The organism is Pseudomonas fortuita (genome assembly GCF_026898135.2).
Lineage (GTDB): Bacteria > Pseudomonadota > Gammaproteobacteria > Pseudomonadales > Pseudomonadaceae > Aquipseudomonas > Aquipseudomonas fortuita.
Genome location: NZ_CP114035.2, coordinates 4,686,868 through 4,798,434, shown reverse-complemented (window position 1 = coordinate 4,798,434; position 111,567 = coordinate 4,686,868). Strand labels below are relative to the sequence as shown.

The following is a 111,567-nucleotide window of genomic DNA, read 5'->3' as shown; positions in this document are numbered from 1 at the left end:
GCCGCCCGCCCGGCGCTTGGCGTAGTCCAGCTGCTGGATCGCCTGGTCAAAGTCCCCCACCAGGGTGAAAAGCCGCTGAATCGCATGCTGGACTTCACCCAGGCGGCGCGCCTGAAGCTGTCCGGTAACGCCTGAGATCGCTGGGTCTTTGTGGGAGCGGGCTTGCCCCGCGAACACCGGCGAAGCCGGTGCCAGGCACCGCGTGCCCCCCTTCGCGGGGCAAGCCCGCTCCCACAATATTCAACCCCCTCAGCGCCCCATCATCTCCCGAACCATACGCTGTTGTTCCAGGATCTCGCGCTGGCGCTGGTCAATTTGCGACGCCAGCGGGAAGTTGCCGCCCGCCCGGCGCTTGGCGTAGTCCAGCTGCTGGATCGCCTGGTCAAAGTCCCCCACCAGGGTGAAGTATTCGGCACGCGCCCGGTGCAAGCCGATGGTATTGCCCGACAAACCCCGCACTTCGGCCATGTCGTACCACACGTCCGGGTCATCCGGCCGGCTCTTGATCAACTCGTTCAACACCTTCTCCGCTTCGGCAGGCTTGTTCTGCTTCACCAGCAGGTCGGCACGCACTTGTTTGAGCGGGTAGTTGCCCGGGTACAGCCCCTGCATCCGTTCGGCCCGCTGCTGCGCGTCGGCCAGGCGGTTGTTGGTGATGTCCAGGTCGATCTGCGCCAGGTTGTAGGTGATGTCGTTGGGCGCCTTGGCCAGTAGCGGCTTGAGCAGTTCACGTGCTTCGTTCAGCTGGCCACCCTTGATTTGCGCCAGGGCCAGGCCGTAACGCGCGGCATCCATCTTGGGGTCTTCGTCCAGCTGGGCGCGGAAGCGCTTGGCGGCAAGCCCCGGGGTGCCTTCATAGGTCAGCGACACCCGTGCGCGGATCAGCTGGTAGCGCATGCTGTCTTCCACGCCACCTTTGGGCGCCTGTTCGGCGCGGTTGCGGGTATCGGCGATACGTGATTCGGTCACCGGGTGAGTCAGCAGAAATTCCGGTGGCTTGGCGCCGTAGCGGTATTGCTGCGCCAGGCGTTCGAACATGGTGGGCATGTTGCGAGGGTCGTAACCGGCCTTTTCCAGGTTCTGGATGCCGATGCGGTCGGCTTCCTGTTCGTTCTGCCGCGAGAAGCGCCGTTGTTCCTGGATCGCCGCGGCCTGGGTGCCGGCAATCATGCCGATACCCGCATCGCCGGCGCCACCGGCAGCCAACACGATACCCGCGAGCAAAGCCGCCATCATCGGCAGTTGCATGCGTTGCTGGGCTTCGACGCCGCGGGCGAAGTGGCGTTGCGACAAGTGCGCCAGTTCGTGCGCCAGCACCGAGGCGTACTCGCCTTCGGTGCGGGCATTGAGAAACAGGCCGCCGTTGACCCCGACGATGCCGCCAGGGGCAGCGAAGGCGTTGAGCTCACGGCTGTCGATCAGGATGAATTCCAGGCGCCGGTCCTGCAACTGGCTGGTTTCGGCCAGGCGGTACACGGTAGTTTCGACATAGTCCTTGAGCTGCGGGTCGTTCAACTGGTTGACCTGGCCGCGCAGCAGGCTCAGCCAAGCACGGCCCAGCTGGTGCTCCTGTTGCGGCGAGACGATCGCGGAACTGGCGTCACCCAGTGATGGCAGGTCGTCAGCATGGCCGGGAAGGGCCATCAGGCAGGCCAGCGTCAGCAGGGTGGGGCGCAGTAGATTCATGCACGAAGCTCGCGTCGATCAAAGATACCTACTGTAGCGGGCTCACACGTTGGCGACCAGTGGCGCTATCCTAGCCGACCCTGTCAAGCAGCAACCTGGCAATGCCTTTGGAGAGCCCCGCGATGAGTGACACCCTGACCTGCGACGCCGAACTGGACGCCAGCGGGCTGAATTGCCCTTTGCCGCTGCTCAAGGCCAAGATGGAACTCAATCGCCTGGCCAGCGGCGCGGTGCTCAAAGTGATCGCCACTGACGCCGGTTCCCAGCGCGACTTCCGCACTTTCGCCAAGCTGGCCGGTCATACCCTGCTGCAGGAAACGGCTGACGCCGGCACCTATACCTACTGGCTGCGCAAGGCCTGAGTCTTTTCCAAGGATCGTCAATGTTCAAAGTGCTTCGCGACTGGATGCAGCGCTACTTCTCCGATGAAGAAGCGGTGGTGCTGGCGGTCCTGCTGTTCCTGGCTTTTACCGCCGTGCTCACCCTGGGCGGCATGCTCGCGCCGGTGCTGGCGGGCATGGTGCTGGCGTTCCTGATGCAGGGGCTGGTCAACGCCCTAGAGCGGCTGCGGGTACCGACCCGGCTGGCGGTGATGCTGGTCTTCGCCTTGTTCATGGGCGCGCTGGCGGTGTTCATGCTGGTGTTGGTGCCGCTGTTGTGGCACCAGCTGATTACCCTGTTCAACGAGCTGCCGGGCATGCTCGGCAAGTGGCAGTCGTTGCTGTTGCTGCTGCCCGAGCGTTACCCGCACCTGGTGTCGGACGAGCAGGTATTGCACGCGATCGAATCGGTGCGCGGGGAAATCGGCAAGTTTGGCCAGTGGGCGCTGACCTTCTCGCTGTCCAGCCTGCCGTTGCTGGTCAACGCCATGATTTACCTGGTGCTGGTGCCGATCCTGGTGTTCTTCTTCCTCAAGGACCGCGAACTGATCGGCCGTTGGGTCAGTGGCTACCTGCCCAGGCAGCGCGCCTTGCTGAACCGGGTAGGCAGTGAGATGAACCGGCAGATTGCCAACTACATTCGCGGCAAGGGCATCGAAATCCTGATCTGCGGCATTGCCACCTACATCGCGTTTATCAGCCTGGGGCTCAACTACGCCGCGCTGTTGGCGCTACTGGTGGGCCTGTCGGTGGTGGTGCCCTATGTGGGGGCAGTGGTGGTGACGGTACCGGTGACGCTGATTGCGCTGTTCCAGTGGGGCTGGGGCGACCAGTTCATATACCTGATGACGGTGTATGCGATCATCCAGGCGCTGGACGGCAACGTGCTGGTGCCGCTGCTGTTCTCGGAGGCCGTTAGCCTGCACCCGGTGGCGATCATTTGCGCGGTGTTGCTGTTTGGCGGGCTGTGGGGGTTCTGGGGGATCTTCTTCGCGATCCCGCTGGCGACGCTGATCAAGGCCGTGCTGGATGCCTGGCCGCGGCAGGAGCCTAGCGTGTCACCGATGCTTTGATGCAACTGGGGCTGCAAAGCAGCCCCCATCAATTTCAAGCCTTGTTCAAGGCCTGGGCAGCCGCCAGCACGGCATCCACATGCCCGGGCACCTTCACCCCACGCCATTCCTGGCGCAGCACACCGTCCTTGTCGATCAGGAAGGTGCTGCGATCAACGCCCATGTATTCCTTGCCATACAGCTTTTTCAGCTTGATCACGTCGAACAGCTGGCACAGGGCCTCGTCTTTGTCGCTGATCAGCTCGAACGGGAAGCCTTGCTTGGCCTTGAAGTTCTCGTGCGACTTGAGGCCATCGCGCGATACCCCGAACACCACGGTGTTGGCTGCGGCAAAGGCATCATGCTGGTCGCGGAACCCCTGGCCTTGGGTGGTGCAGCCCGGCGTGCTGTCCTTCGGGTAGAAGTACAGCACCACTTGCCGGCCCTTGAGCTCGGCCAGGCTGACGGTTTGCCCGCTGGTGGCCTGGGCCTGGAAGTCGGCAACGGGTTGGTCGAGTGCTACGGCCATGGTCGGTTTCCTTACATTGGGTTCTGTGGGCGCCATGGCTCGATCAGCGCATCGAGGTTCAGGGCGTCGGCAAAGTCCAGGAACTGGTCACGCAGCCAGCTGATCTGGGTGCCGGCCGGCAGGATCACGGTGAACTGGGCGTTGAGCATGCTGCTGCCGGTCTGCGGTGCCAGGTAGGTGTCGCAAGTCATGGCTTCCAGCTCGACACGGTGATCGAGGAAGAACTGGCACAGCTCGTTGATGATGTCCGGGCGGTAAGCGGCGCTCACATAAGCCACGTAGGGCAGGGCCTGCGGGCGCACCTCCTGGTCGGCGCTGCGCACCACGTCCAGGGTCAGGCCGTGCTTCTTGCCCAGGCCCGGCAGGGTGGATTCGAGGCGCGCCAGGGCGTCCCAGCTGCCGCCCACCTGCAGCACCAGGGCGCTGGTCTCGCCGTGGCGGCTCAGGCGCGAGGTGACCACCGCGCAGCGGTTTTCGAAGGCAGCGCGGCTGAGGACGTTGGCCAGTTCCATGGGATTCGGGCCCAAGGCACTGATGACAAGGAATTGTTCGCGAACAGTGGTGGGGGTGGACATGCAGCATTCCTAAAGCGATGAGCGGTCGGTGCAGGACGGTCTGAAGCCTCCTGTCGGCAGGGCCCGGGGCTCGCATGCGAGGTCTTGGACGCTGGCGGGGAGCAAGGTCGACGGCCCGGCGGGCCGCGCTGCACCGATCAAAGGGTCAAGGGTAGCGAAATAAGGCGCCGAGGGGAATGCTCCGCCCGCCTGCTTCGCTTGTGCAAGGTCGATGCCCCCAGTACCATTACCGCTCTCTTTTTCCGGCAGGAGCAGTTACATGATTGCGGGCAGTATGGTGGCATTGGTCACACCCATGGATGCACAAGGGCGTGTTGACTGGGGCAGCCTCGACAAACTTGTAGACTTCCACCTGGAAAACGGCACCCATGCGATCGTCGCTGTCGGCACCACCGGTGAGTCGGCCACGCTGGATGTCGAAGAACACATTCTGGTCATCAAGCACGTGGTCGAGCGCGTCAAGCGCAGCGCCAAGCCGATTCCGGTCATCGCCGGCACCGGTGCCAACTCCACCACCGAAGCGGTGCACCTGACGCAAAACGCCAAGAACGCCGGCGCCGATGCCTGCCTGCTGGTTGTGCCGTACTACAACAAGCCGACCCAGGAAGGCCTGTACCAGCACTTCAAGCACATCGCCGAAGCCGTCGACATCCCGCAAATCCTCTACAACGTACCCGGCCGCACCTCCTGCGACATGCAGGCCGAGACCGTGATCCGCCTGTCGACCGTGCCGAACATCATCGGCATCAAGGAAGCCACCGGCGACCTGGTGCGCGCCAAGGCCATCCTCGATGGCGTCAGCAAGGACTTCATCGTCCTGTCCGGCGACGACCCAACTGCCGTCGAGCTGATCCTGATGGGTGGCAAGGGCAACATCTCTGTTACGGCCAACGTCGCCCCGCGCGAAATGGCCGACCTGTGCGAGGCCGCCCTTGAGGGCAATGCCGAGAAGGCCCGCGCAATCAACGAAAAACTCATGCCGCTGCACAAAGACCTGTTCTGCGAAGCCAACCCGATCCCGGTGAAGTGGGCGCTCGTCGAAATGGGCCTGATGCAAAAAGGCATTCGCCTGCCACTGACCTGGCTGAGCGAAGGCTGCCACGAAAAAGTCCGTACTGCCTTGCGCCAGTCCGGCGTACTGGTTTAAGAGGAAGTGCACCGCATGAAGCGACTGGCTGGTCTTTCCGCCCTTGCCCTGATTATCTCCAGCACCAGTGGGTGTGGCTGGCTGTGGGGCGAGGATGGCTATTTCCGCGACCGCGGCAGCGATTACCTGCAGGCGCACCCGACCGCGCCGATGCAGCTGCCGCAGGACGTCAGCAACGTCAAGCGCCTTGACCCGTTGCTGCCCATTCCACGTAACGTCGCCGATGACAATGTCGCTGGCGAGTTCGAGGTGCCGCGCCCGCAACCGCTGACCGGTGGCGCCGCCCAGGTTACCGATTACAGCCTGCAACGCAGCGGCAGCAGCCGTTGGGTGCTGGCCCAGCATTCGCCTGCCGAGGTGTGGCCAGTGGCCCGCCAGTTCTTCGAGGACAACGGCTTCCGTATTGCCGAAGAGCGCCCGCAGACCGGTGAATTCAACACCACCTGGCAGCGTTTCGACGAGCTGTCGGCCTCGCTTGGCCAGCGCCTGGCCAGCACTGCCAGCAGCGGTGACAGCGAAGTGCGGGTACGTGTGCGCATGGAGCCCGGCGTGCAGCGCAACACCTCCGAGGTGTACGTGGTGAGCGTCGAGCGCCCGGCCGGCAGCACTGCCGAGCCTGCATTTCCGTCCACGTCTGCCAACACCGGCGCCGATGCTCTGCTGGTCGACGAAATGCTTGCCAGCATGAACCGCAGCGCCGAGAAGGGCGGTTCGGTGTCGCTGCTGGCCGCGCGCGATTTCGACGCGCCAAGCCGCGTCAGCCTCAGCGAAGACGGCAGCGGCAACCCGGTGCTGTACCTGGGCTCCGACCTGGACCGCGCCTGGTCTGGCGTGGGCCGTGCCCTGGAGCAGGGTGGCGAGTGGCGTGTCGAAGACATCAACCGCAGCCTGGGCCTGTACTACATCAACCTGTCGGAAAAGCCTGACGACAAGCAGAACCAGCCTGGCTTCTTCAGCCGCATGTTCGGCAGCGAGCCGACCAAGGAAGAGCGTGAAGCCCGCGCCGAGCGCTACCAGGTTCGCCTGAGCAAGGTGGGTGAGAGCGTGCAGGTCACGGTCGAGAAAAACATCAACACCGTGGCTCCGGCCGATGTCGCCCGCCGCGTGCTGAGCGCCATTCAGGACCACCTGGGTTAAGTGCGCTTCGCGGTACTCGGAAGCGGTAGCCAAGGGAACGGCACGCTGATCGCCAGTGGTGACACGTTCATCCTGGTCGATTGCGGCTTTTCCCTGCGTGAAACCGAGCGGCGCCTGGCGCTGCTCGGCGTCTCGGCGGCCCAGCTCAGCGCAGTATTGGTCACCCACGAACATGCCGACCACGTGCATGGGGTCGGCTTGCTGTCACGGCGCTACAATGTACCGGTCTACCTCAGCCAAGGGACCTTGCGCGGCATGCGCAAGCCGGTGGAGGTGGCCGGTTTTCTCGCTTGTGGCCAAAGCCTGCGTATCGGCAGCCTGGAAGTGACCGCAGCGCGGGTAGAGCACGACGCCTACGAGCCGTTGCAGTACGTGATCAGCGACGGCCAGCGGCGCTTCGGCATGCTGACCGACCTGGGCTCGTACGACGCGCTGTTGCTGGAACGTTACCAAGGCCTGGATGCACTGCTGATCGAGGCCAACCATTGCCGCGACCTGCTGGCACGCGGTCACTACCCGGTCTTCCTGAAGCAGCGGGTAGGTGGCATGCAAGGGCATTTGAACAATCACCAGGCCGCGCGCCTGGTGCACGAGTTGGGCTGGAGCAACCTGCAACACCTGGTGCTGGCCCACCTCAGCAGCAAGAACAACCTGCCACACTTGGCCCGCCAGTGCTTTGTCGACACCTTAGGGTGCGACCCGGACTGGCTCCAGGTGGCGAATCAGGAACACGGGCTCGACTGGCGCGAAATCGCCTAGCCCAACACCTCAAGCAAGCGGAGCCCAATCATGGAAAAACGCGACGAACTCTACCGCGGCAAGGCCAAATCGGTTTACAAGACCGACGACGCCGACCGCTTGATCCTGCTGTTCCGTAACGACACTTCGGCGTTCGACGGCAAGCGCATCGAACAACTCGACCGCAAAGGCATGGTGAACAACAAGTTCAACGCCTTCATCATGCAGAAACTGGAAGAAGCCGGCGTGCCAACCCAGTTTGACAAGCTGCTGGGTGACAACGAGTGCCTGGTGAAGAAGCTGGACATGATCCCGGTCGAATGCGTAGTGCGCAACTACGCCGCCGGTAGCCTGGTCAAGCGCCTGGGCGTGGAGGAGGGCATCAAGCTCGAGCCGTCCACCTTCGAACTGTTCCTGAAAAACGACGAGAAGGGCGACCCCTTCATCAACGAATCCCACGTTGTCGCGTTCGGCTGGGGCACCGCCGAGCAGCTGGTCGAAATGAAAAAGCTGTCGCTGAAGGTTAACGAAGTGCTGAGCAAGCTGTTCGATGACGCCGGCCTGCTGCTGGTCGACTTCAAGCTGGAGTTCGGCGTATTCCACGGCCAGATCGTGCTGGGCGACGAGTTCAGCCCGGACGGCTGCCGCCTGTGGGACAAAGAAACCCGCAAGAAGATGGACAAGGACCGCTTCCGTCAGGGCCTGGGCGACGTAATCGAAGCCTACGAAGAAGTTGCCAAGCGCCTGGGCGTGCCGCTGTAAGCGGCCCGTTCACGCAAGCGCCTGATACCACGCGATTTTTTTTAAAAAAAGGTTTGCGTTTTAAAAGAACGCTGGTATGATGCGCGGCATTGGAGAGATGCCGGAGTGGTCGAACGGGACGGATTCGAAATCCGTTGTACTGGCAACAGTACCTAGGGTTCAAATCCCTATCTCTCCGCCATACATACGAAACCCCCGTAGATTAAGGTCTGCGGGGGTTTTTCGTTTCAGAATTGTACTACTCAAATCCCCGTTGCCGCACGCCAAATCCTTCGCTATATCCTCGATTTCCAATCGATTGATAACCAGTGCGGCTTCAAGTCCCTCCGGTTAGTTCGCCTACCAATGCCGCGTGGCAATTGGAAAACAGCCCTGCAACCTGCTTCAGCGTGCCGATGATCTCTTTGGATCGTGTGTCGTCGTGTGAGAAGGTTTCAACCACGTTGTCATTTTGGTCAAGCATCAGCAGTGTTTTGGTTGGCTTTTGGTGCTGCTCCATTCTTGCAAGCAGAGCATCATAACGGTCCTCCCGGATGACGGATTTCTCTTTGTCTTTTACCTTGTCCTTCGTAACTGGATAGCGGAAGAACGTACTTGATGAATCTGTTGCCTCGATCTCGCTGATCCATTGCCCTAGCTCGATGGGGAAGCTCCAGTCTGTGTTTGTATGGTTGGACAGGTATTCGGCGTGGTCTTCAAAAAGCGAGCAGAAGTGCCGATAGAGCGGTAGCAGGCCGTGGACGTTATACATAGGCTTCCACTTTCCCCCGTCGAGGATTTGAGGTTCGCCGCTTGCTGGAATTGTCCCATATGGGATGTTGAGTTTCCGGTGAAAAATGATGATCGCTGACTTCAGGTAAAGCTCTATAGCGTGCCGGTATAAAAAGCTTACAGGCAGATGAGCATTGAAGGTTGGTGTGTTCTCTCTTGAGTCTTCAAGAGCATCAGCAGCATCCTTGAACGAGTCTGCGACTGCACCAAACCCTGAGTCAAAATGCCTATCTAGCGGTAGCATCATGTAAAGCATGACTGGCCTCATCTATAGTCTTTTTGGTGTCCACGGAGACCGCCTACAGTCGGACATTTAACACCAATTGTTACTGGCAAGGTATGCAAAACACGATAAGCGAAGCTAGTGCGCCCTGAGGCTGATCGAGCTGCGGCGTTTGAGCACCCTTCGGGTTGTGGTCATGCCGGACAGGACGCTACGAGACGATCTAGAATACATTTGTCAGAGCTTCAAGCAGGACAAATGATCAATGGGGATGGTGTATGAGCGAAAGGTCTATCACACAGTTCTTTTCTGCCTTGAAGGCTCCACTCCGCATGATGAGGCAGTCTTGGGGAGCCGTGCGGGAAGATGGAGCTGTGTTCCTGCGAGTCTGGCAAGATCGGTGCGAGACGCATGACGGCGTTCGGTATGTACAGTTAACGCATCTGGAGAAGTACGGCGGGGATAGCAGCAACTTAGGGTACAACGAACGACGCACCCACGTTGAAATGATTCGTGACGGTGCCTCCTGCTACTTGGTGATGTGTTTGGCGAAGGACACAGAAGCCAGCCCGCGTGACATCAAGTCGTTCAACAAAGACACAATCTTTGTGGGTGGATCGTTGAAGCAATTTGACGGGGAGTGGTGGGTCGAGCTTGCAGGTAAGGTTGCTTCTCATGAGCTCATGTCAGATTCGCTATGACAGCGACAGAAGGCAATGTGATTTTTCCATTCCGCGTCGCGGGCGGTGAGAACACAACAACTATTCCTGCACCGTTTAGAGAAAAGGCAAGAGCCAATGTTATAGCTGCACTGGGCTTGGAACTCAATTTAACAAAGGATTGATGAAATGATAGTGCAGGATGAATTTCAGCAGCTTTTAGAGAAAATCACTAATGCTGACGTGTATAAAAGAGTGACCGCTGACATTTTCCATGAGCAGGGGAAGAAACTGATTCAGCACCATGAGCAGCTTCCAGATTGGGTGGATAAAGAAGATCACGGTCCTTACTACTTCGTAAGGTACACATCGCCCTCGACCTCTGAAGAAGTCACAATTAAAACCAAGACATATAAACTGCAAGACCAGATTGAGCTGAACACGCTGCATAAACTCAAAACCTATCAGTGGCTACTGGCAGAAGCCTATGAAGCGTTTGAGGACTTTATAGAGATAGTATACGCGGACTGCGGCGTTAGAGGCAGCAGTCTTTGGGTGCGTCCTGATGGGTGGAAATACGACCGATCAAAAGACTTAAGCCACTACTACAACCCACGCCGTAAGAACAAAGGCACTCCGTATCTACAACTAAAAGCACTCCGGGAGCGTTCTGCACATTTCCGGGAATACGAGGCGAGAAAAGGCAATAACTATAGGGTTGCATTTGTATTGATAGAAAAGCTACGCCATTTGATTGTACATAATGGCGGCTACTGCAAGGACTTTGATGCTCTAATTAAGTCTATGCAAGCTGAGTTGAGTAATGTAAGTATGAGGGATGTACGCTCTTACGTTGAGTCATACTTTGTCTCTCACCGAGGCGCCAAGCTAGTGGACCTTCTTGAGTTTCCAGTAGACGAAGGGCCGGGGGCAGTTATTGGGGCTTACCACGACACTATGTCGTCTCTATTTAGTACGTTGATTGAATATGCTTTACTGATCAAGGAATGCATTGAACTTGACAATGCCGAATTAAAATCAAGCTGATTAATAAAGTCTTCACAAAAAGCTATGGGGAATCCACCCCCGAGGCAGATGTATCCTGTCATGCCAGCGGAGAAACTCATGGGTGCCGTTAGTAATTTTCTCACCACGATCAAGAATAGCGAACAAGCATTAGAGCTTTTCAAAGATGGCGGCGAAGTTGCAATTGATTCTGTGTTGGAAGATAGTGGAGTTGACGGCGTATTGAAAGATATTCCCATCCTCAATATCGCCGTTAGCTTGTACAAAATGGGAAACAAAGTTTCGGCATACTTTTTCGCAAAGAACATGCTTGCCTTTCTCTGTGAGATTGACAAGGTGCCTAACCAAAAGCGAATTGAGTTCTTAAATGAGAACTGTGCTGATGATGCCGGAATAGAGAATGTAGGTGAAGTGGCGTTGATGATTCTGGACAAGCTGGATCATCCTAAACTTGCTGCAATGCTTGGGCGTGCCTTTGCGCTCCTGACTCTGGGTACGATAAGTAAGTACACTTTTGATATCTATGCCCACGTAATAAAGGCTATGAACCCATATCTACAGCAACAGCTAAAGCAATGCTATCAATTAAAAGGGATGATAGGCGTTGATGCACCAGCAGCTCAACTATTGGCAAACTATGGGTTACTCAAATTTAGGTGCAGACTAAATCGAAGTGGAGATACTTCAGATATGCCGTTCTCTATAGATGCCACTTCTTTCGGAGAAGTGTTTTATAGCAAAATCCTCATGGGCAGTAATACCTACTGATTTCAAGCCCCGCGCCGCGAGAAGTGGGCGCTTGGAACCTGTCTGTGCTTCCTGGCTGGGAAAAGTAATACAGGTAGGATGGTTCATGTGGTTGATAGTGAGGTCGAGACCGAATACACTGCCCCTATCAGGAATGATCACTAGGTCGTGTTATGAAAACCTACAGCTTCAAGCTACACCAGTTTCAGAAGGACGATCTGTCGCAAGACGAACTGGACATGAAATTCAAAGCATGTGTTGAAGATGCTAGAAATGCGTTTGGAACAGCTGACGTGAGTCTTGTCGGTGACATTCTGAGTATCTCGGTGAACGATCAAGACGAGCTGTCCGATATAGATTGCAAAGAGAAATTTAAAAAGATACTCCAGCAAGAGAGTATATTGTTGGGGGCTTGTATTCTCTAGGATGGTTTTTACTACAATTCTAAATCCCGCTGCCGTAAATATCAGCCTCCTAACGGGGGCTTTTGCCTAGCATTCGTGAATATAAGTATGTCCTCTCCAAAACCAGTTTCAAGTGAGAGGTATTCAACATTGTACGACCAGCCTAAGCAGAAGCTGTTGGAATTTAAAAATAATCTGATGTCCCGTCTGTAGGATGTGATTGCTCCGTCAGCCTAATCCGGCTGGAGGTCACGGAGTACAAGGGCTATAAGCGAATCCCGTCACTGCCATCAACCTCTACGTATCGATTTGCGGTCATGTAGAGAAAACAATCAATTGAAGAGTAAGAATTAACAAGGAGATTACTTGCTAAGGCCTGCACGAAATGGGGCTCAAGGGCGGTAAAACCATCATTTGCGAACACAAGAATACCCGTGGAACTGTTGATCTTGAAGTGCCTCTTCGTCTCCTTTATCTGACTGTTAGCCTTTTTGAGAATTCGCTGAGTCGGAGGTCGAAATAGGCGTATGACTTCAGTTGAGAACCACTGCGGATAGGAGCCGGTACCCCCAAAAAGCAAGGGGCGCCAGTCTGGATCCTCATTTGTCAACCGCTCCATCAGTAATGGGTACCTGTTCATGAAAGCTGGTGATTTCTCGAACTCAGTTTTTATTTATTTGGGCTCTGCCACCGAACGGACGGTTGGAAAGAGAAAGTCCGCATTTTCAAAAGGTCTGGGGTGAGGTAGCAGGTCCTCTACGACATTGCCGTCTACGGATCGCACAAAATCTTGCTAGGCTGCCTCAACATCTACTGGATTGTGAGGCCTGATATCCAAAAAACCGGGAATAATAGTCATAATGAGCTAATTTCCTGTGTCAGATGATGTTTGTTCAGCATAGATTTCTGATTGATTTCTTCCATGTCGAATAGCTGGAAAAGTTATGTGGCTGGTTTCTTCGGTGATACATGCCTATTGAGGCGGTACTTCATCTGAGAGATGAAGCTCTTGGATGTGAAGGTGCTCAGGGCATTTTTCGTTGAAGCCCGGGCAGGTTTTTTTCCACCGGTGTACCTATCTGGCGGTATTCTATTATGCGGCTGGGAGCCTCTTGAGCGGCCTATCAGTTACCTCAAATCCTAGGGGTATCATGAGCTTCTGAATAGTAGTGAAACGAGTTTTATCGCCGCCCTTTAGGCTTTATTAAGAGATTCCCAATTGACGCCTGCGTCTTGCACAAATTGATTCACGCCTTGGGTTTTGCCACTTCACCCAGAGCATGCATCAAGGTTTGAGCGTCGTTAGCCTTCATCGCCTCTGCCAGGAAAGCCGCGATGGTTTTGGGGCTACCAAGAAACCGGGAAGCCTCGAAGCGCTTGGTATTGCTCAAGTCCAGCTCAAGAATGGGCATGTCTTCGGGGGTGAATTTGTCGCTCATCTGCGTTTGCCTCGTACAACATCAAGAATTTCCTTGGCGCGCTTGATAGCTCTGTGCTGATCCTTTTTATCGCTACCGCATCAGGTAGTGGGGCGAGCCCGTTCGTACGAAGTATGTCCGATACTCGGCGCACAAACGGGCTTTGGGTTGTGCCTTATTTTTTCATCATCCCCAATTCAGCATCATCCAGCAGCGCCTTGGCCATCGCGCTCAGGTAGTGCGAGGCCCAGATCAGTTTCTGGTCGCCGTCCATCAGGCCGGTGATGATCAGGTCGCGCACGTAGCCCATCAGTTCGGATGCCTGTTCGCGGGCGTCCTGGCAGGGGATGCCGGGTTCGATGCGGAACAGCGGGTGGGTGTTGTTTTCGCCTTGGTAGAAGCAGGTCTTGCCGACGGTGGTGGCTTCTTGTGTGTTGTCGGTGGGCATTGATTTGTTTCCCTGGGTTCTGGGTTGCCTGGGCTGGTCTCTTCGCGGGTGAACCCGCTCCCACAGGTGCTGTGCAGTGCCTGAGGGCGGAGATAACCTGTGGGAGCGGCTTTAGCCGCGAAGAGGCCTGGCCTGCTAGTGCAAGATGTACGGCTCACTGGGTAAGTGCGGCCGCATCTGCAATTGCATCAATGCCGACTCCACCAGGCTCTGTACCTCCTCCATTTCATGGATCACGGCCTGCATCACAATCGAGCTGTGGGCGGTAGGCTTGAGTTGTATGGACTGGCGGGCCACGGACAGGGCGCAGAGTATGTACTCTGAGGACTGGACCAGTGTGTCTTGCAGAGCCTGGGTGGAATCGAGGGAGTAGGGTGGATCGGGGACCATCTTGCGCATGTAAGCTCCTTGGGTAGTGGAGCCGCCTGGCAACGCTGTCAAACGAATGGAGGCAGCTATACATGGGTTGACAGACCGGTACCCAAGGACCCGGCGCACACGAATGTGCCCCATGCACAGCTGCCATTAAGCGCTGCAACGGAAACTTGAGTCGTCGGCCTGTCAAAGCCGGTCGCTGATTTCACAACGACAAGCCGAGACTAGAGCGCGACCGAATCCGTCGCAACAGTTTGAGCGGGTTGCCAGTATGTTTGGGAAACGCCCTACAAGGAAGGGAATAATTCTGAGTTCAAGCTGTAGGACGGGGGCTGATTTGCAGCGCCGAAGGGCAAACGCTACCGAAATCTACTAATAGATAGCGAAAATCGCTAGACTTCGCTATCTATTGCTATAACCGTTCTCTGGAGGCAGCCCATGGACCCGTACCGCAACCCTTTCGCACCCGGCGCCGGCAGCAGACCGCCTGAGCTGGCAGGCCGCGATGTGGTGCTTGAGCACGCGCGCGTTTCGTGTGGGCGGGCTATCAACGGGCGCAGCGCGCGCTCCATGATGCTGCTTGGCTTGAGAGGGACTGGCAAAACGGTGCTCTTGAATGAAGTCGGGAAAATTGCAGAGCAAGCGGGCTTGCTGGTCTCCAAGGTCGAGTCGCCGGAAGAGGAAAGCCTTGCGCGCCTTCTTTACCCGGAAATGCGCAAGGTCATGCGCTCTCTGTCCACCGTGGAAGCCGCCAAGCAAATTGCAAATCAGGGCCTGAAGGGCCTGCGTGGGTTTGCCTCCATCTTCAAGATCGATATCGCCGGTGTGGAAGTGGGTGTAGAGCCAGAGCCCGGCCTTGCGGACAGTGGCAATCTTCAATACGACCTGCCAGACCTGTTCAACGTTATCGGGCGTGCGGCCCAGGCCGCAGGCAAAGGCTGGATTCTGTTGATCGACGAAGTCCAGTACCTGAGTGAGGCCGATCTCAGGGCCCTGATTGTCTCCATGCACAAAATGTCTCAGGAAGGCCTGCCGGTGCTGCTTGTGGGGGCCGGGCTGCCTCAGGTCGCGCGGTTGGCAGGTGAGGCGAAATCCTATGCAGAGCGGCTGTTCCTGTATCCGGAAATCAATGCACTTGATGCCGATGCTGCTGCCCAGGCCGTGCTCAAGCCGATCCTGGACGAGGAGGCAACCATTGCAGAGGCCGCCTTGCAAGAGATTGTCGTGCGTACCAAGGGCTATCCGTTCTTTTTACAAGAGTGGGCGTCCACGGCGTGGAACTGTGCCGAGGGGCCAGAGATATCGCTGGGTGATGTCGTTCAATCCTACTCGGAAACCCTGGCTTTGCTGGATGCAGGTTTCTTCAGGGTGCGTATCGACCAGTTGACACCCAGCGAAGTGCTTTTCGTCAGAGCCATGTCGGAGCTTGGCGATGGGCCTTATGCGGTAGGTGATATCGCCAAGGCCATGGGCCGAACCCAATCGTCACTTGGCCCCATAAGAGCCAAGGTCATCGCCAAAGGCATGGCCTACAGCACCGATCATGGTGTGCTGGATTTCACCGTACCGCTTTTTGCAGAGTTCATGCGTCGCCAGGGTTGAGCCACAAACTGTGCCGCGGCCTTGCTCAGCGCATCGCCGCCAACTTGATACCAAACCCTACCAGACAAGCCCCCGCCAGCCGTTCGAACAGGTTGCTGATGCGCGGGTTTGCACGCATGCGTTCAGCCAACTGGTGCGTCAGCACCACGGCAATCAGCCCATACGCGAAGGTCACCACCGCCACCGTCGCAGCCATGAAACCGAACGTCACCAGCCCTTGGTGCTTCACCGGGTCGACGAACAGCGGGAAAAACGCCATGTAGAACATGATCGCCTTGGGGTTGAGCAGGGTGATCATCATGGTCTGGCGCAAGTACTGGCCGTTGTCCATGCGGCAGCTGTGTGCGGAGCCACCGGGTTTGCTCAGTAGCATGCGCAGGCCCAGGTACGCCAGGTACGCAGCACCGGCCCATTGCACCATATGGAAGGCCGTGGGGTAGGTGGCCAGCAAGGTGGCGACGCCGGCTACCGCCAGCCACAGCAGCACCTGGTCACCCACGATCACTCCAAGTGTCGCGGCCAGGCCAGCCTTGATACCGCCCTTGCCAGTGGCGGTGATCAGGGCGAAATTGCCCGGGCCGGGGATGGCCAGAAGGATGATGAAGGCGATGACGAATGCGCCGTAGTCGGTGACGCCGAGCATGGTGAGTTCCTGTTGGGCAATACGAAGGCAGTGCCCTGAACTATCGTCGGCAAAGGCTCGCTTTACAACCCAGTCGAGCGCTTTGCTGGCCTCTTCGCGGGTGAACCCGCTCCCACAGGGACTGTGCAGTGCCTGAGGGCGGCGAGGCCGGAGTGCAAACGCTGCCGGCTTGTACTCGTAGATCACACCGGCTTCTCGCAACATTTTGTCTTGAACTGTCAATGGCACCTTGCGCTACAATGCGCCCCCTACAAGCCCCTCACGCCCAGGCCAAACGCCGTAATGATTACGTGCGCTGGGCGGTGACCTCTTCCTGACATGGATTCGTTGGATGCTTCGCGCCGTACTGGTATGCCTCTGCGCCCTTCGCTCGACGGTTGAATTGCCGTTCGTGGCCAGTGCTGCTCTCTCACCCCAAAAACTGCACAACTCTGAATGCTGCCGCCAACTGTTGGCTGCGGTACGCGGCTGTGCGCCCCACCGAAAATGGAGTGCTCCACTTGCGTAAGAAATTCGTCGCGTCCCTTCTGGCGGTCGCCATCGCCTCTACCACGGCCTGTGCACAGCTCGGGATCAGCAAAGAGCAAGCGGGCACCGTGATCGGCGGCCTGGCCGGTGTGGCCATCGGCTCGACCATGGGCAGCGGCAACGGCAAGATCGCCGCAGCCCTGATTGCCGGCGGCATCGGTGCCTACGTGGGTAACCGCATCGGCCACATGCTGGACGAGAAGGACCAGCAGGCCCTGGCGCTGCGCACCCAGGAAGTACTGAGCCAGCAGCAGACCACTGCCAGTACCCAGCCAGTGACCTGGAAGTCTGACCACTCGGGCGCCACCGCCCAGATCGTGCCGGGCAAGGAATACACCCAGACCAAAAAGGTTGAGGTCAAGCGTGCGCCGAAGATTCAGGCGGTGCCGTCGATGAAGCTGATCAACGAGCCATACGTGACCATCAGCGACAACCTTAACGTGCGCGCCGCTCCGAACCAGACGGGTGAAAAAGTCGGCAGCCTGAAGAACCATACCGAGTTCACCGCCGTCGGCGCCACTGGCGACTGGATCCTGGTCGGGCGCAAGGGCGTGACCGTGGGTTACGTGCACAAGAACTACGTCGAGCCCAAGGCGCAGGCCTTGGCCAAGCGCGTGACGCCAGCGGTGAACCTGGACGAGCTGGACGTTGCCGCCAACAAGGAAACCCAAGGCTTCGACCTGGATTCGGTGCAGTCGCTGCCGACCGAAACGGTCGCCGCCGAAGCTGCCTGCCGCCCGGTCACTGTCAGCCTGAAGTCGCAAAGCGGCAAGACCGAGCAAGAGCAGAACACCTTCTGCAAACAAGCCAACGGCACCTGGGAACTGATCTGAGGAACTCCATGAAAAAGCACGCGCTCGCGCTGGCTGTGGTCGGCGCTTGTGGTCTGGTACCGCAGGCGTTCGCCCACGAGCTGGCCTTCTCGAAGAAAGAAAACATCAAGGTCGAAGTGCCAGGGGATGCCACCACGTGGTGCAAACCCGAGGTTGAACTGACCATCACCCGCCCGGCGTGGGACAACCAGGAACTGCTGTCGGGGTTGCTGACCAAGCTGCCGTTCGTGTTTGCCAAGGACTGCTCGACTGCCAAGGTAAGCTGGAAGGCGGTTGATGCCAAGGGTAACCTCTACGCCAGCGGCTCGGGCAATGCCGGCAACCTGGGCCTGGTGACCTTGGCTGCCGCGCCTGCTGCACCTGCCGCCGCCGCCCCGGCGCCCGCCCAGGCAGCACCTGTTGCAACTGCCCCGGCACCTGCTGCTTCGGCACAAGCCCCGGCCGCCGCGGCCGCTGCGCCAGCCCCAACCGCTGAGCCGGCCCCCGCGGTCGTTGAAGCAGCGCCGGCGAAAGCAGAAGTTGCCCCAGCCCCTGACGTTGCCGCAGCACCTGCGCCAGCACCGGCTGCCGAAGCCCCGGCAGCAGCCCCCGTCGTTCCGCCCGTGCCTGCACCTGCCGCTGCAGTAGCCGCTGCCCCCACGTCGGACTTCGGTCGCGCCGTGGTGCTGGAGAACCGCAACCTGATGCAGGTAACGGACGGCGCGGGCTGCAAATGGGTGCTCAGCCGCGAGATCATCGGCAATGGTGACACCCTGTCGTTCGGCACCACCCCGGCCATGCCCTGCCCGGCGTCCGGCTTTGGTGAAGGCAGCTTCGAAAAAATCACCTGGAAGGCCGTGGGTACCTACCGTGGCGATAACTGGAACCGCGTTTACGCCCACCCGAGCGGCTTGATCTTCAACAAGAACCTCGAGCCTGCGGTAAAGGACAAAGCCGTTTCCTACCTCACGGCGCAAGCCGACCAGGCCGCATTCCTGGTTGGCGAAATCCCCAGCCGGCAGATGAAGGTGTACCTGACGTTCACCCGTTCCAGCTACGGCGTGCTGCGCCCGTTTAGCAGCGACCCTTACTACGTGGCGGTCACCCCTGACGAGTCGTTCGCCCTGGACGCGGCCAAGTACAAGGAAGCCGCGCTGGAAATCTTCGACCTGATCAAGGCCACCTCGCCGACCACCACCGATGTGGCCAACCTGTTCATCGTCAAGGACCTGTCGGCGATTTCGAACAACATCTGGGGTAACGATGCCCAGAAGATCACCCGCAACCGCATCGGCATCAACCGCCAAGGCCTGTTCTTCGATGTGCGCGATGGTGCGAACTGGGCGGTTCAGCGTGAGCAGCAGCGTGTGCGTGAAGAGCGTCAGCGCCAGCAGGAACTGGCCCGCGTGCACACCCGGGTGCTGGAGCGTTACCAGCAGTTGCAAGACGGCATGAGCGACTTCAAGGGGCGCGAAACCGAGGCCCTCGCGCAGATGGCCGGCATCAAGGTGCGCTTCGCTTCGCCGCTGGCGCAGCAAGACCCTGCGACGTCGGCCCGGGTGGCGCCGATGATGGTGCACGTGACCGGCAAGAAGGGCGACTTCTACACCATCGACTTCCCGAGCACCGGCCGTCTGGTCGCCGACGAGGAATACAGCGAAGGCTGGTACGTGACCCAGGTGGCGAACGCCACGCCGTACTACCCGCTGGACGATGGCCGCGCCGTGCCAACCTACCGCGCCTACAGCGTGGGTGAGCCTGAGGCCTGCAAGCAGGACCACTGTGCCGACCGTGTGTCGTTCGGCGCCGTGCTGGCCAAGGAATTCCCCAACGCCGGTATCGATTTCAGCTGGACCCCCGAGGTCTCCCAAAAGTACGTGAACGACTGGAACAACGCTTCCGCGATGGTCCAGTGAGGCAAACACCATGATCAAACAGATGAACAAGAAGCAGCTGCTGATTGGCGGTGTTGCCGCGGCGGTGCTGGTGCTCGGCGGTGGCTATGCAATGGTTGCCAGCTCGGGCAAGAAGGCTGCGCTGGCCTATTACGAGGACTTCAAGGAGCGCTACTTCCTTGAGGATGTGCTGTCCGAAGGCGATATTTCCTACTCGGCGTTCTCTGGCAACCTGACTGTTGCCGACCCCGAGATCCGCAAGGCAGCCGCGCAGACCAATGGCGCGCAGCAGTTCATGCGCGGGCTGACCAGCCTGGTGGAGTCCGCTCGCGGTGGTTCGCCGGAAGAAGGCCTGGCGGGTTGGGCCAAGTACCAGCTCAACGTCAGCCGTAATGTTGCCGGCATTTACCTGAAGGCTGACGCGCTGAAGCTGTCCCACGACGGTGATAGCAAAGACGGTAGCATTCACATCCAGCTGGTGGGCATGCAGATGGGCAACCCCTTCGTTGCCAGCAAGGGCGCTGAGGTGGTGCTGGTGGCTGATGTCAGCGACGAGATCCAGCCCCGCGCAGAGCTGGCCGCCAATGGCCGCGCCACTGAGTCGAATTTCGACTGGGGTGCCAACATGGCGGTGCGCCAGCCCTTGACTGGCGCGTTCCTGGTCAGCAGCACGGGCGATTTTGGCACCACGGTTGACCTGGACTTCACCATCAAGCGTTCCAGTGACGGTGAAGGCTCGATGGAGTTTGTCGTGACCCACCGTAACGACGGCTCCAAGGTGGGTGAGATCGTGCGCAAGGCCGACTTCGAGTCGCTGCCGGAGCTGGACGATGTCGAAACCCAGCTCAAGAGCGCGCTTAGCGCCATGCTGATTGGTGCATACAGCCCGTACACCGGTCAGGCGGTATTGGCCGAAGCGGTGAGCGGTTTTGCCCGCAAAGCCAAGGTTGAGAACTACTCGGTGAGCTACAGCGGCTTCAAACCGCTGAAAGAGGCTTACAATGCCTTCCAGCAGCATGTACCGAAGGCGAAGTTCGCTGCCTTCTGTGAAGAGGTTGGCCTGTCGTCGTGGAGCAGCGATTTCGGCGCCAAGGGCAAGAACCACAGCGACTCGGAATGTGCCATCGGGCAGAAACTGGTCGAGGAAGGCAAGTTCGAAGAGCAGTACACTTTCAAGCAAGGCAAGAGCCTGTTTGCAGCGTTGTTCGTAAGCAAGGCGTATCAGCTGGAAACCAATTGACTGGGTGATCGCTGATTGAGGAAGCCCTCGGGAACCATGAGTTGCCGGGGGCTTTTTATTGTAACTAACTATTGGGCAGCCACCTGTCAGTTGCACGCTTGCAACGAAGTTGTGCCACGCACGGCTTGGATCCAAAGCTGGGAGTCTGTATGATCCCGCAGCCATCAGACGATGGTCGAAGATGATTCATTTAAAGGACTTAGTATGAAAAAGCTGTTCAAGGCCACCGTAGCCGTTGCCGTTGTTTCGGGTGTTGCCCTGCTGTCGGGTTGCACTGGCCAAGTTTACAACCAACCGAAAAACTGCACTTACGACTACCTGTTCCACCCTTCGGTTTCCATCTCCAAGATCATCGGTGGCTGCGGCCCGATCGATAAACTGCCTCAGCAGCAGTAATCTTGGCGGTACCCTGATCGCGACGCTTGCGGCGTGATCCAAAGCCCCCGGTCATGTAAATGTCCCGGGGGCTTTTGTTTGAGGGCGGTTTACCAGCGCAGCGACACAGTTCCCAGCAGTGTGCGCTCTTCACCCCAATAGCAGCGCCCGGCGTTGTTGCAGCCTGCCACGTACTCTTTGTCGAACAGGTTGCGGGCATTGACCTCCACCGACCAGTTTTCGTCGATCTCATACCCGACCTTGGCATCCACCAGCGTGACATCGCCGGTATCCAGCTTGCCGTACAGGCTCGCCGGGGTGTACGCGAATGTGCTGTCGAAATGGCGCACGCCGCCCCCGATCTGCAGGCCCTTGAACAGCCCGTCCCGGAAGCGGTAAGTGCTCCATACCGAAGCCTGGTTGCGTGGCACGCCGGTCATTTGGTGGTCTTCATACAGCGACCCGGCCACGTCCTTGGTAATACGCGAATCGGTGTAGGTGTAGGCGGCGGTGAGGTTGAGGTTTTCGCTCAGGTCGCTGTTCAATTCCAGCTCCACGCCCTTGGCCCGGCTGGCACCGATCTGGCGGTAGTCACCCACGGCGGAATCGAACAGTACATCGTCCTTCTTGCGCAGGTCGTACACCGACGCGGTGAAGGCGGTGTTCCAGCCTTTGGGTTCGTACTTGATGCCCACTTCGTACTGCTCGCTGGTGGTGGGGTCCAGCGGGCCGTTCCTGCTTTCGGTCTGCTGGGTCGGGGCAAAGGCCGTGGAGTAGCTGAAGTACGGCGACAGGCCGTTTTCGAACTGGTACATCACCCCGGTCTGCCAGGTGAACTTGCTGTCCCAGCTGTCCATGTCGGCTTGCGCGTTAAGGGTACCGGCCTTGTTGCGGAACTGGCTGTTGACCCGGTCCAGGCGCCCGCCCAGCAGCAGTACCCAGTTGTCGACCTTGGTTTGCAGCTGGCTGTAGAGGCCGTACATGGTCTGTTCGAGCAAGGCGTTCTGCACATGCAGGGGCGTACTCGGCTTGCCGTTCCACACCGGGTCGAACACATTGATGGTGCCGCCGTTGCCTGCGTCCCAATCCTGGTTGAACGAGGTGCGGTCCAGGCTCGCACCGATCAGGAAGGTGTGGTCGAACGCGCCGCGGGTAAAGTGGCCTTCGAACTGGTTGTCCAGCGAGTAGGCGATGGACTTGTTGTAGCGGTCGTAGGCCGTGTTGCCCAGGGTGGTGCCGAAGCCGCCATTGTTCAGGTTACCTGGCCACATTTCCTGGCGGTCGATGCGCGACTGCATGTAGCGCGAGTTCTGGCGGAACTGCCAGGTGTCGTTGAAACGGTGGCTGAACGCGTACCCCAGGCTCCAGGTTTCCCGTTCGAAGTTGTCCCAGTCCGGGTTGCCGGACAACTGGTCTTTGTCGATCTTGCCGTTGGGGTTGTGCAGCAGTGTGCCTGCGGCCGGGTAACCGAGCTCCATCAAGGTGCGGTCGCGCTGGTAGGTCGCCAGCACGGTCAGGCTGTTGAAGTCGTCGAAGTTCAACGTCAGCGACGGCGCGATGTACATGCGGTCGTCGGGTTGATGGTCGACCTGGGTGTCAGACTTGCGGCCCATCATCACCAGGCGGCCGAGCACATTCCCCTCATCGGTCAGCGGGCCGGAAACGTCGACGCCCAACTGGCGCCGGTTGTGCGAGCCGTAGCTCAGTTGCACTTCGCCGCGCGCGTCGGCAGTAGGCCGCTTGCTGACCAGGTTGACCACGCCACCTGGGGCGTTTTCGCCATACAGGATCGAAGTGGGGCCGCGGAACACTTCCACCCGCTCCAGGCCGTAGGGTTCGCTGCTGGTGTCGTAGCGGTTGCCCTGCACCCGCAGGCCATCGCGCAACAGGCCGTAGCCATAGTCGGTGGCATTGAAGCCGCGGATGAAGAACAGGTCACCCGCCTGGCCATCACCGCCGGCAAACGGCGGCGAGAAAATGCCTGGTACATAGCCCAGCACCTCGGTGAGGGTTTGCGATTGCTGGTCATCCATGCGCTGGCGGGTTACCACCGAAACCGAGCGCGGGGTGTCGGCCAGGGCGCTGCTGGTTTTGCTGGCAGTGGCACTGGCTACGGCGCGGTAACCGCTGTCGCCCTGGCCGTCGCTGGCGACCAGGGTATGGGCGTTGATCGACGTGGCATCCAGTTGCAGGGCGGTGCCATCGGCAAGCGGTTGCAGCACATAGCCCGCGCTGCCTTGGGGCACGGCTTGCAGGCCGCTACCCTGCAGCAGCCGGGCCAGGCCTTGGGCGACGCTGTAGCGGCCCTGCAGCCCCTGGCTGGTCTTGCCGGCGGCCAGTTCGTTGCTGCCGGCCAGGTAGATGCCGGCCTGGCTGCTGAACTGGTTGAGGGCGCTGGTGAGCGAGCCGGGGGCGATGTTGAAGCGGGTTTCGGCGCTGGCCGCCTGTTCGGCGTGGGCCAGGGGTGCCGGCAACATCAGTGGCGCGGCAGCAAAAAGCGAAAGTGGCGCGGCAAGCGCCAGGCGGAACGCGGGGTGGAAGGGCGTCGGCATGCTGGTCTCTGGAATCGGTAGGGTGAGTTGGAAGCGCTATGCCGGGTTAACCGAACGAGATTGGAAAAAGGGAACCGGGTTGGAAGATTTTTTGACCGGCTCCAACGAATTTGCCAGCACCGGCACAGCGGGATCCAAATACCGTGTCGCCTGCTTCGCGGGCTTGCCCGCTCCCACAGGTACTACGCAGGCTGCGGGTTCACACCGCATCTGTGGGAGCGGGCATGCCCGCGAAGAACCCAGCGCGATGTACCGGTATCAAACCGGCTCGACTGTGACCCACCAAGGCGTCAGCCGCTGCACCCGCACCGGTAATGCCGCTTGCAACAAGGCCAGTGCGCGATCGGTATCGTTGAGCGGGAAGGCACCCATCACCGACAGCTTGGCGACATCCGGGTGCCAACCCAGGTGCCCGTGGCGATAGCGTCCCAGCGTTTGCAGCAAATGCCCCAATGGCATGTCTTCGGCATTGAGACGGTGATAAATCCACGACTCGCCGGCGCTTTGGGCCGGGCGGGTGGTGCTGATTGCCTGAGCGCTAAAGTCCACCTGCTGGCCCGCTGGCACGATGCAGCGCTCGCCGCTTTGCGCCGTGCATACCTCAACAGCGCCGGCGTATACATCCAGCCGGGTATTTTCGCCCAGCTGGCACACTGCAAAGCGTGTTCCCAGGGCCTGCATGCGGCCTTGCGCAGTGTCGACGAAGAAAGGGCGGCGCGGGTCGTGGGCGGTTTCCACCAGCAGCTCGCCAAAGCGCAGCCGCAGTACCCGGCTGAATGTGGAGAACTGCGTGTCCACGGCACTCTGCGCCCCTAGCCACAACTGGCTGCCATCGGCCAGACGGGTTTCGCGCACTTCACCAATGCCGGTGGCCATGTCGGCACCCCAGCCCGACAACGGCGCGCCGTGCCACGCCCGCCAGCCAAGCAGGGAGCCTGCGCCAAGCACCAGCAGCGACTTGAGCCCGGTGCGCCGGGTGAAGCGACGCGCATCGTGCTCACGCAGTGCCCGGCCCGCAGCTGCACCTTCGGCCTGCAACGGGGCAAAACGCTGGCCGACCCGTTGCACATAGTGCCAGGCCGCCTGATGGTCGCCGTGCTGGTCAAACCAGTGTTGCCATTGCGTGCGCAACTGCGGTGCGGCGTTTTCGTCCTGCAACTGCACGTACCAGTGTGCGGCTTGCTGCAGGCTGGCGTGGCTGAGTTTGTGCACGGGCGAGGTCATGGCGTCACTCCACCAGCAAGCCGTCGAGTTCGGCTTCAAGAATCGCGCAATGCACAAACGCCTGGGCCAGGTACTTCTTGATCATGCGTTCGCTTACCCCGACGTGCGCGGCAATATCGCGGTAGGCCAGGCCATCGATCTGCGCCAGCAGGAATGCCTGGCGCACTTTGCCCGGCAAACGCTGCAACATTGCGTCCACCTCGTGCAGGGTCTCGACAATGATCGCGCGCTGTTCGGGGGAGGGCTGCAGGGCCTCGGGCTGCAAGGCCAACTGCTGCAACCAGGCTTGTTCCAGCTTCTGCCGGCGCCAGTGGTCCACGCACAGGCCGCGGGCGATGGTGGCCAGGTACGAGCGTTCACCACGTTCGCCGTCGAACTGCCGTGGGCGCTTGAGGATGCGCACGAAGGTGTCTTGCACCAGGTCGGCCGCATCGCAGCGGCTGCCCAGCCGGCGATACAGAAAGCCGAGCAACCAGCGTGAGTGGCTGTGGTACAGGCTATGGAGCGAGGTGTTCAACTCTGGGATCGAAACCACGGCGGCATCCGGCGCAAGCGCATACTGGTGCGAATGAGAAATGATCTCAATATTAGGGGCGCCAGAAAAATACTGCAATCACTGCAAAGCTTGCGGGCATCCCCTGGGACAACCCGTCACCTTGACGCGAGGACCGGCAATTTGTTTGCGCTGGCATTTCGGATACAATCAGAAAAACGATTCAGCCCTATCGGTCAATTCGACAAAAGGCCGAGTCGTTTTCTGGTTCTCTGGCTGCCGAACAATGATCAACAACAAGCCTGCGCTGAAGAACACGGAACACTTGGGCCAGCCACAGGCCCTCCCTCCGTTCTCCTGACTGGAATAGATCAATGTTCAAGAAAGCTGGCAAGACCTTGCTGGGTCTGGCTGTCGCTGCGAGCTTCATGCAAGCGCACGCCGCAGAAACCAAAAAAGTAGACGTGCTGCTGGTCGGCGGCGGCATTATGAGCTCCACCCTGGCCGTGTGGCTGCACGAGCTGGAGCCAAGCTGGTCGATGGAAATGGTCGAGCGCCTGGACGGCGTGGCTGAAGAAAGCTCCAACGGCTGGAACAACGCCGGTACCGGCCACTCCGCGTTGGCCGAGCTGAACTACACCCCGGAAGACAAAGACGGCAACGTCAACATCTCCAAGGCCATCGAAATCAACGAAGCCTTCCAGATTTCCCGTCAGTTCTGGGCCTGGCAGGTCCGTCAGGGCGTGCTGAAGAACCCGCACTCGTTCATCAACACCACACCGCACATGAGCTTTGTGTGGGGCGATGACAACATCAAGTTCCTGAAAAAGCGCTACGACGCGCTGCAGGCCAGCCCGCTGTTCCGCCCGATGCAGTACTCCGAGGACCACGCGCAGATCGCCAAGTGGGTCCCGCTGATGATGGAAGGCCGCGACCCGAACCAGAAGCTGGCCGTGACCTGGACGCCAATCGGCACCGACGTCAACTTTGGCGAGATCACCCGCCAGATGGTTGGCCACCTGAAGACCCAGGACAACTTTGACCTGAAGCTCTCCAGCGAAGTGCAAGACATCACCCGCAACAAGGACGGCTCCTGGCACGTCGAGTACAAGAACCTGAAGGACGGTACCGAATCGGCTACCGATGCCAAGTTCCTGTTCATCGGTGCCGGCGGTGGCGCACTGAAGCTGCTGCAGAAGTCGGGTATTCCTGAAGCCAAGGAATACGCAGGCTTCCCGGTGGGCGGCTCGTTCCTGGTGACCGAGAACCCGACCGTGGCCATGCAGCACATGGCCAAGGCTTACGGCATTGCCTCGACCGGCGCGCCACCCATGTCGGTACCGCACCTGGACACCCGCGTGCTGGACGGCAAGCGCGTGATCCTGTTTGGCCCATTCGCCACGTTCTCGACCAAGTTCCTGAAGAATGGCTCGTACCTGGACCTGCTGAGCAGCACCACCACCCACAACGTGTGGCCGATGACCAAGGTCGGGATCGACCAGTACCCGCTGGTGGAATACCTCGCTGGCCAGCTGATGCTGTCTGACGATGACCGTTTCGAAGCCCTGCGCACCTACTTCCCGAATGCCAAGAAGGAAGACTGGCGCCTGTGGCAGGCCGGCCAGCGTGTGCAGATCATCAAGCGTGATGCCGACAAGGGCGGCGTGCTGAAGCTGGGTACCGAAGTGGTCGCGTCCGAAGACCGTACCATTGCCGGCCTGCTGGGCGCCTCGCCCGGTGCTTCGACTGCTGCGCCGATCATGCTCACCGTGCTGGAAACCGTGTTCAAGGAGAAGGTCGCTACCCCAGAGTGGCAGGCCAAGATCAAACAGATCGTGCCGAGCTACGGCACCAAGCTGAACGACTCGGCAGCGGCCACCCAGAAAGAGTGGAACTACACCGCTGAAGTGTTGCAGCTGGAGAAACCACCGGTGATCGACGCCAGCGTTGACTTCGGTGGCGCGGCAAGCCAGCCGGTTGAAAGCAAGCCTGAGAACGACATGGCGCTGTAATCGGCCATTGTTGTGAAAGAAGCCACGGGGGTGACCTCGTGGTTTTTTTTTGGCGCTTCACTAACCGCCAGGGCGTGCGGCAAACATCATCGCTGGCGCAGGATGCATTCCAGCAGCCCGGGAAACCGCTCGCCCAGCATTTCGCTGCGTAGCGAATTCATGTGGGTGGTCCCCACATTGCGGGTATGTACCAACCCCGCATCACGTAGCACGCGGAAATGGTGGGACATGCTCGACTTGGGCCGCCCCCCGTCCAGCTCGCCACAGCTGGCTTCGGCGACGCCGGCCAGATGGCGGACGATTTCCAGGCGCACGGGGTCGCTGAGCGCATAGAGCAGGCGTTCAAGAATCAGGTCTTCAGCGTTGGGATGTTTATAGGCTCGCATGGCCGACATGATAACGGGGGTTTCACTAATTGCCATAGTTCGATTATGATCGAACAACAGTATTCAGATGAACCCGGAGTTTCCCATGTCCGCACTGTTCGAACCCTATACCCTCAAAGACGTTACCCTGCGTAACCGCATCGCCATTCCGCCGATGTGCCAATACATGGCCGAAGACGGCATGATCAACGACTGGCACCACGTGCATCTGGCCGGCCTGGCCCGTGGGGGGGCCGGTCTGCTGGTGGTCGAGGCCACTGCGGTGGCACCAGAAGGGCGCATCACCCCCGGGTGTGCCGGTATCTGGAGCGATGCTCACGCCCAGGCGTTCGTACCCGTGGTGCAGGCCATCAAGGCTGCTGGTGCCGTGCCGGGCATCCAGATCGCCCACGCCGGGCGCAAGGCCAGCGCCAACCGCCCATGGGAAGGTGACGACCACATCGCTGCCGACGACGCCCGCGGCTGGGAGACCATTGCGCCGTCCGCCATCGCCTTTGGCGCGAACCTGCCGAAAGTGCCACGCGAAATGACGCTGGGCGACATCGCCCGGGTCAAGCAAGATTTCGTCGATGCCGCCCGCCGAGCGCGTGATGCCGGCTTCGAGTGGATCGAGCTGCATTTTGCCCACGGTTACCTGGGCCAGAGCTTCTTCTCCGAGCACTCCAACAAGCGTACCGACGCCTACGGTGGCAGCTTCGAGAACCGCAGCCGCTTCCTGCTGGAAACCCTGGCTGCGGTGCGTGAAGTGTGGCCAGAGAACCTGCCTTTGACCGCGCGTTTTGGTGTGCTGGAATACGATGGCCGTGACGAGCAGACCCTGGAAGAGTCGATCGAACTGGCGCGCCGCTTCAAGGCCGGTGGCCTTGACCTGCTGAGCGTGAGTGTCGGTTTCACCATTCCCGAGACCAACATCCCGTGGGGTCCGGCGTTCATGGGGCCGATTGCCGAGCGTGTGCGCCGTGAGGCGAAGCTGCCGGTGACTTCGGCGTGGGGCTTTGGCACGCCGCAACTGGCGGAAGGGGCACTGCAGGCCAACCAGCTGGACCTGGTGTCAGTGGGGCGCGCACACCTGGCCGACCCGCACTGGGCGTACTTTGCGGCCAAGGAACTGGGGGTGGAGAAAGCTTCCTGGACCTTGCCGGCGCCGTATGCGCACTGGCTTGAGCGTTATCGCTGAGGCTTGGAGGGGCTGCCATGCAGCCCATTCGCGGCACAAGGCCGCTCCTACAGGATAACGCGTGCTCTTTGTAGGAGCGGCCTTGTGCCGCGAATGGGCCGCCCGGCGGCCCCCGAATCTAGAACCGATCCAACCGGTAGGCTCCCACCGCTGGCCCCGCGGCCCGCTCAGCCAACCGCCCCACCCATTCCGCCGTCACCGCCGCCTGGGTCAACCCCAGGTGCTGATGCCCAAACGCCAACAGCACCCGCCCATCGCACACCCTGTCGATCACCGGCAACGAGTCCGGCAACGAAGGCCTGAAACCCATCCACGGCGTTGCCCCGTCGATGCTCAAGTCGTGCCGGAACAACCCCTTGCTCAACCGGTGCAACTGCCACGCCCGCTGCATGCTCGGCGGTGCTTCCAGCCCGGCAAACTCCACCGTGCCAGCCAGGCGCAAGCCTTCGGCCATGGGCGTCATGATGAACTTGCGCTCCAGCGAGGTGACTGCAAACGGCAGGCGCTGGTGCTCACCCGGCAACATCAGGTGGTAGCCACGTTCTGTGTCCAGCGGCACCCGCTTGCCTGTCAGCGCAGCGGTCAGTTTCGCAGAATGGGCACCACAGCTGACAAGCACCTGGCGGGCATTGAGCGTGCCCTGGTCGCTGGCCAGGCTCACGCCGGCACTGTGCAACTGCCCGCCATCGACCTGCGCCTGGACAAAGCGCACGCCGCTGGCCTTGGCCGCCTCGAACAGTTCGCACACTACCCGGTAAGGGTCGATGAAGTGCCCGGTGCGCGGAAAGAACAGCCCGCCCAGCAGTGACGGGCTCAGTTGCGGCGCTGCTTCGCGCACGGTTTCAGCCGACCAGAAGTCCACCGGAACCGCCTGCTGTTGCATGCGGGTGCGCAACGCCTCCAGTGCCTGGCGTGACTCAGGCTTCTCGAACACCAGCAGTGAGCCATCCTCTTGAAACAGTTCGCTGCGCCCGATCGAGCCCAGCAGCCGCTGCCAGGCACCCAGGCTGCCTTCGTTCAGCGTGCGTATGCCGGCCACACTGCGCTGGAACGGCGCCGGGCGCAGGTTGAGCAGCAGGCGGGTGAACCAGGGCAAGGCCTTGGGCAGGTACTTCCAGTCCAGGCGCAGCGGGCCCATCGGGTCTAGCAACATGCGCGGCAGGCGCTTGAGGATCGACAGGTCGGCAATCGGGAACACCTGCTCGGTGGCCAGGTGCCCGGCGTTGCCCCAGGACGCGCCCTGGCCGGGTGCCTGACGGTCTACCAGCAGTACCCGGCGGCCCTGGCGGGCCAGTTGCAGGGCACAGGCGACGCCGACAATGCCGGCGCCAACCACGGCGATATCGGCTTCAGGGGTTTGGACCATGCTCAGCCTTCCCGTTTGCCGTCAAGCAGGCGCCGCAGCTGCAGCGGGTTGCCGTGCTTCAGCGCCTGCGGCAGCAGCGCATCGGGGAAGTCCTGGTAGCACACCGGGCGCAGGAAACGCAGGATCGCCGCCGTGCCCACCGAGGTGGTGCGGGCATCGGAGGTGGCCGGGAACGGCCCGCCGTGAACCATGGCATCGCACACCTCGACACCGGTCGGCCAGCCGTTGACCAGAATGCGCCCGGCCTTGCGTTCAAGGGTTGGCAGCAGCGCGCGGGCGCTGTCGATGTCGGCATCGTCCAGTTGCAAGGTCGCGGTCAACTGGCCCTCCAGATGCTCGGCCACTCGGCGTACTTGTTCATCGCTCGCGCAGGCCACCACCAGCGACGCTGCGCCGAACACTTCGGCCTGCAAGGTCGGGTCGGCCAGGAAGGCTTCGGCCTCGGTCACGAACAATTGCGCCTGGCATTGGTTGGGGCCTTGTCCGGCCTGGCCACTGGCCGCCACCCGGGCATTGGCGTTTTCCGCCAGGTCACCGACACCGGCCTGGTAAGCACTGAAGATGCCAGGGGTGAGCATGGTCTGCGCGGCAGCCTGGCGAACGTGCTTGCAGGCGGCGTCGATAAACCGCTGTAACGCCGGGCCTTGGCGGGCGATCACCAGGCCGGGGTTGGTGCAGAACTGGCCGGCACCTTGGGTCAGCGAGGCGACGAAGCCTTGTGCCAGCGCATCGCCGCGGGCCTGCAGGGCCGCCTCGAACAGGAACACCGGGTTGATCGAGCTCATTTCGGCGTACACCGGGATCGGTTCCGGGCGTGCCTGCGCCGCCTGGCACAGCGCGATACCCCCGCTGCGTGAGCCGGTAAAACCAACGGCCTTGATGCGCGGATCGCTGACCAGCGCAATGCCGACTTCACGGCCGGAGCCGTACAGCAGCGAGAATACCCCGGCCGGCAAGCCGCACAGCTTCACCGCTTGCGCCACCGCCTGGCCGACCAGTTCGCTGGTGCCCGGGTGGGCGCTGTGGGCCTTGACCACCACTGGGCAGCCAGCAGCCAATGCCGACGCGGTGTCGCCACCGGCCACCGAGAAGGCCAGCGGGAAATTGCTGGCGCCGAATACGGCTACCGGCCCCAGGGCAACCTGGCGCTGGCGCAGGTCGGCGCGCGGCAAGGGCTGGCGGTCTGGCTGGGCGTTGTCCACCCGCACATCCAGCCATTCACCGGCCCGCACTACCCGGGCGAAGGTACGCAGCTGGGTGCAGGTGCGGCCACGCTCACCCTGAATGCGAGCCTTGGGCAGGCCGCTTTCGGCCACGGCGCGGTCGATCAGGGTATCGCCCAGCGCTTCGACCTGCGTGGCGATGGTTTCGAGGAACTGGGCCCGTTGTTCGAGCGTGGTTTCGCGGTAGGCATCGAACGCCGCCCAGGCCAGGGCGCAGGCTTGCGCCACCTGTTCGCCAGTGCCGCCGAGGTAGGCGGGTTCCAGCGCCTGGCCGGTGGCCGGGTCGATGGCGCGGATGGCTTCGCGGCTGCCGGTTACCGGCGTCTGGCCAATCAGCAGGTTGCCTGTGAGGGTCATGTAGCCTCCTTGTGAATCGAATTCGGGTATCAAGGGCGTTGTTGGAGCAACTGTCTTGCTCAATAGCTGGAAGCTTGCGCGATCATTGGGGGGGCGGGCTTGTGCCGCGAACACCGGCAAAGCCGGTGCCAGGCACCGCGTCGCCTGCTTCGCGGGCCAAGCCCGCTCCCACAGAGAACGCGGCGGGGCCTTGGTAATCAGGCGATGTTCTGCTCGGCCGACCAGTTGGCGTACCAGCTGCGGAACAGCGCGTATTGCTGCTCGGCATAGTTGCGCTGGGCGTCGGTCAGCACGTCGGTTTCGTTGAAATGCAGGCTGTACTCGCTGTCGCCGTTCAGCACCATCAGGTGCTTGTAATACAGCACCAGGTCGCAGCCCTCATCGAACGACGACAGCACCGCCAGCGCCGCTTCCAGTTCGCGCGCCAGGCGACGGGCCTTGGCATCGCCTTTGGCCGCCTGCTTGCTCAGGCTCACCAGGTGCAGCACCTCACGGGGCAGGGCATTGCCGATGCCGGTGATGGCGCCGGTGGCGTTGCAGTTGACGAAGCCATGCACCACCTGGGTGTCCACGCCCACCATCAGGGTCACGTCGTCATCCTTGGAGGTGATGTGCTCGGCGGCATAACGCAGGTCGGCACCACCGCCGAACTCCTTGAAACCGATCAGGTTGGGGAATTCGCGACGCAACTCGAAGAACAGATCGGCGCGGGTGGCGAAGCCGTAATAGGGGCTGTTGTAGATCACCGCTGGCAGCTTGGGCGCGGCGGCGAGGATGGCCGAGAAGTGGTGCTTCTGGGCGATCAGCGAGGCACCGCGGCTGAGCACGCGAGGGATGACCATCAGGCCGGCGGCGCCGACCTTGGCGGCGTGGGCGGCATGGGATACCGCTTCACGGGTGTTCACCGCGCCAGTGCCGACAATGGTCGGGATGCCGGCGGCCACCAGGCGCGCCACGCCTTCCTGGCGCTCGGCCTCGGTCAGCAGTGGCCAGTCGCCCATCGAACCGCAGTACACCACGGCGCTCATGCCGGCCTCGATCAGCTGGTGGCCCTTGCGCACCAGCGCGTCAAAGTCCGGCTTGCGCGCGGCGGTGCATGGGGTCATCAGGGCGGGCATGGTGCCGGTGAAGATGTTGTCAGTCATTGTTGTTACTCCTGGCGAAATGGGGTTTTCGGAAAAGCCGGGGCTCAGATGCCCCAGGCGAACGGGTCCTGTTCGTCGATCAGCAGGGTGCTGTCGGCGGTCATGTAGGCGCGGCCGGTGATGAACGGGCGAATGTGCTCGCCGTCGCGCTCGTAGCGGCCATGGAACTGGCTACCGGTGATACTGGCCTGTACCCAGGTCTGGCCCTCGGCAAGCTTGCCGTCGGCGGCCAGGCAGGCCAGCTTGGCGCTGGTGCCGGTGCCGCACGGGGAGCGGTCGTAGGCCTTGCCGGGGCACATCACGAAGTTGCGGCTGTCGGCGTTGGCGTCGTCGGCAAACAGCTCGACGTGGTCGATAGGCGCGCCGTTTTCGCCGGTGATGCCCTGGGTTTCGAGGGCTTTGAGCATGGCCCAGGTGTACTCGGTCAGCGCTTCACGGTTGGCCAACTCGATACGCTGGCCGTGTTCGGAAACGAGGAAGAACCAGTTGCCGCCCCAGGCGATGTCGCCGCGCACCACGCCATGGCCGGGCACGTCCACCGCAACCTGCTGGCGGTAGCGGTAGGAGGGCACGTTGCCGATGGTGATGGCACCGTCTTCATGCAGGGTGGCGCTGACCTGGCCAACCGGGGTGTCAATCTTGTGTACGCCCGGTGTGATCAGGCCCAGGTGCTGTAACGAGGCGACCAGGCCGATGGTGCCGTGGCCGCACATGTTCAGGTAGCCGGCGTTGTTGAAGAAGATCACCCCGCAGGTCGCATCAGCCGACACCGGCGGGCAGTACAGCGCGCCGACCAGCACATCGTTGCCGCGTGGCTCCAGCAGGCAGGCACGGCGCCATGGGTCGTGCAGCTCGCGCAGCTCGTCGCGCTGTTCGGCCATGCTGCGGCCGTGCAGTTGCGGGAAGCCCTTCATCACCAGGCGGGTTGGCTCGCCGCCAGTGTGAGAGTCGATGACGTGAATCTGTTTCATGGCTTGTCCCTTGCGTAAAAGATCAGGAAGCGACGGCAGCAGGGCGGCCGGTGTGGGTTTCAGCGCTGGCTTCGCTTTCGTCTTCACCTTCCAGGCGCACAAGGTGGGCAGGCACGCCCGTCGCGGCGCCCCAGTAGTAGATGCCCAGCGCGCAGGCGGCCACGGCCACGGTGTCGAGCGGGTGGCCGATTACCCCCAGGCCGCCAAAGCTGCCCAGCCACGACAGCAGGATGGTCACCGCGTAGAAACCGATCAGCCATGCCGAGGAGCGAACTTGCTGGGCCAGCGACAGGTGCTGGGTGGGTACGAAACGGCCACACAGCAGGTACAGCACGAACATCACGATTTGCAGGGCCAGCAGCCACGACACGGTGTTCCAGCCCGACCAGTACACGATCAGCGCGGCGATGATGAACGACAGCGGGCCGAGCACGGCCATGCCCTTGACCCGGAACGGGCGCGGCATCTGTGGCGCATTGCGGCGCAGGGCGGCGACGGTGACCGGGGCGACGGCGTAGCTCAGGACCAAGGCAGCGGAGACCACGTTGATCAGCGCTTCCCACGATGGGAACGGCAGGGTCCAGAACACCGACAGGCCAAACGTCAGCCACAGGGCCGGGCGCGGGATGCCGGATTCTGCATCGATGCGGGTGAAGTACTTGAAGAAGGTGCCAGTCTGCGCCCAACCATAGATCACCCGCGGGGTGGCGTTCATGTAGATGTTGCCGCAGCCGCTGGGCGAGATCACGGCGTCGGCCACCACCAGGTAAGCGAGCCAGCCGACGCCCAGGGCCAGGGCGATGTCACGGTAAGGCAGGGCCAGTTCCTTGGTCACGCTGGCCCAGCCGTTGGCCAGCATTTCGGTCGGCACGCTGCCGAGGAAGGCCAGTTGCAGCAGGGCGTATATCGCGGTGGACAGCAGCACCGACAAAATCAGTGCAATAGGGATGGTGCGCTGTGGGTTCTTCACCTCGCTGGCCACTGAAATGATCGGCGTCAGGCCCAGGTAGGCGAAGATGATGCCGCCGGCCGATACGGCCATTTCCACGCCGGACAGGCCGAACGGGGCAAAGCCCTGGACCTCGAAGTTTTCTGGCTTGAAGAAGGTGAACAGTACGCCGATCACCAGCAGCGGCACGATGAACTTGAACACGCTGACCAGGTTGTTGGCCTTGGCGAAGGTTTTCACGCTGCGGTAGTTGAGGAAGAAGAACAGCCCCAGCAAGGCAAACTGCACCAACCAGCCGAGCACGGTCGGGTCGCTGGAGCCGGCCTTGGTGAGCCCGGGGAACCAGGCGGCGGCGTATTGGCGTGAGGCGACCACTTCGATGGCGATCAGGCTGGAAAAGGCGATCAGGGTGATGAAACCCATCAGGTAGCCGAGCAGTGGGCCGTGTGAGTAAACGGGGTAGCGCACCACGCCACCGGCGCGGGGCAGGGCAGCGCCCAGCTCGCAGTAGATGATGCCCAGCAGCAGTACGGCAAAACCGCCGAGGAACCAGGAGAGGATGCCGGCCGGGCCTGCGATGGCCGACACGTGGCTGGCGGCAAACAGCCAGCCGGAGCCGAAGATGGCACCCAGGCCGATGAAGGTGAGGTCCAGCAGTGATAACTGTTTTTTGAATTTGCCTGACATGGGTTCGCCTTTTTGTTGGTTATTGGATAGGCAGGTCTGATGTCACGAGATGCGGCTTTTTGGGCCGCGCTCTTGTAGGACTTGGGCGGCTTGCGTGGGGCATAGAGTGAACCGGTCGGGGCGACGGTTCTTGATGGTTTTCTGCAGGGGGGATGACGAAATCGGCACAGTTGCAAAAAATGCTGGCGGCCAGGGTGTGCTGGTGGATAGGCTGTAGGCCATACCGGATAAGGGTTTGAGAGATACATTGCCAGTGCTGGCCTCTTCGCAGCACAAGGCGGCTCCTACAAGAACCGCATGGCTATCAAGCCTTCTGCGGTCGCTGCAGGAGCAGCCGTGCGCTGCGAAGAGGCGGGCCCAGCAAACCGAGATAGAGAAGATGACCAATACCCCCCTGGCAACCCTCTACCAGTCCCTCGACCAGCACCGCCCCGCCACCCTCGAGGCCCTGCTCGCCGGTGTATCGCTGCTGCTGCCGATCCTCGACGCCATCCCCAACGCTGCGATCTTCATCAAGGACCCGGCCGCCCGCTATGTGCTGGCCAACAACACCCTGGTCCAGCGTTGCGGCCTCAAGCGCCTGCAACCGCTACTGGGCAAGACCAGCGCCGAAGTGTTCCCGGCGCAGCTGGGGCCCGGCTACACCGAACAGGACCGCCGGGTGCTCAAGGAAGGCAGGGTGCTGGAGGACCAGCTGGAGCTGCACCTGTACGGCAGCCGCGAGCCTGGTTGGTGCCTGACCCACAAGCGCCCGCTGTACAACCAGGCGGGCGAGATCATCGGCCTGGTTGGCATTTCGGTCGACCTGCAATCAGCCGCCGACAGTCACCCTGCCTATCAACGCCTGGCCGCGGTGGACGAGCATATTCGCCAGCATTTTCACCAGCCGATCAGCATGGGCGAGCTCACCCGTATCGCCAATATTTCCGTGGCCCAGCTGGAGCGCTACTGCAAGCGGGTGTTCCACCTCACGCCCCGGCAGATGATCCACAAGGCGCGCCTGGAGCACGCCCACCGCCTGTTGCATTCGGACCTGCCCATCACCGAAGTGGCAATGTGCTGCGGCTATACCGACCACAGCGCCTTCAGCCGCCAGTTCAAGCAACTGACCGGCTTTACCCCGCGCCAGTACCGCCAGGCAACCAGCGATCAGGTGGCTTGAAACAGCACCCGGGCCTCGGCAAAGCACTGTTCGGCAATCGCCGAGCGCGGCTCGCTGCGGCGCAGCAGCAGGCCGACCGGGCTGTGAATGGCGGCGTCGGCCACCGGCAGGATGCGCAGGTGCTCGCTGAGGTCTTCCAGGCCGCAGTCCAGCGGCATGATCGCGCAGCACATGCCGGTATTGATGGCCTGGATCAGCTGGAAGGTCGAGTCGCTTTCCAGCACCGCATTCGGCTCCAGACCGCGGCTGCGGAAGCTCAGGTCCAGCGATTGACGGTAGTGCATGCCCTTGCTCAGCAAGCCCAGTGGTATGTCACTGAGGGCATCCCAGCGCAGCGGGGCGTCGGCGAATTGAAAGTGCCGGGTGTCGTGCAACAGGCCCATGGTGGTGGTGCCCAGTTCGATCACTTCGAAAAAGCTGGTGTTGACCTGGTCCAGGTAGCAGATACCCAGGTCGAGCTGGTTGCGGCTGAGCCCGTCGATGACTTGTTCCGAGCTTAGCGAGCTGAGCTGAAAGTGCAGTTCGGGGTATTTTTCGCGCAGTGGCAGCAGCAGGTGCATGGGGTTGAAGCTGGCCAGCGGCACCGTACCCAGGCGCAGGCTACCGACCACTTGGCCGCGGCAGCTGGCGGCCTCGGCTTGCAGGCCATCGTGGGCTGCGAGCAAGGTGCGGGCCCAGGCCAGGATGCGCTCGCCGGCCTCGGTAAAACCTTCGAAGCGCTGGCCGCGCTTGACCAGCACCAGCTCCAGTTCGTCCTCCAGGTTACGCAGGCGCATGGACAGCGTTGGCTGGGTGATATGGCACAGCGCCGCCGCCTGGCCGAAGTGGCGGGTCTGGTCGAGGGCGATGAGGAACTTGAGCTGCTTGATGTCCATGAAAGTGCCTGGCGTCTGGTTATGCAGACCTTAACCCACGTCTGCGATAGATGTCATTGATCGCCCGGTACGCCATATCGATTGGACGCCCTCGGGCCGTGCCTCTAGCGTGTCGACAATGCCATTCAAGGAGTTTTACCGTGCGCGTCCAACCCGATGCGGTCTTCGTACCGCTGAACATCGCCGTGCTGACCGTCAGCGACACCCGTACCTATGACAATGACACCTCCGGTGAACTGCTGGCCAGCCGTTCGGTAGAGGTCGGCCACCGGCTGGTGGCGCGGGCGTTGCTCAAGGACGACCTGTACAAGATTCGCGCGCAGGTGGCGACCTGGATTGCCGACGAGCAGGTGCAGGTGGTGCTGATTACCGGCGGCACCGGCTTTACCGGGCGAGACAGCACGCCGGAGGCAGTTGAGTGCCTGCTGGACAAGCGCATCGACGGTTTTGGCGAGCTGTTCCGGGCGTTGTCAATTCTGGATATCGGCACCTCGACCGTCCAGAGCCGGGCATTGGCCGGGTTGTCCAACCGCACGTTGGTGTGCTGCCTGCCGGGTTCGACCGGCGCCTGCCGCACGGGGTGGGAGGGGATTCTGGCCGAGCAGCTGGATGCCCGGCATCGGCCTTGTAATTTCGTGAAGCACCTGACCCCGGTAAGAGTGATGTCGGGGCGTAGTAACGACTGCCATCATCAGATATACATTTAAGGCGCAAAGCCTCAGTGAGCTGATAGACGGTCAGCGGCCGCTAGGGTTGAAGCGTGATAATATACGCCCTTGCCGAATTGAAATCATGTAGCGTTGGCTATCGACACTTGAGTCTAGCTTGTAAGTGCGACCATGGTATAGGGGCTCCATCCCGCCCTCCTGGTGTAGAAGGTCGGCCAGGGTTCTGAGTGTTTTATTTTGATCGGCATTGTAGTACTTGCTGGTTACCGAATCGAGAGGCAATGGTAATGTTGGGAGTTGCTCAAATCGTTCGGCGGCAGTTAGAAGAGGGCGATCGAGTCGTTTGCTTCCCGATATTTTTCCTTCGGCAAATCCCCAAACGGAGCCGAATTTCATGCCATCCTGCTTTCCGATTTCATGTCCTTTAATGAGTCCTTCTTCATACCCAGCCCTGCGGCCGGCATTGAGTCCTTCGTCATACCCAGTCTTGCGGCCGGCATTGAGTCCTTCGTCATACCCAGTCTTGCGGCCGGCATTGAATCCTTTGTGATATTCACTACTGGCGGCAGCGCTTCCCTCGTTGTAGCCTTGTTGTCGGCCATGCTCAAAAGCGACATCATATTTTTTTGTATTAGGGGTTCGGAGTATATGTTTCTTGAACCAACCCCATCGCGATCTCCCGGAAGGGTCAGTGTAATTTATAGGGTCACACCCACAATAAGCATACCCATTGATATTACCTTCTGCAAAAGGGCTTCGGTCGTCATAACTGTTGAATCTCATTGTTATCGGGTTGAAGGCTCGGCGGCTGCCTAATAGATAGCATCCTGTCCCGGCTTGCCGCAGTTGGCCGGTAAAGCCCAGTAGTGATTTGATTAGAAGTGGATCGATATACCCGTATGGGGTGAATGCTAATTCGTGCTGCTCAGCGTTTATCGAGCTAACTATTGTAGAACCTAGGCGGTCAGTGCTTAGCATGCGGGTGTGGGCTATTGCGTCCCCGCCTGCTAGTACCTTTTCAGCAAGTGGCAATTTTCCGCCGTGCATGATAGCAGTGTGTTCTTTGCCTTGAATAAGTAAGCTTAATTTGTTTCCGTTGTAAAATACGCGTTGAGGACTTGGGCTTTTCATGGTGGCGCTTCCGTAGAAATAACCTCACCTTAACTCGTCTCTGGATACTGTAAACTGGTAAAAATGCTAGTGGCTTTAAGGCTGGATTCTATGCGAGCAGGCTTTTTAATTACTCAGCGCAATACATAGTCCACAGGTAGGAGCAACGGCGGCAGCGGCTCGACTCCAAGAGCCCCAAGCACATCGCGCTCCACAGTCCGCACCATGGCATCAGTAGGCAAGTCGTTCTCATCGCGCCCGAACGGGTCTTCCAGCTCGTTGCCAATCGCATCCAGCCCGAAGAACGTGTACCCCACGATGGTGGTGAACAGGGGTGCCAGCCAGCCCAGCGGCTCGGCCAGGGCAAACGGTAACAGCAGGCAGAAGATGTAGATGGTGCGGTGCAGCAGCAGCGTATAGGGGAACGGCAACGGGGTGCCCTTGATCCGCTCACAGGTGGCCTGTACTTCGGTCAGCCCCACCAGCCGTTGCTCCAGCAGGCTGTAGCGCCAGTCGCTGATCTGCTGTTGTGCGGCCAACTGCGAACAGTGTTCGCCAATCTCACGCAGGATGCCGTCGCACACGTTGTGCGGGCTGATCCTCTCAGGCCGGGCCAGCCACGGCCGAGCGGCTGCCAGATCATCCTCGTTACGAAGCCGTGCATTCAGTGCATGGGCAAAACCGCACAGGCTGCGCAGCAGCTCCGTACGCAGGTGGTCGTCAGCAATCACCACGCTTTCGCGCACGAACGAGCGGGTTTCGATGATCAGCTTGCCCCAGGCCTTGCGGCCCTCCCACCAGCGGTCATAGCAGGCGTTGTTGCGAAAGCTCATGAAGATCGACAGCGACAGGCCAAGCAAGGTGAACGGCGTGGCGCTCACCGGGTAGAAAAACGCCGGGTAATGGCGCTCGATCAGCACGATCAGCGCTGCCAGCAGGGTCACCATCAGGCAGCGCAGGGCAATGCGCTTGACGATCGAACCCTTGAGGGTGAACAGCACACGCAGCACATCAGGGGTTGGGTGGACGATCATGGATATCCAGAGACGGCCGCTTAGCCGCCGGTCATGTTCATGAAGCGCAGGATCTGCACGTCGCCACCGACTTCGAAGTGATGGCGGTACGGCTTGAGGTGCAGCGAATCGCGGATGGCCTTTTCCAGGCGTTCGGCGTTGCCGGGGTGGGCGCGTAGCACGTGCTTGAGGTCCACCGAGTGTTCATTGCCCAGGCACAGCAGCAGCCGGCCTTCGACCGTCAGCCGTACGCGGTTGCAGGTGGCGCAGAAGTTGTGGCTGTGCGGCGAAATGAAGCCTACCCGGGTGTTCGCTTCTGCCAGACGCCAGTAACGGGCGGGGCCCTGGGACGACTCGGTGGATTCGATCAGGGTGAACTGCTCGGCCAGGCGCGCGCGTACTTCGTCGCTGGAGCAGAACGACTCGCCGCGCTCGTGTTCGCTGATCACCCCTAGCGGCATTTCTTCGATGAAGGTGATGTCCAGTTCGCGATCGATGGCAAAGCGCACCAGGTCGACCAGTTCATGGTCGTTGCGCCCTTTGAGCACCACGCAGTTGAGCTTGGTGCGCTTGAAGCCGGCTTGGCGCGCGGCGTCGATGCCAGCGATGACCTGATGCAGGTCGCCGGTGCGGGTCAGTTGCTTGAAACGGTCGGCATCCAGGCTGTCGAGGCTGATGTTCAGGCGCGAGACCCCCGCGTCGAACAGTGGCTGTGCCAGGCGCCCGAGTTGCGAGCCGTTACTGGTCAGGCACAGTTCGCGCAGGCCGGGCAGGGCTGCGATGCGCCCGCACAGGTCGACGATGCCCTGGCGTACCAGTGGTTCGCCGCCGGTCAGGCGGATCTTGCGGGTGCCCAGGGCGACGAAGCGCTCGGCCACCTGGAACAGTTCTTCGAGGCTGAGGATCTGCTGGCGCGGCAGAAACTGCATGTCTTCGGCCATGCAGTAGACGCAACGGAAGTCACAGCGGTCGGTGACCGACATCCGCAGGTAGTCGATTTTCCGGTTGAAGCCGTCAATCAGGGCCCGGCTGTTCTGTTCCACGTTCGCGCTCGAATGGGTTGGGACACATCTCCAAGCTATAACCTGGCCGCAGGGGCGTCAAATTGCTTTGTCCGACTGCTTGATCGACGGCCTCTATCATGGCTGCAACCACATTCCCGGCCCATGATCGAAACCGCTTATCACACCGTAAGATCTTTCGATTGGACGCCCCTGCCTCACGCTCAATAGGCTGGAAAAAAGCATCGAAGCGTGAGGATTCATCGCATGAGCCAGGACGAACACATCAGGGACTACAAGGGCGCCGCCGCCGGTTGGGGGGCGCTCAAGAGCGTCACCAAAAGCTGGCTGGGCAGCGAAAATGCCTTCAAGAACCTGCGGGCCATGCTCAAGACCAACCAGAACGGCGGCTTCGACTGCCCCGGCTGTGCGTGGGGCGAGTCGCCGGAAAGCGACATGGTCAAGTTCTGCGAAAACGGCGCCAAGGCGGTTAACTGGGAGGCGACCGGTCGCTCGGTCGACCCGGCTTTCTTCGCCAAATACAGCGTCAGCGCGCTGAGGGAGCAGACCGACTACTGGCTCGAATACCAGGGCCGCCTCACGCACCCGATGCGTTACGACGCTGCCACCGATCACTATGTCGAAACCACCTGGCAGGAGGCCTTCGAGCTGGTCGCCACGCACCTGCGTGCGCTGCAGTCGCCCGATGAGGCCGAGTTCTACACCTCGGGCCGGGCCAGCAACGAGGCGGCGTTCCTCTACCAGCTGTTCGTGCGCGCTTACGGCACCAACAACTTCCCCGATTGCTCGAACATGTGCCACGAAGCCAGCGGCGCAGGCATGTCGGAAACCCTCGGGGTGGGCAAGGGCACCGTGGTGTTCCACGACCTGGAGCTGGCCGACGCCATCTTTGTCATCGGCCAGAACCCCGGCACCAACCACCCGCGCATGCTCGAACCGCTGCGTGAGGCGGTCAAGCGTGGGGCCCAGGTGGTCTGCTTCAACCCGCTAAAAGAGCGTGGCCTGGAGCGCTTCCAACATCCGCAGCACCCGTTCGAAATGCTCAGCAACGGCTCTGAGCCGACGTCCAGCGCCTACTTCCGCCCGGCCCTGGGTGGTGACATGGCGGCCATGCGTGGCATTGCCAAGTTCCTGTTGCAGTGGGAGCGTGAAGCCCAGGCCAAGGGCGAGCCGGCGGTGTTCGACCATGCCTTCATCGCCGAGCACACCAGCGGCGTCGATGACTACCTGGCAGCGGTGGACGCCACCTCTTGGGAACACATCGTCAAACAGTCGGGCCTGACCCTGGCCGAGATCGAGCTGGCCGCACGCATGTACCGCAAGGCCGAGCGGGTGATCATGTGCTGGGCCATGGGCGTTACCCAGCACCGCCATTCGGTGCCTACCGTGCAGGAAATCGTCAACCTGCAGTTGCTGCGCGGCAACGTTGGCAAGCCCGGGGCCGGCCTGTCGCCGGTGCGCGGCCACAGCAACGTGCAGGGCGACCGCACCATGGGCATTGACGAGAAGCCCAAGCCGGCGTTGCTCGACGCCATCGAAAAACGCTTCCAGTTCCGTGTGCCGCGTGCCCACGGGCACAACGCGGTGCTGGCGATCAAAGCCATGGAGGAGGGGCGGGCCAAGGTGTTCATCGCCCTGGGCGGCAACTTCGCCCAAGCCACCCCGGACACCCCGCGCACCCACGCGGCATTGCAGAACTGCGCGTTGACCGTGCAGATTTCCACCAAGCTCAACCGCTCGCACCTGGTCACCGGCCGCGATGCACTGATCCTGCCCTGCCTGGGCCGTACCGAAATCGACCTGCAGGCCGAAGGGCCGCAAGGCGTGACCGTGGAGGACACCTTCAGCATGGTGCACCTCTCCAACGGCCAGTTGCGCCCACGCTCGCCGCACATGCGCTCGGAGCCGTGGATCATCGCCGGCATGGCCAAGGCCACGCTGGGCAACCAGCCGATCGACTGGGAGTATGCGGTGGCCGACTACAACCGCATTCGTGACATGATCGCCGACGTGATCCCAGGTTTCACCGGCTTCAACGAACGCCTGCATAGCCCGGGCGGTTTCCACCTGGGCAACAATGCCGCCGATCGCAACTTCCGCACGACCACGGGCAAGGCTCGCTTCATGCCCCACGCACTGCCGGAAGAGTTGATCAACGCCAAGGTATTGGCCCGGGGTGACAAGCCCGACCTGATCCTGCAGACGCTGCGCTCGCATGACCAGTACAACACCACCCTGTATGGCCTGGATGACCGCTACCGCGGGGTGTTTGGCCTGCGTGAAGTGGTGTTCGTCAACGAGGCCGACATCCGCCGCATGGGCTTTGAGCCGGGTGAGCAGGTGGACCTGGTGTCGCTGTGGGAGGACGGCGTGGAACGGCGCGTTTCTGGGTTCCGCCTGGTGGCGTATGACGTGCCTGAGGGGCAGGCGGCGGCGTATTACCCGGAGACCAACCCACTGGTGCCGCTGGAAAGTTATGGCGAGGGGACCTACACCCCTACCTCGAAATTTGTGGCGATCAAGGTCGAGAAAGCCAAGGCAGGGAACCGCATTGCGGCGGTGTTGGCCGCGGATTGACGGGTTGCCTGCAAGGGCCCTATCGCCGGCAAGCCAGCTCCCACAGGGACTCCACAGCTTTCAGAACCTGTGATAAACCTGTGGGAGCTGGCCTGCCGGCGATAGGGCCGGTGCAGCCATACAGAATCAGGAACGATGCACCGGGTAAGCCGTGGTGTACTTCATCTGCTCCATGGCAAAACTGGAGGTGATGTTCGACAGCCCATCGGTGCGGGTAATCAGCTTTTTGTAGAACCGGTCATACGCCGCAATATCCCCCACCACCACCCGCAGCATGTAGTCCCAGTCCCCCGACATGCGATAGAACTCCATCACTTCCTCAAACCCGGTCACGGTCGCGGCAAACTGCTCCAGCCAGGCGCTGTCATGGCGCTGGGTCTTGAGCTGGACGAACACCGTCAGCCCCAGCCCCAGGCGTTCGGGGTCCAGCAGGGCGACACGGCCGAGTATGTAGCCTTCTTCTTCCAGGCGCTTGACCCGCTTCCAGCACGGCGTGGTGGACAGGTTGACGGCCTCGGCCAGGTCCTTGAGCGCGATCGAGGCATCGCGCTGAAGCAGGGTAAGTATGTGCTGGTCGAAACTGTCCATATCGCGCGCGGGCCGTGTAGAAAAATTTTTCACAGATTACCCCAAGGCCAGACGATTTGGGTTGTGCGATAGTTGCAGCCTTCACTCTGCCAATGGGCCTGACCATGTCCGACAAGCCGCGCAATTTCGCCACCCGTACCATTCACGCCGGCGAGCAGTTCAGCGTTGCCGAAAACGCCATTTTCCCGGCTATCGTCACCGCCAGCTCGTTCACCAAGCGCAGCCTGGACGACAAGCCGGAATACTCCTACAGCCGCGTCGGCAACCCTACCCGGCATGCCTACGAAACCTGTGTCGCTGCCCTTGAAGAAGGCGTGGGCGCTGTGGCCTGTGCCTCGGGCGTCAATGCCACCGCAACCGTGCTTGAGCTGCTGCCCAAGGATGCCCACGTGGTGGTGATGAACGGCGTGTATGGCGGCACCTTCCGCATTCTGGAGGACTACCGCAGCCGTACCTCGGGCCTGACCACCACCTATGTCGACCTCAACGACCTTGAGGCTGTGGCCGCCGCCATCAAGCCGCAAACCCAGCTGATCTGGATCGAGTCGCCGACCAACCCGTTGCTGCACCTGGTCGACATCAAGGCGGTGTGCGACCTGGCCAAGGCGCGGGGCATCCTGACCTGTATCGACAACACCTTCTGCTCACCGTGGAACCAGCGCCCGATCACCTTGGGCGTGGACCTGGTGATGCACTCCGCCAGCAAATACATCGGCGGCCACTCCGACCTGACCGGTGGCGTGGTAGTGGCGGCCAATGATGCACTGCTGGCACGCCTGCGCCGCATCAGCATGGCGATTGGCGCGGTGCAGGGGCCATTTGACTGTTACCTCGCCCTGCGCGGCCTGAAGACCCTGGATGTGCGCATGGAGCGCCAGTGTGCCAACGCCCTGCAGGTGGCACGCTTTCTCGAAGGGCGTGCGCAGATCGAGCAGGTGTATTACCCGGGGCTGGAAAGCCACCCCCAGCATGAACTGTGCAAACGCCAGATGCGCAGTGGCGGGGCGGTGGTGGCGATGAAGGTGAAGGGCGACCGCGCCGCGCTCAACCGCCTGGTGGAGGCGTTGCAGATCTTTGTGCTGGCCGACTCGCTCGGCGGGGTGGAGAGCATGATCAACCACTCGTGGACCATGTCGCATTGCTCGCTGAGCCCGGAGCAGAAAGGCGTGATGGGGATCAGCGAGAACCTGCTGCGGTTGTCGATGGGGATCGAGGATCACCGCGACCTGATCGAGGACCTGGATGGTGCTTTGAAGGCATCAGCGGCGGGCTGATATAAACGCGGTCTTGTGGGAGCGGCCTTGTGCCGCGAAAGGGCCGCAGCGCGGCCCCGGCAATCTATGCGTTATTGCTGAAACCTTGGGGCCGCTACGCAGCCCTTTCGCGGCGCAAGGCCGCTCCCACATGGCGCGTTCAGGCCTGTGAAATCAATCAGGATTTGGGCGGATGGATGATCCGTTCGATCTTGTCCTTGATCAGCAACCGTTCCTTGCGCAGCCGGTTGACGGCGTCGTCGTTGGTACCGTTGCCTTCGGCGGCGACCACCTCCTTGTCCTTGGCGTTGTATTCCTTGTGCAGCGCGTGCAGCGCCTGGTCCTTGTCAATGAGCGCCTGGAATGCATCAGCGGTAACGTGCAGGTCAGCGAGCAGATCATGCGGAACTGGCATTTCTTCACCTCTGTCAGGGTTGTCGGTAAGGTCCTGACCACTGAGGATAGCCGCGTTTGCGCAGGCTTGTGAGGGCGGCCACGCTGAATGGCAGCTGAATGACTTTCACGAAATTGATAAAAGACCACGCTTCACGAAATTGTTACCGTCTTTTTCACAAAAAATTGATGATGCGCTTTCTAGAGTTCGCCCAACTTTCCCACGGTGCCATCCGGCCTGGGGGCTGATAATCACTCTTGATTGCGAACGCTGATGCTCAACCTTAAATCCCTGCGGACTGAATGGGTCACGCTGCTGGCCAGCCTTTACCTGCTGATTGGCTTGAACATGTTTCTCTGGGAGCACTTGCAAGAGGTGGTGCCCGCCGGCCTGTCAGGGCTTTGGCTGAGCCTGGCGTTTGCGGTGCTGATGCTGTTCGCCTTCAACCTCATTCTCACCCTGGTTGCCTTCCGTTATGTATTGAAGCCGGTACTCATCGTGTTGTTCATGAGTGGCGCGGGCGCGGCTTACTTCATGAACCAGTACGGTGTACTGATTGATGCCGGCATGTTCCGCAATATGGCTGAGACCAATGTTGCAGAAGTGCGCGATCTGATGTCGCTGAAGTTTGCTGCCTATATCCTGTTATTGGGTGTCTTGCCGTCAGTGTTGTTGTGGAAGGTGCAAATCGCTTACCGCCCCTGGCACCGCGAGCTGCTGGGCAAGCTGGTGGTCAGTGGTGCCTGTGTCGTGGCCCTTGGCTCGGTAGCGCTGGTCAATTATCAAGGGTTGTCGTCGCTGTTTCGCAACCACCACGAACTGCGCCTGATGCTGACCCCGAGCAATATCGTTGGGGCCTCCATCGGTTATGTCAGCGAGCGGGTCGGTACTGCCTCGCGCCCATTCCAGTCTTATGGCGAAGATGCCAAGCGAGATGCCGCCTGGCAAAAACACGAGCGCAAGTCGCTGACGGTGCTGGTCGTCGGCGAAAGTGCCCGGGCAGACCATTTCGGCGTGCTGGGCTACGAGCGCGATACCACGCCGAACCTGGCCAAGGAACAAGGCCTGCTGGCGTTTTCCGATGTGCACTCGTGCGGCACGGAAACCGCAGTCTCGGTGCCGTGCATGTTCTCGGGCATGAAGCGCAAGGATTACGATGCCCGCGTGGCGAAGAACCGCGAAGGGTTGCTGGACGTTCTCCAGCGTGCCGGCCTGGCCGTGCAGTGGCGTGACAACCAGTCGGGCTGCAAGGGTACCTGCGACCGCGTGCAGTTCATTGATGTCAGCAACCTCAAGGACCCCCAACTGTGCGCCAATGGCGAATGCCATGACCAGATCCTGCTGCAAGGTCTGGACGAGCTGATCGACAACCTCGACAGGGACACCGTGCTGGTGCTGCACCAGATGGGCAGCCACGGGCCGGAATACTTCAAGCGCTACCCCAGTGGCGGCGAGCGCTTCACGCCGGTATGCCAGAGCAACGCACTTAACCAGTGCAGCGAGCAGGAGATCATCAACGGCTATGACAACACCCTGGCCTATACCGACAAGGTGCTGGCTTCGCTGATCGACACCTTGCGCAGCAAACAGGACAAGGTCGACACGGCCATGATCTACCTGTCCGACCACGGCGAGTCGCTGGGCGAGTACAACCTGTTCCTGCATGGCACGCCTTACCCCATCGCCCCTGAGCAGCAAAAGCACGTGCCGCTGCTGACCTGGTTCTCCGACAGCTACAAGGAGGACTTCGGCCTCGACACCGACTGCCTGGCCAAGCTCAGCGATGCCCCGCTGTCGCAGGACAACCTGTTCCACTCCATGCTCGGCCTGTTGCAGGTGCGCACCGAGGTCTACCAGCAGTCGCTGGACATGTTCGCCAGCTGCCGGCCTTGGCTGGCGGCCAAGCGCTGAAATGCCGTTCCTTCACTCACAAACAGCACCACTGATCGATATCAAGGATGGCCCGGGTTTCACCAGCAGTGCCCGCGCCGTATATACTGCGCGCCAATGTTAGTGGGAGAGCCTCGTGGCCATCGAAATTCACTGGATCCGTGACGACCAGAGCCTGGCCGAACACTGCCGCGACTGGCACCAACTGCCCTTCGTCGCCGTCGACACCGAATTCATGCGGGTCGACACCTTCTACCCGAAAGCCGGGCTGATTCAGATCGGTGACGGCCAGCGGGCCTTCCTGATCGACCCGCTGCTGATCGGCAACTGGCAACCCTTGGCCGATCTGCTGGAAGACTGCGGTGTGGTCAAGGTGCTGCACGCCTGCAGCGAAGACCTTGAAGTGCTGCTGCGCCTGACCGGCAAGCTGCCGCAGCCGCTGTTCGACACCCAGCTGGCTGCCGGTTACCTGAACCTGGGCTTCTCCATGGGCTATTCGCGCCTGGTGCAGGAGGTGCTGGGTATCGAGCTGCCCAAGGGTGAGACCCGCTCCGACTGGCTGCAGCGCCCGCTCTCTGAAACCCAGATCAGTTATGCGGCCGAGGATGCCGTGCACCTGGCCGAGCTGTTCACGGTGCTGCGCCCGCGTTTGTCCGACGACAAGTACGCCTGGGTGCTGGAAGACGGCGCCGAGCTGGTGGCCGCATTGCGCCGTGAAGTCGAGCCCGAAAGCCTGTACCGCGACGTCAAGCTCGCCTGGAAGCTGGCCCCCCAGCAACTGGCGGTGCTGCGCGAACTGTGCGCCTGGCGCGAGCGCGAAGCGCGCAACCGTGATGTGCCGCGCAACCGCATCCTCAAGGAACACTCGCTGTGGCCCATGGCCAAGAGCCAGCCGAACAACCTGTCGGCGCTGGCCAAGATCGACGAGATGCACCCGCGCACCATTCGTCAGGACGGTGAGTTTCTCGTGCAGCTGATCAAGCGCGCCGGCAGCCTGCCTGCCGAGCAGTGGCCAGCGCCGTTGCCTGAACCACTGCCGATCGAGGCTGCGGGCATTCTCAAGCAACTGCGTGCCATCGGCCAGGCCGAAGGCGAGCGCCTGGGCATTGCCCCCGAGCTGATGCTGCGCAAGAAAGCCCTGGAAGCGCTGCTCAAGACCGGCTACCCCCATGGCCCTTATCAACTGCCCGATTCGCTGCGCGGCTGGCGCCGTGAGCGCATGGGCCAGGCCCTGCTGGACAACCTGGCAGCTGCCGGAGAAACCCGATGAAACGCATTTGCTCGATCTACAAGAGCCCCCGCAAGAACGAAATGTACCTGTACGTGCTCAAGGCCGACGGCCTGGAGCGTGTGCCCGAAGGCCTGTTGCCGGCCTTTGGCACCCCCATGCACGCGTTTGATCTGGTGCTTAGCCCCGAGCGCAAGCTGGCCCGTGAGGACATCACCAAGGTGCTGGAAAACCTCGATAACCAGGGCTACCACCTGCAGATGCCGCCGCTGGAAGATGAGTACATCGAGCACCTGCCCGAAGAGCTGTTGCGCCGTAACGACCCGGTCTGACCATGCGTGTACTGATTGCTGAGCATGACCATGCTCGTTACGCCGGGCTTTTGCGCGAAACAGCGCCGAACGTGGAAATCCTGACCAGCGGTGACTCCGCCGAGCTGGCCCGTCAGGCAGCGCAGTGCACGGTGTGGCTGGGCCAGCCGGACTTGCTGGCGAGCTTGCTACGCCAGGGCCTCAAACCGGAATGGATGCAATCGACGTGGGCCGGTATCACGCCGTTGCTGGCCGATGGCCTGCCGCGTGACTATCGCCTGACCCGTGCGGTGGGCATATTCGGCCAGGTGATGGCCGAGTACATGCTGACCTACATGCTCGGCCATGAGCGCGAGGTGCTGTCGCGCCTGGTGAGCCAGGTCGAGCGGCGCTGGGATGACCGCCCGGGGCGCACGCTGGAAGGGCGCAAGGTGCTGATTGTCGGCACCGGCGACATTGGCCAGCGGGTGGCCGAGTTCCTGCAGCCGTTTGGTGTGGTGCTGTACGGCGTAGCCAGCAGCGCCCGGGAACAGGCACCGTTCGTCGAGGTGGCTGCGCTGGCCGACTTGCCACGCATGGTGGGCCAGGCCGACTACGTGCTCAACCTGCTGCCGGACACCCCTGCTACCCACGACCTGTATGACGCGGCGCTGTTCAAGTGCTTCCAGGCCACGGCGTTGTTCATCAATGCCGGGCGTGGCGCGGCCGTGGTCGATGCCGACCTGGTAGAGGCACTGAAGCAGGGCCATCTGGCCGGAGCGGTGATCGATGTCTGCCGGCAGGAGCCGTTGCCCCGGCAGCACCCGTTCTGGACCGCCTGGGGGCTATTGTTGACCGGGCACAGCTCGGCACCCACCTCGCCGGCAGCGATGGTGCGGTTGTTTGTCGAGAATGTGCGGGCTTATGAAGCGGGGCAGGGGTTGCGTGGGGAAGTGGACTTTGCCCGGGGCTACTGATTGATGTTGCCTGTGCCGGCCTCTTCGCGGGCTCGCCCGCTCCCACAGGTACAGCACCGTGCCTGTGGGAGCGGGCGAGCCCGCGAAGAGGCCAGTAAGGCCTCCACAAGGCTTACAGGCTGAAATCACCCTCGGCAGCCAGCTCGCTCAGCGGCTTGCGCGGGCTCGGTACTTCACGCGACTGCAGCGCTTCATCCAGTCTGGCCTTGTCACCCAGCTTGCCGATCGCCACCATGGCATGCAGCACGTAGCCCTCGGGAATCTTCAGTTCCTGACGCGCCAAGTCCTGGTCGAAACCAGCCATGCCATGGGTATGCCAGCCGCTGATGCTGGCCTGCAGGGCCAGGTGGCCCCAGGCGGAGCCGGTGTCGAAGGTGTGCCACAGCGCCGGTTTTTCTTCCGTGGCGCCCGGGGCTGCAAAGGTGGTCTTGGAAATGATCAGTACCAGCGCCGAGGCCTGTTGCGCCCAGCTGCGGTTGAACGGCACCAGCAGGTTCAGGTAGCGCTCCCAGTTTGGCGTGTCGCGGCGGGCATACAGGAAGCGCCAAGGTTGCGAGTTGTACGCCGACGGTGCCCAGCGTGCGGCTTCCAGGAAGCTCAGCAGGGTCTGTTCGCTGATCGGTTCGGCGGTGAAGGCGCGTGGCGACCAGCGGTTGATGAACTGTTCGTTGATGGCGTAATCGGCAATGCGGGGGTTGGCGCTCATGACAGCTCCTGCAAACGGACGGGAAACCCGCACGCTACTGCGTCCCGTCGCGACTGACAAGCGGTCTGGCTTTGCCGATGGCCAGGCTCTAGACTGGCGCCGCCGCGCGCCGTGGCCCTAAAGATGAATGCAGGAAACCGTGTGATGATCGCTGAAAACGCGCCGTTCTGGCGGCGCAAGACCCTCGAGCAACTCAGCCCGCAAGAATGGGAGTCGCTGTGCGACGGCTGCGGCCTGTGCTGCCTGCAAAAGCTTGAGGACGAAGACGACAACAGCGTCTATTACACGCGTATCGCCTGCAAATTGCTGGACATGGATACCTGCCAGTGCAGCGACTACCCCAACCGCTTCGCGCATGTACCGGACTGCATCCAGCTCACCCCGGGCAAGGCCGACCAGTTCACGTGGCTGCCAAGCACCTGCGGTTATCGCCTGGTCAGCGAGGGCAAGGACCTGCCGGCCTGGCACCACCTTGTCTGTGGCGATCGCCAGCAGGTCCATGAACAGCGCATTTCCCAGTCGGGGCGTATGCTCAGGGAGCAGGATGTGCACGAAGACGACTGGGAAGACCACCTGATCTTCCGCGCCAGCTGACCGGCGCGGCCCGCTGCCACGGGGAAACAAGGAGTTTCTGTATGCGTTGCCAGCTGTTGTTGCTGTTGGGCCTGATGGCCAGTTCGCCAGCCTGGGCGAAAAAGGTCGACCTTGACTACCAGGTGCGCCTGTTGCCCGCCAGTGGCCAAGCGGAAGTCCGCCTGACCCTGGCTGAAGGCAGTGCCGTGCGCAGCCTCGACTTCGACCTGGGCAAGGCGGCGGCCTTCAGCGGCTTCCAGACCGATGGCCAATGGCAACTCAAGGGCCAGCGTGGCGTGTGGCAGCCGGCGGCCGGCAAGACCAGCCTCAGCTACCGCGTGCAGTTGGACCAGAAGCTCGCCAGCGGTGCCTATTCCTCGCGTGTTACCCCTCACTGGGCGTTGTTCCTCGGCGACCAGCTGGTACCGCCTGCGCGGCTTGACCAGCAAGATGGCACGGAGCTTGTGGCACGCCTGGCGTTCGACTTGCCCGAGGGCTGGAAGAGTATCGAGACGTCCTGGCCACGCATTGGCAAGGACAAGTTCCGCATCGACAATGTTTCGCGCCTGTTCGACCGCCCGACTGGCTGGATGCTGGCCGGCGACCTGGGTAGCCGCCGTGCCCGCCTGGGCGATACCGAGGTCACTGTGGCCGCACCGGTCGGGCAGGGCATGCGGCGCATGGACAGCCTGACCTTGCTGACCTATGTCTGGCCGCAGTTGCAGGCCGTGTTCCCGCGCAACCCGCCAAAGCTGCTGCTGGTCGGTGCCCGTGACGGCATGTGGCGCGGGGCAATGGCAGCGCAGGGTTCGCTGTACCTGCACAGCGCCCGGCCGATGATCAGCGAGAACGGCAGCAGCCCGTTGCTGCGCGAAATGGTGCAGCTGTTCGCGCAGATCCATGGGCGTGACGGCAGTGACTGGCTGGTGGAAAGCCTGACCGACTACTACGCCAGCGAGTTGCTGCGCCGTTCAGGCGGGGTGAGCGACGACCGCTACCAGGCCTGGCAGGCACGCCTGAGCAAGCAGGGCGCCAAGGTCACCCGGCTCAAGGGCGAACGCGCCAGCCCCGCTCAGGTGGCCCGTGGGGTGATCTTGCTGCAGGCACTGGACAAGGAAATCCGCATCCACACACAGGCCAAGCGTTCGCTGGACGATGTGGTACGCGGGCTGATGCGCTTGCCCAGCGTGAGCACTGAAGACTTTGTGCAAATCAGCGAGAACGTCATGGGGCGCAAGTCCGAGGTGCTGCAGAGCAAGGTGTTGCGCTAGACATCCCTGGGGCCTGTACCTCGAACCCTGTGCGGTACTTGTGGGATCGGGCTTGCCCCGCGAAGAGGCCAGCCCAGACGATACAAAGATCAGCTGTCTGCCAACGGATCCTTCCCGGTCACCGTCACTCCCCGTGTCGCCGCCTTGGCACTGGCCTTCAACGCCTCCAGCTCCACCGCACTGCGTTCTATATCCGAACGCAACCGGTGGTACTCCTGCCGATGTCGCTGCCACCACGCCTTGGTCGAGCAATGCCCGCTGACCCCGCGTGCCACCGCAATACCTCCGACCACGAGCTGCAGCAAGCCGATAAAGCCACCCTGGCGCAGCCCTTTGCTCACCATCAGTGCCCCTCCAGCCAGCGAACTGACCCGTTCCAGGCCATGGACATTGTGCTGCGAAGACGCAGAAGACGCAGCAGAATGGATATCGAACATGGCAAGACCTCCGTGTGAAATGTAAGCAGCTGACCAGCAGGGTGTCAGCCGCGTTCACTCGGGGCGCTCAGCGGCAACTTTATTTGAACTTGGGCCCAGAGCGGGTATTCAGCCCTTTGGCCAAACGGTCATACAGCACTACATTCACGGTCGCGGCCAGGTTCATGCAACCCTCGGTGGGGATGTAGATGGTCTCTTCACACCATGCCCGCACCTCGGGGCTGAGGCTGCCGTCTTCCGGCCCGAAGATGTAGATGGCCCGGTCCGGGTGGGTATATTCCGGCAGTGGCCGCGCACCTTCCACCAGCTCGACCGCCACCGGGGTACAGCCCAGCGGAACGATGCGCTGCAGGTCATCGATGCCGATCAGAGGAATGTCGTAGTGCACGCGCTTGGTGTCAGTGACAAAGTCACGCGCACGTTCGTAGCGTTTGCCGGTGTAGAACACCGAATTGACGCCATAGCAACCCGCAGCGCGCATCACCGAGCCCACGTTTTCTGGGGACTTGGGGTTGAACAGGCCGATGCAGCTGTATCGTTTGTTTGCCACGTACCGGGGCCCTTCGCGAAAAAAAGCGCGATTATACGGGCTGCCCGGTAGCAGTGGGGGCCGAATCGATGGTCAGTCTTTCTTCAACATGCCCGCCAGCGCGGCGAACGGGTTGTGGGTGGCCTTGGCGATGCTCGGTGTGCTGGTGGAACCTTCGCTGAAGTACTGCTGGTCGGTGTAGCGCGAGTGCTCGTTGTCGTGGCAGTACAGGCACAGCAGCTCCCAGTTGGAGCCGTCCTGCGGGTTGTTGTCGTGATTGTGGTCACGGTGGTGCACAGTCAGCTCGCTCAGGCGCTTGCCAGCGAATTCGCGGGCGCAACGGCCGCAGACGTGCGGGTACATTCTCAGGGCCTTGTCGCGGTAGCCCATTTCCTTGTCACGCTTGGCATCGGCCAGGATGCGATCAAGGCGCGCGGTGGCGGCGGCGGAAGAGGTGGAGCTCATGGTGTTTCCTTTGTTCTGATCAGGCAAATGACGGTTATGGCATTGAGTCTAGCGCGCTTGCAGGGCAGGCGGACAGGCGAAAGCGGTGATTTAGGCGTAGCCTGTAGAAAGGTTCCCGACAGGAGGTTGCTGATGCTTCACGCGATCCTGACCGCGCTGCTGATGGCTGGCCTGCCCCTGGCCGAAGCTGCCAGCACGCCACCTCGCCTCACTACGGCAGTGCCGGGTGCACCGGGCACCCCCACACCCACGCCATACCCGCAGATCACCCCGAGTACACCGCCCAAAGCCTACGACAGCCAGCCGGGGGCGCCCTTGTTGCCGCCAATGCCAGTGCCCGGGCCGCCGAAGGACCAGCCATTGCCGGGGTTGCGCCAGGACCCACCGAAGCCGGCGGTGCAGGATGATTGAGCATGAGCGGCCTGCGCCGGTCCTGTGGGAGCGGGCATGCCCGCGAACACCGGCGTAGCCGGTGCCAGGCACCGCGTTGACTGCTTCGCGGGCATGCCCGCTCCCACAGGTATCGCGCAGGTGCTCAAACCTCCCTTCAGGCGATACCTAATTCGCCAAACACGAACGCATACTCCAGGGCCACATCTTTCAACCCCTGGTACCGCCCGCTCATCCCACCATGCCCAGCCCCCATCTCGGTCTTGAGCAGAAGCAGGTTGCTGTCGGTCTTGTGCGTGCGCAAGCGCGCCACCCATTTGGCTGCTTCCCAGTACTGCACGCGGCTGTCGTTGTAGCCCGCTACAACCAGCATCGCCGGGTAGGCCTGCGCTTTTACATTCTCGTACGGCGCATAAGCCTTGATCCGTTCATACACCTGCGGCTCCTCAGGGTTGCCCCATTCGTCGTACTCGGTCACGGTCAGCGGCAGCTCGGGGTCGAGCATGGTATTGAGCACGTCGACGAACGGTACTTCGGCAATCGCACAGCGGAACAGCTCGGGCCGCAGGTTGAGCACTGCACCGATCAGCAGGCCGCCAGCGCTGCCGCCGCTGATGGCCAACTGCTCGGCAGTGGTCACACCCTCGGCGATCAGGTGTTCGGCGCAGGCGATGAAGTCGTTGAAGGTATTGGGTTTGTGCTCCTGCTTGCCGGCGCGGTACCAGGCTTCGCCCAGTTCGCCACCGCCGCGCACATGGGCGATGGCAAAAGCCACGCCGCGTTCCAGCAGGCTCAGCCGCGCATGGGAGAACCAAGGGTCCAGGCTTTCGCCATAGGCGCCGTAACCGTACAGGTACAGCGGCACGGGTTGGCCCAGGTCCTGGCGGCGACGCACCAGGCTGATCGGCACCTGGGTGCCATCCGCTGCGGTTGCCCACCGGCGCTCGCTCACGTAGTCATCAGCATCGAACGCACCCAGCACCGGGGTTTGCTTGAGCACGGCCTGGGCGCCGCTGGCCAGCTCCAGCTGGCGCACCTGGGCTGGGCGGTTGAGCGCTTCGTAACGCAGGCGTACGCGTGTGCTGGCAAACTCCAGGCTGTCTTGCACGTACAGGCTGTAGGCGGCGTCGGGGAGTTCCACACGGTAGCATGGCAGGCCTTGCGGGCGTACTTCGATGATCGGCAAACCGCCTTCGCGCAGGCTCAGGGTCAGCGCGCCGGCATTCAGGCTGAGGCCTTCGAGCATGATCGCATCGCGGTGTGCGACCAGCACCTGCCAGTGTGCACGGCTGGGCACCGGTGTGGCAGGGGCCTGGTACAGCGCGAAGTTGATACCGTCCTGGTTGGTGCGGATGAACCAGCGCCACTCGCCATCGAGCTGGCCATGGTCGGGGAAGTACTCATGGCCTTCGACACGCGGCGCCAGGCAGGTGAACGGCGCCTGCGGCGTTTCGGCATTTAGTACCCAGGCCTCGCTGGTGGTCTTGCTGTTCAGCAGCAGCACCAGTTGGCGCTCGGAGCTGGTGCGGTAGCAGTGCAGGAAGAAGCGCCCGTCGGGCTCTTCGAACACGGTCTGCGCAGCGTCGCTGCCGAGGGTATGACGGCGCAGGCGCCAAGGGCGGTGGGTGTCGTCCAGTTCAGCGAAGAACAGCGTCTGGCTGTCATTGGCCCAGGTCAGGCTGCCGTCGCAGTCGTCGAAGGGCAGGGCGGTGATGCTGCCGGTGGCCAGGTCCTTGACGTACAGGGTGTAGATTTCATCGCCGCTGGTGTCGAGGCTGTAGGCAAGCAGGCGGTGGTCGGGGCTGACGTTGAACGCCCCCAGCGACAAAAAGCCGCCATTGGCCAGGGCGTTGGGGTCGAGCAGCAGTTGCTCCTGGCTTTCATCGACGGTGTTCGAGTCGTCTGCCGGGCGCGGGCAGCGGTAGTGCCGTGGGTACTCGTCGCCTGCGGTGGTGCGGGTGTAGTACAGGTAGGGGCCCCAGGGGGCCGGCAGTGACAGGTCGGTTTCCAGGATGCGGCCCTTGATCTCTTCGAACAATTGCTCACGCAACGGTGCCTGGTCGGCCAGGCAGGCTTCCTGGTAGGCGTTTTCGGCTTGCAGGTAGGCGAGTACCTCGGGGGTGTCGCGCTGTTGCAGCCAGGCGTACGGGTCGGCGGCGTTATCGGCGTGGGCGATGGGAGGTTGGGGCTTGGTTTGCATTGAGGGTCTCTTGGTTGGGGTTGCCTGTACCGGCCTCTTCGCGGGCCCGCCCGCGAAGAGGCCGGTACAGGCAAACACTGTCTGCGCCCGGAAAAGTGTTTATCATAGGCATCTCTTTGCCTGGCTTGCACGAACACCATGACCGAGAACGACTACACCTTTGCCTGGGGCCTGTACGCCGTGGCCGCCTTGGGCTGCCTGCTGGTGGCCTTCAAGCTTACCGGCTGGATGTGGCGCTGGCTGCGCGAACCGCTGCGGGTGGTGCTGGCAGTGCTGCTGCTGACCCCGACTGTCGTCGACCCGGTCAAGGACAGCTTCGCCCCGGCCATCGCCATCACTGCCCTGGACCTTGCCTTCAAGGTGGGCAACAACGCCTGGCGTGCGGTGTCCGACTTCGCCATGTACGGCATGATTGCCTTCGGCCTGTATTTTCTCTTCGTGCTGGTGCGCTGGCCGCTGGAAAAACGCGCCAGTGAGCGGCGTGTGCAAGCCGAGGCGGCCGCCAAGCGCCAGGCGGATGAAGATGACCAGGTCGCCGGGCAAGCCCCCTTGGCCGCCGAGCGCGGCGACCGTTACCGCGACGACCCACGCCCTGCCGTTCCCCGCGGCAATGGCCGGGTCGAGCCCCGTCTGTAAGCGGAGGAGACACGCCTGTGTGCGAACTGCTGGGCATGAGTGCCAACGTCCCCACCGACATCGTTTTCAGCTTTACCGGCCTGATGCAGCGCGGGGGCCGTACCGGCCCGCACCGTGACGGCTGGGGTATCGGCTTCTATGAAGGCCGCGGGCTGCGCCTGTTCCAGGACCCGGCCGCGAGCAGCGAGTCGGAAGTTGCCAACCTGGTGCAGCGTTACCCGATCAAGAGCGAGGTGGTGATCGGGCATATCCGTCAGGCCAACGTCGGCCGGGTGTGCCTGTCCAACACCCACCCGTTCATGCGGGAAATGTGGGGCCGCAACTGGTGCTTTGCGCACAATGGGCAACTGGGCGATTTCAAAGGGCAGGCCAGCTTCTACCGGCCGGTGGGCGACACCGACAGCGAAGCGGCTTTTTGCGACTTGCTCAACCGCATCCGCAGTGCTTTCCCCGAGCCGGTGCCGGTAGAACAGCTGCTGCCGGTGCTGGTGGAAGCCTGTGCCGGCTACCGTGGCCGGGGTGTGTTCAACTGCATGCTCAGCGATGGCGACTGGCTGTTCTGCTTCTGTTCGACCAAGCTGGTGCATATTACCCGCCGTGCGCCGTTTGGTGCCGCGCGGTTGAAGGATGTCGACCTGATCGTCGATTTTCATACCGAAACCACCCCCAACGACGTGGTCACGGTGATTGCCACCGAGGCCCTGACCGAGAACGAGACCTGGCATCGCTACGAGCCCGGTCAATGGGCCCTGTGGCGGCACGGCGAGTGCGTGGCACACGGTCAGAGCTAAGGACGCTGCATGTTCAGAAGTTACCTGCGGTTGCTGCTGTTCACCTTCGGCCTGCTGGCCGGTATCCAGGTCCCTGGGCTGGTCAAGGACTATAGCCAGCGGGTCGAGGCGCACCTGTTCGAGTCGCGCGAGGCGCTGGATGGGTTCCGGCAAACGGCCGAGCGATTTTTCAAAGGCGATTTGCAGGCGCTGCTGCAGCATTACCGCAGCAGTGACGACCCGGTGTTCAACAGTGATGCCAACAGCATCGAAAGCCTGATGATCCGCAACGAACTGCTGGAAAAAGAATGGCAGGCGTTGCAAGGGCCGTGGGCCCAGCGTACCTGGCATGTGCTGGTGCAGGCCGACCCACAACTGCGCGAGGAAACCCTCAATGCCTACAGCTACCAGATTCTGCTGGTGCCCGAGGCAATTGGCTGGGGTGTTGGCGCAGGGTTTGTGCTGGCCTTTGTGGTCGAAAGCCTGTTGCTGGGGCTTGGCTGGGTGATCCTGGGCGGGCGGCGCAGGGCGGTGAAAGAAAGCTGGCGCTAGGCTGCTCCCACAAAGACCGCGTTAGCCGGTCAGATGAGTGCTATCCGCTGCCCACCCACATCCCGCGCATACCGCTCCAGCACCTGTCGGCACACCCCGACCACTTCATCGACCAACGCCACCCCTGTCTGCCACGCCACCACCAGTTCCAGGCTTGGTGGCGGTTGCAGGCCTTGCAGCAACACCAGCTCGCCCCGACCCAACTCGGCATCCACCAGTGCCGGCGGCAATGCGCCAATACCAAAACCGTCGCGCAATAGCCGGGTGATCGCCGCCACCGAGTTCACGCAATTCAACCGCGGCGTCTGCGCCCCCGCAGCCTGCAGCAAGCTCAGCACCTCCTGGTGCGGCCGTGAATTCTTCGAGAAGGTGATGATGCGCTCGCGCCCAAGCTCGGCCAGCGACGCATAGTCCCGGTGCTGGTGCGAGCCAGCCGCCACCACCCAGCCCATGGGGTAGCGCGCCAGGTCGAGGCTGCGAATCGACTGCTCGCGCAGCAGGTCGGTCTGCAAAATCACGTCGAGAAAGCCTTTTTGCAGCTGTTCGCGCAAGTTCAGCGCGGTGTCGGCCACCAGCTCGATTTCGACCTGCGGGTAGCGCTCGGTCAGCTCTGCCACCAGCGCACTCATCCAGGTGTGGATCACCGTGTCCATCACGCCGATGCGAATGCGCCCGACCTTGGCCCGGTCGCTGTCCAGCGACTGCTTCATGGCTTTGGCGGTATCCAGCATGCGCTCGGCATACTCCAGCACCTTGCCGCCTTCCGGGGTCAGGCTGACCCCACGTGAGTCACGCAGCAACAGCTTCACGCCCAGGTCTGCCTCCAGCGCGGCAATGCGGCTGGATACCGAGGCTTGGGTGGTGAACAGCTTTTCTGCCGTCAGGCGGAAGCTTTTGAGCCGGGCGACCCAGACGAAGGTTTCGAGGAAGCGAAGGTTCATGATCAGTTTTTCTTGTTCCAGACCGGCGGTTTTTCTCGTTGGACGCAGGCGGCGTGGCCTTTGAACAATGGTGCCCAGGCCGCGACGCTTCATGTCGCCCATAAAACAATACCAACAAGCCGAGGCATCCATGAACCCCACCGGCGTGCAGCAGCAGGTCAGCTCACCTTCTTCGTCCGGGCCTTTCGCCTGGTACCGCGACATCGACAAACAGCAACGGCGCACCTTCTGGAGCTGCAAGATCGGCTATGGCCTGGACGGCATGGACACGCAGATGCTCAGCTTTGTCATCCCCACGCTGATCATGCTGTGGGGCATCACCACCACCGAAGCCGGATTGATCCATACCAGCACCTTGATCGCCTCGGCCGTGGGGGGCTGGGTCGCCGGTATCCTCTCCGACCGCATCGGCCGGGTGCGCACCTTGCAACTGACGGTATTGTGGTTCGCCTTTTTCACCTTCCTGTGCGGCTTCGCCCAGAACTACGAACAGCTGCTTATCGCCCGCACGCTGATGGGCTTTGGCTTCGGCGGTGAATGGACCGCTGGTGCAGTGCTGATTGGCGAGGTAATCCGCGCACAGGACCGCGGCAAGGCAGTGGGCATGGTGCAGTCCGGCTGGGCCATCGGCTGGGGCCTCACGGCGATTCTCTACGCACTGCTGTTCTCCTGGCTGCCGCCAGAGCAGGCCTGGCGTGCACTGTTCCTGTTGGGGCTGGTGCCGGCGATCTTCGTGATCTTCGTTCGGCGCCTGGTCAAAGACCCTGAAGTGTATCGCCAGGCCAAGGCAGTGGAGACCGCCGAGGCACCTTCGCACTTCTACGAAATCTTCGCCCCGGGCATGCTGTGGACCACTGTGCGTGCGTCCCTGTTGACCACTGGCGCATTGGGCGGTTACTACGCCATCACCTCGTGGCTGCCGACCTTCCTCAAGAACGAGCGCGGCCTCAGCGTGCTGGGCACGGGTGGCTACCTGGCCATGGTGATCGTGGGTTCGTACGTGGGCTATGTGGTCAGCGCTTACTTGTCCGACCTGCTGGGGCGCAAGAAGAACTTCATCCTGTTCGCCGTGGGCTCGTTCGTGATCGTGCTGCTGTACACGCAGCTGCCGGTCAGCGATGGCGTGATGCTGTGGCTGGGCTTCCCGTTGGGCTTCTTCGCCTCGGGCATCTTCAGCGGCATGGGCGCGTTTCTGACGGAGCTGTTTCCTACGCGCATTCGCGGTTCGGGGCAGGGCTTTTGCTACAACATCGGTAAGGTCATTGCGGCTCTGTTCCCGTTGCTGATTGGTATGCTCGGCCAGAACGTGCCACTGGGCCTGGGTATCGGCATGTTCGCTGCCGTGTCCTACGGAATTGTGATCGTGGCGGCCTTGAGCCTGCCGGAAACACGCGGCAAACAGCTGCAGGCGCGGTAAGGTAAGCCTGTGAACAACAACAAGGGAGACCGCGTGGTGGAACGCCTGCTACTCAATTGCGACATGGGTGAGAGTTTCGGCAGCTGGCGCATGGGCCTGGACGCCGAGGTAATGCCCTACATCGACTGCGCCAACATCGCCTGTGGCTACCACGCCGGCGACCCCGGGATCATGCGCCGCACCGTGGCGTTGGCGCTGGCGCATGGGGTGACCATTGGCGCGCACCCGGCCTACCCGGACCTGGTCGGCTTCGGCCGCCGCTCCATGGCCTGCAGCCCCGAGGAAATCCGCGACCTGCTGCATTACCAGATCGGCGCGCTGGACGGCATCTGCAAAGTGCTGGGTGGCCGCGTGGCCTATGTGAAGCCCCATGGCGCGCTGTACAACGACATGATGGCCGACCCGCTAAAGCTGCGTACCGTGCTGGAGGCCGTGGCGGCCTACGACAGCACCTTGCCATTGATGTTGATGGCCACCGCTGACAACCGCGCCGCCCAGGCCCTGGGCGATGAAATTGGCGTGCCGTTGTGGTTCGAGGCCTTCGCCGACCGCGCCTACACCGCCAGCGGCCACCTGGTGTCGCGCCGCTTGCCTGGGGCAGTGCATCACGACCCGGCGCGGGTGCTGGAGCAGGCAGTGCGCCTGGCCCGTGGCGACGCGCTGATGGCGGACGATGGCAGTGCCCTGCGCCTGCAGGCCAGCACGCTTTGCGTACATGGCGACAACGACAGTTCGGTGGCAGCGGTGAGGCAGATACGCCAAGCCCTCGATGCTCTGGAGTCGCAATGAAGGCGCGTATTGAAGTGGTCGCCATCGACAGCCTGATGGTGCGCCTGTTCGACCGTATCGACGAGGCCAACATGCCGTGGATGCTCGCCGCCAGCCAGCGCCTGAGCGCCGTGTTCGGCGAGCACCTGCTGGATCTGGTGCCGTCCTACACCACGCTGATGGTGCAGTTCGACCTGCCGCCAGGCGAGGCGAGGGCGCTGATCACGCAGGCGCTGGAGGGTTTGCAGCCGGACACCGGCAGAGGCGGCCGGCGCCACGAGATCCCGGTGTGGTACGACCCCAGCGTGGGCCCAGAACTGCCTGTGCTGGCGGCGCGCAGCGGCATGAGTGAAGCCCAGGTTGTGCGCTTGCATTGCGCACGTGATTATCCTGTGTTCGCCTTGGGCTTCGCCCCCGGTTTCGGCTTTATGGGCCTGGTCGACGAACGCCTGGCTAGTCCGCGTCTGAGCACCCCGCGCAAGCGGGTGGCGGCGGGTAGCGTGGGCATCGCCGAGCGCCAGACGGCGGCGTATCCGGCAGTATCCCCAGGTGGCTGGAACCTGATCGGGCGCACGCCGGTGCGCCTGTTCGACCGTGGGCGTGACGGCTACAGCCTGTTGCAACCCGGCGACCGGGTGCGTTTCGTGCCGGTTTCGCGCAGCGAGTTCCTGGCGTTGGGCGGCGATGTGGAGGCACAAGGATGAAGCAATTGAAGATCGAGGCCAGCACGCCGCTGTGCCAGTTGCAGGATGCTGGCCGTTTTGGCGTGCGTCACTTGGGCGTGACCCAGGGCGGGGCACTGGACTGGGTGGCGATGCGCTGGGCCAACTGGTTGCTGGGCAACCCGTTGGAGGCGCCGGTGGTCGAGGTAGCGTTGGGGGGCTTTTGCGTGGTGGCCGAACAGGATTGTGTGCTGGCCCTGGCCGGTGCCGACCTGGACGCGCGCGTCGATGATCAGCCCGTCGTGCCCTGGCGCAGCTTTGCCTTGAGCAAAGGGCAGCGCTTGACCCTGAAGCAGCCAAAGCAGGGTGTGCGGGCTTACCTGGCGGCACCGGGCGGGTTTCAGGGTGAGGATGTACTGGGCAGCTGTGCCACCGTGGTACGTGAAGCGCTGGGTGGCATCGATGGTCAGGGTACTGCGCTGGTTGAGGCCCAGGCACTGGCGTTCACCGGTAGCCATGCAACCCTGCGCGAGGTGCCACAAGCGCTGCGCCCGCAGTACGCAGAAAAGGCAGTGCTCGACCTGGTGATAGGCGCACAGATCGGTGATTTCAGTGGTACCAGCCTGTTCGAAGCCTTCAACCGGGAGTGGACGCTGGACAGCCGGGCTGACCGCATGGGCATCCGCCTGTTGGGGCCGCAGCTGGTTTACCAGGGGGCGCCGATGATTTCTGAAGGGATACCGCTGGGGGCGGTGCAGGTGCCGCCGGATGGGCAGCCGATTGTGTTGCTCAATGATCGGCAGACCATAGGCGGGTATCCGCGGCTTGGGGCGTTGACGCCGTTGGCGCTGGCGCAACTGGCGCAGTGCATGCCGGGGGCGGTGGTGCGCTTCAGGGCGGTGGTGCAGGATGAGGCCTGGCGGGAGCACCAGGTTTACCTGGGCCGTTGGTTGTAAGGCTGCCGGCCCTTTCGCGGGCAAGCCCGCGAAAGGGCCGGCACAGGCAAAATCACTTGGACAGGTACCGCATCCCTTCTTCCAGCCCCTGCAAGGTCAGCGGGTACATCTTGTCTTCGATCAGGTCCCGCACCAGGTGGGTCGAGGCGGTGTAGTCCCAGGCCTGCTTGGGGTACGGGTTGATCCAGATGATCTTCTTGAATTTCTCCATGAAGCGCTGCAGCCACACATACCCGGCCTCTTCGTTCCAGTGCTCCACGCTGCCACCCGGCTGGGTGATTTCATAGGGCGCCATGGCCGCATCGCCGACAAATACCACTTTGTAGTCGTCGCCATACTTGTGCAGCAGGTCGAAGGTGGAATAGCGCTCAGAGGTGCGACGCAGGTTGTTCTTCCACACCGACTCGTACACGCAGTTGTGGAAGTAGTAGTACTCCAGGTGCTTGAACTCGGTCTTGCAGGCCGAAAACAGCTCTTCGCAGACCTTGATGTGGGCGTCCATCGAGCCGCCGATGTCGAACAACAACAGCAGCTTTACCGTGTTGCGCCGTTCAGGGCGCATCTGGATGTTCAGCAAGCCGGCGTCCCGCGCGGTATGGTCGATGGTGCCGTCGATATCCAGCTCTTCGGCGGCGCCTTCGCGGGCAAACTTGCGCAGCCGGCGCAGGGCCAGCTTGATGTTGCGCGTGCCGAGCTCCACCTGGTCGTCGAGGTTCTTGTACTCGCGCTGGTCCCACACCTTTACCGCCTTGCCCTGGCGTTTACCGGCCTCACCCACGCGGATGCCTTCGGGGTTGAAACCGCCCGAGCCAAACGGGCTGGTACCGCCGGTACCGATCCACTTGTTGCCGCCGGCGTGGCGTTCCTTTTGCTCCTCAAGGCGTTTCTTGAATTCCTCGATCAGCTTGTCCAGGCCACCCAGGGACTGGATCTGCGCACGCTCTTCATCCGTGAGCGAACGCTCGAACTCCTTGCGCAGCCAGTCTTCGGGGATTAGCGCCTCGATGTGCCGGTCGAGGTTTTCCAGGCCCTTGAAGTAGGCGGCGAAGGCCCGGTCGAACTTGTCGAAATGGCGTTCGTCCTTCACCAGGATGGCGCGGGCGAGGTAGTAGAACGCGTCCATGTCGGCGAACACCACGTGCTTTTGCAGGGCCTGGTGCAGGTCCAGCAACTCACGTACCGACACCGGCACCTTGGCCGCGCGCATTTCATTGAACAGGTTGAGCAGCATGGCCCGGCTCCTGTCAGCGGTTGCCGCGCCGGCTCATGAAGGCCAGGCGTTCCAGCAGTTGCACGTCCTGCTCGTTTTTCACCAGCGCGCCGGCCAGCGGCGGGATGGCCTTGGTCGGGTCGCGTTCGCGCAGTACGGCTTCACCAATGTTGTCGGCCATCAGCAGCTTGAGCCAGTCGACCAGTTCGGAGGTGGACGGTTTTTTCTTCAGGCCCGGCACCTTGCGCACGTCGAAGAACACATCCAGCGCCTCGCTGACCAGCGACTGGCTGATGTTCGGGTAATGCACGTCGACAATCTGCTGCAGCGTGGTGCGGTCGGGGAAGGCGATGTAATGGAAGAAGCAGCGGCGCAGGAAGGCGTCCGGCAGCTCTTTTTCGTTGTTGGAGGTAATGATGATGATCGGGCGCTGCCTGGCCTTGATGGTCTCGTCGATTTCATAGACGTAGAACTCCATCTTGTCCAACTCTTGCAGCAGGTCGTTGGGGAATTCGATGTCGGCCTTGTCGATTTCGTCGATCAGCAGGATGACCCGCTCATCGGCCTCGAAAGCTTCCCAAAGCTTGCCTTTTTTCAGGTAGTTGCGCACATCGTGCACTTTGTCTACGCCCAGCTGCGAGTCACGCAGACGGCTGACCGCATCGTACTCGTACAGGCCCTGGTGGGCCTTGGTGGTGGACTTGATGTGCCAGGTGATCAGCCGCGCACCGAACGAGGCCGCCAGCTGCTCGGCGAGCATGGTCTTGCCGGTGCCGGGCTCGCCCTTGACCAGCAGTGGGCGTTCGAGGGTGATGGCCGCGTTTACCGCCAGTTTCAGGTCGTCTGTGGCGACGTAGTCGCGGGTGCCTTCGAACTTCATGGGTCTGTCCTCTGCTGTAAGCCTGTCAGGGCCTCTTCGCGGGCACGCCCGCGAAAGGCCCAACACCTGTTTTTGATTTGTTACCGACTATAACGCGGGGCCACGCGGCTGGAAACGCAGACCGGGTATTCAGTCCCTGAATGCCCCGTCACGCAATCTCAGTCGGAATCCGGCGCGCCGCGCTCGTAGCGGGCATTGAACGCCTGGATAAACCCGTTACGCAGGATCTGCAGGAATGCCTCAAACGCGCTGACATCCTGCTTGCGCACGCTGCCACTGAGTTCCACCCGGGTAGCGAACTGGTTTTTTGGCTGGTTCTTCAGCACCGTTTCGGTCGCCCCCACCACTGCCTCCCACACCGAGCGGAAGAAGCCCTTGTCCTTTTCCTCGACGTCCTGTTGCCAGTCGAATACATCGACATCGCGCAGCAGCGGCTTTATGTAGCCGTTCAGCCGACCGTTTTCCGCCTGCGCCTCGATGACTACGTCCCCGTGCCCGGCGTTGAAGTCGAATTTGCCATAGGCGCTGGCGAAGTCGTTCAGCTTGCGCAGTTCGATGCCGGTAGCACGAAGCCTGAATTCGAAGTCATCGAAATCACTGAACGGGTCGAACGTCGCACGGCTCTCCACCTTGGCATCGCCTGCGATGAGTGCAGTACCTTCGAAACTCGCATCGCGACGGCCCTTGGGGTCACGAACATTGGTCAGGTTGCGGATGTTGGCGTTCAACTGAGTGGCCTTGAGGTCGACCGGTGGCTTGGAGTTGAAGTTGTGGAACGTCAGCACGCCGTTGTCGATGCGCACGTCATTGAGGGTGATGGGCAGCAGTTTTTCCAGTTGCTGGCGCCAGTCGGTACCCCGACCGGTCTGCGACGCCTGTTTGCTGCCACCGTCGACGAAGTTCAGTTCTGGGCGTACAAAGGTCACTTCGGCCACCACGGCCTTGTCGTACCACAGCGAATGCCAACTCACCGAAAGGTCGATCAGTGGCGCGTCGAGGAACGGTACCGGCACCTTGCCGCTGGTCTTGACGATCTTCAGGCCGTTGATCTGGTAAGCGCCGCGCCACCACGCCAGGTCGACGTCGGCCACCTGGCCGCGGTAATCGCCCATGTCGGCCAGTTTTTCGTTCAGGTAGTTGCGCACCAGGTAGGGCAGGGCAAAGTGCAAGGCTGCCAGCAACACGACCAGGCAGCCCAGGCCGATCAGCGGCCAGCGATAACGGGCTCTCATCAGGGCGTCTCCAAGGCGGGATGTGCGGTTGACCGCAACACGCCCGGCCGAGTTCGAACAGGCTTTACGGGCCACCGGCCGGGGCTTACCCTTGAGGTCTTTCCGTGCTGTTTTTCATGCCAAGGACTCCTGCCATGAGCCGTATCTTTGCAGACAATGCCCATTCCATCGGTAACACGCCGCTGGTGCAGATCAACCGCATCGCCCCGCGTGGCGTGACTATTCTGGCCAAGATCGAAGGGCGCAACCCGGGTTATTCGGTCAAATGCCGCATTGGCGCGAACATGGTCTGGGACGCAGAGAGCAGCGGCAAGCTCAAGCCGGGCATGACCATCGTCGAGCCCACCTCGGGCAACACCGGTATCGGCCTGGCTTTCGTCGCCGCCGCCCGTGGCTACAAGCTGATGCTGACTATGCCTGCCTCCATGAGCCTGGAGCGCCGCAAGGTGTTGAAGGCGCTGGGTGCCGAACTGGTGCTGACCGACCCGGCCAAAGGCATGAAAGGCGCGATCGAGAAGGCCAACGAAATCGTCGCCTCCGACCCGGCCCAGTACTTCCTGCCGGGTCAGTTCGAAAACCCGGCCAACCCGGCCATCCACGAAAAAACCACCGGGCCGGAAATCTGGAACGACACCGATGGCGCCGTCGACGTGCTGGTGGCGGGCGTGGGGACGGGCGGCACCATTACCGGTGTGTCGCGCTACATCAAGCACACCCAGGGCAAGGCAATCCTGTCGGTGGCGGTCGAGCCCTTGGCATCGCCGTTGATCACCCAGACCCTGGCGGGCGAAGAACTCAAGCCCAGCCCGCACAAGATCCAGGGCATTGGCGCCGGCTTCGTGCCGAAAAATCTCGACCTGTCGATTGTCGATCAGGTGGCGACAGTGACCGATGAAGAGTCCAAGGCCATGGCCATCCGCCTGATGCAGGAAGAGGGCATTCTCTGCGGGATTTCCTGTGGTGCAGCCATGGCCGCCGCCGTACGCCTGGCCGAAAAACCGGAGATGCAGGGTAAGACCATCGTCGTAATCCTGCCTGATTCGGGCGAGCGTTACCTGTCGAGCATGTTGTTCAGCGACATGTTCAGCGAGCAGGAAAACCAGCAGTAATCGACCTTGCCGCTGACCCGGCGCAATAATCGCCGGAGTGGTTTATTGCACAATCTTCATGAATGCGATCCCGCCCGGGTTGTTTGTACCTCGGCGGGATCGGTTTATGATGGCAGGATGATTTTCAGAAGAGCAGGTGGTGCAGCCGTGGCTCTTCCCCAAGGAGTGAAAGCATGACCTTTTCCTTTGCAGCCAAGGCGGGTGTCTTGCTGGTGTTTTTCGGCAGCGTGTTGTTCGTGCACCTGCGCGGCAAGGCCCGCCTGCCGGTGTTGCGCCAGTTCGTCAACCATTCGGCGCTGTTCGCTCCCTACAACGCGTTGATGTACCTGTTCTCCGGCGTGCCGTCCAAGCCCTACCTGGACCGTCAGCGCTTCCCTGAACTGGACGTGCTGAAAGACAACTGGCAGGAAATCCGCGAAGAGGCCATGCGCCTGTTCGATGAAGGCTACATTCGCGCCGCCGAAAAGGACAACGATGCCGGCTTCGGTTCGTTCTTCAAGAAGGGTTGGAAGCGGTTTTACCTGAAGTGGTACGACAAGCCGTTGCCTTCGGCCGAAGCCCTGTGCCCGCGCACCGTCGAGCTGGTCAGCAGCATTCCCAACGTGAAGGGCGCAATGTTTGCCCTGTTGCCCGGCGGCAGCCACCTGAACCCGCACCGCGACCCGTTTGCAGGCTCGCTGCGCTACCACCTGGGCCTGTCCACGCCGAACTCCGATGCTTGCCGCATCTACGTCGATGGCCAGGAATACGCCTGGCGTGATGGCGAAGACGTGATGTTCGACGAAACCTACGTGCACTGGGTGAAGAACGAAACCGACTTCACCCGGGTGATCCTGTTCTGCGACATCGAGCGCCCGCTGAGCAGCCCGCTGATGACCCGCATCAACCGCAAGGTCAGTGCCTTCCTCGGCCGCGCCACCGCGCCGCAGAACACCGATGACGAGCGCGTGGGCGGGATCAACCAGGCGTATGCCTGGAGCAAGCGCTTCAGCAATAAAATCAGCACCCGTGTGAAGCAGTTCAAACGCGCCAACCCCAAGGCCTACCGCGTGCTGCGGCCGGTGCTGGCGGTGGTGGTGGTGTACCTGCTGTATCACTGGTTGTTCTGATTTTTTGTTGTCTGACCCGGCCTCTTCGCGGGACAAGCCCGCTCCCACAGGTTCTCCTCATCGTTCGAGGACGATGGCGCTCTTGTGGGAGCGGGCTTGTCCCGCGAAGAATCCCACGCTATATTCCAGGCATTCACCTCCTCAAAGACCCCGTTCATGCCAGCCACCCCTTCCACCACAAGCTTTGCCTTCGCGCCAGTCGCGGGCAGGGTCGTGCGTGGCAGCCAGCAGCCGGTCATGATCAGTCATTACCCACCACCTGTCAGTGGCGTTGTAGGCGGCGTAGCTCCGCCTCCTTGCGTGGTCGTGCTGGGCTGATCGGCTTGTTGCCGAACCCCTACGCACACGCAACCTACTGAACACGGTCGGCTACTTCCCCGCTGAAGCGCACGCCGTCCGTTTGGCTTTTCTGCCTACTATCAGGTGGCAATACATGTCTGTCGTTACCAAAGCATCCGTGGCCTCGGCGGCCACGACCAGCCTGTTCGTCCTGCTGTGGAGCAGCGGGGCGATTGTCTCCAAGCTGGGCCTGGCGCACGCCAGCCCGTTCGCCTTCCTGCTGTTGCGCTCGTCGTTGGCCCTCGCGGGCCTGCTGCTGATCGGCCCGCTGCTGGGGCTGCGCTGGCCGCGCAGCCGAGGGGCGATTCTGCGCGCCTTGGGTACCGGGTGCGTGCTGCTCGGCGCCTACCAGATCTTCTACTTGCTGGCGCTCAACACCCATGTCACCCCTGGCGTCATGGCCACGGTCATGGGGGTACAACCGATCCTTACCGTGGTGCTGATGGAGCGTCAGCGCTCATGGAGCCGTTTGTTCGGCCTGGGGCTGGGGTTGGCTGGCCTGATCATGGTGGTGTACCAGGGTATCAACCTGGGAGGGGTGTCGCTGGCGGGGATGCTGTTTGCCCTGCTGGCGCTGGCCAGCATGACCCTGGGCTCGATCCTGCAAAAGCGCATCACCGATAACCCCATGGGCACGTTGCCGCTGCAGTACCTGGCCGGCTTTGCCATGTGCGCGCTGTTCGCACCGTTGCAACCACTGCATGTCGAGTGGGCCGGCGGCTTTGTCGGCGCGTTGCTGTGGATGGGCCTGGTGGTTTCATTGCTGGCGACGTTGCTGCTGTATCGGCTGATCGCCAAGGGCAACCTGGTCAATGTCACCAGCCTGTTCTACCTGGTGCCGGCGGTGACCGCAGTGATGGACTTCCTGATCTTCGGCAACCGACTGGCACCGCTCAGCCTGCTGGGCATGGGGTTGATCGTGGTGGGCCTGCTGTTCGTGTTTCGCAAGCCCGCCGCGCGCCTGGCCGAGGCGTAAGTCCTAGCGGAACTCTTCGGGGATGGCGTGGCGCAATACGCCTTCCTCGAAGTCCAGCAGGCCGGCCTCGCGCTGGGTGAGCAGGTAGTAGAGCAGGGTGTCGAGTGAACGCGCTGGCGGGACTTCGACGGCCAGCATTCTCACGGCCTGCTCGGTTTCGCACTTGCAGCCGAAGTCCTGCAAGGCCGTGCATACCTGGTCCAGGGTTTCCGGTGGCTTTACCAGCACCCGGAATACCGAGCTGCCGCTGCCGCAGCGCAGTGCGTCGAACCAGGTTTCGCCGTTTTCTTCACGGGTGGTTATCACATCACCCGGGGCAATGCCGTAGACATGGAAGGGGATGTTGTCGACGGCATAGCCGCCTTCCACGGCTTTGGCCCATAGGCCTTCGACCGAGGCCGGTGGGTAGCCGTTCTCGTCCTGTTCCAGGCGGAACAGGACCTTCTTGTACGCGCCGTTCATCATGTGCCCCACTTCAGCTGCGCGCCGGGCGCAGCACCAGCCACAGTGCCATGCCAATCAGCAAACCGCCATACAGGTGGCCCATCGACAGTGACTCATCCAGCAGCCAGGCGCCCCACAGTACACCGAACACCGGAATGAGGAAGGTCACGGTGCTGGCCTTTACCGGTCCGATTTCTTCCAGCAGGCGGAAGTAAAGGATGTAGGCGAACGCCGTGCACAACAGCCCCAGGCCCAGCAGCGACAGCCACACCTGCCAGCCGCCCCAGCTGGCGGGTGGCTGGCTCAGCGCGCTCCAGGCGAACACTGGGCTTAGCAGCAAGGTGGCGCCGAGCATGCTGCCCAGCGCCGAAAGGCGGCTGTCCAGGCCGCTGATCCAGCGGCGGGCAAGGAAGCCGGCAAAGCCGTAGCAGGTGGTGGCCGCCAGGCAAGCGAGGGCGCCTTGCAGCAGGGCCATGTCCAACGCGACCGGGCCGGCGCCGCTGAGGATGCCGACGCCAAACAGGCCCAGGAAGATGCCGCACAACTTGGGCAGGGTCATGGGCTCGCGGAAGAACAGCATGCCGATCAGCACGCCCATCAGTGGCGTGGTGGCGTTGAAGATCGCCGAGTAGCCGGCTGGCAATACCTGAGCGGCAACGGAATAGAAGGTGGCGGGGATACCGGAGTTGATCATGCCCAGCACCAGGCAGGCACCCAGCTTGCCCTGGAAGTCCCAACGCACGCGGGCGACCGCGACGATGCCGATCAAGCCCAGGCAGGCAATGGATACCCGGAAGAACGCGGTCGGCACCGTGCCCAGCTCGGGGGCGATGATGCGCATGAACAGGAAACTCGCCCCCCAGACGGCAGCAAGGGTCAGCAGGCGGGCTAGGGCGATGGGGCTCACGGCGGTCTCCGGGTACAGGGCAGGGCGCGAGTGTACGCCAGGGGGCGGGGGGATTCTTGTGCTTTCTTGCGGTGCAATCCATTGCGGCCTGCAAGGGCCATGCAGGCCTTCGAGGTGTGGCATTAACCCATGACCACAAGGGCGGCTAAGCTCAGTACTCAATCTTTGCACCGAGGCCCACCGCATGACCCAGCACTGGCCTGCCGGCGAGATCGCCCGGATGATCCTCGATGGCTTTGACGACTATCGCGAGCATTTTCGCCGCATCACCCTAGGCGCCCGCGAGCGCTTCGAGCAGGCGCGTTGGCAAGATAGCCAGCGGGCAGCCGCTGCCCGTATCAACCTGTACGAACAGAAGGTCGGTGAGGTCAACGGCTGGTTGCGTGATGCGTTCGATGACGAGGTGCTGCTGGAGGTCGAGCAGTGGCCTCTGGTTAAAAGTGCCTACATACGTCTGATCGACCCGCGCCTGGACGATGAGCTGTCAGAGACCTGGTACAACTCATTGTTCTGCAGCCTGTTCAGCCATGACCAGATCAGCGACGGCTGCATGTTCATCCACACCACCCGGCCGTCCATCCGCAGCCACCAGCGCGCCACGCAAACCTGCACCTATCGCCCCGATGGCAAACTGCAGGGCCTGCTACGGGCGATTCTTTCCGACTATGCATTCGCCTACGCCGACCTTGAAAGCGACGTGTCACGCCTTGAGGAGCAACTGCGCGAATGCCTGCCGGATTGGGTGTGCAAAGACCCGATGCTGGCAGTGGAGCTGTTTTCGCCGGTGCTGTACCGCAACAAGGGTGCCTACCTGGTCGGCCGGTTGTACAACAGCGATGAGCAGTGGCCGCTGGTGATACCGCTGCTGCACCGCGAAGGGCATGGTATCGAGGCCGATGGGCTGATCACCGACGAGGCCGAGGTGTCGATCATCTTTTCCTTCACCCGCTCCTATTTCATGGTCGATGTGCCGGTACCGGCAGAGTTCGTCAACTTCCTCAAGCGCATCTTGCCGGGCAAGCACATTGCCGAGCTGTACACCTCCATCGGTTTCTACAAGCACGGCAAGTCGGAGTTCTACCGGGCGCTGATCAACCACCTGGCCGGCAGCGAAGACCGCTTCGTCATGGCGCCTGGGGTGCGCGGCATGGTCATGAGCGTGTTTACCCTGCCGGGCTTCAACACCGTGTTCAAGATCATCAAGGACCGCTTCTCGCCGTCTAAAACCGTCGACCGCGCCACGGTGATCGACAAGTACCGGCTGGTGAAAAGCGTCGACCGCGTGGGGCGCCTGGCCGATACCCAGGAGTTTGCCGATTTTCGCTTCCCACGGGGCAAGTTCGCGCCCGAGTGCCTGGCCGAACTGCTGGAGGTAGCACCGTCGACGGTGGTTTTGGAGGGTGACACGGTACTGATCCGCCACTGCTGGACCGAGCGGCGCATGACGCCGTTGAACCTTTACCTGGAGCATGCCAGCGAAGGCCAGGTGCTGGAGGCGCTGGAGGATTACGGCCTGGCCATCAAGCAACTGGCGGCGGCTAACATTTTCCCCGGCGACATGTTGCTGAAGAACTTTGGCGTGACCCGCCATGGCCGGGTGGTGTTTTACGACTATGACGAGATCAGCTTCCTGACCGAAGTGAACTTCCGCCACATTCCGCCACCGCGTTACCCCGAAGACGAGATGTCGGGCGAGCCGTGGTACTCGATCGGGCCGCATGACGTGTTCCCCGAAGAGTTTCCGCCGTTCCTGTTTGCCGATATTGGCCAGCGGCGGTTGTTCAGCCGCTTGCACGGGGAGTTGTATGACGCGGATTACTGGAAGGGGCTGCAGGCAGCGATTCGTGAGGGGAAGGTGATTGATGTGTTTCCCTACCGGCGCAAGGCCCGGTAAATGCTTGGCCTGTCTTGGCCCTATCGCCGGCAAGCCAGCTCCCACAGGATTACCACAGGGCTGAGCGTTCTCGGGGACCTGTGGGCGCTGGCTTGCCGGCGATAGGGCCAGGGCAGGCAACCAGTGACTTCACCCCTTCAAACACTTCAATTCACCGAAATCAGTCCGCACCTTGCCCAGCTTTTCTTGCAAGAACCGCCGCTGTTGCGGGGTGCTCAGCTGCACCAGGTCCACCAGCAGGCTGCGCGCCTGTTGTTCGGTATTTTGAAACGCTGAGCGGTATTCAGGCGTCCACAGACTTTCCTTGCGCTGCAACAGTGTCGCCAGGCGTGGTTCAAAGCTGGCGTCATTGCGCTGGTTCATCGCCAGCAACAATTGCTGCTGCCAGTGGGCGCGGTTGGCGATCCATTCGCGGTTCTGGTCGCCCAACGCTGTGGACCAGGCCTGGACCCGTTGCTTCTGTGCTGCCGACAACTCGCCGAACCACGGGGTCAGGCGTTTCTCCATGCGTTCGCTACGGCGGGCGATCTGTTTGGGCAGCGGCGTATCCACGTACTTTTTCTGCCGTTCGCTGATGTCATCGCGGAACGCTTCGCGCATCTGCGCCACTTGGGTATCGCTCATGCCGCGCAACAGTTCAGTGGCCGATGGGGTGATTTCCTCTGCCACCCGGTCAATCGCCTCACGGGCCTCACGGGTACGTTGCTGCAGGGCCTGGTCGGTCACTTGGCCATCGGCGACCATGCCGCGTACCCGGTCCAGCCAGTCGAGGTAGCCGGGCAGCTGGGTCTTGCAATGCCAGGCCAGGTGCTCGCGCAAGCGGCCGTCGAGCAAGGCCTTCTGCTCGCTGTTCATGTCCAGGTAATCGCCCAGCGACCACGGCACCAGGCGGTCGAGGTTGCGGTAGGCCAGGTCGATGCGGCTGCAGGCGGCCACGGCCAGTGCGAAGCCGACGGCGACAAGCAAGGCTTTGAGCAGGCGTAGCGGCATGTGCTGTTCCTTCCTCAGTCTGGCCAGAGGGTAGACGCAAGGGCGGGCTGGCGGTTCAACTGTATCAGTGGTCGGGCCATGCGGTGGCTTCAGGTGTAGAATAGCCGCCTTGTCTTGAGGATCATCGGAAATGGCTCTGCTTGGGCGTTACAACAGTTTGCAAATCGTGAAACACGTGGACTTCGGCCTGTACCTGGACGGCGGCGCCGATGGCGAAATCCTGCTGCCGGGGCGCTACATCCCGAAAAACGCCGAAACCGAGGTGGATGACTGGCTGAACGTGTTCATCTATCTGGACAGCGAAGACCAGCTGATCGCTACCACTGAAAAGCCCAAGGTTCAGGTGGGTGAGTTTGCCAGCCTCAAGGTCAAGGACATCAACGGGGCCGGTATCTTCCTGGACTGGGGCCTGCCCAAGGACCTGCTGATGCCGTACTCGGAAGAGGCTCGGCAGCTGAAGATCGGCGATTACTGCGTGGTGCACGTCTACCTCGACAAGCGCACCCGCCGCATCACCGCCACGTCGCGCCTGGACCGTTACCTCGACGTCAGCCCGGCCGACTACAAAGTCGGGCAACCGGTCGAGTTGCTGGTGGCCGGCGAAACGCCGATGGGCTTCAAGGCCATCATCAATAACCGCCACTGGGGCCTGATCCACAAGAACGAGGTGTTCAAGTTCCTGCGTTCGGGCATGCACGAAAAGGGCTTCATCAAGGAAGTGCGCCACGACGGCAAGATCGCCCTGAGCCTGCAACCGGTGGGTGCGGCCCTGGCTGACAGCCTGCAAGAGCAGATCATGGCGCGTCTGGAGGCTGAAGGTGGGGTGTTGGGCGTGTGCGACAAGAGCGACCCGGCGCTGATCAGCAAGCTGTTCAACGTCAGCAAGGGCAACTTCAAGAAGGCTATCGGCGCGTTGTTCAAGCAGGGCCTGATCGTCATCCATGACGACCGTATCGAGAAGGTCTGACCGCCTTAAGCCTGCACGAAGTTGCGGAAGTCCAGCTGCTCGCCACCCGGGCGGGTGTCGCGCAGCAGCGAATCGCGGTCGGCGCTGAGCGCAAGGCTGATGGTGGAACGGCGCTTGCCGGGCTTGCGCACTTCCATCTGCTCCAGGTGAGCCTTGAGGAAGTTGGTGGGCACCTTCAGGTGCTGCAGCTCATCGCTTTCTGGCGTGTGCAGCAGCAGGTTGACCCAGTCGGCCTGGCCCTTGCCCAGCAGCGCCACAGGCACTTCGAACCACCACAGGTTGCGTTTGTTGTCCAGGATGGCGAACAGCGTATTGCTGCTGTTCAGCACCGGCTTGGCCAGTGCTTCGTTGCGCCGGGCGATGGCGGCGGGTTTGTCGAGTTTCATGCAGGTTCCTGCGGGTTGACGCTATGAAGGCCTGCATTGTGAGGGGTGGCACCGGGCGGGGCAAGCCCGCGAACAGGCCGGTAGCGTTAACGCCGAACCGGCAGGCTCAACTCGGATGTTGCCCCGTCAGCTGTCGTCACGGTCGCAGTAAAACTGCGCAGCCCGCCGATGCCCTCCAGCACCTGCGCAAACCGCGCCTGGCCCTGCTTGTCACTGTTCACCAGCACCTCCCCGAGGTACTGCTGCGCCTCGGTGCCATCTGCCTCGGCATTGCCAAACAACTCCACCCGCAGCAGGCTCGACGCCGGCCCCTGCACTTCACCACGCAACACATTGCCTTGCAGCGCAATCAGGTGTGGCGCTTGCTGGTTATGGTTGGGCAGCGGTTGGCAAGGCTTGGGCTCGCCGTTGGAATCGCAGATGATTGCCTGGTCTTTCTTCGGCAAGTCGGCCCCCACCCCGCGCGAGCCCACATACAGCGCATGCGCCTGGGCCGGTACGCCAAACACGATGGCGCCTGTGCGCTGGCCCGGCACGCACGAACCGCCAGCTTCGCAGCGGCGGATATCCTGGCTGTTACCCCAGATGCGATTCCCGCTCAGGCGTGTGGCGGTGGCCTCCGGCTCCGGGCGCAGTGCCACGCCGATGCGGTTGCCGTGGATCAGGTTGCCGTCGAGGATGTTGCCATCGCCGGTAACGCTGACGCCGATCGAGTTACCAGTGAACGTGTTGGCAGCCAGGTAGTTGCGCTTGCCCCAGTTGATCTGCAGGCCGTCGGAGTAGTTTTCGAAGCGGTTGCGCACCACGCTGTTGTCGTTGCCCAACAGAATCTCGATACCCTGCGATGGCTCGGGGTTGGCCGAGGTGGAGCGGAACAGGTTATCGGCCACCAGGTTGAATGCCGCGCCGCGGGTCAGCTCCAGGCCGTCGCCATTGTCGATCAGCTGGTTGCGCAGCACCTTGTTGTTGTTCGTGGTGGTAGCGGTGGGGTTACCCGCGCCGTCGTCACCGGTGAGCATGATGCCAGCGCCGCCCTTGTTGGCGATGATGCGGTTGTCTTCGATCACGTTGCCACTGGCGCGGTTGACCAGGATGCCGATGCAAAAGTTGCGCACTTCCAGGCCGCTCAGGTGCACGCCCTGGGTGTCGCGCAGCACCAGCCCGGGGTTGGTGGTGGTGCGCACGTTGGTGCCGAACTGGCCGGGCAGGGCGCCGGGGCAGGTGCGTACGCCCTGGTCCTTGATGTAGGCCGAACCGTCGATGGCGATGTACTGGCCATCGCGCGCCCAAGGCAGGCCGGTGATGCGCACTGGGCCCTTGATGTCTGGGAGCGCACGGCTGGGGCGAATGATGTAAGGCGGTTTGCCGACAGCGTCAATGTCGATGCTGTAGTGGCCGGGGTTCTGGTTGCTGGTTTCGATGGCCCAGCGCAGCGAACCGGGTTGGCTGTCGTCGGCGTAACGCTCGACACGCAAGGTTTCGGAGTTGGCCGGTGCAGCGGCCAGGGCGGGCAGGGGGAGCAGTGGCAGCAAGGCCACCAGTGCAGGCATCAGACGCATGGGTGCGGGTATCCGGAAAACATTGTTCTTATCGAGTGCCAGCCTGCTGTGGGCGGACGTTTGCGGGCATTCTAGGGCAGCTGTGCTGGCTGCGTAGGTGCGCCGGGGTGATTTGGTGCGGTATTCGCCCGCAGTTTTACCGTTCGGCTTGCGAATGGAAAATTCGTTGAAACTCCTGGCGAGGGTGTTGGGTCCACCTTCTGTCGACACGGTTCACGTGTCTCCATTTGCAGGAGTTTTGCCATGAGCGGTACTAAAGACAAAGCGAAAGGTCTGGCCAACGAAGCAATCGGCAACGTGAAACAGGGTGTTGGCAAGGTAACCGGCAACGACAAGCTGCGTGCAGAGGGCAAGGCGCAGGAAGTCAAAGGCGAGGCGCAGCAGATCAAGGGCGATGTAAAGGACGCGGTGAAAAAGCCTTGATTTGAGCAACCTGTACCGGCCTCTTCGCGGGCAGGCCCGCGAAGAGGCCTATAAGGGCTTGAACCTTTTCTGATGCATTGGCCGGGAGCAGCACAGCAGCGGTATGGTCTATTAGACTTGTCTGTTGAATCGATCGAGCGGCGAAAGGAGACGCTATGATTTTTTCCGCCCTGCAGGGCCTGCCCTTGCACCGCGTGCTGGTGCGCACCGTCAAGGAATTCCTTGATGACGAGATGTCCACCTATGCCTCTGCGCTGGCTTACCAAGCACTGTTTTCGCTGTTCCCTTTCTTGCTGTTCCTCATTGCCCTGATTGGTTTTCTGCATTTGCCGGACTTCTTTTCCTGGCTGCGGCTGCAGTCGGAACTGGTACTGCCACCGCAGGCGCTGGAACAGGTCAACCCGGTGATCGACCAGTTGCAGCAGTCCAAGGGCGGGCTGTTGTCGGTGGGTATCGTGATTGCCTTGTGGACCGCATCGGCCGGCGTACGCCTGATGATGAGCGCGATGAACGCTGCTTACGATGTGCCCGAAGGCCGCCCGGTTTGGAAGCGTATCCCGCTTTCCATTTTCTACACCATCGGCCTGGCCGGCATGTTGCTGGCGGCCGCAGCACTGATGGTACTGGGCCCGCAGGTGATGGAATGGATCGCCGCCCAGATTGGTATGCAGGAGTTCATCGTCACACTCTGGACCATCCTGCGCTGGCCAGTGATCATCATCTTGCTGATGGTGGCAGTGGCCCTGATCTACTACGTCATGCCTGACGTGAAACAAAAGTTTCGCTTCATTACACCCGGTTCGGTGCTGGCAGTGGTGGTGTGGATCGTGGCTTCCCTGGGCTTTGCTTATTACGTGAAAACCTTTGCCGACTACAACGCGATGTACGGCAGCATTGGTGCAATCATCGTGCTGTTGCTGTATTTCTATATTTCCGCTGCCGTATTGCTGCTGGGCGCGGAGATGAACGCGGTGATCGAGCACATGTCGAGCGAGGGTAAAAACCCTGGTGAGAAAGATTTCGAAGGGCACAAGGCTCCGCAAACCATCACCGTGCTGGGCCATGAGCACCCGCAACCCAGCGAGCACCAACCTTCCGAGCCGAACCCCAGATGATCCGTGACATTCTAAAGATGGGCGACGAACGCCTGCTGCGCATCGCCCCGCCCGTGCCCGAGCACATGCTCGGCACTGTCGAACTGCAGCAACTGATCGACGACATGTTCGAAACCATGCGCCATGTGGGCGGCGTAGGCTTGGCCGCGCCACAGATTGGTATCGACCTGCAGTTGGTGATTTTCGGCTTCGAGCGCAGCGAGCGCTACCCGGATGCCGAAGCGGTGCCGCAGACCATTTTGATCAACCCGGTCATCACGCCGATGTCCACTGAAGTAGAGGACGGCTGGGAAGGTTGCCTGTCGGTACCGGGCCTGCGCGGCGTGGTGCCACGCTTCAAGCATATCTGCTACGAAGGGGTCGACCCCCAAGGCAACCCGATCAACCGCTTTGCCGACGGTTTCCATGCGCGGGTGGTGCAGCACGAGTGTGACCACCTGATCGGCCGGCTGTACCCATCGCGTATCCAGGACTTTGCCAAGTTCGGCTACACCGAGGTGCTATTCCCCGGGCTCGAGGTCAGCGACGACTGACCCCGCTGCAGGGCTACCAGGCGTTTGCTGCGCTGGTAGCGCTGCAAGCGGCTGGCCAGGGTTTCGGGCAGTTGCCCGGCCGTGTGGAAACCCAGGCGCTGATAGAAGGGCGCCAGGTCCGGGTGGCAGAACAGCCAGGTTGGTCCGCCAGCGTGTTGCAGCGCCGCGTCGATCAACCGCCCGGCCACCCCTTGGCCGCGCAGTTGCGGGTCGACGAACAGCCCCGTCAGCCATAATCCTTCGCCTACTGCACTGAGGCTCAAGCCCGCAATGATGCCTGGGGCGCGTGCCACCCACAGTTCAGCGTCGCTTGCAGCACGCATGCGCGAGCCGTGTTGGCGGTAAAAATGCTCCAGCAGCCGGCGTTCTGTGGCCGCAAGTGTCGAGCAGTGAATATTTTTTAATGAGATGACGCGTCCTTCCCTGAAAGCTGGCCAAAGGCTCTGGCCTGAGATGTTGCGGCCATTTTGACGCAGATTGTTGCAAATCGGGCAACGGTGAATATCCGAGTTCAGGGTTCAACTATTGGCAACCGGGAGTAGAATTTTACTCATCCCCCCTGGCAGTACGAAGCGGGATCGGTACTTCGTGCCATCTTCACCGTAGATGGCAACTTCTCCGCGCCGGGTACGGCAATAGAAGTCAATCGATCAGCTTGAATGCTCAAAAGGCACACTCACATGAAACCATTACTGATTCTTGCATTGGTCGGTATGTCCTCGTTCGCCCTCGCCGATGAGGTCAAACCCGTCTCCAGCGAGCCTGTGGCCCAGCAGTACGACTACTCCATGAACCTGGACATCAAGCGGGTGATCAACCTGTCGACCATCCCCAATGTCTGCGAAGTGGTACCTGCGACCATGACCTACGAAGACCACCAGGGCCAGGTGCATACCATCCAGTACCGGGCTATGGGTGAAGGTTGCCAGCAAGGTTGACCGACAGGTATCCACTGTAGTTGCTGATGGCCTCATCGCCGGCAAGCCAGCGCCCACAAGGTTGTCGCAGCATTTGCATGTTGTGCTACCCCTGTGGCAGCTGACTTGCCGGCGATGGGGCGATCAGCATTCAGAATATTTTCAAGCGTTGTCGATTACTCTGCTCTCCGTTCGACCATAGGTGAAGGCACGCCGCACTGCGTGTCAAAACCCTACGTACTGTCGGAGGCACCCCGATGAGCACCGCAGCCGAAACCGAGATCCGCCAACTGATCGAGCGCTGGATGCAGGCCGTGCGCGATCGCGACATCCCCAGCATCACCGCCCCCTATGCCGATGACATCGTTGCCTTCGATGCCATCCAGGCCCTGCAATTCAAAGGCAAGGCCGCCTACACGGCGCACTGGGAAATGTGCATGGGCATGTGCACCGGGCCCATGGTCTTCGAACTTGCCCAGCTTACCGTCCACGCCGATGGCGACCTGGCCCTGGCCCACTGGCTGAACCGCTGCGGCCCAGGCGACGACGAAAGCCAGTGCGGCTTCATGCGCGCGACCGTGGGCTATCGTCGTCAAGGTGGCCAGTGGCGGGTGATCCACGAACACTGGTCGGCACCCTTCGACATGGAGACGCAAAAAGCCCTGTTCGATCTCAAGCCCTGAGCCGTTATCGCCAAACGCACTTTGCCGATGCCCTGGAGGCGACCATGAAATACCTGTGCCTGGTCTATTGTGACGAGGGGCTGCTGCATAGCTTGCCCGACAGCCCGGAAGACGCCGAATGCCTGGCCTACGCCGAAGCCGTACATGGCTCGGGGCGAATGCTGGCGGCCGAGGCGCTCAAGCCTGTGCAGACCGCCACCACGGTACGTGTGCGTAACGGGCACATGAGCCTGACCGACGGCCCGTATGCCGAAACCAAGGAGCAACTCGCCGGCTTTTACCTGGTGGAGGCCCGCGACCTGAACGAAGCGCTGAACATCGCCAAGGGCATTCCTGCGGCACGGGTCGGCAGTGTCGAGGTGCGACCGGTGCGTGAACTGCAACCCTGACAGCTACGGAGAACCATCAGCATGAGCCTTGCACACCCCGCGCAAGCGCAACACGAGTTGTCCATCAGCCGCCTGATCGACGCACCGCCGGCCAAGGTGTTTCGCGCCTGGAGCGAACCCCATTGGCTGATGCAGTGGTGGGGGCCGCATGGCATGACCACCCCGGAGTGCGAGATGCAGTTGTGGATCGGGGGGGTATTCCGCACCCTGATGCGAGCGCCGGATGGTAGCGAATACCCGACCCAGGGCGTGTTTCTTGACATTGCCGCGCCGCGACGGTTGGTGTTCACCGATGCCTTTGGCCCCGGTTGGGTGCCGTCAGAAAAGGCCTTCATGACCGCCGTGATCAGCTTTGACGAGGAGCAGGGCAAAACCCGCTACACCGCCCGCGCCTGGCACTGGAATGCTGCTGACTGCCGGGCCCATGAAGAAATGGGTTTTTATCAGGGCTGGGGGGAAAGCCTGGACCGCTTGGTGGAGGTGGTGACCCAGCGGATGCCCGACTGATGACAGGCCTGGCGCAGGTGCGCGCCGAAGTCGAGTCGGTGTACCGGCGGGAGTCGCGGCGCATCCTGGCGACATTGATCCGCCTGCTGGGTGATTTCGACCTGGCCGAGGAGGCCATGCATGATGCCTTCTTCATCGCCGTCGAGCGCTGGCAGCGTGATGGCATCCCCGATAACCCACGGGCGTGGCTGGTCTCCACCGGGCGCTTCAAGGCCATTGATGCACTGCGCCGACGCGCACGTTTCGATCGCTCCCAGGCAGACTTGAGCATGCTGCTCGACGGCCAGGGGCAGGACCCCAGCGATGAAGAGTTGTTGGCGGATGACCGCCTGCGGCTGATTTTCACCTGTTGCCACCCGGCGCTGTCGGCCGATGCCCAGGTACCGCTGACCCTGCGCGCAGTCTGCGACTTGACCACCGAGCAGATTGCCCGCGCCTTCCTGCAAAGCCCGACTACCATCGCCCAGCGCATCGTGCGCGCCAAAGCCAAGATCCGCGATGCCGGCATCCCCTACCAGGTACCAGCGTTGAGCGAACTGCCCGAGCGCCTGGAGAGCGTGTTACGGGTGATCTACCTGGTGTTCAACGAAGGCTATTCGGCGTCGTCGGGCGAGTCACTGCTGCAGCAGGAGCTGAGCGATGAAGCCATTCGCCTGGCGCGGCTGCTGGTGCAATTGTTGCCTGATGCGGAGGCCAACGGCCTGCTGGCCTTGATGCTGCTTCAGGCATCGCGGCAGCAGGCGCGCACCGATGCCCAGGGCAACCTTGTGCTGCTGGAACAACAGGACCGCAGCCTGTGGGACCGGCAACGCATTGACGAGGGCTGCGAGCTGGTGCGCCAGGCCCTGCAAAGCCGGGCGTTCGGTGCCTACACGGTGCAGGCGGCGATCGCCGCTGTGCACGCTGAAGCGGCAACCGCAGAAGAAACGGACTGGGTGGAAATCGTCGGGCTGTATGATGTGTTGCAGCGGCATTGGCCGTCAGCGGTGGTGGAACTGAACCGGGCGGTGGCGCTGGCGAAGCGCGATGGGCCGCAAGTGGGCCTGCGGGAAGTCGAAGGGATTCTGGCGCGCGGTGATCTGCTGGACTATCACCTGGCGCACGCGGCGCGGGCCGAGCTGCATTACCAGTTGGGGCAGGTGGAGGAGGCGCGTGCGGCCTGGCGCCAGGCGCTGGCGCTGACCCGGCAGGCGCCGGAGCGGCGGCATATCGAGCAGCGGCTGAAAGTCATCGAGTGATGTTGGCTGCGCTGGCCTCTTCGCGGGTAAACCCGCTCCCACAGGATCACCACAGACTTGAGCATTGTGCTGTACCTGTGGGAGCGGGTTTACCCGCGAAGAGGCCGGTGCGGTCTACATCAATCTTCAGCTAGCCACGAAATTCGGCGGCGACACCAGCTCGACTGTCTGCTGCTTGCGCGGCGCCAGGATTTCGGCCTCACCCTGGACCACCAGCTCATCGTTCTGGTTGTACACGTTGGTGGCAATGCGCACCTTGAACTTGGGCAACTTCTCGAGAATCTCCAGGCGCACGGTCAGGGTGTCGCCAATCTTCACCGGCTTCTGGAAGCTCATCTGCTGGCCCAGGTAGATGGTGCCAGGGCCTGGCAGGGTGCAGGCCACCGCAGCACTGATCAGCGCGCCGCTGAACATGCCATGGGCAATACGCTCGCGGAACATGCTCTTGGCGGCGAACTCGGCATCCAGGTGAACCGGGTTGTGGTCACCGGACATGGCAGCGAACAGCTGGATGTCGCGTTCTTCAACGGACTTCTTGTACTCGGCCGTCTGGCCAACTTCGAGGGCTTCGTAAGGCGTGTTGGTGACCTGGGACATCGGTGCTTCCTTAAGCGTTAGGCGAGGGCGGCTATCATTCACTGCGCACGGGGCGGCCAAGGGCCAGCGCCTGCTCAAGCCAGCCGAGAATATCGGCGGTGACCTCGTCACGGTTGGTTTCGTTGAGTACTTCATGCCGCGCCTCAGGATAGACGCGCAGCTGTACATGTCGATTGCCGGTCGCGCGCAGGGCGTCGGCCAGATGGGTTAGACGCTTGCCGGCACTGACCGGATCACATTCGCCACCGATTACCAGCATGGGCAGGTTCGGATCGATCTGCGCGAGGTTACCCGGCTGGCTGATCTGCGCCAAGCCTTGCAGCAGGTCGAGCCACAGCTGGTTGCTGCAGCGAAAGCCGCACAACGGGTCGTTGACGTACAGGTCGACCTCGGCTGGGTCGCGGCTAAGCCAGTCGAACGCCGTGCGGTTGGGTTTGAACGCTTTATTGAACGACCCGAACGACAACCATTCGATCAGCGCACTCTTGCCTTGCGGCCCTTGGCGCCAGCTCTCCAGCCGGGCAATCAGCCGCGCCAGGCGGTACAGCGCCGCCGGTTGGTAGTTGGAGCCACTGAGAATCGCCCCGTGCAGGCTGGCGCTGTGGTGCAGCAGGTAAGCCTGGGCAATGTAGCTGCCCATGCTGTGGCCGAACAGAAACAGCGGCGTGCATGGGTACTGCTGGCCGATGTGCTGGGCCAGCAACCCAACGTCATTGACTACGGCATTCCAGCCATGATGGCGGGCGAACAGGCCGCGGCTGCCCAGCTCGGCGCTGCGCCCGTGGCCGCGCTGGTCGGCAGCGAACAGGGCAAAGCCGGCCTCGCTCAGGGCATGCCCCAGGCGCTGGTAGCGCCCGGCATGCTCGGCCATGCCATGGGCCAGCAGCACCACGGCCTTTACCGGTGTGGCCGGCAGCCATTGATGTACATACAGGCTGCAGTGCTCACTGGCGGGGAGCCAGAAGGCGTCGTGGGGCATGGCGGGTCCTTGTGCGCGCGGGTACCCGAACAGTGTATGCACAACCGGCCGGATTGCAGGAAGGGCACAAATAAGATTCACAATGTTAATGGCGGCACTTGGCGTATATGCCGCCTTGGGCTTACCTGCTAACGTCGGAGCAACGCCTTTTTGCCGGCAGGCAATCAGGTAAAGGACTAAAGGACGCAGTGCAGGTCCAGGCAGAGGAACAATAATAAATGCAAGCCGACTTCTGGAATGACAAGCGCCCGGCGGGCGTGCCTTCCACCATCGACATCAATGCCTACACCTCGGTCGTCGAGGTATTCGAGCGCTCCTGCAAGCGCTTTGCCGACCGCCCGGCGTTCAGCAACCTGGGCGTGACCCTGACCTACGGGGAGCTGGAGCGCCACTCGGCAGCCTTCGCCGCCTGGTTGCAGCAGCACACCGGCCTCAAGCCGGGTGACCGCATCGCGGTGCAGATGCCCAACGTGCTGCAATACCCGATCGCGGTCTTTGGTGCCATGCGTGCCGGCCTGATCGTGGTCAACACCAACCCGCTGTACACCGAGCGCGAAATGCGCCACCAGTTCAAGGACAGTGGCGCACGTGCGCTGGTGTACCTGAACATGTTCTGCAAGCGGGTGCAGGAAGTGCTGCCCGATACCGGCATCGAGTACCTGATCGAGGCGAAGATGGGCGACCTGTTACCTACCGCCAAAGGCTGGCTGGTCAACACGGTGGTCGACAAGCTGAAGAAGATGGTGCCCGCTTACCAGCTACCCCAGGCGATATCGTTCAAACAGGTGCTGCGCGAGGGCCGCGAGCACTCGCCCAAACCGGTACCGTTGAGCCTGGACGACATCGCCGTGCTGCAGTACACCGGCGGCACCACCGGCCTGGCCAAGGGCGCCATGCTCACACACGCCAACCTGGTGGCCAACATGTTGCAGGTGCTGGCCTGCTTCTCGCAGCACGGCCCGACGGGCAGAAGCTGCTCAAGGACGGCCAGGAGGTGATGATCGCACCCCTGCCGCTTTACCATATCTATGCCTTTACCGCGAATTGCATGTGCATGATGGTCACCGGCAACCACAACGTCCTGATCACCAACCCGCGTGACATCCCCGGCTTCATCAAGGAGCTGGGCAAGTGGCGTTTCTCGGCGCTGTTGGGGCTGAACACCCTGTTTGTCGCATTGATGGACCATCCCGGTTTCCGCCAGCTGGATTTCTCGGCGCTGAAGGTCACCAACTCTGGCGGCACGGCGCTGGTCAAGGCCACCGCCGAGCGCTGGGAGGCGCTTACCGGGTGCCGCATTGTCGAAGGCTACGGCCTGACAGAAACCTCGCCGGTGGCCAGCACCAACCCCTATGGCCAGCTGGCGCGCCTGGGTACGGTGGGCATCCCGGTAGCGGGTACCGCCTTCAAGGTAATTGACGACGATGGCAACGAATTGCCCCTGGGCGAGCGGGGCGAGTTGTGCATCAAGGGGCCACAGGTGATGAAGGGTTACTGGCAGCAGCCTGAGGCCACTGCCCAGGCCATGGATGCGGACGGCTGGTTCAAGACGGGTGATATCGCGGTGATCGACCCGGACGGTTTCACCCGCATCGTCGACCGCAAGAAGGACATGATCATCGTCTCGGGCTTCAACGTGTACCCCAACGAGATCGAGGACGTGGTGATGGGCCACCCCAAGGTTGCCAACTGTGCCGCCATCGGCGTGCCGGACGAGCGTTCTGGCGAGGCAGTGAAACTGTTCGTGGTGCCGCGCGAGGGCGGGCTGAGCGTGGAAGAGCTCAAGGCCTACTGCAAGGCCAACTTCACCGGCTACAAGGTACCCAAGCACATCGTGCTGCGCGAGTCGTTGCCCATGACGCCGGTGGGCAAGATCTTGCGGCGGGAGCTGCGCGACATAGCTTGAGTCTGTGTTGGCTGTTTCGCGGGTGAACCCGCTCCCACAGGTACTGCACAGCCTCCAAGCTTTGTGCGGTCCCCTGTGGCAGCGGGTGCACCCGCGAATGCGTTCAAGGTGGTCTAACAGGCCTGTTTCAGCCTGATCTGCGACATTTTGGTTAAAAACTCTAAAAATGACCTGTATTGTTCATTGAGTCATTTTTGTGACTGCAAGGCCTGTTTTGGCCTCTAGGCGACCCCAGGCAAAGCTGTTACTCTCGGCCCGCTTTCAGACGATCCGGTTTGCAACGAACCGCCGTCTCATATCAATAATAAGCGCATCGACGCGCCAATCGAACTTCGCTGTTGCTGAAGGAGTGGGCTTCCATGATCGAAAATTTTTGGAAGGATAAGTACCCAGCCGGGGTTACGGCGGAAATCAATCCTGACGAATTCCCCAATATCCAGGCAGTACTCAAGCAATCCTGCCAACGCTTTGCCGACAAACCGGCCTTTAGCAACCTGGGCAAGACTATCACTTATGGCGAGCTGTATGCGCTGTCGGGGGCGTTTGCCGCCTGGCTGCAGCAGCATACCGACCTCAAGCCGGGTGACCGCATTGCCGTGCAGCTCCCCAATGTCCTGCAATACCCGGTCGCGGTCTTCGGCGCCATGCGTGCTGGGCTGATCGTGGTCAACACCAACCCGCTGTACACCGCGCGGGAGATGGAACACCAGTTCAACGACTCCGGCGCCAAGGCTTTGGTGTGCCTGGCCAACATGGCCCACCTGGCCGAGAAGGTGGTACCCAAGACCCAGGTCAGGCACGTCATCGTCACCGAAGTGGCCGACCTGCTGCCCCCGCTCAAGCGCCTGCTGATCAACAGCGTGATCAAGTACGTGAAGAAGATGGTGCCGGCCTACAGCCTGCCGCAGGCCGTGCGCTTCAACGACGCGCTGGCGTTGGGCAAGGGCCAGCCGGTGACCGAGGCCAACCCGCAGGCCAACGACGTGGCCGTGCTGCAGTACACCGGTGGCACCACCGGTGTGGCCAAAGGCGCCATGCTGACCCACCGCAACCTGGTGGCCAACATGCTGCAGTGCCGAGCGCTGATGGGCGCGAACCTGCACGAAGGCTGCGAAATCCTCATCACCCCGCTGCCGCTGTACCACATCTACGCCTTTACCTTCCATTGCATGGCAATGATGCTCATCGGCAACCACAACGTGCTGATCAGCAACCCCCGTGACCTGCCTGCCATGGTCAAGGAACTGGGCAAGTGGAAGTTCAGCGGCTTTGTCGGCCTCAACACGCTGTTCGTTGCCCTGTGCAACAGCGAGGCGTTCCGTGCACTGGACTTCTCGGCGCTGAAAATTACCCTGTCGGGCGGCATGGCCCTGCAACTGAGCGTGGCCGAGCGCTGGAAGGCCGTTACGGGTTGCGCCATCTGCGAAGGCTACGGCATGACCGAAACCAGCCCGGTGGCGGCGGTGAACCCGGCAGAAGCCAACCAGGTGGGTACCATCGGTATTCCGGTGCCGTCCACCCTGTGCAAGATCATCGATGACGCCGGCCACGAGCTACCGTTGGGCGAGGTGGGCGAACTGTGCGTCAAGGGCCCGCAGGTGATGAAGGGCTATTGGCAGCGCGAAGACGCCACCGCCGAGATTTTGGACAGCGAAGGCTGGCTGAAGACCGGTGACATCGCCCTGATCCAGCCGGACGGTTACATGCGCATCGTCGACCGCAAGAAGGACATGATTCTGGTCTCGGGCTTCAACGTGTACCCCAACGAGCTGGAAGATGTGCTGGCGGCCTTGCCGGGCGTGCTGCAGTGTGCAGCCATTGGTGTGCCTGACGAGAAGTCAGGTGAAGTGATCAAGGTGTTTATCGTGGTCAAGCCGGGCATGACCGTGACCAAGGAGCAGGTGATGGAGCACATGCGTGCCAACGTTACCGGCTACAAGGTACCGCGCCTGATCGAGTTCCGTGATGCGCTGCCGACCACCAACGTGGGCAAGATCCTGCGCCGCGAGCTGCGCGATGAAGAACTCAAGAAGCAGGGCTTGAAGAAGATCGCCTGACGCCCCGCCAGCGCGGTCCCTGCAGGAGCAGCCGTGTGCTGCGCAAGGGCCGCAAAGCGGCCCCAGCAATTTCAGCATTACGGCTGAGAACCTGGGGCCGCTTTGCGGCCCTTTCGCGGCACAAGGCCGCTCCTGCCGAGGTTGCACCGCTTCAGGCTCAGCGCAGTTTTTCCAGCATCTGGTAGTACCACATCCCCGCCGCCAGCAGCGGGTTGCCCAGCAAATCCCCCATCGGCACCCGCACATGCTTGCACTGGGCAAAGGTGTCGAACTTCTCCAGCGTCCCGGTCAATGCCTCGGCCATGATTTCGCCCATGATGTGGCTGGTGGCAATGCCGTGCCCCGAATAACCCTGGCAGTACCACACGTTGTCCGACAGCTTGCCCAACTGCGGGATGCGATTGACCACGATGCCCATGGCGCAGCTCCACTGGAACTCGATCGGCACGCCTTTCAATGCCGGGAAGGTGCGCTCGATGCACGGGCGCAGTTCACTTTCGATATCCCGTGAGTCACGGCCGGAATAGTTGGCGCCACCGCCGAACAGCAGGCGCTTGTCGGCGGTCAGGCGGAAATAGTCGAGCACGAAGCGGCAGTCGTACACCGCCAGGTCCTGCGGGTTGATCTGCTCGGCCAGTTCACCCAGCGGCGCGGTGGTGACGATACCGCCCATGGCCGGAAAGATCTTGCCCTTGAGTTGGCGCTTTTCCAGTTTGTGGTACACATCGCCGGCCAGCATCACCTGGCGTGCCTCGACCCGGCCGTGGGCGGTGACCACCGCCGGGCGCGGGCCGTGGACGATGTCCAGCACCTCGGAGTTTTCGAAGATCAATGCACCCATGCTGTGGGCAGCGCGCGCCTCACCCAGGCACAGGTTGAGCGGGTGCAGGTGCAGGTTGCGCAGGTTCTTCAACGCGCCCAGGTACAGCGGGCTCTGCAGGTGCTCGGCCACTGCGGCGCGGTCGAGCAATTGCACCTGCTCGCCCATGCCCCGGCGCTGGGCCTCGGCCTCGAATGCGCGCAGCTCGTTCATGTGCGAGGGCTTCATCGCCGCGTGCAGGTGGCCGTGCTTGAGGTCGCAGTCGATGCCATAGCGCGCCACGCGCTGTTCGATCACCTGGTGCCCGCGCCAACGCAGGTGCCAGATGAAATCGTCGACTTCGGCGCCCAGGTGGCTACGCATCTGCGTGCGCATGGCCTCGTCGCCCGACAGGCTGCCGGTGACCTGGCCGCCATTGCGCCCGCTGGCGCCCCAGCCGATGCGGTTGGTTTCGACGATGGCGACCTTCAGGCCACGCTCGGCCAGTTCCACCGCCGTGGCGACGCCGGTGAAGCCGCCACCGATGATGGCCACGTCCACCTGTACCGTGCCCTTGAGCTGCGGGTACTCGGTGTGGTCGTTGAGCGTGGCGCTGTAGTAGGACGGCGCACGTTGCGCCGGGCCTTTGTTCAATGCTGCGTTCATGGGTGTTCCTTGTTATGTAGGGGCTCAGGCCTGGTGCAGGTACCAGCGCCAGTCCTGCTCGCTGACTTCGGCCATGAACTGGCGGTACTCGGCGCGTTTGACCTTCAGGTACACGCCAAGGAAGTCTTCGCCCAATGCTTCGCGGGCCCAATGGGAATGTTGCAGGGCGTCGAGGGCAGTCAGCCAGTCGGTGGGCAGGTGTTCGGTGGCCTGGGCATAGCCGTTGCCTTCCACCGGTGCGCCCGGGTCCAGCTGTTCGCGGATGCCCCGGTGGCTGGCGGCGAGAATAGCCGCTGCGGCCAGGTAGGGGTTGGCGTCGGCGCCGCAAATGCGGTGCTCCACATGCCGGCTGTTGGCCGGGCCGCCGGGTACACGCAGGCTCACGGTGCGGTTGTCCACGCCCCAGGTCGGCGCCAGCGGCGCATAGCTGTTGGCCTGGAAGCGGCGGAACGAGTTGGCGTTGGGGCAGAACAGCAGCAGCGAATCGCGCAGGTGGCGCAGCATGCCGGCCACGGCCTGACGCAGCAGCGGGGTGCCGGCTTTGTCTTCACTGGCGAACAGGTTGTTGCCCGCGCTGTCCGCCAGGCTCAGGTGCATGTGCATGCCGGTACCGGCCAGGTTGGCAAACGGTTTGGCCATGAAGCAGGCCTGCATGCCGTGGGCGTGGGCCACGCCTTTCACCAGCCGCTTGTAGCGCACGGCCTGGTCCATCGCCTGCAGGGCGTCGCCGTGCTCCAGGGTGATTTCCACCTGGCCGGGTGCGTATTCCGAAATAGCGGTACGCGCCGGAATGCCCTGGGCCTTGCAGGCCGCGTACAGGTCGGCGAGGAACGGTTCGATCTGCTCCAGTTCACGCAGGCCATAGACCTGGGTGGTGCGCGGGCGGCCACCATCGTTGTCCAGCGCCGGTTGCGGGCGGCCCTGGGCGTCGCGTTGCTGGTCGAGCAGGTAGAACTCCAGCTCGCAGGCCATCACCGGGTGATAGCCGTCGGCTTTCAGCGCTTCGATGGTGCGCAGCAGCACATGACGCGGGTCGGCCACGCTGGCCGGCAGGCCTTCGCTCGGGTGCATGCTGACCTGTACCGCAGCAGTGGGTACCCGGCGCCAGGGCAAGCGCACCAGGCTGCCTTCGAGCGGGTAGGCGCGGCAGTCGATGTCGCCCACGTCCCAGACCAGGCCCGAGTTTTCTACGTCGTCGCCGTTCAGGGTCAGACCGAGGATGGTGCTGGGCAGCGGCCGGCCCGTTTGGTACACGGCCAGCAGTTCCTCGCGGTGCAACAGCTTGCCGCGCGGCACGCCGTTGGCGTCAAGGATGAACAGTTCGAACAGCTCGATATCGGGGTTGTCGGCCAGAAAACGGGCAGCCTGCTCTGCGGGTGCAAAGTGCATGATTGATTCGCTCACGTACGCACGGGGCCACCGCACAAGCAGGCGGCCCAGTTGAGTCAAATGGCCAGACGCTGGCCGGTTTTGTTCACAATGGCGTGAGTGAAGTGTCCGGTGGGCGCGCGTGGCGGCAGTGCCACAGGGCCCAGAAGGCGAGGATGATGTGGACCAGCGGATTTTCCCCGGCACGGCTCCGGGCCTTCGGGAGCGAAGGGCGGGAAGACGGTGGCGCGATGGGCTGGACGGGAGTCATGCCTTTGATACTCACATGCGGCGTAAGGTTGATTAAAGCAGTGAATGGCAACCTTTACATATGCCCTTGCTAAACTTTCAGCCGCCATACGATCCCTGCAGGAGCGGCCTTGTGCCGCGATGGGCTGCGGCAGCAGCCCCGGCACTGTGTGCTGAGGCGCAGATCTTGAGGCTGCTGCCGCAGCCCATCGCGGCACAAGGCCGCTCCTACAGGGACCGTGCCAGCCTGGACAGCAAAGTAGGCTCAAATCTGCGACAATCGCGCATCCTTCGAATGCCGATCATGAAAAAGCAGGCTCACCTGCATCACTAAAAAGCCCCATGACTGACCACGCCATCGACAAACTGCTGCAAAACCTCGACCACACCATGATCGCCGACCGCCATCGCCTGCGGCGGCAACTGCACGAACTGCGCAAGCGCCCCGACGAGGCGAAACTGGCGCAGTGGGTGGAAAAGGTCCAGGCCTCCTGCGCCCAGGTCACCGCGCGTCAGCAGAGTGTGCCGACCGTGCGTTACGACGACAACCTGCCGATCGCCGCCAAGCGTGACGAAATAAAGAAGGCCCTGGCCGAGCACCAGGTGCTGGTGATCGCCGGCGAAACCGGTTCGGGCAAGACCACCCAGCTGCCGAAGATCTGCCTGGAGCTGGGCCGTGGCAGCCATGGCCTTATTGCCCACACCCAGCCGCGCCGGATCGCCGCGCGCAGCGTGGCGGCGCGGGTTGCCGAAGAGCTGGGCACGCCCCTGGGCGGGCTGGTTGGCTACCAGGTGCGTTTCGAAGACCAGAGCGACTCCAATACCCTGGTCAAGCTGATGACCGACGGTATCCTGCTGGCCGAAACCCAGCACGACCGCCTCCTGGAGCGTTACGACACCATCATTGTCGACGAAGCCCATGAGCGCAGCCTGAACATCGACTTCCTGCTCGGCTACCTGAAGACCCTGCTGCATCGCCGGCCGGACCTGAAGCTGATCATTACCTCGGCGACTATCGACCTGGAGCGTTTTTCCAAGCACTTCGACGACGCGCCCATCATCGAGGTGTCCGGGCGCACTTTCCCGGTGGAAACCTGGTACCGCCCGCTGACCAGCGAGCAGGACGAGGAAGGTAACCAGATCGAGGATGACCTCACCGTCGACCAGGCCATCCTCGCGACCCTGGATGAGCTTTCGCACCATGAGCGCAGTGAGGGCAAGGGGCCGGGCGATGTGCTGATCTTCCTGCCGGGCGAGCGGGAAATCCGCGATGCCGCCGAGATCCTGCGCAAGGCGCAACTGCGCCACACCGAGATTTTGCCGCTGTACGCGCGCCTGTCGCCAGCGGAGCAACAGCGCATCTTCCAGCCGCACACCGGGCGGCGCGTGGTGCTGGCCACCAACGTTGCCGAAACCTCGCTGACGGTACCTGGTATCCGCTACGTGATCGACACCGGCACGGCCCGCATCAGCCGCTACAGCTACCGCGCCAAGGTACAGCGCCTGCCTATCGAGGCGGTGTCCCAGGCCAGTGCCAACCAGCGTAAAGGCCGCTGCGGCCGGGTAGAGCCAGGCATCTGCGTACGGCTTTACAGCGAAGAAGATTTCAACAGCCGGCCCGCGTTCACCGACCCGGAGATCTTGCGCACCAACCTGGCGGCGGTGATTCTGCAGATGCTGCATTTGCGCCTGGGTGCGATCGATGCCTTCCCGTTCATCGAGCCACCGGATGGCAAGGCCATCAGCGACGGCTTCAACCTGCTGCAGGAGCTGTCGGCGGTCAACCGCGAGAACCAGCTGACCCCCATCGGCCGCCAACTGGCACGTCTGCCGGTCGACCCGCGGCTGGGCCGCATGCTGCTTGAAGGCGCACGCCAGGGCAGCCTGCAGGAAGTGCTGATCGTTGCCAGTGCGCTGTCGGTGCAAGACCCACGCGAGCGCCCGCCGGAGCGCCAGCAGGCTGCTGATCAGGCGCATGCGCAGTGGAAGGACGCTGATACCGACTTTGCCGCACTGGTCAATTTGTGGCGGGGTTTCGAAGAGCAACGCCAGGCCCTGACTGCCAGCCCGTTGCGCAACTGGTGCCGCAAGAATTTCCTCAACTACCTGCGCTTGCGCGAGTGGCGCGATGCCCATCGCCAGTTGTCGTTGATCTGCCGCGAGCTGCAGCTGGTGGTCAACAAGGAGCCGTCTGACTACCAGAAGGTGCATAAGGCCATCCTTAGCGGCCTGCTCAGCCAGATTGGCCAGAAAACCGAAGAGGGCGATTACCAGGGCGCCCGCCAGCGGCGCTTCTGGGTGCATCCGTCTTCCGGCATCGGCCGCAAGCGCCCGCAGTGGGTAATGGCCGCGGAACTGGTGGAAACCACCAAGCTGTATGCGCGTATGGTCGCCAAGATCGAGCCTGACTGGATCGAGCCGCTGGCGACCCACCTGATCAAGAAGAATCACTTCGAACCGCACTGGGAAAAGAAGCGTGGGCAGGTGGTGGCCTATGAGCAGATCACCCTCTATGGCCTGATCCTGGTCGGCCGCCGGCCGGTACACTTCGGCCCGATCGACCCGGTGACCTCGCGTGAGCTGTTCATTCGCGAGGGCCTGGTTGGCGGTGAAATCCAGTCGCGGGCCAAGTGCCTGGCGGCAAACAAACGCCTGCTCGAAGAACTCGACGAGCTGGAGGCCAAGGCTCGTCGGCGCGACATTCTCGCCGACGAAGAAACCCTCTACGCCTTTTACGAAGCGCGCTTGCCGGCGGAGATCCACCAGACCGCGACCTTCGATGCCTGGTACCGCATGACCAGCCAGAAGGACCCGAACCTGCTGATCATGCGCGAGGAAGACGTGTTGGCCCGTGAGGCCAGCGAAGTCACCGCTGCGCAGTACCCGGACAGCCTGCAAGTCGGTGAACTGCGCCTGCCGTTGACCTACCACTTCGAACCAGGCCACCCGCGTGACGGCGTGACCGTGCGGGTGCCGGCACCGCTGCTGCCAAGCCTGCCCGGCGAGCGCCTGGAATGGCTGGTGCCAGGCCTGCTGGAGGCCAAGTGCGTGGCGCTGGTGCGCAACCTGCCCAAGGCGCTGCGCAAGAACTTCGTGCCGGTGCCGGACTTCGTCAAGGCCTCGCTGGCGCGCATGACTTTCGGTCAAGGGGCGCTGCCGCAGGCCCTGGGCCAGGAGCTGTTGCGCATGACCGGTGCACGGGTGTCCGATGAGGCCTGGGACGAATCGGTCAAGCTGGTCGAAGGCCACCTGCGGATGAACATCGAAGTGGTCGATGGCCAAGGCAAGTTCCTTGGCGAAGGCCGCGACCTGGCCGAGCTGACTGCACGCTTTGCCGCTGCCAGTCAGGCAGCGCTGGCGGTGCCGCGTGATGCCAAAAGCGAACAGCCGGTGCAGGCCAAAGCCTTCAGCGAAGTGAAACAGACCGCCCAGCAGAAGATTGCCGGCCTGTCGATGACCGTGTACCCGGCACTGGTCGAAGACAACGGCACCGTGCGTGAAGGGCGTTTCTCGACCCAGGCCGAAGCCGAGTTCCAGCACCGCCGCGCGTTGCAACGGCTATTGCTGCAGCAACTGGCCGAGCCGGCCAAGTTCTTGCGCGGCAAGTTGCCGGGGCTGACCGAGTTGGGCCTGCTGTACCGTGAACTGGGTCGGGTCGAAGCGCTGGTCGAAGACATTCTGCTAGCCAGCCTGGACACCTGCATCCTTGAAGGCGAACAACCGCTGCCGCGTGATGGTGCGGCCTTGGCCGGGCTGGCAGAGCGCAAGCGCGGCAGCTGGGCTGAGCATGCCGAGCGCCTGGCGCGGCAAACCCTGGAAGTGCTGAAGCTGTGGCATGGGTTGCAGAAGCGCTTCAAGGGCAAGATCGACCTGAGCCAGGCGGTGGCGCTGAACGACATCAAGCAGCAGCTGGGTAACCTGGTGTACCCGGGCTTTGTGCGCGAAACACCCGCGGCCTGGTTCAAGGAGCTGCCACGTTACCTCAAGGCGGTGGAACTGCGCCTGGAGAAGCTGGGTTCGCAAGTGCAGAAAGACCGGGTCTGGTCCGGCGAGCTGGCCAACCTGTGGGCGCAGTACAAGGCCCGTGCCGACAAGCATGCCCAAGAAGGCAAGCGTGATGAGCAACTGGCGTTGTACCGTTGGTGGCTGGAGGAGTACCGGGTGTCGTTGTTTGCCCAGCAACTGGGAACCAAAGTGCCGATTTCCGACAAAAGATTGAGCAAACAATGGAGCCAGGTGGAAGGCTAACCTCCCTTATTTGTGGCAAACTTTGGGGAGTTTGGGGCCGCTTGCGGCCCTTCGCGGGCGCGCCCGCTTCCACAGGGGTGAGCGTACGCCCCAAAATTGGTACTAAAGTGCCATTAATCTGTCATGTTTCCAGCCAGCGCCCCGTGGCGATGGCCTTTGACCAGAGGAACGACCGTGCATAACGTCGTGATCAGCGGCACCGGCCTGTATACCCCGGCCCAGAGCATTTCCAACGAAGAACTGGTGGCCTCCTTCAACGCCTGGTCGCAGCAGTTCAACCAGGACAACGCCGCTGCCATCGAGCGCGGTGAGGTCGAAGCGGCGCCGCTGTCAGACGCGGCGTTCATCGAAAAGGCTTCGGGCATCAAGAGCCGCTTTGTCATGGACAAGGCCGGCATCCTCGACCCGCAGCGCATGAAGCCACGCCTGCCAGAGCGTTCCAACGACGAGCCGTCGGTGCTCTGCGAAATGGCCGTCGCCGCTGCCCGCCAAGCCCTGGAGCGCGCCGGCCGCACCGCTGCCGATGTCGATGGGGTAATCGTCGCCTGCTCCAACTTGCAGCGCCCATACCCGGCCATTGCTATCGAAGTCCAACAGGCGCTGGGCATCCAGGGCTTTGCCTTCGACATGAACGTGGCCTGCTCGTCGGCCACCTTCGGCATCCAGACCGCCGCCAACAGCGTGGCCCTGGGCCAGGCGCGCGCGGTGCTGATGGTCAACCCGGAGGTGTGCACCGGCCACCTGAACTTCCGTGACCGTGACAGCCACTTCATTTTCGGTGATGCCGCCACGGCGGTGCTGATCGAGCGTGCCGACCAGGCCACCTCGGCGCACCAGTTCGACATCGTCAGCAGCAAGTTGTGGACCGAGTTTTCCAACAACATCCGCAACAACTTCGGCTTCCTTAACCGTGCGGCGGAAGAGGGTGAAGGTGCGGCAGACAAACTGTTCATCCAGGAAGGCCGCAAGGTGTTCCGCGAGGTGTGCCCGAAAGTGGCCGAGCTGATCGGTGAGCACCTGCAGGAAAACGGCCTGCAACCGAGCGACGTCAAGCGCTTCTGGCTGCACCAGGCGAACCTCAGCATGAACCACCTGATCGTCAAGAAGCTGCTGGGGCGTGAAGTGGCCGAGGAAGATGCACCGGTGATTCTCGACCGTTATGCCAACACCAGTTCGGCGGGTTCGGTGATTGCCTTCCACTTGTACCAGGATGACTTGGCCAAGGGCTCGCTGGGCGTGTTGAGCTCGTTTGGTGCGGGGTATTCGATTGGTAGCGTGATCTTGCGCAAGCGCTGATTGCCTGGTCTGATCCGAGATAGCCGGGGGCCGCTTTGCGGCCCATTCGCGGCACAAGGCCGCTCCTACAAGGGATCGCGTCCCATTGTAGGAGCGGCCTTGTGCCGCGAATGGGCTGCGAAGCAGCCCCCTACAATTTCACAGGCAAAAAAAACGGGAAACGCCGGATGGGGTCGGCGTTTCCCGCTTCAGCTTGAAGCAGAGAGGGTGATGCTTAGAATTTGGCTTCCAGGTCCACCTGCAGGGTGTCTACGTCAGCATCGCTGTTCGGCAGGTTGGAGTAGTCGGTCTTGGCCATCATGTAGGCCGCGCCCAGCGCAAAGTTCTTGTCGATTTCGTAACCCACCTTGAACTTGTGGCCACGGGAACCGGTGAAGCCGTTACCGAAGTCAGAGTCGGTGAACAGGCTCACTACACCGTTACGCTGTACGTCGCGGTAGTTGTAGTCCAGGCTCCAGGCGCCGATCTTGCTCTTCAGGCCGGCCAGCCAGGCCTTGTCCTTGCCGTCGGTGCTTTCGGTGTTCTTGACGAACTGGCCGTAAGCCGACAGCGGGATGGCGAAGCCGGTGAAGTCGACCTGGCCAAAACCTTCCACCAGTTGGAACTCGTTGGTGGTGTTGCCCAGCGAAGCCAGGGCAGCCGAGGCCTTGTCGTTGTCGTAGCCGTAAATGCTGCCGCCCACGGTAACCTTGACGGTGTCAGCCGCGTTGAACTTGGTACCCAGCTGGGCCGCGTACAGCTGCGCGTCGTGCTTGTACTGCACGCCGTCGCCGTCTACGTTGTCTTTCAGGTTGTAGTGGCCGATGCTGCCGAACACTTCGGCGGGGCCGAGGTTGGTCTTGTAGGTAGCCGCCACGCCTTCAGGGTTGATGTCGCTGTCCCAGATGATGTCGCCCATGCTCACCCATGGCTGCATCATCTTGCCGCCGATCAGGTGCAGGTTTGGCACGGCAGTCGGATGCCAGTCGAGGTAGGCCAGGTCGACCCACAGCGATTTCTTCTCGAAATAGTTGTCCAGGCTTTGGTTGGTCGAGCGAGCATCGGCGCTGCTACCGGTGGCCACACGCACGCCAGCGTCGACCTGCGGGTTGATCTCGCTGTAGAAACCGACACGGGCACGCACGCGCTCACGGTCCTGGTTGCCGCTACGGGAGATCGGGTTGTCAACGTTGACGTCTTCGTAACGCAGGCGCACATCACCCTTGATCTGGGTCTTGGCGGCCCATGCCACTTTTTGTTCAAAGGAGCTCATACGTTCGGACTGAGCTTTCTGGTCGGCCTTTTCCTTGGTTTCTTTTGCCAGGTCGCCCTGCAGTTCGTTGTACTGCGCCTGGTTGATCGAGCCATTGGCGCGGAGCATTTCGAGCAGCTTGGCGTCGACAGCAGCACTGGCCGGGGCGCTCAGAGCCAGCATCATGCCGGTGAGGCTCACTCCGGTAAGTGTAGAAACAAGACGCATAAGGTTCTCCCTACTGAAAAAAATGGGGGAGGCTCAAGCGCCTGCCCCTGCGTTGGCATGTCTTCGGAAAGGGCCTGAATAGACAGGTTCTGGGGTTCCGGAAAACAGGCGCAAGTATTGCGGGGGCCAATGACAGATTAATGTCTAATTAGTGGCACTGTTGTTAAGTAATTGAGAGTAAAAGGATCAGCCTGGCTTTCGTCATTTGAGTGCCGGGCCATCCTTGGGGATACTGAGGGCCTTCAGACAGCGAGCCGAAACCGTGACCAGCCTGTATAGCCTTGCCCATTTGCGTGATCTTCCGGCGGCCACCTGGGATGCCCTGGTGCCGGCGGGCCAACCGTTCCTGCGCCATGCCTTCCTCAGCGCGATGGAAGACAGCGGCAGCGTGCAGCGAAATACCGGCTGGGCCGCCGAGCACCTGGTGCTGGAGCGTGACGGGCAGGTACGGGCACTGTTGCCGGCATATCGCAAATGGCACTCGTTTGGCGAGTATGTGTTCGATCATGGTTGGGCGGAGGCCTGTGAGCGGGCTGGCATCGCCTACTACCCAAAACTGCTCGGCGCTGTGCCGTTCAGCCCGGTCAGCGGCCCACGGCTGCTGGCGGCCGATCCGGCTGACGGCTTGCTGATGCTGCAGGCCTTGCCGGAGTATCTGGGCAAGGGTGGGCTTTCAGGTGCGCACATCAACTTCACCGACCCGGCGCTGGACGCGCAGTTGGCCGGCCTGCCTGGGTGGATGGAACGCTTGGGTTGCCAGTTCCACTGGCAAAACCGGGGGTATCGCGACTTCCAGGACTTTCTCGACAGCCTGAGCTCTCGCAAGCGCAAGCAGATGCGCAAGGAGCGAGAGCAGGTGGCAGGGCAGGGCATCGAATTCCGTTGGTACCGCGGTGATGAACTGGACGAGGCACAGTGGGATTTCGTCTTTCTGTGCTATGCCAACACCTATGCGGTGCGCCGTCGTGCCCCCTACCTGACGCGCGATTTTTTCAGCCTGCTGGCCGAGCGCATGCCCGAGGCGCTGCGTGTGGTGATGGCCCGTCAAGGTGGGCGCGATGTGGCGATGGCCTTGAGCCTGGTGGGGGGCGATAGCCTGTTTGGCCGCTACTGGGGTTGCCTGGATGAGTTCGACCGGCTGCATTTCGAAACGTGTTTCTACCAGGGCATGGACTTTGCCATTGCCGAGGGTTACCAGCGTTTCGATGCCGGGGCGCAGGGCGAGCACAAGCTGATACGTGGGTTTGAGCCGGTACTCACGCGGTCATGGCATTACCTGCTGCACCCGGGGTTGCGGCGGGCGGTGGAGGATTTTCTGCTGCAGGAGCGCGAAGGGGTGAGGGGGGATGCCGAGGAGGCGCGGGGGATGTTGCCCTACCGCCGGGCCTGATGCGTCTTCGGCTGCAGCGCGATCCCTGTAGGAGCGGCCTTGTGCCGCGAAAGGGCCGCAAAGCTGCCCCGGCAATTATTGCTGCGAAGCTGAAACCTGGGGCTGCTGCGCAGCCCTTTCGCGGCACAAGGCCGCTCCTACAAGAAGCGCGCCGTAGCGCAGATCAGTCGGCCCCGACAAAGCCCCCGGTCTGGTGGTGCCATAACCGGGCATACAACCCTTGTTGCTCTAGCAACTGCGCATGGCTGCCACTTTCGACAATCCGGCCCTTGTCCAGCACCACCAGGCGGTCCATCCGGGCAATGGTCGACAGCCGGTGGGCAATGGCAATCACCGTCTTGCCCTGCATCAGCGTCTCCAGGCTCTCCTGAATGGCGGCCTCCACCTCCGAGTCCAGCGCCGAAGTGGCTTCGTCCATGATCAGGATCGGTGCATTCTTCAACAGCACCCGGGCGATGGCGATACGCTGGCGTTGGCCGCCCGACAACTTGACCCCGCGCTCACCCACATGGGCATCGAAACCGGTGCGCCCCTGGGCGTCCGACAGTTGCGGGATGAACTCGTCGGCGCGGGCGCGGCGTACCGCTTCGTGCAACTGCGCCTCGCTGGCATCGGGGCGGCCGTACAGCAGGTTGTCGCGGATCGAGCGGTGCAGCAACGAGGTGTCCTGGGTGATCATGCCGATTTGTGCGCGCAGGCTGGCCTGGCTCACCTTGGCAATGTCCTGGCCATCGATGAGGATGCGCCCGCCCTGCACGTCATACAGGCGCAACAGCAGGTTGACCAACGTCGACTTGCCCGCGCCGGACGGGCCGATCAGGCCGATTTTTTCGCCCGGGCGAATGTTCAGGTCGAGCCCTTCGATCACATTGGCAGCCTTGCCATAGTGGAAGTCGACATCATCGAAATGCACCGCGCCGCGGCTGACCTTGAGCGCCGGCGCGTTGGGCGGGTCGGTGACGGTAACCGGCTGGGCAATGGTCTGCAGGCCGTCCTGGACCATGCCGATGTTCTCGAAGATGCCGTTGACCACCCACATGATCCAGCCTGACATGTTGACGATGCGGATCACCAGGCCGGTGGCCAGGGCGATGGCGCCAACGGTGATCAGTGACTGGCTCCACAGCCACAGCGCCAGGCCTGTGGTGGCAACCACCAGCAGGCCGTTGAGTGTGGTGATGACCACGTCCATGCTGGTAATTACCCGCGAGGCCAGCTGGGTTTTTTCGGTTTGCTCGCGGATCGCCTCACGTGCGTACTGCTGCTCGTAGTCGGTGTGGGCGAACAGCTTCAGCGTCGCGATGTTGGTGTAGCCGTCGACGATCCGCCCCATCAGCTTGGAGCGGGCGTCGGAGGAGATCACCGAACGTTCCTTGACCCGTGGCACGAAGTAGAACAGCGCGGCGATGTAGCCAGCGATCCAGACCAGCAGCGGCAGCATCAGGCGCCAATCGGCTTCAGCAAACAGCACCAGCGAGGTGATCGCATAGATCAGCACATGCCACAACGCGTCCACCGCCTGCACGGCAGAATCACGCAGCGAGTTGCCGGTCTGCATGATGCGCTGGGCAATGCGCCCGGCGAAGTCGCTCTGGAAGAAATTCAGGCTCTGCTTGAGCACATAAGTGTGGTTTTGCCAGCGGATCAGGCTGGTCATGCCGGGGTTGATGGTCTGATGTACCAGCAGGTCGTGCAGGCCAAAAAACAACGGCCGCAGCAGCAGGATCACCACCAGCATCCAGATCAGTTCACCGCTGTGCTCGCTGAAGAAGCTGGCATTTGGCGTACCTTGGGCCAGGTCGATGATGCGGCTGAGGTAGCTGAACATCGCCACCTCAATCAGCGAGGCGAACAGGCCGACCACCAGCAGGGCAAGGAAGCTGGGCCACACCTGGCGCAGGTAATACAGGTAGAACGGCCAAACGGCCACACGGTGGTGGGTGGCGATTCACTGGGGGCTTCGCGAAAGATATCGATCAGTTGTTCAAAACGACGGTACAGCATGGGTAACGACACTCCTGTTCCATCCGGCCCTCAGGCGGTTGCACGTCCCTGTGCAGCCTGCGGTCAGTCGATGCGTTTGGCCGACTTGATGTAGACCGGGTCGGCCGGTACATCACGCATGCCTTTTTTGGTGGTGGTTTGCGAGTTGACGATCTGGTCGACCACGTCCATACCCTTGGTCACCTTGCCGAACACGGCGTACCCGGCGTCGCGCCCCGGGTTAAGGAAATCGTTGTCGGCTACGTTGATGAAGAACTGGCTGGTGGCGGAGTTCGGGTTGGAGGTGCGCGCCATCGACAGGGTGCCGCGGGTGTTCAGCAGGCCATTGCTGGCCTCGTTCTTGATCGGGTCCTTGGTGTTCTTCTGTACCATCTGGTCAGTAAAGCCGCCGCCCTGGACCATGAAGCCGGGGATCACTCGGTGGAAAATGGTGTTGTTGTAGAAGCCGCTGTCGACGTACTCGAGGAAGTTCTTGGTACTGATCGGCGCCTTCTCGGCGTTCAGCTCGATTTCGACCTGGCCGAAGCTGGTGTCCAGCATGACGTGCGGGGTCTTGTCGGAAGCCATGACGCTGGTGGCGAAGGCGACCGAGCAGGCGGTGAGCAGGAGTTTTTTCAGCATGGGCTCAAAGATCCTTGAGAGGTGGAAGCGGCTGCGAGGAACTGCAGCAGGGTCTGGTTGAAGACCTCGGGTTGATCGAGGGGCGTAGCGTGCCGCGAATCGTCGATGACCACCAGCCTGGCGTTGGGCATCAAGGCAACGTAACGCTGTTTCAGTTGTATCGGGGTGTAATCGTGGTCGGCAGCGATGACCAGACTGGGACAGTGAATACGGCCGATGCGTTCCTGCACGCCCCAGTCGACGATGGCGTCGAAGCTCTTGAGGTAGGCGCGCTTGTCGTTACGCGCCCAGCGTTGGGCCATCTTCTGCCGCAGGGCAGCCTGGTGAGGCTTGGGGAACAGTCGTTCGGCCAGGCCCTTGCCGACAGTTTCGACACTGAGGAGGCGTGCCAGGCCCCAGCGCTTGAGCCACCACAGCCAGTCGCTGCGGGTACGGCGCTTGACTTCGGGGGCGCTGTTGACGATGCACAGGCTGCGCAGCCATTGCGGGTGGTCGACGGCAAACTGGAAGCCGACCATACCCCCCATCGACAGGCCGACGAAGTGCACGGGCCCCGTGTGCAGGTGTTCGAGCAGGGCCAGCAGGTCGGCACTGAAGGTGGCTATGTGGTAGCCGTCGCGCGGTTTGTCGGAGCGACCGTGGCCGCGGATGTCCATGAGGATCACCCGGTAATGCCGGCTGAGCACCGGCACCTGCAACTCCCAGTCCTGGCAGCTGGAGCCCAGGCCGTGCAGCAACACCAACGGGTCGCCCTGGCCATATTCCTCGTAATGCAGTGCGCATCCTTCGTGTTCGAAATAGGCCATGGGCGCGGTCCTCTCAGGCTTGCGGGGGGGCTGCGAAGGGCACGTCCAGTGGCGCGGTGTCGAAGTTGCGCAGCAGCTCGATGAGAATCTGCGTGGCCGGGCCCAGGGTCTTCTCTTTGCTCGAATAAAGGTAGAACAGTGGGTGGCGGCTGCCACCCTGATCCAGCGGCAATGGTTTGAGCACACCTTCGCGCAGTTCGCGCTCGATCATGTGTCGGGGCAGCCAGGCAAAGCCCAGGCCGCTGCTGACAAAGGTGGAGGCGGTGCCCAGGCTGCCGACCGTCCAGCGCTGCTCTGCACCCAGCCAGCCAACGTCGCGTGGCTGCGCGCGGCCGGAGTCGCGGATGACCACCTGTAGCTGGCTTTCCAGGTCCTGGAAGGTGAGTTCCCTGCCCAGCCGGTGAAGGCTGTGTTCAGGGTGGGCGACGGCGACGAACTCCACCGCGCTCAGCTCGGCGCCCAGGTAGCCGCCAATGCTGTAGCTGCTGATGGCCAGGTCGGCGATGCCTTCGTGCATCACTTCCTCTACGCCCGACAACACCTCTTCACGCAGGCGCACCCGGCAGCCGCGGCTTTGCGGCATGAACGCGGCCAGGGCACGTACCAGGCGGGCACTGGGGTAGGCGGCATCGACCACCAGGCGCACCTCGGCTTCCCAGCCTTGTTCCATATGGTGGGCGAGGTCTTCGAGCTGGCTGGCCTGCTTGACCAGGTGGCGAGAGCGACGCAACAACACGTTGCCCGCCTCGGTGAGCACCGCCTTGCGGCCGTCGATGCGCAGCAGCGGCACACCCAGTTGTTCCTGCATGCGGGCCACGGTGTAGCTGACCGAGGACTGCGAGCGGTGCAGTGCCTCGGCGGCCTGGGCAAACCCGCCGTGATCGACCACTGCTTGCAGGGTTCGCCACTGGTCAAGGGTTACGCGCGGCGCTTTCATCTTTCGCTCCTGTTGTCCTAAGCTGCGCTCTTTCAAGGAGAGCGGCCCATGAAGAAATATTGTGCGGCAATACTGATGTGCCTGCCCCTCGGGGCCATGGCCTATCCCATCGATGTGGAAAAGGAACTGACCGGGGTCAAGCTGGACTACACCGCCTATGACACGGCCTACGACATCGGCGCCATTACCCTCAACAACTATGGGCAAGTGCCGGCGGCGTGCAAGGTGACCTTCCGCAATGGCCCGGAGGCACCGCGGGTACGCCGGGTGAACGTGCCGGCCGGTAAAAGCGTGGATGTCACTGCCAAATTCAACAGGCAGATCATCAAACTACGGATCGCCGTGAACTGCAGCCCGGAATAAACTGATTAATCGATTGATTGAACCCACTTTTTACGCTTTTTTATCGATAGGTCAAGCCTTAATCTCACCTCCATCGAATCGCACCCTTTTCGCCGATGGAGGCACCCATGTCCCGCGTACTGATCATCGAAAGCAGCGCCCGCCAGCAGGATTCCGTTTCCCGTCAGCTGACCCGTGATTTCATCCAGCAATGGCAGGCCGCTCACCCGGCTGATCAGATTACTGTGCGTGACCTGGCCGTGAACCCGGTGCCGCACCTGGACGCCAACCTGCTGGGTGGGTGGATGAAGCCGGAAGAACAGCGCAGCGCCGCCGAACTTGAGGCCCTGGCCCGTTCCAATGAATTGACTGATGAATTGCTGGCCTCCGACGTGCTGGTGATGGCTGCGCCCATGTACAACTTCACCATCCCCAGCACCCTCAAGGCCTGGCTGGACCACGTGTTGCGTGCCGGCATCACCTTCAAGTACACCCCCACCGGCCCGCAGGGCCTGCTGACCGGCAAGCGCGCCGTGGTCCTGACTGCCCGTGGCGGTATCCATGCGGGCGCCACCAGCGACCATCAGGAACCGTACCTGCGCCAGGTGATGGCGTTCATTGGCATTCATGATGTCGACTTCATCCATGCCGAAGGCCTGAACATGAGTGGCGAATTCCACGAGAAAGGCGTCAACCAGGCCAAGGCCAGGCTGGCGGCAGTGGCCTGAGGTTTACTGAATTCCCAACCCTGACACCTGTTTTTGCTCCTTTGGGTGTACTGCCCGGCCAATGGCCGGGCTTTTTTTGTGACTCTACTGAGCTTTGTAGTGCTCGCGATGCGCCGCGCGGGCGGCGCTCGATTTATGCCCTAACAAAAAAACCATGACAGGCACCTGAATGGTTGAACTCATTCGGCGCAACCCGCTAAGGTCGCGGCCTTGATTACGAGAGGCAACCATGGGCTACCTGATAATCGTCGCGCTGATCCAGGCGTTTTCCTTCAGCCTGATCGGCGAGTACCTGGCCGGGCACGTCGACAGCTACTTCGCCGTGCTCGCACGGGTGCTGCTGGCCGGCCTGGTGTTCCTGCCGCTGACCCGCTGGCGCCAGGTCGAACCGCGTTTCATGCGCTCGATGCTGCTGATCGGCGCACTGCAGTACGGCATCACCTACGTCTGCCTGTACCTGAGCTTCCGCGTACTCACGGTGCCGGAGGTGCTGCTGTTCACCATCCTCACGCCGTTGCACGTGACGCTGATCGAAGACGCCATGAACCGGCGTTTCAACCCATGGGCACTGCTGGCGGCGCTGGTGGCGGTAGCCGGTGCCGCGGTGATCCGCTTCGACAGCATCAGCGGCGAGTTTTTCATCGGGTTCCTGCTGCTGCAACTGGCCAACTTCACCTATGCCGCCGGCCAGGTGCTGTACCGCCACCTGGTCGCGCGCAACCCCAGTGACCTGCCGCACTACGCGCGTTTTGGCTACTTCTACCTGGGCGCCTTGCTGGTGGTGCTGCCGGCCTTCCTGCTGTTCGGCAATGCCCAGCACCTGCCGAGTACCGATGTGCAATGGCTGGTGCTGTTGTTCCTGGGCCTGTGCCCGACGGCGCTGGGCCTGTACTGGTGGAACAAGGGCGCGTGCATGGTTTCTGGCGGCACGCTGGCGGTCATGAACAACCTGCATGTGCCGGTGGGGTTGCTGCTGAACCTGCTGATCTGGAACCAGCACGAGCCGCTGGGGCGGCTGTTCATCGGCGGTGCGATCATCCTGGCGTCCGTGTGGCTGAGCCGGTTGGGCGCACGCGCGCAGGCACCGCTGGCCGGCAAGGCCTGACATGCACACCATCTTCGTGATTGTTGCGCCGATCTTCGCCCTGATCCTCGTCGGCTATCTGTGCCGCAAGACCAACAAGCTGGGTGACAAGGCCGCCGCCGAAATCAACAAGATGGTGGTGTGGCTGTGCCTGCCGGCGTTGCTGTTCAAGGTGACGGCCACTGCCACCTGGAGCGAGATCTGGCATCCGGGGTTCATCGCGGCCTTTGGCACGGGCGCCCTGGCCATGTTCGTGGCCACGCTGTTGTGGCGCCTGAACAGCGGCCATGGCCTGGTGGCGTCGAGCATCGACGGGCTGAGTGCGGGGTATGCCAACACCGGTTACATAGGCATCCCGTTGTGCCTGCTGCTGTTCGGCCAGGCGGGCTTGCAGCCGGCGCTGATTTCATCGTTGATCGTGGTGTGCCTGGTGTTCGCCATTTCGCTGACGCTGATCGAGGTCGGGCTACAAGCGGAGCGGCATATCGGTCGCGCCGTGGTGGTCGTTGGCAAGGCATTGGCGAAGAACCCGCTGGTGATTTCGCCGCTGGCGGGGGCTGGCTGGGCCATGAGCGGGTTGGGGCTGGCCGAGCCGGTGCTGCATTTTCTGGACATGCTGGCGTTGGCCACCACGCCGTGCGCGTTGGTATCGCTGGGTGCATTCCTGGCAGAAAAGCGCGCGGGTGCGCAAGCCAGCCCGTGGCCATTGGTGGGCTTGAAGCTGGTGGGGCAGCCGGCGCTGACCTGGGTGCTGGCATACAAGGTATTCAGCCTGCCGAGCATGTGGGCGGCTTCGGCGGTGCTGCTGGCAGCGCTGCCGACCGGCACGGGGCCGTTCATGCTGGCGGAGTATTACAACCGCGAGGCGGGGCTGATTTCGCGGACGATCCTGTTGTCGACCGTGGCGTCGCTGGTGACCTTGACCGGGCTGTTGTACCTGCTAGGTTATGCGGGGTAGCTACTGGCCCATTCGCGGGTGAACCCGCTCCCACAGAATCAGCATTTACGCGGTCATTGTAGGAGCGGCCTTGTGTCGCGAAAGGGCTGCAAAGCAGCCCCGGCAATCTCAAGCCTCGCTCATCTCTTCCAGCCGACGCGACACAGGCTCTTGCGCCGCACGCCCACTCAGCCCCACCCGCATGTCATTGCCACTGGGCTGCTGATACAGGCTCAACCCGAACTCCGGCAACACCGCCAGCAGGTAGTCGAAGATATCCCCCTGGATCCGCTCGTAATCCGCCCACACCGTGGTAGTGGTGAAGCAGTAGATCTCCAGCGGCACGCCTTCGGCCGTGGTCTGCATCTGCCGCACCATGCAGGTCATGTTCGGGTGCACGTTGGGGTGGTTTTTCAGGTAGGCCAGGGCAAAGGCGCGGAAGGTGCCGATGTTGGTCAGCTTGCGGCGGTTGGCAGCCAGCTCGGCTACAGGCCCCAGGGCCTCGTTCCAGTTCTGCAGCTCTTGGCGTTTGCCGGCCAGGTAGTCGCCCAGCAACTGCACCTGGCTCAGTCGCTGCTCCTCTTCCCGGGTGAGGAAACGCACCCCGGCCGCATCGATGAACAGGCTGCGCTTGATGCGCCGGCCCCCAGACTGCTGCATGCCGCGGTAGTTGCGGAACGACTCGCTCATCAGGCGCCAGGTGGGGATGGAGACAATCGTCTTGTCGAAATTCTGCACCTTCACCGTGTGCAGGGTAATGTCCACCACGTCGCCATCGGCACCCACCTGCGGCATTTCGATCCAGTCACCCACGTGCAGCATGTCGTTGCTGGTGAGTTGCACGCTGGCGACGAACGACAGCAGGGTGTCCTTGTACACCAACAGCAGCACCGCCGACATGGCACCCAGGCCCGACAGCAGCAGCAACGGCGAGCGGTCGATCAAGGTGGCGACGATGACGATGGAGGCGAAGATCCACAGCATCATCTTGGCCAGTTGCACATAGCCCTTGATCGAGCGGGTGCGGGCGTGTTCGGTGCGGGCGTAGATGTCGAGCAGGGCATCCAGCAGGCACGACAGCGCCATGGTCATGAACAGCAGGGTAAAGGCCAGGGCCACGTTGCCGAGGAAGTGCTGGGCAGTGTCGGACAGCTCCGGCACCAGCTTCAGGCCGAACTGGATCACCAGCGACGGCGTGGTTTGCGCCAGGCGGTGGAACACTTTGTTGTGGCGCAGGTCATCCAGCCATTTCAGCGCGGGCTGGCGGGCCAGCAGACGGGCGCCATGCAGCATCAGGAAGCGCGCCAGGCGGCCGAGGATGAGGGAAATCAGCAGCAGCACCGCCAGGCCAATGGCGGCGTGCAGCATCGGGTGTTGGTCGAGGGTGCCCCACAGGTCGAGGGAGTCACGCCAGATTCGTTGTATATCCATGGGCTTGCGTACAGTCTTGTTGCGAAACGAAGGGCCATTAGAGCGCGGATGGCGACAAAGTTGCCAAAAGAAATTCGGCTAAGGCGGCAGAAAACGTTACCCTATGCAACTGAATTTCCCGCACTTGCCTGAGGTTACCTCCGTGTTCTCCCAATTCGCCCTGCATGAACGCCTGCTTAAAGCCGTGGCCGAGCTTAAATTTGTCGAGCCAACCCCGGTGCAGGCCGCGGCCATCCCCCTGGCCCTGCAAGGGCGCGACCTGCGCGTGACCGCGCAGACCGGCAGTGGCAAAACGGCGGCCTTCGTGCTGCCGCTGCTCAATCGCCTGGTTGACCTGAAAGGCGGGCGCGTCGAGATCCGTGCGCTGATCCTGCTGCCGACCCGCGAGCTGGCCCAGCAAACCTTGAAGCAGGTTGAGCTGTTCTCGCAGTTCACCTATATCAAGGCGGGCCTGGTTACCGGCGGCGAGGACTTCAAGGAACAGGCCGCCATGCTGCGCAAGGTGCCGGACGTGCTGATCGGCACCCCGGGTCGCCTGCTTGAGCAGCTCAACGCCGGCAACCTTGACCTGTCCCACGTGCAGGTGCTTATCCTCGACGAAGCCGACCGCATGCTGGACATGGGCTTTGCCGAAGACATGGAGCGACTGTGCAAGGAGTGCGAAAACCGCGAACAGACCCTGCTGTTCTCCGCCACCACCGGTGGCGCGGCCCTGCGCGACATCATCGGCAAGGTGCTGAAAGACCCTGAGCACCTGATGCTCAACAGCGTCTCGCAGCTGGCCGAGGGCACCCGCCAGCAGATCATCACCGCCGACCACGACCAGCACAAAGAGCACATCGTGCAGTGGCTGCTGGCCAACGAAACCTTCGACAAGGCGATCATCTTCACCAACACCCGCGCCATGGCCGACCGTATCTACGGTCACCTGGTGGCCAAGGACGTGAAGGCTTTCGTGCTGCACGGCGAAAAGGACCAGAAAGACCGCAAGCTGGCCATCGAGCGCTTCAAGCAGGGCAGCTCCAAGGTGCTGGTGGCTACCGACGTGGCGGCTCGCGGCCTGGACATCGACGGCTTGGACCTGGTGATCAACTTCGACATGCCTCGTAGCGGTGACGAGTACGTGCACCGCGTGGGCCGTACCGGCCGTGCCGGTGGCGAAGGCCTGGCGATCTCGTTGATTACCCACAACGACTGGAACCTGATGTCGAGCATCGAACGCTACCTCAAGCAGCAGTTCGAGCGCCGTGTCATCAAGGAAGTGAAAGGCACCTACAGCGGGCCGAAGAAGGTCAAGGCCTCGGGCAAGGCTGTTGGCGCCAAGAAGAAGAAAGTTGATAAGAAAACCGGCGACAAGAAAGCTGCCGCCAAGCGCAAGCCAACCGCCAAACCGCGGGCCAACGCACCGCTGGCCAGCGCTGACGGCCTGGCGCCGCTGAAAAAGCGCAAGCCTGCTGCTGAATAAGTAGCGATCAAGGCTCTATTGCCGGCCAGCCAGCTCCCACAGGGAAACCACAGACGCTGAATTCAGCGGACCTGTGGGAGCTGGCTTGCCGGCGATGGAGCTATCGAAGGCAACCCGTCAATCAATCGGCCTTCTTCTCCGCCGTTTTCAGTTCCTTGATCCGCTGGTCTATCAGCTGACACTTGTCGGGCAAGTCCTTGCTCGCCGTTCCTAGATCCATCCCTTGAAGCTCGTCGTTGATCTCCTTCGCCTTCTGCGGGTTCTGCTGGGTCAACTGGGTAACCAACCCGGCCAGCTCTTCACGTTTCTGCGTGGCTTCTTCCGGTGTGCAGGCCCAGGCGGGCAGGGCGCAGGACA

103 protein-coding genes, 1 tRNA gene and 5 pseudogenes (2 of these 109 cut by a window edge) are annotated in these 111,567 nt (G+C 62.0%); 58 read left to right on the top strand and 51 right to left on the bottom strand.

Annotated features, from left to right (window positions below; all coding sequences use genetic code 11):
* Together OZ911_RS21970 and OZ911_RS21965 are read right to left on the bottom strand one after the other, a co-directional pair.
* Positions 1-69: pseudogene (locus OZ911_RS21970) on the bottom strand (M48 family peptidase) (its annotated part extends 87 nt beyond the left edge of the window); the annotation flags it as partial.
* A 180-nt stretch (positions 70-249) separates the two neighbouring features.
* Positions 250-1,686 carry a M48 family metalloprotease gene (locus OZ911_RS21965; protein ID WP_023048308.1) on the bottom strand — a complete coding sequence of 479 codons (1,437 nt, stop codon included), beginning with the start codon at positions 1,684-1,686 and terminating at the stop codon, positions 250-252.
* A gap of 122 nt (positions 1,687-1,808) precedes the next feature.
* Here OZ911_RS21965 and OZ911_RS21960 point away from each other — a divergent pair, with 122 nt between their 5' ends.
* Both OZ911_RS21960 and OZ911_RS21955 read left to right on the top strand, forming a co-directional pair.
* The gene (locus tag OZ911_RS21960) at positions 1,809-2,048 is read left to right on the top strand and encodes a sulfurtransferase TusA family protein (protein ID WP_016488641.1); all 240 of its coding nucleotides are present in this window, start codon (positions 1,809-1,811) and stop codon (positions 2,046-2,048) included.
* A gap of 20 nt (positions 2,049-2,068) precedes the next feature.
* Entirely contained in the window at positions 2,069-3,139 is a 1,071-nt protein-coding gene (locus OZ911_RS21955; RefSeq protein ID WP_016488640.1) for an AI-2E family transporter, read from the top strand.
* Between the two features lie 34 nt (positions 3,140-3,173).
* On the opposite strand, the gene OZ911_RS21950 is transcribed toward OZ911_RS21955, so the two are convergent.
* Complete coding sequence (locus OZ911_RS21950) at positions 3,174-3,647, bottom strand: peroxiredoxin (RefSeq protein WP_016488639.1); 474 nt, start codon at positions 3,645-3,647, stop codon at positions 3,174-3,176.
* 11 nt (positions 3,648-3,658) lie between these two features.
* Positions 3,659-4,222: a glycine cleavage system transcriptional repressor gene (locus OZ911_RS21945; protein ID WP_016488638.1), complete on the bottom strand. Its 564-nt coding sequence runs from the start codon at positions 4,220-4,222 to the stop codon at positions 3,659-3,661.
* A 259-nt stretch (positions 4,223-4,481) separates the two neighbouring features.
* On the opposite strand from OZ911_RS21945, the gene dapA reads away from it, so the two are divergent.
* From dapA to OZ911_RS21920, 5 genes are all read left to right on the top strand, one after another.
* Positions 4,482-5,369: a 4-hydroxy-tetrahydrodipicolinate synthase gene (gene dapA / locus OZ911_RS21940; protein WP_016488637.1), complete on the top strand. Its 888-nt coding sequence runs from the start codon at positions 4,482-4,484 to the stop codon at positions 5,367-5,369.
* 15 nt (positions 5,370-5,384) lie between these two features.
* On the top strand, positions 5,385-6,506 hold the full coding sequence (bamC, locus tag OZ911_RS21935) for an NlpB/DapX family lipoprotein (protein WP_016488636.1): 1,122 nt from the start codon (positions 5,385-5,387) through the stop codon (positions 6,504-6,506).
* Positions 6,507-7,265, top strand: coding sequence for an MBL fold metallo-hydrolase (locus OZ911_RS21930; RefSeq protein ID WP_016488635.1), 759 nt, complete (start codon positions 6,507-6,509; stop codon positions 7,263-7,265).
* Positions 7,266-7,295: 30 nt separating this feature from the next.
* Positions 7,296-8,006 carry a phosphoribosylaminoimidazolesuccinocarboxamide synthase gene (gene purC / locus OZ911_RS21925; protein WP_011535129.1) on the top strand — a complete coding sequence of 237 codons (711 nt, stop codon included), beginning with the start codon at positions 7,296-7,298 and terminating at the stop codon, positions 8,004-8,006.
* 91 nt (positions 8,007-8,097) lie between these two features.
* Positions 8,098-8,187 (top strand) — tRNA-Ser (locus tag OZ911_RS21920).
* Between the two features lie 135 nt (positions 8,188-8,322).
* Here the strand turns inward: OZ911_RS21920 and OZ911_RS21915 are convergent.
* Entirely contained in the window at positions 8,323-9,033 is a 711-nt protein-coding gene (locus OZ911_RS21915; RefSeq protein WP_023049138.1) for a hypothetical protein, read from the bottom strand.
* Between the two features lie 815 nt (positions 9,034-9,848).
* On the opposite strand from OZ911_RS21915, the gene OZ911_RS21910 reads away from it, so the two are divergent.
* The 3 genes from OZ911_RS21910 to OZ911_RS21900 all read left to right on the top strand — a co-directional run bounded on the left by OZ911_RS21910 (position 9,849) and on the right by OZ911_RS21900 (position 11,857).
* Positions 9,849-10,706, top strand: coding sequence for a hypothetical protein (locus tag OZ911_RS21910; RefSeq protein ID WP_023049140.1), 858 nt, complete (start codon positions 9,849-9,851; stop codon positions 10,704-10,706).
* Between the two features lie 78 nt (positions 10,707-10,784).
* Positions 10,785-11,453 carry a hypothetical protein gene (locus tag OZ911_RS21905; RefSeq protein ID WP_268968470.1) on the top strand — a complete coding sequence of 223 codons (669 nt, stop codon included), beginning with the start codon at positions 10,785-10,787 and terminating at the stop codon, positions 11,451-11,453.
* Positions 11,454-11,605: 152 nt separating this feature from the next.
* Entirely contained in the window at positions 11,606-11,857 is a 252-nt protein-coding gene (locus tag OZ911_RS21900) for a hypothetical protein (protein WP_023049142.1), read from the top strand.
* 1,072 nt (positions 11,858-12,929) lie between these two features.
* Here the strand turns inward: OZ911_RS21900 and OZ911_RS21895 are convergent.
* The 4 genes and pseudogenes from OZ911_RS21895 to OZ911_RS21880 form a co-directional block, all read right to left on the bottom strand.
* Positions 12,930-13,275 (bottom strand): annotated as a pseudogene (locus OZ911_RS21895) (addiction module antidote protein).
* Positions 13,272-13,398, bottom strand: a pseudogene (locus OZ911_RS21890) (type II toxin-antitoxin system RelE/ParE family toxin); the annotation flags it as partial. The pseudogenes OZ911_RS21890 and OZ911_RS21895, both read right to left, overlap by 4 nt.
* A gap of 31 nt (positions 13,399-13,429) precedes the next feature.
* A complete protein-coding gene (locus OZ911_RS21885; protein WP_023049145.1) occupies positions 13,430-13,702 on the bottom strand; it encodes a DUF3077 domain-containing protein in 273 nt (90 codons plus the stop codon).
* 135 nt (positions 13,703-13,837) lie between these two features.
* Complete coding sequence (locus OZ911_RS21880; RefSeq protein WP_023049146.1) at positions 13,838-14,101, bottom strand: hypothetical protein; 264 nt, start codon at positions 14,099-14,101, stop codon at positions 13,838-13,840.
* Between the two features lie 414 nt (positions 14,102-14,515).
* On the opposite strand from OZ911_RS21880, the gene OZ911_RS21875 reads away from it, so the two are divergent.
* A complete protein-coding gene (locus OZ911_RS21875) occupies positions 14,516-15,679 on the top strand; it encodes an ATP-binding protein (protein ID WP_023049147.1) in 1,164 nt (387 codons plus the stop codon).
* A 25-nt stretch (positions 15,680-15,704) separates the two neighbouring features.
* On the opposite strand, the gene OZ911_RS21870 is transcribed toward OZ911_RS21875, so the two are convergent.
* Complete coding sequence (locus tag OZ911_RS21870) at positions 15,705-16,322, bottom strand: LysE family transporter (protein ID WP_016488631.1); 618 nt, start codon at positions 16,320-16,322, stop codon at positions 15,705-15,707.
* A 500-nt stretch (positions 16,323-16,822) separates the two neighbouring features.
* Between OZ911_RS21870 and OZ911_RS21865 the strand changes: the two genes are divergently transcribed.
* From OZ911_RS21865 to OZ911_RS21850, 4 genes are all read left to right on the top strand, one after another.
* Entirely contained in the window at positions 16,823-17,683 is an 861-nt protein-coding gene (locus tag OZ911_RS21865; RefSeq protein ID WP_070086720.1) for an SH3 domain-containing protein, read from the top strand.
* Positions 17,684-17,691: 8 nt separating this feature from the next.
* On the top strand, positions 17,692-19,578 hold the full coding sequence (locus tag OZ911_RS21860; RefSeq protein WP_070086721.1) for a hypothetical protein: 1,887 nt from the start codon (positions 17,692-17,694) through the stop codon (positions 19,576-19,578).
* 10 nt (positions 19,579-19,588) lie between these two features.
* Positions 19,589-20,797: a hypothetical protein gene (locus OZ911_RS21855; protein WP_023047029.1), complete on the top strand. Its 1,209-nt coding sequence runs from the start codon at positions 19,589-19,591 to the stop codon at positions 20,795-20,797.
* Between the two features lie 204 nt (positions 20,798-21,001).
* Positions 21,002-21,193 (top strand): YhfL family protein, encoded by a 192-nt coding sequence (locus OZ911_RS21850; protein WP_003254720.1) that lies wholly within the window; start codon positions 21,002-21,004, stop codon positions 21,191-21,193.
* A gap of 89 nt (positions 21,194-21,282) precedes the next feature.
* Here OZ911_RS21850 and OZ911_RS21845 read toward each other — a convergent pair whose 3' ends face one another.
* The 3 genes from OZ911_RS21845 to OZ911_RS21835 all read right to left on the bottom strand — a co-directional run bounded on the left by OZ911_RS21845 (position 21,283) and on the right by OZ911_RS21835 (position 25,483).
* Complete coding sequence (locus tag OZ911_RS21845; protein WP_023047028.1) at positions 21,283-23,724, bottom strand: TonB-dependent siderophore receptor; 2,442 nt, start codon at positions 23,722-23,724, stop codon at positions 21,283-21,285.
* Between the two features lie 258 nt (positions 23,725-23,982).
* Positions 23,983-24,948, bottom strand: a complete 966-nt coding sequence (locus OZ911_RS21840) for a FecR domain-containing protein (protein WP_023047027.1) — start codon at positions 24,946-24,948, stop codon at positions 23,983-23,985.
* A gap of 4 nt (positions 24,949-24,952) precedes the next feature.
* Positions 24,953-25,483: a sigma-70 family RNA polymerase sigma factor gene (locus tag OZ911_RS21835; protein ID WP_016488625.1), complete on the bottom strand. Its 531-nt coding sequence runs from the start codon at positions 25,481-25,483 to the stop codon at positions 24,953-24,955.
* 332 nt (positions 25,484-25,815) lie between these two features.
* On the opposite strand from OZ911_RS21835, the gene mqo reads away from it, so the two are divergent.
* Positions 25,816-27,453, top strand: a complete 1,638-nt coding sequence (gene mqo / locus OZ911_RS21830) for a malate dehydrogenase (quinone) (RefSeq protein WP_016488624.1) — start codon at positions 25,816-25,818, stop codon at positions 27,451-27,453.
* Between the two features lie 86 nt (positions 27,454-27,539).
* Here mqo and OZ911_RS21825 read toward each other — a convergent pair whose 3' ends face one another.
* Entirely contained in the window at positions 27,540-27,875 is a 336-nt protein-coding gene (locus OZ911_RS21825) for an ArsR/SmtB family transcription factor (RefSeq protein ID WP_016488623.1), read from the bottom strand.
* Between the two features lie 49 nt (positions 27,876-27,924).
* On the opposite strand from OZ911_RS21825, the gene xenA reads away from it, so the two are divergent.
* A complete protein-coding gene (gene xenA / locus OZ911_RS21820; RefSeq protein WP_070086723.1) occupies positions 27,925-29,016 on the top strand; it encodes a xenobiotic reductase XenA in 1,092 nt (363 codons plus the stop codon).
* 118 nt (positions 29,017-29,134) lie between these two features.
* Here xenA and OZ911_RS21815 read toward each other — a convergent pair whose 3' ends face one another.
* The 5 genes from OZ911_RS21815 to OZ911_RS21795 all read right to left on the bottom strand — a co-directional run bounded on the left by OZ911_RS21815 (position 29,135) and on the right by OZ911_RS21795 (position 35,714).
* Entirely contained in the window at positions 29,135-30,382 is a 1,248-nt protein-coding gene (locus OZ911_RS21815) for an NAD(P)/FAD-dependent oxidoreductase (protein WP_070086724.1), read from the bottom strand.
* A gap of 2 nt (positions 30,383-30,384) precedes the next feature.
* Positions 30,385-31,962 carry an aldehyde dehydrogenase (NADP(+)) gene (locus OZ911_RS21810; RefSeq protein WP_023047026.1) on the bottom strand — a complete coding sequence of 526 codons (1,578 nt, stop codon included), beginning with the start codon at positions 31,960-31,962 and terminating at the stop codon, positions 30,385-30,387.
* Positions 31,963-32,159: 197 nt separating this feature from the next.
* A complete protein-coding gene (locus OZ911_RS21805) occupies positions 32,160-33,107 on the bottom strand; it encodes a dihydrodipicolinate synthase family protein (RefSeq protein ID WP_095116739.1) in 948 nt (315 codons plus the stop codon).
* A gap of 44 nt (positions 33,108-33,151) precedes the next feature.
* A complete protein-coding gene (locus OZ911_RS21800; protein WP_023047730.1) occupies positions 33,152-34,078 on the bottom strand; it encodes a 4-hydroxyproline epimerase in 927 nt (308 codons plus the stop codon).
* A gap of 22 nt (positions 34,079-34,100) precedes the next feature.
* Positions 34,101-35,714: an APC family permease gene (locus OZ911_RS21795; protein ID WP_070086910.1), complete on the bottom strand. Its 1,614-nt coding sequence runs from the start codon at positions 35,712-35,714 to the stop codon at positions 34,101-34,103.
* A gap of 379 nt (positions 35,715-36,093) precedes the next feature.
* Between OZ911_RS21795 and OZ911_RS21790 the strand changes: the two genes are divergently transcribed.
* Complete coding sequence (locus OZ911_RS21790) at positions 36,094-36,876, top strand: AraC family transcriptional regulator (RefSeq protein ID WP_016488616.1); 783 nt, start codon at positions 36,094-36,096, stop codon at positions 36,874-36,876.
* On the opposite strand, the gene OZ911_RS21785 is transcribed toward OZ911_RS21790, so the two are convergent.
* A complete protein-coding gene (locus OZ911_RS21785) occupies positions 36,864-37,751 on the bottom strand; it encodes a LysR family transcriptional regulator (protein ID WP_016488615.1) in 888 nt (295 codons plus the stop codon). The genes OZ911_RS21790 and OZ911_RS21785 overlap by 13 nt on opposite strands.
* A 140-nt stretch (positions 37,752-37,891) precedes the next feature.
* On the opposite strand from OZ911_RS21785, the gene moaB reads away from it, so the two are divergent.
* A complete protein-coding gene (moaB, locus tag OZ911_RS21780; protein WP_016488614.1) occupies positions 37,892-38,458 on the top strand; it encodes a molybdenum cofactor biosynthesis protein B in 567 nt (188 codons plus the stop codon).
* A 30-nt stretch (positions 38,459-38,488) separates the two neighbouring features.
* On the opposite strand, the gene OZ911_RS21775 is transcribed toward moaB, so the two are convergent.
* The 3 genes from OZ911_RS21775 to moaA form a co-directional block, all read right to left on the bottom strand.
* Positions 38,489-39,550, bottom strand: coding sequence for an RHS repeat-associated core domain-containing protein (locus OZ911_RS21775; protein ID WP_080641082.1), 1,062 nt, complete (start codon positions 39,548-39,550; stop codon positions 38,489-38,491).
* Between the two features lie 113 nt (positions 39,551-39,663).
* The gene (locus OZ911_RS21770) at positions 39,664-40,563 is read right to left on the bottom strand and encodes a bestrophin family protein (RefSeq protein ID WP_016488612.1); all 900 of its coding nucleotides are present in this window, start codon (positions 40,561-40,563) and stop codon (positions 39,664-39,666) included.
* A 20-nt stretch (positions 40,564-40,583) separates the two neighbouring features.
* Positions 40,584-41,585 (bottom strand): GTP 3',8-cyclase MoaA, encoded by a 1,002-nt coding sequence (gene moaA / locus OZ911_RS21765; protein WP_016488611.1) that lies wholly within the window; start codon positions 41,583-41,585, stop codon positions 40,584-40,586.
* Positions 41,586-41,810: 225 nt separating this feature from the next.
* Here moaA and OZ911_RS21760 point away from each other — a divergent pair, with 225 nt between their 5' ends.
* Positions 41,811-44,141, top strand: a complete 2,331-nt coding sequence (locus OZ911_RS21760) for an FdhF/YdeP family oxidoreductase (protein WP_023047729.1) — start codon at positions 41,811-41,813, stop codon at positions 44,139-44,141.
* A gap of 126 nt (positions 44,142-44,267) precedes the next feature.
* Here the strand turns inward: OZ911_RS21760 and OZ911_RS21755 are convergent, their stop codons facing one another.
* A complete protein-coding gene (locus OZ911_RS21755) occupies positions 44,268-44,729 on the bottom strand; it encodes an Lrp/AsnC family transcriptional regulator (protein ID WP_016488609.1) in 462 nt (153 codons plus the stop codon).
* A gap of 92 nt (positions 44,730-44,821) precedes the next feature.
* On the opposite strand from OZ911_RS21755, the gene OZ911_RS21750 reads away from it, so the two are divergent.
* Positions 44,822-46,003 (top strand): trans-sulfuration enzyme family protein, encoded by a 1,182-nt coding sequence (locus tag OZ911_RS21750; protein WP_023047728.1) that lies wholly within the window; start codon positions 44,822-44,824, stop codon positions 46,001-46,003.
* Between the two features lie 157 nt (positions 46,004-46,160).
* Here the strand turns inward: OZ911_RS21750 and OZ911_RS21745 are convergent, their stop codons facing one another.
* Entirely contained in the window at positions 46,161-46,397 is a 237-nt protein-coding gene (locus OZ911_RS21745; RefSeq protein ID WP_016488607.1) for an HP1242/YdcH family protein, read from the bottom strand.
* 252 nt (positions 46,398-46,649) lie between these two features.
* Here OZ911_RS21745 and OZ911_RS21740 point away from each other — a divergent pair, with 252 nt between their 5' ends.
* From OZ911_RS21740 to OZ911_RS21725, 4 genes are all read left to right on the top strand, one after another.
* Positions 46,650-48,287, top strand: coding sequence for a phosphoethanolamine transferase (locus tag OZ911_RS21740; protein WP_016488606.1), 1,638 nt, complete (start codon positions 46,650-46,652; stop codon positions 48,285-48,287).
* A 115-nt stretch (positions 48,288-48,402) separates the two neighbouring features.
* Positions 48,403-49,536, top strand: a complete 1,134-nt coding sequence (rnd, locus tag OZ911_RS21735; protein ID WP_016488605.1) for a ribonuclease D — start codon at positions 48,403-48,405, stop codon at positions 49,534-49,536.
* Positions 49,533-49,826, top strand: coding sequence for a YcgL domain-containing protein (locus tag OZ911_RS21730; RefSeq protein WP_016488604.1), 294 nt, complete (start codon positions 49,533-49,535; stop codon positions 49,824-49,826). The genes rnd and OZ911_RS21730 overlap by 4 nt, the downstream gene beginning before the upstream one ends.
* Positions 49,827-49,828: 2 nt before the next feature.
* Entirely contained in the window at positions 49,829-50,761 is a 933-nt protein-coding gene (locus OZ911_RS21725; protein WP_016488603.1) for a D-2-hydroxyacid dehydrogenase, read from the top strand.
* A 112-nt stretch (positions 50,762-50,873) separates the two neighbouring features.
* Here the strand turns inward: OZ911_RS21725 and OZ911_RS21720 are convergent, their stop codons facing one another.
* Positions 50,874-51,467, bottom strand: coding sequence for a nitroreductase family protein (locus OZ911_RS21720; protein ID WP_023049236.1), 594 nt, complete (start codon positions 51,465-51,467; stop codon positions 50,874-50,876).
* 144 nt (positions 51,468-51,611) lie between these two features.
* Between OZ911_RS21720 and OZ911_RS21715 the strand changes: the two genes are divergently transcribed.
* Both OZ911_RS21715 and OZ911_RS21710 read left to right on the top strand, forming a co-directional pair.
* Positions 51,612-52,061, top strand: coding sequence for a YcgN family cysteine cluster protein (locus tag OZ911_RS21715; RefSeq protein WP_016498373.1), 450 nt, complete (start codon positions 51,612-51,614; stop codon positions 52,059-52,061).
* 41 nt (positions 52,062-52,102) lie between these two features.
* Positions 52,103-53,311 (top strand): hypothetical protein, encoded by a 1,209-nt coding sequence (locus tag OZ911_RS21710; RefSeq protein ID WP_016488600.1) that lies wholly within the window; start codon positions 52,103-52,105, stop codon positions 53,309-53,311.
* Positions 53,312-53,400: 89 nt separating this feature from the next.
* Here OZ911_RS21710 and OZ911_RS21705 read toward each other — a convergent pair whose 3' ends face one another.
* The 3 genes from OZ911_RS21705 to OZ911_RS21695 all read right to left on the bottom strand — a co-directional run bounded on the left by OZ911_RS21705 (position 53,401) and on the right by OZ911_RS21695 (position 54,742).
* The gene (locus OZ911_RS21705) at positions 53,401-53,748 is read right to left on the bottom strand and encodes a YgaP family membrane protein (RefSeq protein WP_031312544.1); all 348 of its coding nucleotides are present in this window, start codon (positions 53,746-53,748) and stop codon (positions 53,401-53,403) included.
* Between the two features lie 79 nt (positions 53,749-53,827).
* Positions 53,828-54,298 (bottom strand): RNA methyltransferase, encoded by a 471-nt coding sequence (locus tag OZ911_RS21700; RefSeq protein WP_016488598.1) that lies wholly within the window; start codon positions 54,296-54,298, stop codon positions 53,828-53,830.
* A gap of 72 nt (positions 54,299-54,370) precedes the next feature.
* Positions 54,371-54,742 carry a YajD family HNH nuclease gene (locus OZ911_RS21695; protein WP_016488597.1) on the bottom strand — a complete coding sequence of 124 codons (372 nt, stop codon included), beginning with the start codon at positions 54,740-54,742 and terminating at the stop codon, positions 54,371-54,373.
* 132 nt (positions 54,743-54,874) lie between these two features.
* Between OZ911_RS21695 and OZ911_RS21690 the strand changes: the two genes are divergently transcribed.
* Positions 54,875-55,153 carry a hypothetical protein gene (locus tag OZ911_RS21690; protein ID WP_268968469.1) on the top strand — a complete coding sequence of 93 codons (279 nt, stop codon included), beginning with the start codon at positions 54,875-54,877 and terminating at the stop codon, positions 55,151-55,153.
* A 136-nt stretch (positions 55,154-55,289) separates the two neighbouring features.
* Here the strand turns inward: OZ911_RS21690 and OZ911_RS21685 are convergent, their stop codons facing one another.
* A complete protein-coding gene (locus OZ911_RS21685; RefSeq protein ID WP_023048405.1) occupies positions 55,290-57,332 on the bottom strand; it encodes a S9 family peptidase in 2,043 nt (680 codons plus the stop codon).
* A 138-nt stretch (positions 57,333-57,470) separates the two neighbouring features.
* Here OZ911_RS21685 and OZ911_RS21680 point away from each other — a divergent pair, with 138 nt between their 5' ends.
* The 3 genes from OZ911_RS21680 to OZ911_RS21670 are packed head-to-tail and all read left to right on the top strand — an operon-like array spanning position 57,471 to position 59,290.
* Positions 57,471-57,968, top strand: coding sequence for a hypothetical protein (locus OZ911_RS21680; RefSeq protein WP_016488594.1), 498 nt, complete (start codon positions 57,471-57,473; stop codon positions 57,966-57,968).
* A gap of 17 nt (positions 57,969-57,985) precedes the next feature.
* Positions 57,986-58,759: a class II glutamine amidotransferase gene (locus OZ911_RS21675; RefSeq protein ID WP_016488593.1), complete on the top strand. Its 774-nt coding sequence runs from the start codon at positions 57,986-57,988 to the stop codon at positions 58,757-58,759.
* Between the two features lie 9 nt (positions 58,760-58,768).
* The gene (locus OZ911_RS21670; RefSeq protein WP_016488592.1) at positions 58,769-59,290 is read left to right on the top strand and encodes a DUF2937 family protein; all 522 of its coding nucleotides are present in this window, start codon (positions 58,769-58,771) and stop codon (positions 59,288-59,290) included.
* 29 nt (positions 59,291-59,319) lie between these two features.
* On the opposite strand, the gene OZ911_RS21665 is transcribed toward OZ911_RS21670, so the two are convergent.
* On the bottom strand, positions 59,320-60,231 hold the full coding sequence (locus OZ911_RS21665) for a LysR family transcriptional regulator (RefSeq protein WP_024718077.1): 912 nt from the start codon (positions 60,229-60,231) through the stop codon (positions 59,320-59,322).
* A gap of 130 nt (positions 60,232-60,361) precedes the next feature.
* Here OZ911_RS21665 and OZ911_RS21660 point away from each other — a divergent pair, with 130 nt between their 5' ends.
* The 4 genes from OZ911_RS21660 to OZ911_RS21645 are packed head-to-tail and all read left to right on the top strand — an operon-like array spanning position 60,362 to position 64,034.
* A complete protein-coding gene (locus tag OZ911_RS21660) occupies positions 60,362-61,648 on the top strand; it encodes an MFS transporter (protein WP_023048404.1) in 1,287 nt (428 codons plus the stop codon).
* A 9-nt stretch (positions 61,649-61,657) separates the two neighbouring features.
* The gene (locus tag OZ911_RS21655; protein ID WP_070086519.1) at positions 61,658-62,437 is read left to right on the top strand and encodes a 5-oxoprolinase subunit PxpA; all 780 of its coding nucleotides are present in this window, start codon (positions 61,658-61,660) and stop codon (positions 62,435-62,437) included.
* Positions 62,434-63,120, top strand: coding sequence for a 5-oxoprolinase subunit PxpB (pxpB, locus tag OZ911_RS21650; RefSeq protein ID WP_023048403.1), 687 nt, complete (start codon positions 62,434-62,436; stop codon positions 63,118-63,120). The genes OZ911_RS21655 and pxpB overlap by 4 nt, the downstream gene beginning before the upstream one ends.
* The gene (locus OZ911_RS21645; RefSeq protein ID WP_070086520.1) at positions 63,117-64,034 is read left to right on the top strand and encodes a 5-oxoprolinase subunit C family protein; all 918 of its coding nucleotides are present in this window, start codon (positions 63,117-63,119) and stop codon (positions 64,032-64,034) included. The genes pxpB and OZ911_RS21645 overlap by 4 nt, the downstream gene beginning before the upstream one ends.
* A gap of 52 nt (positions 64,035-64,086) precedes the next feature.
* Here OZ911_RS21645 and OZ911_RS21640 read toward each other — a convergent pair whose 3' ends face one another.
* From OZ911_RS21640 to OZ911_RS21630, 3 genes are all read right to left on the bottom strand, one after another.
* Complete coding sequence (locus tag OZ911_RS21640) at positions 64,087-65,265, bottom strand: vWA domain-containing protein (RefSeq protein ID WP_016488586.1); 1,179 nt, start codon at positions 65,263-65,265, stop codon at positions 64,087-64,089.
* A gap of 13 nt (positions 65,266-65,278) precedes the next feature.
* Positions 65,279-66,124 (bottom strand): AAA family ATPase, encoded by an 846-nt coding sequence (locus OZ911_RS21635; protein WP_016488585.1) that lies wholly within the window; start codon positions 66,122-66,124, stop codon positions 65,279-65,281.
* A gap of 158 nt (positions 66,125-66,282) precedes the next feature.
* Positions 66,283-67,356 (bottom strand): DUF748 domain-containing protein, encoded by a 1,074-nt coding sequence (locus OZ911_RS21630; RefSeq protein ID WP_023048401.1) that lies wholly within the window; start codon positions 67,354-67,356, stop codon positions 66,283-66,285.
* 134 nt (positions 67,357-67,490) lie between these two features.
* Between OZ911_RS21630 and cysK the strand changes: the two genes are divergently transcribed.
* From cysK to OZ911_RS21615, 3 genes are all read left to right on the top strand, one after another.
* Positions 67,491-68,465, top strand: a complete 975-nt coding sequence (cysK, locus tag OZ911_RS21625; protein WP_016488583.1) for a cysteine synthase A — start codon at positions 67,491-67,493, stop codon at positions 68,463-68,465.
* 173 nt (positions 68,466-68,638) lie between these two features.
* Positions 68,639-69,574 (top strand): aspartyl/asparaginyl beta-hydroxylase domain-containing protein, encoded by a 936-nt coding sequence (locus tag OZ911_RS21620; protein ID WP_023048400.1) that lies wholly within the window; start codon positions 68,639-68,641, stop codon positions 69,572-69,574.
* A gap of 433 nt (positions 69,575-70,007) precedes the next feature.
* On the top strand, positions 70,008-70,889 hold the full coding sequence (locus OZ911_RS21615) for a DMT family transporter (RefSeq protein ID WP_023048398.1): 882 nt from the start codon (positions 70,008-70,010) through the stop codon (positions 70,887-70,889).
* A gap of 3 nt (positions 70,890-70,892) precedes the next feature.
* Here OZ911_RS21615 and OZ911_RS21610 read toward each other — a convergent pair whose 3' ends face one another.
* Both OZ911_RS21610 and OZ911_RS21605 read right to left on the bottom strand, forming a co-directional pair.
* Positions 70,893-71,351, bottom strand: a complete 459-nt coding sequence (locus OZ911_RS21610; protein WP_024718078.1) for a DUF4265 domain-containing protein — start codon at positions 71,349-71,351, stop codon at positions 70,893-70,895.
* 13 nt (positions 71,352-71,364) lie between these two features.
* Positions 71,365-72,240 carry a DMT family transporter gene (locus OZ911_RS21605; RefSeq protein ID WP_016488578.1) on the bottom strand — a complete coding sequence of 292 codons (876 nt, stop codon included), beginning with the start codon at positions 72,238-72,240 and terminating at the stop codon, positions 71,365-71,367.
* Between the two features lie 184 nt (positions 72,241-72,424).
* Between OZ911_RS21605 and aceK the strand changes: the two genes are divergently transcribed.
* Positions 72,425-74,134: a bifunctional isocitrate dehydrogenase kinase/phosphatase gene (gene aceK / locus OZ911_RS21600; RefSeq protein WP_023048397.1), complete on the top strand. Its 1,710-nt coding sequence runs from the start codon at positions 72,425-72,427 to the stop codon at positions 74,132-74,134.
* A gap of 129 nt (positions 74,135-74,263) precedes the next feature.
* Here aceK and OZ911_RS21595 read toward each other — a convergent pair whose 3' ends face one another.
* Complete coding sequence (locus OZ911_RS21595) at positions 74,264-75,124, bottom strand: DUF6279 family lipoprotein (protein WP_023048396.1); 861 nt, start codon at positions 75,122-75,124, stop codon at positions 74,264-74,266.
* A 130-nt stretch (positions 75,125-75,254) separates the two neighbouring features.
* Here OZ911_RS21595 and OZ911_RS21590 point away from each other — a divergent pair, with 130 nt between their 5' ends.
* A complete protein-coding gene (locus tag OZ911_RS21590; RefSeq protein WP_023048395.1) occupies positions 75,255-76,091 on the top strand; it encodes a CvfB family protein in 837 nt (278 codons plus the stop codon).
* Between the two features lie 5 nt (positions 76,092-76,096).
* Here OZ911_RS21590 and OZ911_RS21585 read toward each other — a convergent pair whose 3' ends face one another.
* Together OZ911_RS21585 and OZ911_RS21580 are read right to left on the bottom strand one after the other, a co-directional pair.
* Positions 76,097-76,477, bottom strand: a complete 381-nt coding sequence (locus OZ911_RS21585; RefSeq protein WP_016488574.1) for a hypothetical protein — start codon at positions 76,475-76,477, stop codon at positions 76,097-76,099.
* An 86-nt stretch (positions 76,478-76,563) separates the two neighbouring features.
* Positions 76,564-78,036 carry a right-handed parallel beta-helix repeat-containing protein gene (locus tag OZ911_RS21580; RefSeq protein WP_023048394.1) on the bottom strand — a complete coding sequence of 491 codons (1,473 nt, stop codon included), beginning with the start codon at positions 78,034-78,036 and terminating at the stop codon, positions 76,564-76,566.
* Positions 78,037-78,279: 243 nt separating this feature from the next.
* Here OZ911_RS21580 and OZ911_RS21575 point away from each other — a divergent pair, with 243 nt between their 5' ends.
* The 3 genes from OZ911_RS21575 (at position 78,280) to def (ending at position 80,107) form a co-directional block, all read left to right on the top strand.
* Positions 78,280-78,459, top strand: coding sequence for a CsbD family protein (locus OZ911_RS21575; protein WP_016488572.1), 180 nt, complete (start codon positions 78,280-78,282; stop codon positions 78,457-78,459).
* A 155-nt stretch (positions 78,460-78,614) separates the two neighbouring features.
* Entirely contained in the window at positions 78,615-79,574 is a 960-nt protein-coding gene (locus tag OZ911_RS21570) for a YihY/virulence factor BrkB family protein (protein WP_016488571.1), read from the top strand.
* Positions 79,571-80,107, top strand: coding sequence for a peptide deformylase (gene def / locus OZ911_RS21565; protein ID WP_016488570.1), 537 nt, complete (start codon positions 79,571-79,573; stop codon positions 80,105-80,107). Before OZ911_RS21570 ends, def begins: the two co-directional genes overlap by 4 nt.
* Here def and OZ911_RS21560 read toward each other — a convergent pair.
* Positions 80,062-80,430 (bottom strand): GNAT family N-acetyltransferase, encoded by a 369-nt coding sequence (locus OZ911_RS21560; protein WP_016488569.1) that lies wholly within the window; start codon positions 80,428-80,430, stop codon positions 80,062-80,064. The two genes, def and OZ911_RS21560, sit on opposite strands and share 46 nt — an antisense overlap.
* Before the next feature lie 357 nt (positions 80,431-80,787).
* On the opposite strand from OZ911_RS21560, the gene OZ911_RS21555 reads away from it, so the two are divergent.
* From OZ911_RS21555 to OZ911_RS21535, 5 genes are all read left to right on the top strand, one after another.
* Positions 80,788-81,045: a DUF2790 domain-containing protein gene (locus OZ911_RS21555; protein WP_016488568.1), complete on the top strand. Its 258-nt coding sequence runs from the start codon at positions 80,788-80,790 to the stop codon at positions 81,043-81,045.
* A gap of 236 nt (positions 81,046-81,281) precedes the next feature.
* On the top strand, positions 81,282-81,707 hold the full coding sequence (locus tag OZ911_RS21550; protein ID WP_016488567.1) for a YybH family protein: 426 nt from the start codon (positions 81,282-81,284) through the stop codon (positions 81,705-81,707).
* Between the two features lie 44 nt (positions 81,708-81,751).
* A complete protein-coding gene (locus tag OZ911_RS21545; RefSeq protein WP_016488566.1) occupies positions 81,752-82,096 on the top strand; it encodes a YciI family protein in 345 nt (114 codons plus the stop codon).
* A gap of 21 nt (positions 82,097-82,117) precedes the next feature.
* Complete coding sequence (locus tag OZ911_RS21540; RefSeq protein WP_016488565.1) at positions 82,118-82,603, top strand: SRPBCC family protein; 486 nt, start codon at positions 82,118-82,120, stop codon at positions 82,601-82,603.
* Positions 82,603-83,841, top strand: a complete 1,239-nt coding sequence (locus OZ911_RS21535) for an RNA polymerase sigma factor (RefSeq protein ID WP_016488564.1) — start codon at positions 82,603-82,605, stop codon at positions 83,839-83,841. The genes OZ911_RS21540 and OZ911_RS21535 overlap by 1 nt, the downstream gene beginning before the upstream one ends.
* Before the next feature lie 126 nt (positions 83,842-83,967).
* Here OZ911_RS21535 and OZ911_RS21530 read toward each other — a convergent pair whose 3' ends face one another.
* Together OZ911_RS21530 and OZ911_RS21525 are read right to left on the bottom strand one after the other, a co-directional pair.
* The gene (locus OZ911_RS21530; protein WP_016488563.1) at positions 83,968-84,438 is read right to left on the bottom strand and encodes a MaoC family dehydratase; all 471 of its coding nucleotides are present in this window, start codon (positions 84,436-84,438) and stop codon (positions 83,968-83,970) included.
* 34 nt (positions 84,439-84,472) lie between these two features.
* On the bottom strand, positions 84,473-85,417 hold the full coding sequence (locus OZ911_RS21525; protein WP_016488562.1) for an alpha/beta hydrolase: 945 nt from the start codon (positions 85,415-85,417) through the stop codon (positions 84,473-84,475).
* Positions 85,418-85,635: 218 nt separating this feature from the next.
* On the opposite strand from OZ911_RS21525, the pseudogene fadD2 reads away from it, so the two are divergent.
* Together fadD2 and fadD1 are read left to right on the top strand one after the other, a co-directional pair.
* Positions 85,636-87,323 (top strand): annotated as a pseudogene (gene fadD2 / locus OZ911_RS21520) (long-chain-fatty-acid--CoA ligase FadD2).
* 359 nt (positions 87,324-87,682) lie between these two features.
* On the top strand, positions 87,683-89,380 hold the full coding sequence (gene fadD1, locus OZ911_RS21515) for a long-chain-fatty-acid--CoA ligase FadD1 (RefSeq protein ID WP_016488560.1): 1,698 nt from the start codon (positions 87,683-87,685) through the stop codon (positions 89,378-89,380).
* Between the two features lie 157 nt (positions 89,381-89,537).
* On the opposite strand, the gene OZ911_RS21510 is transcribed toward fadD1, so the two are convergent.
* Entirely contained in the window at positions 89,538-90,845 is a 1,308-nt protein-coding gene (locus OZ911_RS21510) for an NAD(P)/FAD-dependent oxidoreductase (RefSeq protein ID WP_016488559.1), read from the bottom strand.
* A 24-nt stretch (positions 90,846-90,869) separates the two neighbouring features.
* Positions 90,870-92,234 (bottom strand): glutamine synthetase family protein, encoded by a 1,365-nt coding sequence (locus OZ911_RS21505; protein ID WP_060519171.1) that lies wholly within the window; start codon positions 92,232-92,234, stop codon positions 90,870-90,872.
* 570 nt (positions 92,235-92,804) lie between these two features.
* Between OZ911_RS21505 and hrpA the strand changes: the two genes are divergently transcribed.
* On the top strand, positions 92,805-96,710 hold the full coding sequence (gene hrpA / locus OZ911_RS21500) for an ATP-dependent RNA helicase HrpA (protein WP_070086521.1): 3,906 nt from the start codon (positions 92,805-92,807) through the stop codon (positions 96,708-96,710).
* Between the two features lie 174 nt (positions 96,711-96,884).
* Positions 96,885-98,006, top strand: a complete 1,122-nt coding sequence (locus OZ911_RS21495; RefSeq protein ID WP_016488556.1) for a beta-ketoacyl-ACP synthase III — start codon at positions 96,885-96,887, stop codon at positions 98,004-98,006.
* A gap of 214 nt (positions 98,007-98,220) precedes the next feature.
* On the opposite strand, the gene OZ911_RS21490 is transcribed toward OZ911_RS21495, so the two are convergent.
* Positions 98,221-99,465 (bottom strand): putative porin, encoded by a 1,245-nt coding sequence (locus OZ911_RS21490; protein ID WP_016488555.1) that lies wholly within the window; start codon positions 99,463-99,465, stop codon positions 98,221-98,223.
* Between the two features lie 262 nt (positions 99,466-99,727).
* On the opposite strand from OZ911_RS21490, the gene OZ911_RS21485 reads away from it, so the two are divergent.
* The gene (locus tag OZ911_RS21485; RefSeq protein WP_268968468.1) at positions 99,728-100,855 is read left to right on the top strand and encodes a GNAT family N-acetyltransferase; all 1,128 of its coding nucleotides are present in this window, start codon (positions 99,728-99,730) and stop codon (positions 100,853-100,855) included.
* 163 nt (positions 100,856-101,018) lie between these two features.
* Here OZ911_RS21485 and OZ911_RS21480 read toward each other — a convergent pair.
* The 4 genes and pseudogenes from OZ911_RS21480 to OZ911_RS21465 all read right to left on the bottom strand — a co-directional run bounded on the left by OZ911_RS21480 (position 101,019) and on the right by OZ911_RS21465 (position 105,223).
* Positions 101,019-102,859, bottom strand: a pseudogene (locus OZ911_RS21480) (ABC transporter ATP-binding protein).
* Positions 102,860-102,922: 63 nt separating this feature from the next.
* Positions 102,923-103,480: a peptidylprolyl isomerase A gene (locus tag OZ911_RS21475; protein WP_016488552.1), complete on the bottom strand. Its 558-nt coding sequence runs from the start codon at positions 103,478-103,480 to the stop codon at positions 102,923-102,925.
* Positions 103,474-104,286: an alpha/beta fold hydrolase gene (locus OZ911_RS21470; protein ID WP_016488551.1), complete on the bottom strand. Its 813-nt coding sequence runs from the start codon at positions 104,284-104,286 to the stop codon at positions 103,474-103,476. The genes OZ911_RS21475 and OZ911_RS21470 overlap by 7 nt, the downstream gene beginning before the upstream one ends.
* 13 nt (positions 104,287-104,299) lie before the next feature.
* On the bottom strand, positions 104,300-105,223 hold the full coding sequence (locus OZ911_RS21465; RefSeq protein WP_016488550.1) for a LysR family transcriptional regulator: 924 nt from the start codon (positions 105,221-105,223) through the stop codon (positions 104,300-104,302).
* A gap of 48 nt (positions 105,224-105,271) precedes the next feature.
* Here OZ911_RS21465 and OZ911_RS21460 point away from each other — a divergent pair, with 48 nt between their 5' ends.
* The 4 genes from OZ911_RS21460 to OZ911_RS21445 all read left to right on the top strand — a co-directional run bounded on the left by OZ911_RS21460 (position 105,272) and on the right by OZ911_RS21445 (position 108,335).
* On the top strand, positions 105,272-105,586 hold the full coding sequence (locus OZ911_RS21460) for a hypothetical protein (protein WP_031311949.1): 315 nt from the start codon (positions 105,272-105,274) through the stop codon (positions 105,584-105,586).
* Positions 105,587-105,693: 107 nt separating this feature from the next.
* Complete coding sequence (locus tag OZ911_RS21455) at positions 105,694-106,293, top strand: FMN-dependent NADH-azoreductase (protein WP_023047770.1); 600 nt, start codon at positions 105,694-105,696, stop codon at positions 106,291-106,293.
* A 229-nt stretch (positions 106,294-106,522) separates the two neighbouring features.
* On the top strand, positions 106,523-107,398 hold the full coding sequence (locus OZ911_RS21450) for a carboxylate/amino acid/amine transporter (RefSeq protein ID WP_016488548.1): 876 nt from the start codon (positions 106,523-106,525) through the stop codon (positions 107,396-107,398).
* A gap of 1 nt (position 107,399) precedes the next feature.
* A complete protein-coding gene (locus tag OZ911_RS21445; RefSeq protein ID WP_023047769.1) occupies positions 107,400-108,335 on the top strand; it encodes an AEC family transporter in 936 nt (311 codons plus the stop codon).
* A 108-nt stretch (positions 108,336-108,443) separates the two neighbouring features.
* On the opposite strand, the gene OZ911_RS21440 is transcribed toward OZ911_RS21445, so the two are convergent.
* Positions 108,444-109,745, bottom strand: coding sequence for a mechanosensitive ion channel family protein (locus OZ911_RS21440; protein ID WP_016488546.1), 1,302 nt, complete (start codon positions 109,743-109,745; stop codon positions 108,444-108,446).
* 103 nt (positions 109,746-109,848) lie between these two features.
* Between OZ911_RS21440 and OZ911_RS21435 the strand changes: the two genes are divergently transcribed.
* A complete protein-coding gene (locus tag OZ911_RS21435; protein ID WP_023047768.1) occupies positions 109,849-111,210 on the top strand; it encodes a DEAD/DEAH box helicase in 1,362 nt (453 codons plus the stop codon).
* Positions 111,211-111,331: 121 nt separating this feature from the next.
* On the opposite strand, the gene OZ911_RS21430 is transcribed toward OZ911_RS21435, so the two are convergent.
* Positions 111,332-111,567: the 3' portion of a hypothetical protein gene (locus OZ911_RS21430; protein ID WP_016488544.1), read on the bottom strand. 37 nt of this gene lie beyond the right edge of the window; only the last 236 of its 273 coding nucleotides appear in the window; its start codon lies off the right edge, out of view; the stop codon is at positions 111,332-111,334.

What these genes read in the sequence shown, in the direction of transcription:
- OZ911_RS21560 (WP_016488569.1), bottom strand. Translation starts at nt 80,430, where the DNA reads ATGCGTGCTGCAAGCGACGCTGAACTGTGGGTGGCACGCGCCCCAGGC.
- OZ911_RS21915 (WP_023049138.1), bottom strand. Translation starts at nt 9,033, where the DNA reads ATGCTTTACATGATGCTACCGCTAGATAGGCATTTTGACTCAGGGTTT.
- OZ911_RS21435 (WP_023047768.1), top strand. Translation starts at nt 109,849, where the DNA reads ATGCAACTGAATTTCCCGCACTTGCCTGAGGTTACCTCCGTGTTCTCC.
- OZ911_RS21785 (WP_016488615.1), bottom strand. Translation starts at nt 37,751, where the DNA reads ATGGACATCAAGCAGCTCAAGTTCCTCATCGCCCTCGACCAGACCCGC.
- OZ911_RS21555 (WP_016488568.1), top strand. Translation starts at nt 80,788, where the DNA reads ATGAAACCATTACTGATTCTTGCATTGGTCGGTATGTCCTCGTTCGCC.
- OZ911_RS21950 (WP_016488639.1), bottom strand. Translation starts at nt 3,647, where the DNA reads ATGGCCGTAGCACTCGACCAACCCGTTGCCGACTTCCAGGCCCAGGCC.
- OZ911_RS21775 (WP_080641082.1), bottom strand. Translation starts at nt 39,550, where the DNA reads ATGAAAAGCCCAAGTCCTCAACGCGTATTTTACAACGGAAACAAATTA.
- OZ911_RS21725 (WP_016488603.1), top strand. Translation starts at nt 49,829, where the DNA reads ATGCGTGTACTGATTGCTGAGCATGACCATGCTCGTTACGCCGGGCTT.
- OZ911_RS21460 (WP_031311949.1), top strand. Translation starts at nt 105,272, where the DNA reads ATGAAGAAATATTGTGCGGCAATACTGATGTGCCTGCCCCTCGGGGCC.
- OZ911_RS21750 (WP_023047728.1), top strand. Translation starts at nt 44,822, where the DNA reads ATGGGCCTGACCATGTCCGACAAGCCGCGCAATTTCGCCACCCGTACC.
- OZ911_RS21475 (WP_016488552.1), bottom strand. Translation starts at nt 103,480, where the DNA reads ATGCTGAAAAAACTCCTGCTCACCGCCTGCTCGGTCGCCTTCGCCACC.
- OZ911_RS21610 (WP_024718078.1), bottom strand. Translation starts at nt 71,351, where the DNA reads ATGAACGGCGCGTACAAGAAGGTCCTGTTCCGCCTGGAACAGGACGAG.
- aceK (WP_023048397.1), top strand. Translation starts at nt 72,425, where the DNA reads ATGACCCAGCACTGGCCTGCCGGCGAGATCGCCCGGATGATCCTCGAT.
- OZ911_RS21810 (WP_023047026.1), bottom strand. Translation starts at nt 31,962, where the DNA reads ATGACCCTCACAGGCAACCTGCTGATTGGCCAGACGCCGGTAACCGGC.
- OZ911_RS21535 (WP_016488564.1), top strand. Translation starts at nt 82,603, where the DNA reads ATGACAGGCCTGGCGCAGGTGCGCGCCGAAGTCGAGTCGGTGTACCGG.
- OZ911_RS21955 (WP_016488640.1), top strand. Translation starts at nt 2,069, where the DNA reads ATGTTCAAAGTGCTTCGCGACTGGATGCAGCGCTACTTCTCCGATGAA.
- OZ911_RS21770 (WP_016488612.1), bottom strand. Translation starts at nt 40,563, where the DNA reads ATGATCGTCCACCCAACCCCTGATGTGCTGCGTGTGCTGTTCACCCTC.
- OZ911_RS21790 (WP_016488616.1), top strand. Translation starts at nt 36,094, where the DNA reads ATGACCAATACCCCCCTGGCAACCCTCTACCAGTCCCTCGACCAGCAC.
- OZ911_RS21620 (WP_023048400.1), top strand. Translation starts at nt 68,639, where the DNA reads ATGACCTTTTCCTTTGCAGCCAAGGCGGGTGTCTTGCTGGTGTTTTTC.
- mqo (WP_016488624.1), top strand. Translation starts at nt 25,816, where the DNA reads ATGTTCAAGAAAGCTGGCAAGACCTTGCTGGGTCTGGCTGTCGCTGCG.
- OZ911_RS21525 (WP_016488562.1), bottom strand. Translation starts at nt 85,417, where the DNA reads ATGCCCCACGACGCCTTCTGGCTCCCCGCCAGTGAGCACTGCAGCCTG.
- OZ911_RS21720 (WP_023049236.1), bottom strand. Translation starts at nt 51,467, where the DNA reads ATGAGCGCCAACCCCCGCATTGCCGATTACGCCATCAACGAACAGTTC.
- OZ911_RS21690 (WP_268968469.1), top strand. Translation starts at nt 54,875, where the DNA reads ATGCTTCACGCGATCCTGACCGCGCTGCTGATGGCTGGCCTGCCCCTG.
- OZ911_RS21755 (WP_016488609.1), bottom strand. Translation starts at nt 44,729, where the DNA reads ATGGACAGTTTCGACCAGCACATACTTACCCTGCTTCAGCGCGATGCC.
- OZ911_RS21670 (WP_016488592.1), top strand. Translation starts at nt 58,769, where the DNA reads ATGTTCAGAAGTTACCTGCGGTTGCTGCTGTTCACCTTCGGCCTGCTG.
- OZ911_RS21470 (WP_016488551.1), bottom strand. Translation starts at nt 104,286, where the DNA reads ATGGCCTATTTCGAACACGAAGGATGCGCACTGCATTACGAGGAATAT.
- OZ911_RS21615 (WP_023048398.1), top strand. Translation starts at nt 70,008, where the DNA reads ATGTCTGTCGTTACCAAAGCATCCGTGGCCTCGGCGGCCACGACCAGC.
- OZ911_RS21510 (WP_016488559.1), bottom strand. Translation starts at nt 90,845, where the DNA reads ATGAACGCAGCATTGAACAAAGGCCCGGCGCAACGTGCGCCGTCCTAC.
- hrpA (WP_070086521.1), top strand. Translation starts at nt 92,805, where the DNA reads ATGACTGACCACGCCATCGACAAACTGCTGCAAAACCTCGACCACACC.
- bamC (WP_016488636.1), top strand. Translation starts at nt 5,385, where the DNA reads ATGAAGCGACTGGCTGGTCTTTCCGCCCTTGCCCTGATTATCTCCAGC.
- OZ911_RS21540 (WP_016488565.1), top strand. Translation starts at nt 82,118, where the DNA reads ATGAGCCTTGCACACCCCGCGCAAGCGCAACACGAGTTGTCCATCAGC.
- OZ911_RS21815 (WP_070086724.1), bottom strand. Translation starts at nt 30,382, where the DNA reads ATGGTCCAAACCCCTGAAGCCGATATCGCCGTGGTTGGCGCCGGCATT.
- OZ911_RS21545 (WP_016488566.1), top strand. Translation starts at nt 81,752, where the DNA reads ATGAAATACCTGTGCCTGGTCTATTGTGACGAGGGGCTGCTGCATAGC.
- OZ911_RS21445 (WP_023047769.1), top strand. Translation starts at nt 107,400, where the DNA reads ATGCACACCATCTTCGTGATTGTTGCGCCGATCTTCGCCCTGATCCTC.
- OZ911_RS21660 (WP_023048404.1), top strand. Translation starts at nt 60,362, where the DNA reads ATGAACCCCACCGGCGTGCAGCAGCAGGTCAGCTCACCTTCTTCGTCC.
- OZ911_RS21695 (WP_016488597.1), bottom strand. Translation starts at nt 54,742, where the DNA reads ATGAGCTCCACCTCTTCCGCCGCCGCCACCGCGCGCCTTGATCGCATC.
- OZ911_RS21745 (WP_016488607.1), bottom strand. Translation starts at nt 46,397, where the DNA reads ATGCCAGTTCCGCATGATCTGCTCGCTGACCTGCACGTTACCGCTGAT.
- OZ911_RS21850 (WP_003254720.1), top strand. Translation starts at nt 21,002, where the DNA reads ATGAAAAAGCTGTTCAAGGCCACCGTAGCCGTTGCCGTTGTTTCGGGT.
- OZ911_RS21645 (WP_070086520.1), top strand. Translation starts at nt 63,117, where the DNA reads ATGAAGCAATTGAAGATCGAGGCCAGCACGCCGCTGTGCCAGTTGCAG.
- OZ911_RS21805 (WP_095116739.1), bottom strand. Translation starts at nt 33,107, where the DNA reads ATGACTGACAACATCTTCACCGGCACCATGCCCGCCCTGATGACCCCA.
- OZ911_RS21590 (WP_023048395.1), top strand. Translation starts at nt 75,255, where the DNA reads ATGGCTCTGCTTGGGCGTTACAACAGTTTGCAAATCGTGAAACACGTG.
- OZ911_RS21730 (WP_016488604.1), top strand. Translation starts at nt 49,533, where the DNA reads ATGAAACGCATTTGCTCGATCTACAAGAGCCCCCGCAAGAACGAAATG.
- OZ911_RS21800 (WP_023047730.1), bottom strand. Translation starts at nt 34,078, where the DNA reads ATGAAACAGATTCACGTCATCGACTCTCACACTGGCGGCGAGCCAACC.
- OZ911_RS21665 (WP_024718077.1), bottom strand. Translation starts at nt 60,231, where the DNA reads ATGAACCTTCGCTTCCTCGAAACCTTCGTCTGGGTCGCCCGGCTCAAA.
- OZ911_RS21885 (WP_023049145.1), bottom strand. Translation starts at nt 13,702, where the DNA reads ATGCCCACCGACAACACACAAGAAGCCACCACCGTCGGCAAGACCTGC.
- OZ911_RS21455 (WP_023047770.1), top strand. Translation starts at nt 105,694, where the DNA reads ATGTCCCGCGTACTGATCATCGAAAGCAGCGCCCGCCAGCAGGATTCC.
- OZ911_RS21595 (WP_023048396.1), bottom strand. Translation starts at nt 75,124, where the DNA reads ATGCCGCTACGCCTGCTCAAAGCCTTGCTTGTCGCCGTCGGCTTCGCA.
- OZ911_RS21585 (WP_016488574.1), bottom strand. Translation starts at nt 76,477, where the DNA reads ATGAAACTCGACAAACCCGCCGCCATCGCCCGGCGCAACGAAGCACTG.
- OZ911_RS21530 (WP_016488563.1), bottom strand. Translation starts at nt 84,438, where the DNA reads ATGTCCCAGGTCACCAACACGCCTTACGAAGCCCTCGAAGTTGGCCAG.
- OZ911_RS21450 (WP_016488548.1), top strand. Translation starts at nt 106,523, where the DNA reads ATGGGCTACCTGATAATCGTCGCGCTGATCCAGGCGTTTTCCTTCAGC.
- OZ911_RS21945 (WP_016488638.1), bottom strand. Translation starts at nt 4,222, where the DNA reads ATGTCCACCCCCACCACTGTTCGCGAACAATTCCTTGTCATCAGTGCC.
- OZ911_RS21505 (WP_060519171.1), bottom strand. Translation starts at nt 92,234, where the DNA reads ATGCACTTTGCACCCGCAGAGCAGGCTGCCCGTTTTCTGGCCGACAAC.
- OZ911_RS21580 (WP_023048394.1), bottom strand. Translation starts at nt 78,036, where the DNA reads ATGCGTCTGATGCCTGCACTGGTGGCCTTGCTGCCACTGCTCCCCCTG.
- OZ911_RS21845 (WP_023047028.1), bottom strand. Translation starts at nt 23,724, where the DNA reads ATGCCGACGCCCTTCCACCCCGCGTTCCGCCTGGCGCTTGCCGCGCCA.
- OZ911_RS21440 (WP_016488546.1), bottom strand. Translation starts at nt 109,745, where the DNA reads ATGGATATACAACGAATCTGGCGTGACTCCCTCGACCTGTGGGGCACC.
- OZ911_RS21710 (WP_016488600.1), top strand. Translation starts at nt 52,103, where the DNA reads ATGCGTTGCCAGCTGTTGTTGCTGTTGGGCCTGATGGCCAGTTCGCCA.
- OZ911_RS21760 (WP_023047729.1), top strand. Translation starts at nt 41,811, where the DNA reads ATGAGCCAGGACGAACACATCAGGGACTACAAGGGCGCCGCCGCCGGT.
- OZ911_RS21550 (WP_016488567.1), top strand. Translation starts at nt 81,282, where the DNA reads ATGAGCACCGCAGCCGAAACCGAGATCCGCCAACTGATCGAGCGCTGG.
- OZ911_RS21860 (WP_070086721.1), top strand. Translation starts at nt 17,692, where the DNA reads ATGAAAAAGCACGCGCTCGCGCTGGCTGTGGTCGGCGCTTGTGGTCTG.
- OZ911_RS21680 (WP_016488594.1), top strand. Translation starts at nt 57,471, where the DNA reads ATGACCGAGAACGACTACACCTTTGCCTGGGGCCTGTACGCCGTGGCC.
- OZ911_RS21840 (WP_023047027.1), bottom strand. Translation starts at nt 24,948, where the DNA reads ATGACCTCGCCCGTGCACAAACTCAGCCACGCCAGCCTGCAGCAAGCC.
- pxpB (WP_023048403.1), top strand. Translation starts at nt 62,434, where the DNA reads ATGAAGGCGCGTATTGAAGTGGTCGCCATCGACAGCCTGATGGTGCGC.
- OZ911_RS21630 (WP_023048401.1), bottom strand. Translation starts at nt 67,356, where the DNA reads ATGAGAGCCCGTTATCGCTGGCCGCTGATCGGCCTGGGCTGCCTGGTC.
- OZ911_RS21870 (WP_016488631.1), bottom strand. Translation starts at nt 16,322, where the DNA reads ATGCTCGGCGTCACCGACTACGGCGCATTCGTCATCGCCTTCATCATC.
- OZ911_RS21570 (WP_016488571.1), top strand. Translation starts at nt 78,615, where the DNA reads ATGATTTTTTCCGCCCTGCAGGGCCTGCCCTTGCACCGCGTGCTGGTG.
- OZ911_RS21965 (WP_023048308.1), bottom strand. Translation starts at nt 1,686, where the DNA reads ATGAATCTACTGCGCCCCACCCTGCTGACGCTGGCCTGCCTGATGGCC.
- OZ911_RS21740 (WP_016488606.1), top strand. Translation starts at nt 46,650, where the DNA reads ATGCTCAACCTTAAATCCCTGCGGACTGAATGGGTCACGCTGCTGGCC.
- OZ911_RS21795 (WP_070086910.1), bottom strand. Translation starts at nt 35,714, where the DNA reads ATGTCAGGCAAATTCAAAAAACAGTTATCACTGCTGGACCTCACCTTC.
- OZ911_RS21825 (WP_016488623.1), bottom strand. Translation starts at nt 27,875, where the DNA reads ATGGCAATTAGTGAAACCCCCGTTATCATGTCGGCCATGCGAGCCTAT.
- def (WP_016488570.1), top strand. Translation starts at nt 79,571, where the DNA reads ATGATCCGTGACATTCTAAAGATGGGCGACGAACGCCTGCTGCGCATC.
- fadD1 (WP_016488560.1), top strand. Translation starts at nt 87,683, where the DNA reads ATGATCGAAAATTTTTGGAAGGATAAGTACCCAGCCGGGGTTACGGCG.
- OZ911_RS21685 (WP_023048405.1), bottom strand. Translation starts at nt 57,332, where the DNA reads ATGCAAACCAAGCCCCAACCTCCCATCGCCCACGCCGATAACGCCGCC.
- OZ911_RS21640 (WP_016488586.1), bottom strand. Translation starts at nt 65,265, where the DNA reads ATGCTGCTCAACCTGTTCAATGAAATGCGCGCGGCCAAGGTGCCGGTG.
- dapA (WP_016488637.1), top strand. Translation starts at nt 4,482, where the DNA reads ATGATTGCGGGCAGTATGGTGGCATTGGTCACACCCATGGATGCACAA.
- OZ911_RS21910 (WP_023049140.1), top strand. Translation starts at nt 9,849, where the DNA reads ATGATAGTGCAGGATGAATTTCAGCAGCTTTTAGAGAAAATCACTAAT.
- OZ911_RS21905 (WP_268968470.1), top strand. Translation starts at nt 10,785, where the DNA reads ATGGGTGCCGTTAGTAATTTTCTCACCACGATCAAGAATAGCGAACAA.
- OZ911_RS21960 (WP_016488641.1), top strand. Translation starts at nt 1,809, where the DNA reads ATGAGTGACACCCTGACCTGCGACGCCGAACTGGACGCCAGCGGGCTG.
- OZ911_RS21875 (WP_023049147.1), top strand. Translation starts at nt 14,516, where the DNA reads ATGGACCCGTACCGCAACCCTTTCGCACCCGGCGCCGGCAGCAGACCG.
- purC (WP_011535129.1), top strand. Translation starts at nt 7,296, where the DNA reads ATGGAAAAACGCGACGAACTCTACCGCGGCAAGGCCAAATCGGTTTAC.
- OZ911_RS21705 (WP_031312544.1), bottom strand. Translation starts at nt 53,748, where the DNA reads ATGTTCGATATCCATTCTGCTGCGTCTTCTGCGTCTTCGCAGCACAAT.
- OZ911_RS21880 (WP_023049146.1), bottom strand. Translation starts at nt 14,101, where the DNA reads ATGCGCAAGATGGTCCCCGATCCACCCTACTCCCTCGATTCCACCCAG.
- OZ911_RS21465 (WP_016488550.1), bottom strand. Translation starts at nt 105,223, where the DNA reads ATGAAAGCGCCGCGCGTAACCCTTGACCAGTGGCGAACCCTGCAAGCA.
- OZ911_RS21900 (WP_023049142.1), top strand. Translation starts at nt 11,606, where the DNA reads ATGAAAACCTACAGCTTCAAGCTACACCAGTTTCAGAAGGACGATCTG.
- OZ911_RS21575 (WP_016488572.1), top strand. Translation starts at nt 78,280, where the DNA reads ATGAGCGGTACTAAAGACAAAGCGAAAGGTCTGGCCAACGAAGCAATC.
- OZ911_RS21855 (WP_023047029.1), top strand. Translation starts at nt 19,589, where the DNA reads ATGATCAAACAGATGAACAAGAAGCAGCTGCTGATTGGCGGTGTTGCC.
- OZ911_RS21715 (WP_016498373.1), top strand. Translation starts at nt 51,612, where the DNA reads ATGATCGCTGAAAACGCGCCGTTCTGGCGGCGCAAGACCCTCGAGCAA.
- OZ911_RS21635 (WP_016488585.1), bottom strand. Translation starts at nt 66,124, where the DNA reads ATGAAGTTCGAAGGCACCCGCGACTACGTCGCCACAGACGACCTGAAA.
- OZ911_RS21490 (WP_016488555.1), bottom strand. Translation starts at nt 99,465, where the DNA reads ATGCGTCTTGTTTCTACACTTACCGGAGTGAGCCTCACCGGCATGATG.
- cysK (WP_016488583.1), top strand. Translation starts at nt 67,491, where the DNA reads ATGAGCCGTATCTTTGCAGACAATGCCCATTCCATCGGTAACACGCCG.
- xenA (WP_070086723.1), top strand. Translation starts at nt 27,925, where the DNA reads ATGTCCGCACTGTTCGAACCCTATACCCTCAAAGACGTTACCCTGCGT.